The following is a 115,343-nucleotide window of genomic DNA, read 5'->3' as shown; positions in this document are numbered from 1 at the left end:
TAGACCCGTGCTTGCCGCATCTGCAGCTTTGACAGCATTCTTTTGTACTTTTTTCTCCCAGAACAGCACAAAAGCGGATGCAATAAAAATTGTAGAATATACACCGCTTGTCATACCGATGAGCAGTGCAAGAGAAAAGTCTTTCATTGTTCCAGTGGTAAAGAAGAACAGAGCAAACACAGCAAACATGGTTGTAATGGTAGTTATAAATGTTCGCGCAAGCGTTTCAGTAATCGCTCTGTTTAAGTTTTCTTCAAAACTGCTGTTAGGATACAATTTAAGGGTTTCCCGGATTCGGTCAAATATGACGATCGTATCGTTAATAGAATAACCGAGAATAGTTAAAATGGCAGCAATAGTAGTGGTGTTAAATTCCATCCTGAGCCATACAATAAAGGCTACCATAATAAGGCCGTCATGAAGTATTGCAAGCACTGCACCGGCGGCATAGTGAAATTTAAATCTGAATGAGACATAGACCAAAATGAGCAGTAGAGTTAAAACCAAGAGCATACCTGCCTGTTCAGTCAGATGCTTTGAAAAACGGGCACCCACATAGTCAGTTCTGGAGATAGCGATCTGGCCTTCGCCAAAGGCATTCTGCAACGCAGTGTTTATCCGTTCTGCAGTAAGTTTTGCAAAGTCAGCTTCCTTGCCCTTATCTTCAATACGGATAAGGAATTTTCTGTCCTTTGGCTGTCCGAGATTTTGTACAGATACGGACCCAAGGGATGTAAGGGCCTTTCTTACATCAGCAATGTTTACAGCACCAGATTGAGGATCTAAATAGTGAACACCATAGGCGGCTGATCCAAGACGAGGATTCCCCTGAGCGCTTTGCACTAAGGCAGCAGAAGAGACATCCCTGCTCACTAAGAGTTTGACCGATAGGCCTTCTATACTGGCCATAGCGTCAACCATCGCTCCAAGATTTTGATATGTAGCGTACGGAAAGGAGTAGGTCTTTTTTTCTACATCCGAGCCAGAAATAACGATTTCCAGCTTATTTTTATCCATGGAAATCCCCGCAATTCCCTTGCCGGTATAGGTTAATTGCAATGCGGTGGGCGCAAATTGTATTTCCTGGATCAAGCCAGCCTGAAAATCGACACCAAGATTAAAACCGCCATATACAACATACCCTACGATTCCCGAAACAATCAGCACGAGGGAAATGATAACAGCGGGGAGAAACACCTTTGAAAACTGAATAATGCTTTTCATTTATTTAATCCTCCAGCTGATGGAGACCGATTTTTGTTTCAGGACATCGGTACCAAAATCAAAGATAAGCCGTGAGACAAAGAGGGCTGTAAATACTGACGAAATAACACCGATTGCTAAGCTGACTGCAAAGCCCTGTATGGGTCCAGTTCCAAGTTGAGAGAGGAACAAAGCAGCAATAAAGGTTGTAATATTAGAGTCCATAATAGCCCAGAAAGCCTTGTCAAAGCCTGCATCGACCGCTGCCTTTCTACCCTTTCCAAGTCTCAATTCTTCTTTTATACGTTCAAAGACAATAACGTTGGCGTCGACTGCCATACCGATGGTTAGAATAAAGCCCGCAATACTCGGTAATGTCAAAGTAAGGTTAAATGCAGAAAGGACACTGAACATCAAGAACAGGTTCAGGGTCTGGGCAATCATGGCATTGACCCCTGCGCCTTTGTAGTAAAGGAGCATGAAAATCATAACCGCGGCGATACCACCAAGAAGAGCATTAAGACCTTGTCGTATAGTATCTTCTCCAAGAGAAGCTCCGATTGCCTGCTGATTTACAACTTCCAGATCAACCGGCAGCGCAGCGGTACGCAGAATAAGGGCAATATTGTTAGCTTCGTCGGTTCCAAAACCTGTCAGCCGTACCGAGTCACGGATTGGTTCCTGAATTCTGGCGTAACTTTTTACCTTGTCATCGAGAACGATAGCGAGGGATTTCCCTACGTTAGCGGAAGTAAGTTTATAGAAAATATCTCCCCCTTCAGTATCGAGCAGGAAGGTAACTTCAGGTCTCCCGGTAATCTGGTCCTTATCTACCAAGGCGTTCTTAATGTGGTTTCCATCCAGTCCCACATCTTTCTTAATGACAATATAATCTACAAACGTATCAAGACCGTACTTATCCTTGTTATAGTAGCCGCGTACCACGGTGTCCGCGGGTATAACCGCCGGATTAAGCAGGTTCCCTTCTCCATCAAAGGTGTTGCTGGGATGCTCGCGATAATATGTCCGGAACGCGGTAGTAGCCTCATCATCCACGATATGGAAAGCTAAGCGGCCCTTACCCATAATAATTGAGTTGATTCGCTCGGGGTCTGCAGCGCCAGGAATTTCAACATAAATTTGGTCATTCCCCTGACGCCGTATAACCGGCTCGGTAAGGCCGAATTTATCAATACGGCTGTTTAATACTTCGAGAGCACGGTTCAGAGCATCTTCTTTGTCAGCATCTGTCAGGTCCCGGCCAAGGCGTTCCTTAAGGGAATCCAGGTTTGCCTGAATAACCACACTCATACCGCCGGACAAATCCAGACCGAGCTGTACCGCACTTTGGTGCAGGTCTTTAAGAGCAAGGATTTCATCCCGGTATCTGGATTCAATTGCATCAAGAGCTTCTTTTTCTCCCGCAAAAGCCGCCAAAACAGCCTTTGCATCCCACTTGCTGGGAACAGGAAGCTTTGCAAGCCTGTAGTTTTCCTTTGCAGTCTTTATGAGGAACCCAAGCCGTTCAGGAACTGCTCCTCCTGTTTTGGCTAATTCCTTTAATTCCTTTATATCTGCCTGTGCTTTTCTGTTCGCATAGGACTTAATCTGTTCACGGGAACCCAAGGCGAGGGTCTGATCCTCTTTGGGTACCATAAAATACCAGCGCAGGGTCGGGTAAAGGAATGCAAATGCAATCGCGACCGTGGCAAGGATGATGAAGAACCGATACCGTTTACTCATGCCGTTGCTCCAATGTTCTGTTAGAGTTAAAATTATTTAGTTTCTTCTGCAACCGCTTCTGTTGCTGCCTTATCTGTTTTGGCACTCTCTACAACGGAAGCAATAGCGCTTCTGCTGAATTCGATCTTTGTTGAATCATCAACCTTTACAACCACGGTTCCTTCCTTAACGGATTGAATAACACCGTGAATACCGCCGATGGTCACAATCTTGTCACCTTTTTTAAGGGAGGCAAGCATTTTTTCGGTTTCTTTCTGCTTTTTGTTCTGGGGACGGATGATCAGAAAATAAAAAATAAGGATCACCAGTCCAAAGGGTACAAAGGTTGATATAAGGGACGCGGTGGTACCAGCACCAGCTGCTTGGTCGGGGGCTCCCATCAGGAGCGGGAAAACAAATGTATTCATAGAATTACTTCCTTATTGAGAGACTTCTCCGTAAAATACCATAGGGAATTGCCTCGGTCAAGGCACAAGACGTACAATATTAAAGTACAACGACCTTGTTTACTTCCACTGGAAAAACACCAAAAAGCCTATCAAAGGGAAAACTACGGTCATAGTTAGTATGGGCAGCTGCATTGTATGTAGCAATCACGAGATCCAGTTCTGCAGGATCCTTAGAATAGATGGCGGAGCTATAAGCGGCTCTAAAAAGACCCTTTTCCGCTAACTCCTTGGTGCTTAAAGAGGCAAATTTTCGTTTAGCCTGCCCGTCGACTATTGCTGCAGGCCCATCATAACCAATAGTAAAAATAAAGTCTTCTCGGGACAGCATATTCTCTCCTATCCTAAAAATAAAGACTGCGAAACAACCATAGGTCATTCCGCAGTCTCCAGCCTAGATTGAGATTATATATTTGTCAATAAAGGATGTTTCAGTCTACCGGTGAAAAGTCATCCTTGGACGCACCACACATGGGGCATACCCAATCGGCGGGCAGAGATTCAAAGGGAGTCCCGGGCTGAATTCCCCCATCCTTATCGCCTTCCGCGGGATCATAAATATATCCGCAGACATCACATACATACTTCTTCATAGCTGTACTCCTTCTTAAGCCTTCCACAGGCCGTGTAAATTGCAATATTCCCGAGCAGAAACTGTTTTTGCGGATACCGCAAATTCAGCCACCGGGGTGTCACCGGGTTTCAAGAACTTTCGGTGAGAAACTCCATCGGCAATCAATTCAATCCATTCGATATAATGCTTTTCTTCCATCGGATGCATGACAGAACCTACGGATACTTTATAGCCCGTAGCAGTTTTTTCAATAACTGGAACGTGCTTTTCTTTGGCTGCGTCGGTAGTGTTTTCCGTGAGAAGCTTCATAGGCTGACCGCAGCAGACTAATTCACCAGCTCCTGCATGAATTACTTCCACGATATTTCCGCAGAGCTCACACTTGTAAATTTGAGAAACCTGGGTCATCATGTGCTCCTTTAGTAGTTTTCACCAAGTAGTTCAAAATATGCCTGGGGATGTGCACAGGCAGGACAAGCTTTAGGAGCTTCGGTTCCTTCATAGAGATAGCCGCAATTCAGGCAGCGCCAGACTACCGGTTTGTCCTTTTTAAATACCTGGCCTGCATCAATATTTGCCTTGAGCTTTTCATAGCGTTTTGCGTGCTGCTTTTCGGCGACCGCTATGGCTTCGAATACTGTAGCGATAGCAGAAAAACCTTCTTCCCGCGCCACTTTAGCAAATTCAGGATACATGGTCTGCCATTCATAGTTTTCACCCCCAGCGGCTTCTAGGAGGTTTTCTGCGGTGCTTCCGATTACACCTGCAGGAAAAGAGGCTTCTATTTTCACTTCGCCGCCTTCAAGAAATTTAAACAACCGCTTTGCGTGTTCCTTTTCTTGATCCGCAGTCTCACTGAAAACAAGCGAAATTTGTACATATCCCTCTTCTTTTGCCTTGCTGGCAAAGTAGGTATACCGGTTTCTTGCCTGCGATTCGCCGGCGAAGGCGGTAAGCAGGTTTTTTTCCGTCCGTGTTCCTTTCAGGCTTGCCATAGCACTCTCCTTGTATTTGTTTTTTATGAGAAGGTACTATGTATTCTGATAGCAAAATTAAATAATTGCAAGTCTTTTTAGCAATATTTTTAGGAATTATTATTAATTTAATTGATTTGCGTATTCTTTTTTGTATGGCTGCAGTATAGGGTTATCAGGAGACAGAGAAAGCGCTTGTTTTAAATAATAAACGGCCCGTCGTTCATCCTTTCTGCGATGGTAAATTTCAAGCATTGCGATAAGTGCATCGAGATTTCTTGGGTCTTCAAAAAGGCTTGAACGGAGATCGTTCAATACGGTCTCTTCATCGGTCCTCATGCGGCTTCTTAGATAAAAATATTTACTTTTTAGGGTAGCTTGAGTTACCGTGCTTAATTTTGCATCAATAATCAGCCTGGCTTCTTCTCTTTTATCTGCACTAACGAGGGAGAGTGCATACATATAGGCATTTTGCTCATTAAGCGGATCTTTTTCGTAAAGTTCTTTAGCAAAAAGGAGAGCCTGATCGAACTTTTTTAATCCCTGCTGAATAAGCACTTCGTTGGACAGATCTGTTCCAGATCTGCGGCTCTCCAAAAGTTTGCTGTTGTACTGCTGGGCTTGAAACCAGTTCTGCCTCCTCATCGACACCAATACGGCTAATTCAAGCACATTGTTTGGGGAATTGGCATCTTTGAGCATCATGTCGAGCATAGCCTCCCCTTCCTGACGATCCGATTCTCGATCAGATTCAATGAGCAGCTTTGCCATATAGGTATTCGCAAGAGGGTCGGAAGGATTGATGCGTAAAATGGAGCGAAGGAATGTAAGCGCTGCATCGCGGTTCCGATATCCTTCAGCCTGCAGACGAGCCCGCAGATATAAATAGGTTGTGTTGGTATTATCTAATGAGCCATAGGCATCGAGTAAGGGGGCAGCCTGTATATATTTGCCCTGTTCTACAAGAACACTTATCCGCATGAGAAGTAATTCTCTATCCTTTGGATCCCTTTGCAGCAGTTCTGCGAGGGCCGGTTCTGCCCTGGACCAATTTCCTGTTTGGTAATATAAAACAGCTAATTCTCTTTTTATACTCCAGTTTTCGGGGTATCTGGAAATAAGATCAGTTAGCAACGAAACCGCACTATCCTGTTTACCCGTAGATGCATAAATGCGCGCTATGGCGAGACCAGCGGGATAACATTCTATAGAAAGTTGATAGGCATTCACATATAAAGCCAAGGCTTGATCTTTCTGACCAGTTCGTTCCAGTATAATCCCTTTGAAATAATAGGGCAGTACAGACTTTCCATTCAGAGCCATAGCCCGGTCTATATCAGGACTGGCAACAGCCAGCCGTTCGCTCCGCCGTTCATTGAGCAGTGCAATAAAGGGGAGCAGCATTTCAAAAAAGTCTTGAGAACTGGATGGCGCTGGCGTATAAATGCCTTTTTCTGCATCCTTGAGAATTTTGGCATAGGGACTCGAAACAGGAATATCGGTTTGCGGCATTTCCGCAACCAGAGCGGGATACACGGATTTGAAAAGGCTCACCGCTATTGCTGAAAGGGTCCTGCCTAGCTCAGTATCCGCTACATCTCGATTTCTCAGCAAATCAAGAGCCCGCAGCAAAGATGGCGGAGTACCCGTTTCAATTAAAGCACGAATTTCGTCTGCTAGGCTGGCATTTTTAGGTTCACCAGATGCTATTCCCCGATCAATAGGCGTTTCAGTAATCCGGTTAGTGCTGGCACAGGACAGCAGCACACCAAGCAACACGGGAATCCAAAAAAATTGGTATACGCCCCACAGACGATTCCAACAATTCATGATTTATTGGTTTTGGCTGTCCTTTTCATCCTGTTTTGGATACAGAGAGAGCAATAATAGAAAAATACCGGCAAATAAAAGGAGCAGAGGCCAGGCGGTAAGAATAAATCTTTTAAAAGAAAAGGTAACTAGATCGAGGGAAAATATTAGCAGAACCACCCCTAATACCACAAAAGCGATGGCTGGAACAATAAAACGGACTAAGCTGGTATTGGAACGAAACCGGGCAGCGGGAATTAATGCGGTCCCTGCAAATATTGAAATAGCTGGCCATACTTTGGAGAAGGGATATGGTATGGTATGAAGAATGATCAACAAGAGGAATAGGCCAAGCTGAATAAAGAAGGCGGCGAGAAACATATATTGCAGCCGATGAACCAGTTTAAACGCAAAAAGGGCAAATAAAACACCGATAAGTAAAAAAAGGCTTGCCGGAATGGTTGCAACCTTTGCAATTCCGGAAAGACTGGCTATAAAAAGGACCGATCCAAGGATCATAAGAGAGAAGCCGATGAAAAATGACAAACGGCTGGCGATGTTTTGCATTGGTTTCATATTCATTGTATGGTATTATAATGATTCTGCTTTAACCTTGCCAATGGGAACTGCCTGTGATAGTATCAAAAACCCATGAATCGTAAGAATTTTTTGGTAATAAGTCTGGGTATTTTCATTTTCCTAATTATGGCATGCGAGACCTCGTTTTTACCAATAGGGGCGTTAAGGACCTACGATTCCTATTATATAACGGGCAGCAAAGAAAAAAAAGAAATCCTTAAGGAACTGTTCCGGCTGCTTAATCGAGAAAAACAGCCCGGAGAAGAACAGTTTTCCATAGTAAGAGAAATTGCCAACGAACTCTTGAGCCAGCAGGAATATGCAAAGCTAACCAACTTTTTAACAGACTGGATTACAGCCCATCCGCAGGACCCCTATAACGCATACCTGCTATTAATGGTTGCCTATGCTTACCTCAAGCAGGATGCGGGGCCTGTGGCCGCCATTTATTTTAACCGCATAGTAACACGCTATCCGGACTTGCTTGTAAAGGGTGAATCCATCCATTATCAATGTCTGAAACAGCTTATCCAACTAGAAAAAAAACCGGAACATCAGATCCGCTATTATAAGGAACTTATTGCCCGCTTTCCTGAAAAAATCGACCTTGGGAATGCCCATTTTATGCTCGGTCAGGCTTATGAAAAGACCGGGGAATGGGACATGGCTATCCAGACCTATTCAAAATTCCTGCCTTATTACAGTGCCTCTATTCCGGGTTTTCCAGATGCTCTTGGCTATGCAATGAAATTGGTAGACTATTATAACTCTCCGAAGGACTGGACTTTTGAATCGCTGGACAGTCTCGTTGCTGCGGTAAAAAAAGCCCTCGATGCGGGCAACAGCCGTGAATTACGGCGGCTCCGTGCCAAGGTTAATTTTTTTGCAGTTTCCTGGGGTCAGGATGCGAACCAGCCGGTCGGTATGGATGAGTTTAACCTTTCGGATTTCATGGCCGGCAACCGTATACGATATGCCGATACTGTAGATGCTAGTTCGAACGCGAATGAAGCATATCTTAAAACATGGGGATGGACTCAACGTATTACAACCTGGTATTTGTATTTCAGAAAAATCTACTTTCCCGCAGATCCGGAGATTCACGGCCGCTGGGAATGGGCCGGTGTATATTACGGAGAAAAATTCTGATGATTTATTATTCAATGAAACCACTGATCAGAGTTTTTATCATATTTTCTATTTGTCCTATTAATCTGCATCTTCAAGCTGCCGAAAACTTGCCTGTTTCTAAAAACAGCTCAGGACAAGAGAGCCTTGTTCCCTTGGATGTAAGCCGTCAAAATGGTTCGGCGCTCCGTATGCTCATGGGTATAGATAAAAATCCAAACAGCTCAAAACCTTTATCTGTTAATGGTACAGCCCTAAGCTGGCATGGGACTCAGAGTTTGGATATTTCTATCCCTGGTCTTGAGCAGCCTCTGACACAGCAGTATATAAAACAATACTCCAGCCCTGCAGGATTAGCCTGGCTTAAAACAGTGACAGGCCGGGGGAAACTCTATTTGCCCTACATTATAAAAGAAGTAGAGGATATGGGGCTTCCTCTGGAGCTTGCCTATTTGCCGGTTATTGAAAGCGCTTTTCTGCCCACCGCCATAAGCCGCTCCGGCGCTGTCGGGCTATGGCAGTTTATGAAGAACAGCATTCATGGATATGGGATGACAATCGACGACTGGAGAGACGACCGGAGAGATTTTATTAAGTCCACCAAGGGAGCTCTAAAAAAGCTTAAAGATAACTACACCTATTTACAGGACTGGCCTCTTGCACTGGCTGCCTACAATGCTGGTCTTGGAGCGGTGCAGCGGGCAATTCAAAAGGCGGGAACAAAGGACTACTGGACACTGGGTGAAAAAAAACATCTAAAACAAGAAACCGTTCACTATGTACCGAAATTTCTTGCCATTGCATCCATACTCATGAATCCAGGGAAATATGGTTTGGAAATTGAATGGCTTGAATTGCCACCGATAGAACTGATACCGGTCGGAAAAATGGCGGACTTGAGACTTATAGAAGAAAAAGCAGGTATTCCTCCAGGGGTTTTAAAATCTTTAAATCCTGAATTAATCTACGGAATAACGCCTTCGGATCCCAGATATAATCTGAAAGTTTTTGCCGATCACAAGGAATCGATACTCACGGTTCTGGCAAACAAAGATGAACCGCTTGTACTTTATTATTTTCACACTATCCATTCAGGAGACACCCTTTCGGCTCTTTCTCGTCATTACGGTGTGAGTGTTGAACAGATTAAAATGGCAAATCCGGGTATCCAAGATCGTTACTTGCAGCTTGGCTCTAAAATTAAAATACCGGCCCTTAAAAATGTGGGGCCCTATGAACGGCCCATACAGCCTTCTACAACAATTGCATTTGAAGGGACCCATATAGTACAAAAAGGCGAAACACTCTGGGCAATTGCCCTTGCCTATGAGGTAGATCCTGAAGTATTGGCTACTGTCAATGGCTTAACCCTCTCTTCCATATTGCGCGAAGGTTCTAAACTAAAAACGCCGATAAAGAAGACGGGGTCTACAGAATGAAAGCATCGGTACCCATTTATGTGGGGAAAATCGGTATACTGTGTCTTTTAATCAGCCTTACTGATCTTGTCTGGCCGCAGACAGAAAGACCTCAATTCAGCATAGAACCGCTCATCCAATGGAATACCATGGAGCTGGTCTCTACCGTGAAACTCGATATGGGATCCGCGGGCCTGCGCCTGCCTACGGGCAGAGCCCATGGAGAAGAGTTGCTCTCTATAGAATTTCCACGTATCGTTGCGCCCTTTCTTTTTTCTGTTCCGGTAGACAGCAGTACTACTATTGAAACCACCATCCAACAGGGCCAACTCTCCATGCTCGATATTGATATATTGGTGGAGAATGCGAATAAATCCACTGCTGTTTTAGACTTAAGTCGCAACAGCTTGAACAGAACCATTTCAATTCCTCTAACTGGCATGGCCTCCCTTCTTGTTCGGCATCAGGTACCGTCAACGCTGCCAAGGCTCCTTATTCCTCAGGCGGTGAAAGATTATACGGGTATAATCATTTTCGCTCAGGATCCGCTGCCCATCCATGGGAGACAAAGCACTGCACGGCTAAATCCCTGTTTGTTTCCAAAAATCTGGGACTCGGACATGAATTTAATATTCGAACGAAACATGGTTCTTCCCGAGATAGCCAAGAATCGAGGCATTGTTCGGTATACCTCGAGCGACCGTGTACTTCTTCCCACGCCTTCTGGGCTTGCGCAGGAATTGCATGAACTCGTTGGAGACCGGCCCCTGCGAATTTTGGCAGATAAAGTATTTGGCAAACTGCCCACCGATCCGGTAATCAGCAAAGCAGATGCCCAAACATTACTTTCATCAGAAAACAACCGCCGCCTTCTACAGGAAGGCAGGGTTGTTATAGTAATTGATAAAAGCCTGTTAGTTCAGAATTTTACCGTTCCGAAAGATTCTTTACCTTGATATAGTTCAATCATATCCAGGGGTATAAGCGCCTGTACTTGACCATTCTGGATTATCCTCGGTTCCACTGTTTCAAAGAATCCAGTACCTACTGCAAGGGGGCTCAGGTTCGGACGAGAAACACCTTGGATCAAAATAGCTGCAAGCTTTGCCATGTTTCCTTTGGGCAGCGATGTTTGACCAAGCGCCTCCATGAAAGCAGTGAAAGGATCAGGATCGGGATATTCATCAATTACAACCTCTACATCCTCGGATAGGTTTAAGGACTCTTTCAATGCCGCAAGGGTATATTGAAGACCGCCGATGTCATCAATAAGACCATTTTGTACCGCATCGGTACCTGAATAGATACGTCCCTCGGCGAGTTCTTTAACCTTATTCTCATCCATATTTCGCCCAGCAGCCACTTTTGCAACAAAATCATCATAAAGTTCCAGTATCCACTGGCGGTATTCTTTCACCTCCGCATCATTTAGATCCCGGTAGGGTAATATAATTCCAGCCTGGAGGTCTGCATGGCTGCCTCGTTTCAGAAGGTCTATCGAGAACCCCAGTTTATTGTTAAGACCCGCATCGTAGAACCAGGAAGCAATAACGCCAATGGAACCGGTTATCGTATAGGGTGTGGCATACAGGTTTGTGCCATACATGGAAACCCAATAACCGCCGGATCCGGCAACAGAACCCATAGAAACATAAACAGGCTTTTGTTCTGTCGCTTTTTTGACCGCCTCCGCCACATAGTCTGCAGCAATAGCATCCCCCCCAGGAGAATCAACCCTCAGCACAATGGCCTTTACATTATTATCTTGAGCGAGGTCATCAATAATTTTAGCCAATGTTCGGGCATTCATACCACCTTGCAGTGCGGTCTCCCCATTGGCATAGACAATCGCAATGTGCGGTGGTTCACCCCAGATATCTTGCTGTTGCGACGTCATCCTATAGGTCGACATAAGGGACATCATGGGCATGCTGCCCTTTTGGAAGAGGCTTAGGGAACCATTGCCAAATACCTGAACTGGGTAATCTTTGCCCGACAATTCCCGAATAATCATCCGGATGGCATCTTCCCTGCCCATAGTATCTACCAAAGCGGCAGTTTTTGCTTCCTTAGCACTAAGGAGGAAATTGTCCTCTAAGAGAATTGCAAACTGTTCAGACGACAGGCCTCGGCCCGTCAGAATTAACTGTTTCGTAGCGTTAAAAATGCTGTCTAAATATGCTTCGTATTGTTCCTTGTCCGCTTCAGAGAAACTATCCCTGCTATAGGACTCTGCGGCAGATTTATATGTAAAATATTTGAGTTCCCGGAATCCTATTCCAAGCTTTTCCAGTGTATGTTTATAATACCCGCGGCCAGCAACATAGCCATCGAAAGAAAGGACTCCCTGGCTATCCATAACTATGCGGTCTGCCACGGACGCAAGGGCGTATATATCAAACGTAGGATCCTGTATAAAGGCAATTACTTTTTTCCCGGATTTCTTAAAATCCTCTAAGGAGCTTCGCAGTTCCCAAAGATCACTGCGAGAAGCAACTAAAGAAGTGGTATTGAGGATGAGTCCTTCTATAGCAGGATCTTTTTTTGCCGAATGAATGGTTTCTAAAACAGTAAATAGAGATGCAGAGCTGTTAAAGAAGGACGGCGCAGCAGATAGGTTTCCTAATGAAAGCTCTAGGTACGATTTCGCAGCAGAAGAACTTTTCATTGCAAAGCCGTCCTTGTTCATCACAAAGGAAAGGCCCGCTCCGGCGGTAAGAGACCCGCTGAAATCTTGTTTATCTGAGTATAGGGAAGAACTTAGACCAAGCATGCCATAGCGAAAGGCAAACCCTAAGGTTAGTGAACCTGCGCTGTTGTATTTGCCGTATAGTTCAAAACCCTTAACGGGTGCAACACTTACACCGGCTTGCCACCGTTGGGTATTCGGGTCCGTAAATGTATCTGAAGCTGACCAGGCACCAAAGAGGGTGAGCAGATTTGAACCAAAGGGGCGTAAACCTCCATCAACATAGAGATTCCATTTTTCACTATTTATGTAGTTCTGAGTAAAGGTAGCCCCTAACGAAAGCTGCTGTATGGGTCGTACAAGGAGTCCGGCCTGCAGTGCATGGAAATAATCATTGACCGAATGCTGCTGGTTAAAAACACTAATGTTGGCGATACCAAAGGCAACACTTCGATTCCCGCCAGAAAAACCTAAATGGACATCTATTTGATTTGTATTATCTGGCAGGTTTGTTGAATAGAGCCCCATAAGCATATAAGGATCCGCATAAAAATAAGCCCACTGGCTTTTTGATTGCAGGTTCCGCGGATCGGCAAATACCCATGTATCCATCTGAGTACTCATAAAAGGCATGGTCGCGCCCAAGGCGGGGTTTATAAAACTTCCAACCGCATCTGTCTGAACACTGCCTGTGGTCCCAAAGAGAGATGATACTTGCCAGGGTTCAATAAAATTATCAGATGCCCATATGCTTCCCTGAATCAGAGTAAGCAAACCGACAAGAACTAAGACAAACTTTTTTGGCATGTGCATACAAGCTCCTATCTATTAAGAACATTTCAGCAAGCTGCTATAAGAGGAAGTGTAGCAGAAAGGACTTTATATTTCAGTCCCTGTTCGATAAAAAAAGCTGCAAAAAGCTTCACGCTTTCTGCAGCTTTTATTGCCTTGCAATACAACCGTCAGGCTTTATCGGTTGTTATGGTTATGCCACCCTACACCAAGTTGGATTAAAGCTATTTATTTAAACACCAATCCATCTCCGGACCGGTCTACCACAACCTCAGAACCCTCTTTGTACCGGCCAGAAATAATTTCTTTAGCCAGCGGATTTTCCAGCTCCGACTGTATGGTCCTTTTAAGCGGCCTGGCGCCATAGAGAGGATCGTAGCCCCGTTCGGCAAGGAAGTTCCGGGCCGCTTCGGTAACCATGAGCCTGATCTTCCGGTCCTCGAGCCTATAGGCGAGACGGTTAAGCTGTATATCCACGATTTTGTGGATTTCCGCCTTGCCAAGCCGGTTAAAGATAACTGTCTCGTCGATCCGGTTAAGGAATTCGGGTCTAAAGGATGCTTTAAGGAGTTCCTGCAAGGCACCCCTAATTTCTTCGGTGTCCTTGGCGTTAAGTATCAGGTCAGAACCAAGGTTACTCGTCATAATGATAATGACGTTCCGGAAATCCACTACCCTACCCTGGCCGTCTGTCAGACGTCCATCATCCAGAATCTGGAGGAACACGTTGAATACATCAGGATGGGCCTTTTCGATTTCATCAAAAAGAACCACGCTGTAGGGCCTGCGGCGGACCGCTTCGGTAAGCTGGCCGCCCTGTTCATAGCCCACATAGCCCGGAGGAGCGCCGATGAGGCGGCTTACGGTGTGCTTTTCGCCGTATTCACTCATGTCAATCCGGGTCAGGGCCTTTTCCTCGTTAAAGAGAAACTCCGCAAGGGTTTTTGCGAGCTCGGTTTTACCGACCCCCGTTGGTCCGAGGAAAAGGAAGGACCCTAAAGGCCGGGCAGCATCGCTGAGGCCTGCCTTGTTCCGCCTGATCGCATCGGCTACCGCCTGGACCGCCATGTCCTGGCCAACCACCCGTTTTTCCAAAACCTTTTCCAGCTCAAGGTATTTTTGCAATTCGCTGGAAAGCATTTTTGAAACAGGAATCCCCGTCCAGCTGGAAACCACAGAAGCGATATCTTCTTCGCTTACCTCTTCCCGTAAGAGGCTTACCTCACCCTGCTTGGCTTCCATACGGTCAGATATTTCTTTGAGCTTCCGCTGGGCTTCAGGAATTTTGCCGTATTTTATTTCCGCAGCCCGATTCAGGTTACCCTCCCGCTCGTAGCGGGCTTCCTCGATTTTCAGCTCCTCTATCTGCTGTTTCAAAAGCCGCAGTTCCTGAATATCCTTCCGCTCGCTTTCCCAGCGGGCCCGCATGGCATCCCGTTCCGCCGTAAGATCCGCAATTTCCTTTTCGAGCTTCTGCCTCCGCTCTACTGAGGCAGGATCATCCTCCCGCTGGAGGGCCTGTTTTTCGATAGAAAGCTGCAAGAGCTTGCGTTCCAGCTTGTCCAGTTCGGTGGGCCGGCTATCCAGTTCCATTTTAAGCCGGCTCGCCGCTTCGTCCACGAGATCTATGGCCTTATCGGGAAGGAAACGGCTCGTAATGTAACGGGTAGAAAGGGTCGCTGCCGCTACCAGGGCCTCATCTTTGATACGGACACCATGGTGTACTTCGTAGCGTTCTTTAAGTCCCCGAAGGATTGCAATGGTGTCTTCTACCGACGGCTCAGCGCAGTAAACCTGCTGGAAACGCCGTTCCAGGGCCGCATCCTTTTCTATGTATTTGCGATATTCGTCCAGTGTTGTTGCGCCGATACAGCGCAGTTCCCCTCGAGCAAGGGCAGGTTTAAGCAGGTTGCTCGCATCGGTGGCACCCTCAGCAGCCCCTGCGCCTACAAGGGTATGGAGTTCATCAATAAAGAGGATAATCCGGCCTTCCGCAGCCTGGACTTCATGGATTACGGCCTTAAGACGCTCTTCGAACTCACCGCGGAATTTTGCCCCCGCCACAAGGGCTCCCAAATCCAGGGCAAGGAGGCGCTTGTTTTTAAGTCCCTCGGGCACATCCCCCGCAACGATACGGCGGGCAAGGCCTTCCACAATGGCGGTCTTACCGACCCCCGGTTCACCGATAAGAACAGGGTTATTTTTTGTCCGCCGGGAAAGGACCTGCATAACACGCCTTATTTCTTCGTCCCGGCCAATTACCGGATCTAGTTTTTCCTGCCGGGCAAGAGCGGTTAGGTCCCGGCAGTATTTATCCAGCACCTGGTATTTTTCTTCCGGGTTTTGGTCCGTAACCCGGGCATTGCCCCGGACGGACTTGAGGGCAGAGAGAATAGCCTCTTTAGTAACACCGTTTCTTCGTAAAAGGTCTGCAGCGGGTCCTTCTGCCTGGGTCATGGCAATAAGGATGTGCTCGGTGGATACAAATTCATCCTTTAGGGATGCCGCTTCGGCCTCTGCTTTTGCAAGCACCCTGCTTGCGGCGGGTGAAAAATACAGCTGCGCCGCATCTCCGTAAACCTTGGGCTTTGCAGCTACCAGTTTACGGGCTTCCTGGGATACAAGTTCAGGATCCGCACCGATTTTTTCGATAATGGGCGCTACAATGCCCCCCTCCTGCTCCACAAGGGCGAGCAGAATATGTTCCAGTTCCACCTGGGTCTGGTCATTCTTTTGGGCTAGACTGGAGGCCTCCTGGAGCGCCTCCTGGGCTTTTATGGTAAGTTTATCGTAGTTCATGTCTATAAGATACGAAGGAAACGGGCCCTGAGGCAAGCAGTTTTCCACAGATTATGCACAGGCTACTTAAAAACGCAGCCTGTACATAGGATATTTTCATAAAGAGAATCTTATCAAGATAATTTTATTTTGTTGGATACAAAAGCGGCATATCGTTGGTCTTGCCGGTAGTTGCAAGCTCCTCCGGAATCACCTTCCAGTTATTCAAACTCTGAACAGAAACTGCACCTTGCTGTTTTTCAAACCATTTAAGCAGGTAGAAGCGGAGATCTTTAGTGGTTGCGCTGGTCACATACTTCATAGCAAGGATATCACCCTTTGAAAGACCAGCCCCTTTCTCTAGATGTCCGCCGCCACCCTGGGCTCGGTAAGAGTTAATTGCTACCGAGTAGGTTTTGTTCATATCAAAGGGGGTACCGTCGGCCATGGAGAGTATGTTGACTCGAGATCCCGCAGGCTTAGAAACATCCACAGTATAGTTAATTCCTGCTGCAGAATCATAGTTATAATAGCGGGTGGCAGTTAAATAAGAACCTGTCCGGGCATCCTGCACAAGCTTACCATCCTTGTCTTTTTGGAATGCAATAATATGATTCCCTTCATTAGGCATAGTATCGAACCAGTATTGATATGAATATTCAAGGAAATCCTTTACCTGTTTTCCTGTCAGATTCATGGTATACAAGAAATTTTCATAAACATAGAGATTAAACATATCTCGGACATACAGTGTTCCATCCGCACTGGAAGGAATGGTTGCGTTCATAGCAAGAGGGGCAGCAAAGGAAATATCTGCTTTTTTAAGCCCCATGGCAGGATCTGCGCAAAGCTCAAGTTGAATTCTATGAATAAGGTCTACAAAGACAGAATCCCCAAACATAGAGTCCCTGGTAGTAATGGATCCGAGCATTTTTCCAACCGGCCGATCTACCCAGGCTTTTATTTCATCATAAGCAGGCTGGAACTGGGATACAAAAGCGGTATCTGCGCTTACGTCTTTCATATCCTTAAGTTCACCTTGAATTGTTTTTTTCCAAACCTTAGCATCCTTATCCCAAAGAAGTGAAAGGGTAACAACAGGGATTTTTACCGCATTATTTAGAGCGCCATAAATGTATACTGTTTTACCGGTACTGTCTTTTACTTCTGCTTTTTTCTTGGCTACCGGATCCCAGCCCATACCGTCCCAGCCAGCGTGATCATGACCTACAAAGATAATATCAAAACCGGGGACTTGTTCTGCCACTAGCTGGCTTGCATTTTCATTGCTCACCGTATCCCGTGAAGCACCGCTATAAGTATAATCTACCCCAGCATGGAAAAGGCCAATTAGAACATCAGGTTTTTCTTTTTCCATAATGATGGGAACCCATTTTTTTGCAGATACTACCATATCCTCAAATTTCATACCGCTCCAAAACTGAGGTGGAAGCCAATCAGGGATTTTTGGAGTAATAAGGCCCAGAATTGCAATTTTAACCCCACCCCGTTCAATAATCGTATAGGGCTTAAAATAAGGTTCACCGTTTTCTTTAAGTATGTTTGCACAGATAACTGGAGCCTTAATTTCTTTATATAGTTTGTCGTATACAGCATGCCCTGCTTCAATATCATGGTTACCCACACCAACTGCATCATATTTTAGATAATTCAGAGCCTGCCCCCAAATATGGGGAACGGAGGTTTTCTCAAAATTGTAGTAATATACCGTCGGTTGTCCTTGTAAAGAATCGCCATTTTCAAGAAGAACCACATGCTTCTTAGTATTCCGTAAATCAGAAACAAGGCTAGATACCTGAGCCAAAGAAGTCGGCATAGCTTTGGCAGTTATAAAATTGTAAGGGAATATAACTCCGTGCACATCAGAGGTTTCAATAAAGGTAATTTCCAGGGGTGTTACGGAATATTGTTCTTGAACCGAAACAATTTGCTTCCCTTGGGCAGCTTTATTGGGCGCACTTGCACAACCAAAAACTAAAAAGAGGCTCAGCAATACAAGACCAAGTTTACCGAACCATCGCAACTGATCCTTTCTCATATATTCCTCCTCTATGAGATTTCCCACCTATGGGGCTGTTATGATACACCCGCCCTGTAGGAAATGCAAGAATTTTAGTACACAAATATGTATACAGTAAAAATTACATTAAAAAAGTTACCCAATTTACCATTTAATGTTTGATAGGTTTAAGGTAAGCGGGATCCACCAAAGAGGGCAAAACCAGCAAGAGTGTGAATAATAGAAACTGCAACAAAAGACCGATGCTTTTCATAGATATATCCGGTTATAATGCCATACAAAAATGTAGCAATCATAGCTTGATACCCATAAATTGCATGGAATTCTGAAAATACTATACTGGTCACTATAATAGCGCTTGTCTTTTTTTGATCGATAGTTTCAAAAGCTTTGACGAAATAACTTTGCAATATACCTTTTATCGAAATTTCCTGGACAACTGCAACAAAAGGATAAATAAGCGAGAAAAAACCAAAATATCCGGTAAAATTATAGATCTCATACCCCTTTTTTATCAGGTGGTACCTATAAAGTAGCGCAACAATTGCAAATGGTATTCCAAATAATATACCGTCTTTTATATTCTCCCACAGATTTCTAAAATTCATTCCATAATAATAATGGTTATAGGGCAGCACAAAGATTGCCAAAACTACCATTATTAAAAAGACGAGGTCTATTGCTAAAAAATAACAATTAGTGCTTACTACCCCATTATAAAACGCAACTATACTGACTATATTTACCAAACTAGTAATAACAATAAAGAAAGTAGTAAACAATGACTTTATAACCCTGTTTTTATAAAGCAATTCTTTAGATATTTCGTCTTTGCTGTGCTGTTTCTGTGTTATCATTTATTAAATCCATTGGGTTTTAAAACTTAGAGACTCTTGATATTGGCTCACTATCTCAGTTTTAAAGCACTTTAATATTAAAATCTTATTAATGCCCCTATTTTAAAAGAATATAAGAGATAGGTCAAGAAAAGATGTTGCTTTATAGAGAATCGAGCAATAGAAAGTATTAATTTTTTTCTATAACCTCAAAAGCCCTTTCTTTCTCGTGGGGATACAGATCTGGCGGCATATGCTCTTTCCCAAGACTTTGGGCTACCATATAACGAGCACAATGCAGGTTATTAGTTCTACAGTACTCATTCTTAAGCCGTTCAATATCCGCTGGTTTATCAGCCAGTTTCCCATTAAAAAAAGGGCAATTTTGAATAAATTCACATTCTGACATACCTCACTCCTTTACTTTTTTTATGGTAACTCAATCAGATCCATCGACCGAATCCTGCTGGATTAAGCCGCTTTCTTTAAGTATAACTTTAATTATAAAGAGTATCGATGAAATTTTCCAATAAAAAGGAGTCATTACAAATGGAAAACCCCGTTGTTTTTTTGCATGGCTTTAGCCATGAGCAGATGATTGCAATTATGCGGGCCGCAAAGGCAGCGGCTAAGGAATTGGGCTTGGATCCCCAGAACATAGTTTTTTCTTCATCAACGGCGACTAAAATGGAATGGAAACTCAAGGATTTAATCGCCGAAGTCCGGGAAGAACATGAGTATATGAAAAAGAACCCGCCTCAAGGCGGGCGGCTTGCATAAACCGCCCGTGTAAACAGATTACGCAAGCGGTTTTCACAAACAATTGGTTCAGATGCTTAGACTGGTATATCGGTTACGGACACTCCGAGTTTTTCCGCACAGGATTGGGCCTGTCCGTTCCCGGTTACCACCGCATTGTGAGCGGTTTCGAGAGCGGTCGCCAAGGCCTCTGTCGCTGCGGTGAGCAGGTTCTTATCCATATTGATGATATACTCGAGCTTTTTCTGCCGCATCCAGTCTTCGATACCCGTGAGGAAGCGGAGGAAGTCCGCAAAACCCTTGTCCGGATTAGTCCGCGGCCGACTTTCCTTGGCAAAGGTTCCAATAACAGCTTTTTCCAGTTCTTCATTTTCAGGAAGTGCTTGTAATGCCTTCCGAATAGCATTCGGGAGAGCATCCAGTGATCGAGCGGGATCAGGATCTCGATAGGTTGCCATAATAAAGGCTGGTTCAAGTCCATCAGGATAGGCAAAAGCGCCGTAGGCACCGCCCTTCATTCTAATATCTTCCCAAAGCAGGCCTGTAGAAATCCAATGAGAAAGTACCAATTCCGCAGCTTGTAAGGGGCTTGCAAAGGGACTAGCAGGCAGAGCTAGCGCAGCAAAACCAACCTGCAATGCCCCGGAGCGGTATACCTCATGAAGCTTTTCCGCATTTGCCGCCGAGGCAAGGACATCTCGAAAGATATTTTTTGAGCGCGGCCGGGGTCCTGCAAAGCCCATGAGCCGGTTCGGCAATACAGAAAGAGCAGCCTCGATGGCTTCCGCCTGGCCTGTAATGTTAACAATCATACCGCTCTTCGTAAAAAGCTCGTCCCGAATAGAGGCAAGTTTTTGGGCTACCGTTTCGATGGGTAACTCTAAGAGCCGGTGGGCAAAATCAATCTGGGGTATGCCATTCCATAGATCATCTACAAGCCGGGAGCGGCTCAAGGACCGGGAGGCCCGGGAAATCGCATAGGAGTGTCCAGAGGGGGCCACCGAAGAATCCAAATCGTTTTTATACTCCAAAAGGAGATCCTTGAGCCGTCTGAGATCGGAAAAATCTGCCTGCATCATAAGGGGCAGAACCAGGTCCAGGGCGGGATTGAGCTTTTCGTTCAGAGTTTTCATCCTGAATACAAGCCAGTCCCTGTTCCTCAGCTGGTAGATTCCGCCAGGGCAGGCAAGACTTTCGGCGGCCCCCGGCGCGGCAGAAGAGGTATGGAGCAGCGCATGGAATGAACCGACATGCCGGGCCATCTGGCTCGAAAGTGCATCGTAGGAAAGGCCAGGAATACCAAGACCAGGTATGGTTCGGGCAAGGAGCGGCAGCCACAGATATTGATCGGTATCTAAAAGGTCTACCGGAAGAGCTATATCAAGATACACAATATGGTTGGTGAATAATTCGTGCTCAAGGACGGGGATACCCCCCAGGTCATATATGTTTCGGGGGACTTGTTCTATGGTCGGTAGTAAATCTGTCCGGGAAATATGGGGTATGCGGGCCACCGCTTCGCTTGAGTCCTCCGCCTCCTGTATTGCCTTGAGTTTTTGCGTCTGTTCAGCCAGGGCTTTTTTTTCGTTTTCAGAAAGCTTATTAAACAGTTGCTCAAGTTCCTCTTCGGTCTCACGATCGAGCTTTTCTGTGAGGCCTATCTGGGGATCTACAGAAAGCAAACACCGATGGAAATTGTTTATGAGACGGCTTTCGATCAGGGATTCAAAATAACGGGGGTCCGTTTTAAGTTTATCTTCCAGGGCATGGAAATGTTTTTCGAATAGGAGATTGTTCCATGGAACTTGGCCATGAATCCAGGAGCGCAGTATGCGGCGCATCCAAATAAGCGAAAAGGGACCACCGGCTCGGCGTATTTCCTGGTTCGAAAATTTCATACCAAAGAGAGCGCCTTCAATTTCCTCTTTTGGTATGCCGTGAATAACCAAACCCTTAAGGGTGTCTAAAATGAGTTTTTCGAGGTCTTTTTTATCCTTCGCGTCCATACCCCGTAGGCCCACGGTAAACACAAGCTGCCGCAGTTCTCCTTCAAGTCCGGTGGCGGGGGCAATATCTTGGCCAAGACCGGACTCCACAAGGGCTTTATTGAGGGGCGATCCATCGTGGCCTAAAAGAATTTCCGTAAGGGCTGCCATGGCAAGGGCATTCTCCGCATCGGTGCTGTCCCCGAGAACCCAGGAAAGCAATACCGTGGATTTTTGATCCTCCCCGCTTGCAGGATAGGGGACAGAAAGCTCTCTGCTTTGAGACCAGGGTTTTGCTAAAGAGATCGGCTGCACAGGATGGCCCGGTTCAAGATCCGCAAGTATATTGTGGTCCAGGAAGGCAAGCTGTTCTTCCGTCGGAATGTTTCCGCAAAGGACGATTTTACAGTTAGCAGGATTGTAATGAGTTTGATGAAAGGCCTTGAGATCTTCCCAGCTTAACTGTGGTATTTCTTGGGGATCGCCCCCTGAGTCATAGGCATAGGGAGTATCGGGCAGTACGGACCGGAAGGCCCAGTCGGCTGCAATGGGGTCCACCGATGAATAGTTGCCCTTCATTTCGTTGTACACCACACCGGTCCGCTCAATGCGCCACCGGCCAGACTGTTCATCCGGAGAGAGCTCCAGCCGGTGTCCTTCCTGCTGAAAAATCCATTCATCTAAAAGGGGATGAAACACCGCATCTCCATAAACGGACATCAAATTAAAATAATCCTGCCGGTTGGTGCTCGCCGCAGGATATACCGTTTTGTCTGGAAAGGTCAGGGCATTCAGAAAGGTCTGGAGGCTTCCTTTAGCCAAAACAATAAAGGTATCCTTAAGGGGATATTTTTTGGATCCGCAGAGTACCGAATGCTCTAAAATATGGGCCACCCCGGTGGAATCGGAGGGCACGGTCGGAAATGCGAAGGCAAAAAGATTTTCTTCGTCGTCGTTAAGGATATGAAAAACCTCAGCACCGGTTCTTATATGCTTTGCCCAGATGCCGGTAGCGTGCAATTCATCGAGGGGCTCTCGGGCGAGTATGGTAAAGCCCGCAATTTCTTCGACAGATACTGTTTTTTGAGTCAAAACTTCCTCCTAAGCTGCTTTCGGGGCCCTTTGCACATTGATGCTCTTTAAAGAGCATCAATAAACAATCAGCGCCCTAAACTAAGATGTCCGAATCATCAACAAGCAATATGGTGCCATTCTCACGGCCTGTGCGGAACCAGGAAAGAAAATTTTGCACCACCTCTTCGGTTTCCTTCCGAGGAACCGGTCCCAAGAGGGTACGCTCTTCTTCCACCAGAGTTCTTCTATTGGCAGACAGATTGCTTTTAATCTTGTCGATAAACTCTGGCTCTTGCCCCTTAAGAAGCAGGGCAATATCCCGGTCTTCCATGGTCCTGAGCTTTTCCTGCAACGCCCGGTCATCGCAGCGCACCACATCATCCAGGGTATACAGCTTTTCTTTAATATCCCGGGAAAGCTCTGGATTTATGTCCTCTAGGTTTTCGAGGATTTCATCTCCTAAGGATGGATCCGCATGGCGAAGTATGGCCGCCAGCACCGCCTTGCCATCTACCTCAGTGGTTTCGGTTTTTCCCATCTTATGGGCCCGTTCTCTGAGTACTTCGGCGACCTTTTCTATCACTTCGGGACTGGTCTTTCCCATCTTTGCAAGCCGCTTAACCACTTCGAGTTTCTGGTCCTTAGACAGATTTTTGATACAGGCCGCCGCCTTTGGTGCCGAAAGCCGGGCAAGCACCAAGGCAAGCACCGGGGCCGGTTCGTCCTTGAGCAGCAGGACAATCTGTTCAGGGGAAAAATCTTCCAGAAACTGGAAGGGGTTTTCGATAGCATCCGGAACGGCCCGCCGCAGAAGGGTCTCGCCTTTTTCCTTTCCAAAGGCGGCGGCAAGCAGGCTGCGGGCCACATCGATGCCCCCCCTATCCTGGGCTGTAGTCTTTGCATGACGAAGGGCCTGGGAAAACAGGGCCCGAAACTCGGCTAGTATGGCCTCCCCTTCTTCATGCGAAACAGTCCGTATGGCAGCAATTTCCTTGGTTATCGCCTCTATCTGCTCCGGTTCAAGCTTGGATAGGATGGCTGAGGCTTCCTTTTGCCCAATAACAATAAGGAGTTTCGCCACCTTTCGGTATTTAGATTCTCCCTCTTTGCCGGTTTGCGCTGGTTCTTTAACTGTCTTCTGAAAGCCCACCCTTTGGGGTTGTGAAAGATGGGGCTGAGCCTGAGCAGTTTCAGATCGAGGGGGCTGTGCCCCAGAGTTTTGAGAAAGCGGTGGCTTTGGCATACGCGGCTGAGACAGAGATTGCTTAGAAACAGGAGAGGCTTCTGTTTCCTTTTTGTCTGGTTCTAGAGGATTATTATTTTTATTGGCCGTATTTTTTAAATATGCCGCAAGCCGCCGCTGTTCTACCGGTCTTTGATCCTGGGCCATGTTTTACCGGGGATCAATGGCTTTCAGGTACTGAAGCCGTTCATACTGTTCATTCTGGGGATGAGCCCGGCGGGAAAGACTGCCCCGGAAAGCATCTACCGAAGCATAACCCAGCTCATCCAGCATAGATGACATTTCATCTCGAATGGAACCGAGCACAGCCCAGCCCCCTGCATTGATGGCGGAACAGAGCTGCACCGTCTGAGCTCCGGCGGCAATAAACTTAAGGGCTGTTTCGGCAGTATGAATTCCCGTACCGCCCACCAGCTCGCAGGCTGCAACTCCATAGAGGTTAGCGATCCAGCGGAGACTTTCGTGATATTCCTGGGTCCCGCTCTTTGCAGGGCCTGATACGATAGCCCGCTTTTTTAAATCAAAATCGAAACGGTACAAACGATTAAAGAGTACCACTGCCCGGGCCCCTGCGCCGGCGAGGCGTTCAACGATAGCAAAGGGGTTGGTAAAATAGGGACTCAATTTAACCGCCAAAGGTAAACTGGTTCTGACTGACACATTGCGAACGATGCTGACCACGAGGTCTTCCAGATCCTTGGCGGTAACCTTTGGAGACTGGGGAAAGGGCGCAATGTTCAGTTCCAGAGCCTTGGCACCGGCGCTTTCAAGCTGTTCGGCAAAATCGAGCCACCGATCATCGTGGATACAATTAATGCTTGCAATAACCGGCACCGAACCTGCAGCGGACACCGCATCCTTTACCAGCTGCAAATAATCAGCACTTCCCCAGTGAGACGCAAGGGCATCCATCATTGCCTGGGCTTCTGGGTTTGCTTCGAGCTGTTCCGCAGGGATCGCGGCTAGCTCCTTGTGTATTTGCTCTTCAAACAGGGATTTTAAAACGATAGCGCCGGCCCCTGCTTCGGCGGCTTTTCGTATATTGTCTTTGTGGGCGGTAAGGTTGCTTGATGATACTACCAGGGGATTCCGCACTGGGATTCCCAAATAGGTTGTAGAAAGTTGCGCCATGGGCTGCCTCCTGTAGTACTTTCAGTATAGGATGAGTTCTATGTATTGGCAAGAAGCGGGACCTGTGCGACAATAAATTTTGCTATCACAGAATAAACAGGAGGCTGACATGTCAACAGTTACAGCTGGTGTCGAAACATGGAGAGATGAAACAATCGGAGCTGCAGCGGTAAAGGCGCTGCAGAAAAATGGCTTTGATGCCGAATTTGTGTCGACCATGGAGGAAGCAGCAAAACGGATCATGGAGTTTATCGGTGCAGGCAAGCGTATCGGCTTTGGCGGATCGATGACCATAAAAGCCCTGGGTATCGCCGATAAGGCTAAGACTCTGGGGGCTGTCATTTTGGATCATAACGTTCCGGGTCTCAGTGCGGAACAGAAAATGGAAATTTTACGCAGCCAGCTTACCTGCGATGTCTTCATTTCCAGCTCAAACGCGGTCACTTTGGATGGATATATCGTCAATGTTGATGGAAATGGAAACCGTGTGGCAGCCCTGACCTTTGGTCCCCAAAAAACGGTGGTTGTGATAGGGACCAATAAAATTGTCCGGAATCTGGAAGAAGCCCAGGCACGGATCGAAACTATTACTTCGCCGATGAACAACAAGCGGCTTGATAAGCCCAACCCCTGCGTTAAAACCGGCATATGCCAGGATTGTGCCCTGGAAACCCGTATCTGCAGGGCCTACCAGGTACTGCGCAGGAAACCGTCCCTTTCTGACTTTACGGTCATCGTTGTCGGGACCTCCCTGGGCTTCTGACAAAGAGAAAAACCTGCCAGGGCATTTTCAAGGTCCGACAGGCTGCCGAAATGCCCGATGCATTTCGACAGCCCGCAGCTTTATTAATTCCTGATTAATTCCTGCTGCCCGCGGGTTTTATGGTCGGATGTTCCGGGTCTCTTTTTGCAAAGTCGTAGGCCCGGCGGGCGGCCTCGGGGGGCAGGGTTGCATAGGCACAGTAGTCCCGAACCTCAATGGCATCCACGAGGCGCCCGGGGACACCGCCTGCCCGCATGAGGAGCCCCGCCACGTCCCGGGCAGAAGCTCCGTGCCGCCGGCCAATACCGATATAGACCCGGTCGCCTGCCGCCCGCCGGTGCGGCGCTTCACCGGACCGGTACGAGCCTTCGCGGTCGCTCCGTTCCCGGATACGGCCGCTTTTCCCATCCCGGGCATCGCCGCCGAAACGGCCGGAACTTCTCCCCCGCTCAAAGCTGCGGTCGCTGCCGCGAACCGGGCGATCGGTAATTTCCACAATCGGCCCATAGCGGGAAGGATCCAGCTCGTTTCCGTAGGCGGAGGCTACCAACGCCTCGATGGCCCGCCGTTCACCGAGGGTGTTAATAAGCTCCTCAGCTACGAGGGATCGGGGATCCCCAGGAGCAAAGAGGGCAGCGCTGAGGGCCGTTTTTTCATCAATATGAACCGCTTCGCCCTCTGTTTCAGCTTGTTCAGAGAGGACCTGAACCGCAGCGAGTATTTTTTGGATGACCCGCTTTTGGCTTGCGGTCATCACCGCTGGAACCGAGGGAATCGGCATTTTCTGGATAGGAGAGCCCAGGGCTTTTTCCATGCTTCTTGAAAGCTGGGTGATGCGGCCCCGGGAAGCGGGAAGCACGAAACTGATAGCGATCCCCCTGCGGCCCGCCCGGCCGGTGCGGCCAATACGGTGTACATAGGTTTCCCGGTCGTTCGGCAGATCCCAGTTGATAACATGGGTAAGCCGTTCTACGTCTATACCCCGGGCTGCTACGTCGGTGGCCACAAGAATGGTGGTCATCCGAGAACGAAAACGGCGCAGGGTGCGTTCCCGGCCTTCCTGGGACAGATCCCCATGAATTGCCTCGGCGGCGTAGCCGTTTTCCACGAGGCGGCGTGCCAGTTCATCGGTTTCTACCTTGGTTCCGCAGAACACGAGGCCGTAAAATTCATCGGCCCCGTCGATGATGCGTCTGAGGGCTTCGAGCTTATCTTCTCTCCGCAAAAGGAGATAATACTGGTCTACCGCAGGTTTTTCTTCCTGGGATGCATGGTCTTCCACAATATCAAACTGGCCGATATGGCGTTTTACCAGGGACAGGATTGCCTCGGGCATGGTGGCAGAGAAGAGGGCTACCCGTCGATCCGCCTTTGTCTTGGAAAGGATAGTCTCCACATCTTCGAAAAAGCCCATGTCGAGCATTTCGTCGGCCTCGTCCAGGATGAACCAGTCCACTTCTGACAGGTCCAGGGAGCCCCGGTCCAAATGGTCCATGACCCGGCCGGGGGTTCCGACTACGATTTCCACACCGCGGCTCAGGTCCCTGAGCTGGGGCCCGATGGAGGCGCCGCCGTAAACCGCTGCAATCCGCGGGAAGGGACCGCCTGCGAGGGATTTGATTTCCTGGGCAACCTGGAGCGCCAGTTCCCTTGTGGGGGTAAGAATGAGAGCCCGGGGTTTTTGAGAGGGGGATGCGAGGCGCTCGACCAGGGGGATACCGAAGGCGGCGGTTTTGCCGGTGCCGGTCCTGGCTTTAGCAATCAGGTGGCCCTCATCAGCCAAAAGCCGGGGCAGAGCCAGGGCCTGGATTGAGCTGGGAGCAATAAAGCCCTTTGCCTTGACGGCAGAGAGCACCCGTTCGGACAAGCCGAAATCGTCGAAAGAGAGGTTTTGTGTCGTTGTCATGTACGTCCTTGGCGCAAATTCCCGACTGAGCGCTGGGTAGGCCAATAGAACGGTAGTAGGATTTACAGGACTATTAACGCTGACTGCGGGATTAACGCAAAAATATGATAACGGATAGTACTATATGCAGCCTATTCATGTCTAGCGGGTATTATGCTCAAATGAGCTTGCGGGACAGGTTTTTTCAGCACAGGAAGGATTTTGGTTATGTCTAAAGATTTTATCTCCATAGAAAAACTGATCGCTGCGGGTCTTACAGCGGCGGGACTGCAGTACCTCTATCCGTACCAGAGGCTTGTTATTGCCAATATACTTGAGGCGGCCCGTTCTGCTTCCATACCGATGGAGATCCTTGAGCCTGAGGAAAGCAAGATTGATGAAACAGCTCCGGACAGTGACGAAGATACCTGGAAAGGTTTTGGCAAACAAATTGTCATTCTGCCCACCGGAGCTGGAAAATCCCTCTGCTTTCAGCTTCCTGCCCGTATTATTGCCCGGCCAACATTGGTAATATTTCCAATTTTAGCCCTCATGGCGGACCAGGCCCGGCGGCTTAAAGAACAGGGAGCCCGGGTGGCCCTTATCAGGGGAGGCCAAAGCACAGAGGAACGGGCAGACCTCGCAGCATTGCTACAGGAACCGGAGAACACCTTTATCATCGCCAATCCTGAGGTGCTTGCTGGGCAGCCGGTAAGGGCCCTCCTTAAAAGTGCCCAGATTGCCCATGTGGTCATTGATGAGGCCCATTGCGTAAGCCAATGGGGCGAGACCTTCCGGCCGGCATACCTTGAACTGGGAAATATCATATCTGAACTGAACCCACCCTTGGTGACGGCCTTTACCGCCACCGCAAGCCCTGCGGTACTTGATAAAATCCGGCACTACATTTTTGGTGACCAAGCGGTCCACCTGGTAATGGGGGACCCGGACCGGCCCAATATCAGTTACCGACTGGTCCGAAGCCTCGTAAAAGAAGCTGCCCTGCGCTCCCTTTTAGCCCATATCCCCCGGCCGGCCATCGTGTTTTGCAGTTCCCGGTCACGGACAGAACAGCTTGCCCAGGCGCTTCGCTACGACCTGAAAACTCAGGAGATTTACTTTTATCATGCGGGACTTGAACGGCAGGAAAAGGATAAAGTGGAAACATGGTTTTTCTCCAGCAAAAAGGGCATATTGGTGGCGACCTGTGCCTACGGCCTTGGGGTAGATAAAAGCGACATCCGCTCGGTTATCCATTTTGACTGTCCCAGCCTGGTGGAAGCCTATATCCAGGAGGCTGGCCGAGCTGGCAGGGATGGGCAGAATGCTACAGCTATTCTCCTCTGGGGACCTGAAGACGAGCTGCGCAGCGGAGCTATGGCTCTGTACGGCAGCAGCAGAGGCCGCTGCAGGCGGAGGCTCTTGCTTTCGCTCTTGGAAGGAAAAAGCGATGAAATGATACAGGCAAACTGCACAGGCGATGAGAGTTCCTGCGATGAGTGTCTTGGGAGAGCATCAGGGTCATGGCGGGAAGAAGCGGTGCTGCAGACCTTAATAAAACAAAGTCCCCGGCGTTTTACATTAGCCGAAGCGGCAGACTTTATTGCTAACCAAGAGCGTCTCGATTTATCCCGAGAAGAAGCCCGGAAGGCCCTGAGCACGTTGCTTGCAAGGGGGAAACTTAAAGAAAGCCGCTGCCCCCTGTGGAATAAAGTATTAAGCTGATGCGAAAGTTCGCTTCAGCCTTCAACTTCCGGTTCTTCTGCCGCTGCTTTTTTACCCTTTTCCGGTGCTGGCTTTTTAGGCGGGGCAATCATGGAAAAGGACTTGGGCTTGCTATACAGGCGGGCAACATAAAATACCAGAAAAAAATATAAAACAAGTACAACGGTAACAGCCCAAACTTCCCAGGAAGTGAGTACCTGGGGTAACAATTGGAGTAGTTCCTGCAAATTCATCCGCACTGGCCCTCGATAAAGATCACTCTAAGCACATTAAAACTGATAGCCCCAAATTTCTAAAAATGAAATGAGGGCGTCAGGAGATTTTTGGGATGCAGCTTGATGCAACGCTTCAGGATTCTGCACTATTTTGTCCAGTGTTTCCGCGTCCCACTGAATCTGTTCTAGATAAGTTAGACTTTTATCCGTATCGGAAGTAAAGACCACATAGTTAATGCCTTCCAAAAATATATCCCGTCCGCGGCCAAGCAGTTTTTTCCGTTCTCCAATGGTGGGCGGCACATATTCTTGATCAGATTTAATGAGGGAAACAAAGATTTCTCCCGCGGGAGTACCTAAAAGGCCGGGTAAATTGGTCACAAAACCTTCGAGCTTGTGCTCCATAATAGCAATCCGCTTTGGATCCCGGTCCACATCTATGCCCCGATGCTTAAGCAAGGCCCGGTGCATTTCGTTGGTAATGCCATAATGAGCCCATAGATCTTGATAGGAGTGGATAATAACTCCCAGCAAATAGAGGGCATCCCGCTCTTTTTTCACATCAGACTGGGCTGAAGCAAAAAGGCTCCGGAGCCGTATAAACCAGCCATCCATAAACTGGAGATAGTCTAATAAAGCTTTGGCTTCTATCGATCGTAATTCCCGGGGAGATAGAGCCTTTGTATAGGAAAATGATGGAGTCTGGGCATGGGGATAAAGGGGACCGAAATAAAATGAATCTATGTCTCTGCTCGCATCAGCCATGAGATCTGCTGCATAATAATGGTCCCAGGTATAGGTTTTAAGCCCCCATACTGGCATGGTAAATTTTAATGCGGTATTGCCTGCCTTTGCTACATACGTTTTTTGCAAAGCCTGAGAAAGACTTGCCATATGAGACCCAGGATCATTAGAAAAACCCTCAAAGCCAAAAAGAGGTATGTTCAGAGAAACAATACACCATACAATGCTTATTACTTTTTTCATTTCCTCGCTCCTGTCGCCATTGTATCATGGGTTCATCTTAAAAAAAAGAAAATCGGGAGAGAAGATCGGGAACTTTCTCTTTAGCCAGGGCAAAGAGGGCTTCAAATGCTTGCACAAGCAGTCCAAAACTTAAGCCTGACACAATAGACGCGAGCAGTTCAGTCCGCCGATCCCGTTCTTCGCTAGCCGATCCCCACCGTGAAATTATTTCGACCAGGATCAGCATTACCGCAATAAAAAGAGCCAGCGATGCGGAATAGTATAATAAACCTCGAGAACGGACATAGCGGTAAAAAGCATCGGATAAAAAGAAAATGCCCGATGAAAGAATACCTCTCCAATAGGAGACCATATATTGTCTTCTATGCACCCCTCTACCTGCCATAGACAGGGCAAGGATTGATAGGATGACCACAATGGTACCCAGGGAAACGCCTGAAAAGAGAGAACTGCTCAGTGTTTTATCCAGAATTGTGAGGGTTACTTCAGCTTTGGATACCACTGGATCAAGGGGATGCAAGGTGGCTTGGATAAAAGCCAGCACCGATACTATGAGCATAACAGCAATACAGAAAAGTATGAGTTGAGATAAAAAGCGCTCAAGCCGAGTTTTTGGTTTTTTCTGTTTCATAAGGTCTACTCCATAAGAAGGGTTTTAAATTTTTCTTGATTTAAGACAGTAATAGTTCTGCCGTCGATTTTCAATATTCCTTCGCTCACCATTTCAGATAGTTCCCGGGAAAGGCTAGGCCGGGCTACGGAAAGGTATTCAGCAAGTTTTTCCTTAGGAAACGGCAGGGTGTAAGTACCCTGTTCCAAACGATCTGAGAGAAAAACCGCAATACGCCTGCGAAGACTTGAAAATTCAAGAAGCTTGAATTTTTCTGCAAAGAGGGATAGTTTTCCGCCAATTTCGGTGAGAAAGTTAATAAGAAAGCGGCGGTTTTTCTGGCAGAGATCCAGAACTGTCTCCAGGGGTAGTACGAGAATTCTGCAGTCCGATTCAGCGAGGACTGTTACGGGCAAAACCTGCCGGGGAGCAAAGAGTATGGCGGGAGCGATCGGGTCTGGCGCTTCAATGCTTTCTATAAGAACAGACTTACCATTCTCATGGTCCATAACTGCTTGTACTGAACCTTCTAAAAGAATATGAAGTTCGTTGTAGCGGCTCCCCGCAGAAAGTACCACAGACTCCTTTTGCTTTGAAATTATCCGGTAGGAGACTGCTTCGAGCATATCCCGGAGAACAAGCACATCCATACCGCGGCAGAGGGAAGAAACAGAAAAACTCAGTAAATCCTGTTTTTGCATACCAAGACCATATTACCGAAAGTTTAGGTTTATCGCCAGGTTTATTGCCAACCAAATAAGCCAAGCCTACAAGGCTTGCGACAGGCAAGCGGGTAAATCCGAAAGGGATTCAAGTACCAGGTCTGGAAGCAGATCCCTGCAGAGAGGATTATCTTCCCGCAGTCTCAAGGAATTTCGGTCTCCCGCAAACAGGGCTGCACGCATACCCACATTTTTTGCGCCATACACATCGTTGAGCATGTCGTTACCTACATAGAGACATTCATCAATCTGATAGCCCTGTTTTTTTAGTGATGAAAGAACGGGCTCAAACAGCTCAGGAGCTGGTTTTGCCCGGCCAAAATGGTATGAATAGGCAATAAGGACCTCCGAAAAACCCAGTTGTTCCGGAGCTGCGCTAAAAAAAGCTTTGAATAAGAGGGGCGTATAAAACTGCGCGTTGGAAACTATACCCAAGGGGAGCCCGACTTCCCGGAGCTGCTGAATACAGTCCAGGGCTCCCGGCATGGGAAAAGCGGGATTATGGTCAAGTTCGTAACGGAGGGCATATTCAAAACTTGTTATATTCTGAGGACGGCCAGGATAAGAGGCCCAGATTTCATCAACCTGCACCTCTGGATAGGGGGTCTCAGCAAAAAGTTCGAGATGCCTCTCAAAGACTGCACGCTGGAAATAGGACGCTGCCTGTACATCGCCGCTCCCAGCTGGGGCAGCACGGTTTACAGTTACTTCAGTCCCTATATCCCCCGCCCGGGAAGAAAACAGGGTTCCGTATATATCAAACAAAACAACCCTAATACCAGAGAGGGGACGTTGTTTCGTACGAACGAAAGCGCTTGAACGGAGAGCCTGTAAGCGGTCAGGAAGTTTTTCCGGCTTCAGCACGGTTTGAGTAGAAGTACTGCGGCGGATCAAGTCGAGGAGTTTTGCCTCCAGATCAGGACTCAGGGATGAACTGTTCATCGGGAACCGGCTCCCCATTTGGATTGCTGAGTTAAGTTAGAGGGACTTTTTCGGGAAATGCCGACTGGATAGAGCTTAAGGGGATCCAAAAACAAATCCAACAGCACCGTTTTTGAGACCCTATGCTGGACCTTAAGACTGGTGACCCTGGTATAAGCCATTTGGAGCTGGTTCAGGGCATGTTCCATACTGTAGTGGAGCAGTACGAGCTCCTTGTTGGTTTGTACAATATCATCATGGTCACTGATATCCCAGCTGCAAAGGCTTTCTAAAAAGGGATTCACATCAATAATATCCTGACGGGCGATAGAATTTGAAGCGACCATTTTGATGATATCCATCTGGAGTTCCTCATCCAGTTTTCCAAAATCAAAAACTTCCCGGGAAAAAATGTCGTCCGTTAAGGTTTTGAGCGTATGAGGTTCCAGGTCAAGATGGTATGCTTCATAGGTTTCTACCAGCGCCTGCTCTAATTTTTTACGGAGCAGAGGCGGCGACAGGTATGCCATGGGGATATCAAGAGAATCATACAGGTGGGGAAAGCTAATTCCGTCCCGTTCAAAATCGGTGCAAATATAGGCAATACGGCGGCCAATGACCGGAACATCCGCGGTCCAGGGCTCTAGGAATGAAAAACCAAAGCCTTCTTTTACCGATGTGGTCAATGCCGCTTGGGCGCTCCCCATAATATCCTGTATCGGTTCCTTAAGTCCTATTTCAAATTCTACCGGGAGATGCAAGTCCTGGGCCAAGTGTTTCCAGAATTGGTAGTAGGGCTGGTCGGGGCTGGTTGGAGCAGGAGGCAGGGTAACGGCAACGGTGGTTCCTTGCGGGATGAAAAGGGACAAGAGCAGGGCTTCACCCAGGTTTTTGCGCCGTATGGCCCGGACAGGATATACAAAACGATGTCGTTTAAGTTCCCCTGTCCATTGCAAAGGAGCTACCGCATTGGGCAAGAGATGGAGGCCTTCCTTCTGCAATCCTGAACGATGGAGAAACGAATAATCCCTGCGATTAATAACACCGTAGTGGCAGTTAGCTGGATAATTCTGATCCGCCGTATACACATCGGGCCTGAAATCTTCGGCAAAATCATGGTTATGCAAAAGCAAGTTCAGTCCCTCTTTTTGGAGATCTTCCAAGGCAGGCAAAAGTAAAGAGTTTTTCCGTAAAAGCGGATTATGTACATGAAGTATGTCCGCAGTCCGTCCCCACTGCTTTTGCATGGCATCGAGAATCCCCTGGGCGAGGGTGTGAGGGTTTTCTTCGGAGGGCAATGCTCCCGTCCTTTCGGAACGGACCACATCATAGGCAAGGAGCGGTACGAGGGCAACAGGAATTTCGCCCGTTTCAGAGGGGCTCTCTCCGGTAATCAGCAGGACCTGGTATCCTGCCTTTTTAAGCAGCGCAGCTTGATGACGTATCACAGAAGAAACGCCACCCCGGAGCAGGTGATAATGAAGTAAGGCTATATACATCGGTTGCTCCTTGTACCTTTTATTGTAAGGTAAAAAACTGAATATTACAACAAAAACAGAAAAACAACTTGCAAGACCACTTCATATAGTGTATATATAGTCAGAAACAACACTACCGGTATAGTATGTGATTCAATAAAGAGGAAGAGTCCCATGAAAATTGACCGTCTGTTTACTACCGCTGAATCGGGCCCCTATGAGGGCATAACCTGGGAAAAACGGAAAAGCGAAATCCGCAACCCCGACGGCCGTCTTATTTTTTCGGAAGAGACAGTTATCGTTCCGTCCTTCTGGAGCCAAATAGCGACCGATATTATAGCTCAAAAATATTTTAGAAAAGCCGGAGTTCCAGCTGATAAAGCTCTGGACTGGAAAAACTGGGTCCCAAAACAAAAAGGAAAATCAAAGGGGAGCGAAGATCCGGGGGACCGCATTCCCCTGGACGGAAGCGAACACGATGCACGCCAGGTTTTTCACCGGCTTGCCTATACCTGGATGGATTGGGGGCGGCAAAGCAAGTATTTTGATACCGAAGAAGACGCCCGAGCCTTTTATGATGAACTGTGCTACATGCTGGCCCACCAAATGGCAGCCCCCAACAGTCCCCAGTGGTTCAACACGGGGCTTTATGCAGTGTACGGTATCGATGGCCCCGCCCAGGGACACTATTATTTCGATCCCCTTGAGGGAAAGCTTAAAAAGTCCGACAGCGCCTACAAGCGGCCCCAGCCCCATGCGTGCTTTATCCTATCCATAGAGGACGACCTCGTGAATGAGGGGGGCATTATGGACCTAATTACCCGAGAGGCCCGGCTTTTCAAATACGGCTCTGGTACGGGTTCCAACTTTTCAAAGATCCGGGGGGCTAATGAACGGCTTTCCGGAGGGGGTGTATCATCGGGGTTGCTTTCATTCCTCAAAATCGGAGACCGCTCTGCTTCGGCGATTAAATCAGGCGGTACCACCCGCAGGGCCGCCAAAATGGTTACCCTGGATGCGGACCATCCGGATGTGGAAAAATATGTTGAATGGAAAGCCGAAGAAGAACACAAGGTAGCCTCCATGGCCACCGGTTCTGTTATCATTAAAAAACACCTTGATGGAGTTAAGAAGGCAATCCAGAGCTTCCGCGGCCCCGATGAGGACCGCTTTAATGCCCTTAAAAACCATGAACTTGCAGCAGCCCTCCGGGCCGCCCTGCGGGACCAGATCCCGCCCACCTACCTGTACCAGCTGTTGCGCCGCCTTGAGCAGGGAGACGACACGGTTAATCCCGCAGTCTTTTCCACCGCCTGGGACGATGAGGCATACAACACCGTTTCGGGCCAGTCGTCCAACAACAGCCTGCGGGTCACCGACGCATTTATGCAGGCCGTGCTTGACGACGCAGACTGGCAGCTTACCGGCCGGACCGATAAAAACATGGTCAAAACCATTAAGGCCCGTAAGCTTTGGGACCAGGTAGCCCGCTCGGCCTGGCAATGCGCCGACCCGGGGCTCCAGTTCCACACCACCATCAACGACTGGCACACCTGCCCGGCGGGGGGTGAAATCCGGGCATCGAACCCCTGTTCGGAATACATGTTCCTGGATGATACGGCCTGTAACCTTGCATCCATCAATCTGCTCACCCTGTATAACCCTGAAACGGGGACCTTCAACATACCAGACTACCTCCATGCCATCCGCATCTGGACCATGGTGCTTGAAATTTCGGTAGTCATGGCCCAATTCCCCTCCCCCCAGATTGCCCAGCTTTCCTACGAATACCGGACTCTGGGTCTCGGCTATGCTAACCTGGGAAGCCTCCTCATGGTGATGGGCCTTGCCTACGACTCCAAAGAAGGCCGCGCTGTGGCGGGGGCACTCTCGGCCATGCTGTCTGGGGAAGCTTACAAGCAATCGGCCCTCATATCTAAGGAATTCGGCAGTTTCCTCCGGTATCCAGAAAACCGTGAAGCCATGCTACGGGTCATCCGGAACCACCGCCGGGCAGCCTACAACGCCAAGGCTGAAGAATACGAAGGGCTCCACACCATTCCTGTAGGCATCGATGAATCTTCTTGTCCGCAGGACATGCTTGAAGCGGCCCGGAAAAGCTGGGACGAGGCACTGGAACTGGGTACCCAATACGGATTCCGTAATGCCCAGGTTACAGCCATTGCTCCCACGGGGACCATCGGGCTCCTCATGGACTGCGACACCACCGGCATAGAACCGGACTTTGCGCTCGTCAAATTCAAGAAACTTGCCGGCGGGGGCTACTTTAAAATCATCAATCAATCGGTTCCTCCGGCCCTTAAAGCCCTGGGGTACGATCAAAAAGATATTGATGAAATCATCGCCTATGCTCTGGGGCACAAGACCCTTGCGAATGCCCCCGGTATATCCCTTGCAGCCCTGAAAGAGAAGGGCTTTACTGAGGAAACCCTTGCAAAAGTGGAAGAGGCAGTCAAAAGCGCCTACTCGCTGGAATCTATTTTCAGCCCCTGGATTATCGGAAAGGATTTTGTGGAACAGACCCTGAAAATTCCCGAATCGACCTGGTCCCTGCCGGGTTTTAGCCTCCTCAAACACCTGGGCTTTAGCGCCGAAGAAATTGAAGTGGCGGAAACCTATGCCTGCGGCACCATGGGGGTAGAGGGTTCTCCAAATCTCAAACCAGAACACCTGAAAGTCTTTGATACCGCCACCCCGTCGGGCAAAAACGGCAAACGATCCATTTCCTGGACTGCCCATATCGAAATGATGGCCGCAACCCAGCCCTTTATTTCTGGCGCCATTTCCAAAACTATTAACATGCCCAACAGCGCCACCTATGAGGATGTCAAAGGAGCCTACATGCTGTCCTGGCGGAGGGCAATTAAGGCCGTAGCCCTGTACCGGGACGGTTCCAAACTATCCCAGCCCCTCTCATCTTTTGCGCCGGGCACGGATCCGCTGGCGGATACACTTATCGCCCTGCAAAAGGACCTGGATGGTCCTTCCGATGGGGGAAGCGCTTCCCGCGGCAGCACCGCTAAGGCAGACAGCATCGCAGGAATCTTCGGGCCAGAAGGAAAGAAACTTACCAACAAGTGGGACCTGCGGGGAGTACGAAAACCCCTGCCTAATCGCCGGGCAGGCTATACCCAGAAGGCAAAAATCGGCGGCCACTCCATCTTTATCCGCACCGGAGAATACGAAGATGGAAGCCTGGGCGAGATTTTCCTTGACATGCACAAGGAAGGCGCCGCCTTCCGAAGCCTCCTTAACAGCTTTGCCATCGCCGTTTCATTAGGGCTCCAGTACGGAGTCCCTCTGGAAGAATATGTGGACGCCTTTACCTTTAGCCGCTTTGAACCCAACGGCATGGTCCAGGGGCATGATTATGTTAAAATGGCCACCAGCGTCATTGACTATATTTTCCGGGACCTGGCCATCAGCTACCTGAGGCGCACTGACCTGGCCCAGGTAAAGCCCGAGGATCTCATCGCCACCGGGACAAAGTCGGATAACGGCAACGGCCACAGCAGGGCCAGTGCGGGCTTCCGGCCCCACCAGGCGGAACGGATCGAAACCGCTGAGGCAGCAGCCCAGGACAGCACCGAAGAAGCGTCCCTTGCAGCGCCGGTCTTGTCAGAAATGTCATCAGCCGTAGGTTCGCTATCCGCATCAACGCCTGCCGCCGCTTCGGCGAATGAACAAGGCGCTGCGGGGCTCGTGGACGTACAAAGGAATGCCAAGGCAAAACTGGAGCAAGAGCAGGCCATAAAAATCGCCCAGGCCCGGGTCAAGGGCTACGAAGGAGACCCCTGCCCTGTCTGCGGCTACTTTACCCTGGTCCGAAATGGCACCTGCCTCAAGTGCGACACCTGCGGCAGCACCACCGGCTGCAGCTGATTACCTAGCCCCGGCCCTTGCGCCGCCGGGGCGTTCTGTCCTATGATTGAGCCATGGAATGGTTAGCTTCGTTAGGCCCCGTGCCCCAGGCCCTGGTAGCCACACTCTTTACCTACAGCGTTACCGCCCTGGGTGCGGGCACAGTTTTTTTCTTTAAATCGATAAATCGGAAAGTGCTGGACGCCATGCTCGGTTTTGCCGGGGGCGTCATGATTGCCGCCAGTTTCTGGTCCCTGCTCCAGCCGGCTATAGAGCTTTCAGAAGCCATGGGAGGCTCTCCTTGGATCCCCGCCGTTGTGGGTTTCCTTATGGGAGGGCTTTTTCTCCGGATTGTAGACCGGATCCTGCCCCACCTTCATATAGAATACCAGCGGAGCGAAGCTGAGGGTATTAAAACAAACTGGCAGCGGTCCGTACTGCTTGTGCTGGCTATCACCCTCCACAACATACCTGAAGGGCTTGCGGTCGGAGTCGGTTTTGGCGCAGTCGCGGCGGGTATTCCCTCGGCGGGCCTAGCAGGCGCAGTGGCCCTCGCCTTAGGTATCGGCCTCCAAAACTTTCCCGAAGGGGCTGCTGTTTCCATCCCCTTACGGAGGGACGGTCTCAGTCGCCGTAAAGCATTTTGGTATGGCCAGTTATCGGGGGCAGTTGAACCTGTGGCAGGAGTAGCAGGAGCTGCCCTGGTCACGTTGATGCAGCCCATACTCCCCTATGCCTTGGCTTTCGCTGCCGGTGCCATGATTTATGTGGTGGCCGAAGAAGTCATTCCCGAATCCCGCAGGGAAGGGAACGAACATATTGCCACCCTGGGCCTCATGCTTGGATTTGCGGTCATGATGGCCCTTGACGTGGCCCTTGGCTAATAAGATTGATGAACATTCAGCGGAAAATTCCCTGCAAGGCTTGCGTTATCGATATAATTAGTGCAATATGGGTGCAAATAGGAGCAAACCCATGAAGTTAGTTTTTCTCGGACCGCCCGGTGCCGGAAAAGGCACCCTGGCCGCAAAGGCTGTAGAACTTCTGCAGATACCCCATATATCCACCGGCGCTATCTTCCGGGCCGCCATTGCCGCCCGTACCCCCCTTGGCATTAAGGTCAAGGAAATTATCGATGCGGGCAAACTGGTGGATGACGAAACAACCATTGCCCTCGTGAGGGAACGGCTCGCCGCAGAGGATGCCCAAAAGGGCTATATTCTGGATGGTTTTCCCCGCACCATAGCCCAGGCAGATGCCCTGGACAGCTTCTCTAAGGTGGATAGGGTTGTCAACTTTGACATTCCCGATGGGGCGGTTATTGAAAGGCTTTCGGGTCGTCGGGTTTGCAAAAACTGCGGCGCCAATTACCATATACTGTTTACAAAACCCAAAACAGAGGGCCGCTGCGACCTCTGCGGCGGAGAGCTCTACACCCGGGACGACGACCAAAGCGATGCAATCCAGAGGAGGCTCGAAGTATACCGGGCCCAGACGGCCCCACTTATCGAATACTATCGAAGAAAAGGGCTCCTGGTAGATGTAGATGCACGGCCTGCGGTGGACCAGGTTATCGAAAACTTCCGCAAAGCCCTGAAGCTGTAAGTTCCCCGCAATAAGCAATCGTAAAACCAATTGCAAAAGTAACCGACTTTTGCAATTGGCTCACTTATTTCATTATTGCATGTTTACAATGCCGGGGCCTTAGTTTTCATGGTACCGTGGAACTTGGCCCCGGAATAATTGGAATACTCGGAATACTTACGTGTCGGTCCTGGCTTTCCTGGGCAAAATAGTTTTCCAATACCCACATCATACCCCGTCTTTCGGTCTCCCGCCCCAACAGGGTCCTCACATGGTGAGCCCAGGTTAGGTTTTCGCAGAAATACAGGAAAAACTTTTTCGAGCGGCTTTCAAAATACTCTGGTGGCTGGTATAGCTCGAGCAGTTCAAGAAACCGGTCCGCTACCGCAAGGAGGTCGATATCCCTGGGTTCGGCCGTTGCAAGCTCGGCCGTTGAAGGCTCCGCCATTACATGTTCCGCCTGTTCCAGGGCCCGGGCCTCGGCGAATATCCACGGGGCACGAACCGCAGCTCTGCCAACCATAACCGCATCACAGCCGCTCCGGGCCCGGTGGACCAATTGACTCGCATCTTCTATGTCGCCGTTGCCGGCTACGGGAATTGAAAGGGCCTCTTTAACCACCTCCACGGCGGTCCACCGGGCCCGGCGCTTCAGCTTTTCCTTGCTGGTCCGCGGATGAACCGTAATCAGGTCCACACCCTCCCGCTCAAGTCCCCGGCAAAAATAGACAAGACGGTCCAGATTTTCATCGGACCCAAGCCGCAGTTTTACGCTGAACCGATGGCGCCGGATCGCCTTACGCAGCTTTCCTGCCAGGGCGAAAGCCTCATCCGGATGGTCCATCCACCATACCCCTGCCCCAATCCTCACAATCTCGGGAGCCGAGCAGCCCATGTTAAGGTCTATACCCCGGCAATCCCGCTCATCAAGCAGGGCTGCAGCCTGGGCAAGGACCTCAGGATCGGAACCGACAATCTGGTACACCAATTGTTCCGGGACCGGCCCGGCATCAAGGTAGTAGGATTCCAAGGGATTAGCCGCAAGCAGGGAAGGAGCACTCAGCATTTCTGAAAAATATTCATCGCAGCCGCCGAATTCATAAATGAGCTGCCGCAGAGCCCGGTGGCTCAGGGCAGCGAGAGGAGCAAGAACAAAGGGTACCGACATGGGCTGAATGTAGCATAAAGACCTCTGGATAAAAAAGGGGCATACCGACAACATACACCTTTGCGCTTGAATTAACGGGGAACTTAGGTTATAACAGAAGCAGGAGGATACCGCATGATTGCTAAAAGCGATATGCCCAGTATCAACGAAAAGGAACCTGATGGCATAAAACCGGACGGAACTCCCTATCGGGTACTCATTATAGACGATTCCATGTTTATTGCTAAACAGCTGGGACAAATCCTTACATCAGAAGGCTTTGAGGTAGTGGGGACAGCTACTGACGGTGTGCAGGGAATTGAAAAATATAAAGAGCTCTTTCCCAACATTGATCTGGTTACCATGGACATTACCATGCCGGTCATGGATGGGGTTTCAGCCCTGGAAAAAATTTTGGAATTTGATAAAAATGCCGTGGTTATTATGGTGAGCGCCTTAGGCAAGGAAGACGTGGTTAAAAAATCTTTGCTCTTAGGCGCAAAAAGCTATATTGTTAAGCCCCTGGACCGAAAAAAGGTTTTGGAACGGGTTGTTTCGGTTTTAAAAAAATAAAGAATGAGCGGTTACCTGTAGTTTTAAGTAACCGCAATCAATCGCAAAGCCAGTTTCAATGTGATGAAGAGCCATTAACAGGCGGGGCTGCGGAGGGGCGGTTCCGCCTATTTCTTTTCATGCCTATAAAAAGCATACCCGTTTTTGTTTTCCCGTTTAATTTCATACATAGCCTCGTCGGCCCGGTGCAAAAGATCATCTGCCAGCTTCCCATCCCGGGGGTATAGGGCTATACCGATAGAAACACCCAGTTCACAGGGAGTATTGTTCACTATTACCGGATTTCTGAGGGCATCCAAAAGTTTTTCTGAAACAATAGATGCTGCCTGGGGGTCATCTAAATCGGTGAGGAGGGCAACAAATTCATCGCCCCCTACCCGGGCAATAACGTCCATGGCCCTCAGGGCATTTTTAAAACGGTGGGCGACCTCAATAAGCGCCAAATCCCCCGCATGATGCCCGAATCGATCATTTATAGGCTTAAAATTATCCAGATCCATAAAAAGGACCGCCACCAGAGTTGAATGCCGGGCGGCTCTTAAAATTGCCTTTTCTAGCAATTCTCCCAAAAGGAGCCGGTTTGGAAGACCCGTAAGACCGTCATGGTTTGCAAGGCGGCTCACTTTTTTGGTGAGCTGTTCCAAAGCATCCTTTTCGGCCTGTAAATCCTGGTTAAGCCGGAGGAGTTCATCATGGGTGCGGCTGTTTTCCATGGCTATGGCAATAAAAGTGCTGACAGAACGGAGCAGTTCCCCATCTTCGTTGGTATAAGCGCCGGTCTTCATACTCTGGACACTTAAAGCACCGACCACTTTTCCACCCACTAGAAGCGGAGCATACATCATCGATTTTGTTTTTCGTCCGCCCAAATGGGTTGGATTTTTAACATATTGAGCATACTCTGCATCAATATCATCGAGCTTAATAAACTCCTTGTGCTTAACAACATAGGCGGCAAAGCTGTCCTGGCTGTCAGCGGCAATGGTAAAGGGTTCATGTATGGTATCATCTTCTAAAAAAAGAATAAAATGTATCTGGTCATGGATTTCATCATATTGCACAAGGGAAAATCCAGAAGCATCCATAAGATGCATAAGGCTTGCATGGACAGTTTGGGCAATAACCTGGATATCCAGTGAAGCGGTGACGACCTTGGCAATTTCCATAACCGCCTTGAGCCGCTGATTGCTCTGTTCAAGCTCTTCCTTGTGTTTTCGAAGTTCCACGTTCCGAAGCCGGTAAATCTCCGCTTCGTTTTTTGCCCGTTCAAGTTCAAAAAGAATTTCTGCATCCTTTTTGCTTTGGGCAATCTGTTCTCCCGATAAGTCTTCCTGATATTTATGAAACTGTTTATAATCTTCTAGCGCGGAAGCACTGTCGCCGCTTAGCTCAAACGCAAGGGACCTCAGACGGTATGCTTCGGTAAGGATGGGAATAAGCTGGTTTTTAAGGGCATCCTGTATAATTCCGTTAAGCGCTTCGATAGCTTCGAGATAGATATCCGATTCAATCAAAAGCAAGGCTTGCTCTAGTTTAAGATCAAGCAGTACCAAATTTTGCTTGGACTGTTTTGCAAGATCCAGGGCTTCAAACAAGAGGTCTCCGGCTTTTTTTCGGTCCCCTGTTCTTCTATATGCGACAGAAAGCCCCTTAAGAATAAAAAGCAAAGATCCCTTATCTTGATTCTGTTCTGCACAGCCTAGGGCTAATTCAAGGTATTCTATCGAATTACTGGTTTCACCAATTTCTAAGAACGCCAGGCCTAGGTTAGAAAACAGCCGGGCCTGTAGCTCAAGAATGTCCCGTTTATTGTTCTGCTGGTTATCCTGAATAGACTCGTATTTTTTAAGGCTCGACGCGGCTCGCATAAAGTATTCCAGCCCCTGGTGCACTGCCCCGGCTTTAAGCAGTACTTCGCCGATACGGTTCGCGGCCTTGGTCTCCAATAGGGGATACTCGCCTTCTTTTGCAATTTCCAGGGTCTTTGTTGCATCCTCCAGAGCCTTATCCAGAGCGCCCTGCTGTATGAACAGGGCTGATTCAATCACAAACGATTCAGCCAATCCCTCTATGTCCCGATATTTCTGGAACAGTTCAATAGCTTTTCCGATGGCCTGTTTTGCGCTTTCAAAATCGGTAATCTGAAATGATGCTTTCGCTTGTATTAACAGCGCCCAGCCTTCTCCCTTTTTATAGTGTATAGCCCTGCTTTGCTGCAAAAGCAGCTCTGACTGGGAGAGCGCAGATGAAGGTTCAGTATTGCATAGTCTCCAGGCGGCTAAAAGTTCATTTTTTAAGGATTCAATCTGTTCCGTTTTTTGATTTTGTTCCATTCCGCGTCCTTCATTAGTACTATATGCTATTTAGCCCCGTGTTGCAAATAGAGCCTTGCAACAGCGCCTTTTTTTGTTATACTTAGAACCGAAAATCCATTACCCACATAAATGAGGAACCTATGAAAGCATATGCTATTTCCGATTCCGTTTTTTGTCTTCATGCAGATATAGAAACAAACGATTTGTTCGAAGGCATTTGGCCCATTCCGCAGGGGGTTTCCCTGAATTCTTACATAGTTCGGGGCGATAAAATAGCCCTTATCGACCTGGTCCGGGACTGGACTAACGCTCCAAAACAGCTTGAAGCTGAACTTAGTTCGCTGGGTATTTCCTTTAAAGATATAGATTATCTTGTTTTGAACCACCTGGAACCGGACCATACGGGCTGGCTTGGGGAGTTCAAAGCTATCAATCCAAACATAGAGATTCTGAGCACCGCCAAGGGTGTCGAGTTAGTCAAGAGTTTTTACCATGTTGCGGACAATCTGCGGGCGGTTAAGACTGGCGACAAGCTCGACCTCGGCAAAGGCATGGTGCTCGAGTTCTTCGAGACTCCTAACGTCCACTGGCCCGAAACAATGATGACCTGGGAAGCAAAATCGGGGACTCTCTTTAGCTGCGATGCATTTGGATCCTTTGGAGCCCTGGGAGACCGGGTTTTTGACGATCAGTTCAGCATCGAAGAACATGCCTTTTACGAGAAGGAAAGCCTTCGTTATTACGCAAACATAGTGGGTTCATTCTCCATATTTGTAGACCGGGCGGTGAAAAAACTTGAGGGGCTCCAGATTCGATGTATTGCCCCAAGCCATGGTATTGTCTGGAGAAAGGAACCCCTTAAAATTGTTGAGCGGTACCTGAAATATGCCACCTATACAAACGGAAAACCGGAAAAAGAAATCGCCATAGTCTGGGGATCCATGTATGGCAACACCAAACAGGGCCTTGATGCGGTGATTCGCGGCATCGAAGCAGAGGGAGTCCCCTACTCTATCCACCGGGTACCCAATGAGGATGTGTCCTATGTGCTGGCCGATACCTACAAGAGCGCAGGCATTGTCCTTGCCATGCCCACCTACGAATATGCCATGTTTCCGCCCATGGCTTATGTCATCGATATTCTGAAGCGCAAACATGTGTACAATAAGCAGGTGCTTCGCATCGGCTCCTGGGGCTGGGTCGGCGGTGCAAAAAAGGAATATGAGGCCGCTATAGCGGACCTGAAGTGGACGTCCCTTGAATCCCACGAGTGGCCCGGAGCACCAACCGAAGCGGACCTTAAAACACTGGAAGAACGGGGCCGGGCTTTGGCTCGGGCAGTAAAAGCCCTTTAACAAGAACACTTATATGGTTTAGGTGCTTCCAATTGATGATAGAAAAAACGACAGTGATCCGTATGCTGGAACAGCGGCGGATACCATTCAGTGTTTTAGAGTACCCGGTTGATGAGGAAGACCTTTCCGCAACCCATGCGGCGGAGCTTTTGGGGCTTGATGCAGACCGGGTATTTAAAACCATAGTCCTGGTGGGAGAACGGACAGGGTACCTTGTCTGTGTGGTCCCCGGTACCTGCGAAGTAGATCTTAAACGGGCAGCAAAAGCCGTAGGAGACAAGGCGGTGCGGCCCCTCCCGCTGCGGGACCTCGAAGCGGTAACCGGCTATATCCGCGGCGGCTGTTCGCCCCTGGGTATGAAAAAAGCATTTCCAACTTTTATTGATGAAACCGCCCTTATGTTCGACACCATCTCAGTAAGCGCAGGCCGACGGGGGCTTCAAATTATGATTGCCCCTCAGATTCTTGCGGAACTTGCGGGGGCTGTATTTTTGCCGCTTATTGAATAATTCATTTGATGAGCTTAAAAGGCTGTTTCTAGGAATAGAAAACGCATTTTTTTATTTTTCATTACAAAAAAAACCATAAAATAGCAGATTTTATTTCTTTTTGTTTCCTATTTTTTAATCACCCCCTTGTATTTTCTGCATGCTAAACATATTATCCAGAAAACACCCCTGGAGGTTCCATGAAACGCAAAGCAAGCAGTGTCCGGCTCAGCGCCCGGCTCGTGCTGGAAGATGGATCGGAATTTATTGGATGGTCCTTCGGAAAAGCCCGCTCCCAGGCTGGAGAAGTGGTCTTTACAACAGGAATGACAGGTTACCCCCAATCATTGACAGATCCCAGTTATCGAGGCCAAATCCTCGTAGCTACCTACCCCTTGGTCGGCAATTACGGGATCCCCCTGGACAAGCAGGGCAACATGATACTGGATGAATGGGGAATACCGGTACACTTTGAATCCAACCGTATTCAGGTTGCAGGCTTTGTAGTGGCAGATCTCTGCGAAGAACCGAGCCATTTTGCAAGCCAGACCACCCTTTCTAATTGGATGGAAAAAAATAATGTGCCTGGTATTTATGGGATCGATACCCGCTCCCTTACGGAACGGCTGCGGGAGCATGGGGTAATGCGGGGCAAAATCTTGGTAGAAGGAAACCGAGAGGTAACCTTTGAATCAGGCGACATAAGCCATCCGGTAGCGGAGGTTTCGCCAAAGGAAGTGCGGCGCTACAGCCCCCTCAGCCCCCTCAGCCCCCTCAGCCCCCGCAGCCCGGGAGACAGCCCCGTTCCGCGGATTGCCCTCCTGGATTGCGGAGCCAAGGCAAACATTCTCCGGGTCCTGCTTAATCGAGGTGTGGAGGTCATCCGGCTACCATGGAACCACGACCTCTCTGGCATTGAATATGACGGGCTTTTTCTTTCCAACGGCCCCGGAGACCCCAAGGCCTGCGGTAAAACGATTGCAACCATCCGCACCGCTTTGAATGATACGCGGCCCATATTTGGCATTTGCCTCGGAAACCAGCTCATGGCCCTGGCTGCGGGGGCCGACACCTATAAGCTCCCCTATGGGCACCGGGGACAAAACCAGCCCTGTATAGAAGTGGGAACCGAACGGTGCTATATCACGAGCCAGAACCACGGCTATGCGGTCAGGGAGGATACATTGCCCCGGAATTGGCGAGCATGGTTCGAAAATGCAAACGACGGCACCGTGGAAGGAATCAGGTCCGAAAAGGGATTCTTCCGGGCAGTGCAGTTCCATCCCGAAGGCTGTCCTGGGCCGCGGGATACGGAATTTCTCATCGATCAGTTTATCCAGGATGTCCGCCAGTACATGGCAGGGGGTAAGAAATGAACAAAACCGCTGTTCATCAATATAAAAAAATACTGGTCTTAGGATCCGGGGGCCTCAAGATTGGACAGGCCGGAGAATTTGATTATTCGGGGTCCCAGGCGCTCAAGGTCCTTCAGGAAGAGGGTATCCAGTCGGTACTTATCAATCCGAACATAGCAACAATTCAGACCAGCGAAGGGATGGCTGATGCAACCTACTTCCTGCCCGTTACCCCCGAATATGTCAGGCAGGTAATAGAAAAAGAACGGCCCGACGGCATCTTTCTTTCCTTTGGCGGACAAACAGCCCTAAACTGCGGGGTGGCCCTGGCTAAGGATGGTACCCTGTATAAATACGGGGTAGAAGTGCTCGGCAGTCCGATAAAGGCTATCGAGGATACGGAGGACCGGCAGCTTTTTGTAGAACGGCTCAACGAGATCGGAGCTAAAACACCCCGGAGCATCGCCACAACCAGCACCGAAGCAGCGGTAGAAGCGGCTCGCCAGATTGGCTACCCTGTCATGGTGCGGGTCGCCTATGCTCTGGGCGGGGCCGGTTCGGGGCTTTGCAAAAACGAGGCGGAGCTACAGCGCCGCTGTGACCGGGCTTTTGCCCATGCGCCCCAGGTTCTCGTGGAAGAATGGCTTGGGGGCTGGAAGGAGATTGAATACGAGGTTGTCCGAGACCGGTTCGACAACTGCATTACGGTCTGTAACATGGAAAATTTCGACCCCCTGGGAATACACACCGGAGAGAGCATTGTGGTGGCACCATCCCAGACCCTCACCGACTCGGAGTATCATAAGCTGCGGAGGATCGCCATTGAAGTTATCCGGCACCTTGGTATCGTGGGGGAATGTAATATCCAGTATGCCCTGGACCCCTATTCAGAGGATTACCGGATTATCGAAGTAAATGCCAGGCTTTCCCGCAGTTCCGCCCTGGCTTCCAAGGCAACGGGCTACCCCCTGGCTTTTGTGGCGGCAAAACTGGCCCTGGGATATTCCCTGGTGGACATCGAAAACCGTATTACCCGGGCTACGAAAAGCTGTTTTGAACCCGCCCTGGACTACTGCGTAGTAAAAATCCCCCGCTGGGACCTCACTAAATTTAAAAACGTGGACCAGCGCATTGGTTCGGAAATGAAGTCCGTCGGAGAGGTCATGTCTATTGGACGGACCTTTGAAGAAGCCCTGCAAAAGGCTATCAGAATGACCGGCATCGGAGCTCCTGGGCTTTCGGGAGAAGACCGGCTTTTAGGTACCGATTTTAAGGATCTCAAGGAAGCTCTGGCAAAGCCGACGGACCGCCGTCTTTTTGCCATATACCGGGCTTTGGATTCTGGCTGGTCGGTGGATAAAATTCACCGGATCACCAAAATAGACAAATGGTTTCTCTATAAAATAGCGGCGGTACTGGAAACAGAACGAAGCCTGAGGGCGCTCCGGGGCCCGCAGACTGCGGGATCAGCGGGAGTTCCCGACCGGGCCTTACTTGCCCAGGCTAAACGGCACGGTTTTTCCGACAGCCGTATTGGAGAAATACTCGGACTTCCGGAAGAACGGATCCGCAGTCTCCGGGATGAATACCGGCTTAAGCCGGCGATTAAGCAGATCGACACCCTGGCTGCCGAATACCCTGCCAAAACCAATTACCTGTACATGACCTACGGCAGCGCTACCAATACCCAGGCGGCACCGGCCGCCCTGGCCATGAACGATGTGCTTCCGGCCAACCGGGGAGTCATGGTGCTTGGTTCTGGGCCCTACCGAATCGGAAGCAGCGTGGAATTTGACTGGTGCTGTGTTAACGCGGTGCAAACCGCCCGGAATGCGGGGCGCTATACCATTATGGTGAACTGTAACCCAGAGACCGTATCTACCGATTATGATGTCTGCGACAGGCTTTATTTCGAGGAACTGAGCCTTGAACGGGTGCTGGATATTTACGAGTATGAACGGCCTGAAGGGCTTGTACTATCCATGGGAGGCCAGATCCCGAACAACCTGGCCATGAAGCTCTACAAGGCGGGTACCATTATACTCGGCACACGGCCCGACTCTATCGACATGGCAGAAAACCGGCATAAATTTTCAGCCCTTCTGGATGAGCTCGGTATAGAACAGCCTGAATGGAAGGAGCTTACGGACACCGAAAGCGCCAAAGCCTTTGCTGCCAAGGTGGGCTATCCGGTTCTGATCCGGCCAAGCTATGTACTGTCTGGAGCGGCCATGAATGTCGCCTGGGACGATGAAAGTCTTGAAAACTATCTGGGACTTGCTGCGGAAGTTTCAGCCGAACACCCGGTGGTCATTTCCAAATTTGTAGAAAACTCCAAGGAAATCGAGGTAGACGCGGTGGCTAAGCGGGGAGAAATCCTCTTCCACGCCATTACGGAACACATCGAAAACGCCGGGGTCCATTCAGGGGATGCTACGGTGGTACTGCCTGCCCAGCGGCTTTATATCGAAACAATCAGGAAGATCCGAAAGATTACCGCCCGTATTGCCCAGGCTCTGGACATTACCGGCCCCTTTAACATTCAGTTTTTAGCCCAACGAAATCGGGTACGGGTTATTGAATGCAATCTCAGGGCCAGCCGGAGCTTCCCCTTCTGTTCAAAGGTGAGTCGGGTCAATATGATCGATATGGCTACCCGAGCCATGCTGGACGAACCGGTGCAGAAAGCCCCCTCTTCTGCCTTGGACCTGGAATGGGTAGGCGTAAAGGCTGCCCAGTTCAGCTTCTCCCGGCTCCATGGCGCAGACCCGGTTACAGGGGTAGAAATGGCATCTACCGGAGAGGTGGGTTGTATCGGCACCGATCTGGACGACGCGTTCCTCAAGGCGATGCTCTCCGTAGGCTACCGGATACCCAAGAAAAAGATACTCCTTTCCACCGGTCCCATCGAAGACAAGGTAGACTTTCTGGATTCGGCCCGGAAACTGGTCGAAATGGGCTATGAACTTTATGGGTCCCGGGGTACCGTTAAATTCCTAGAAGCAAACGGTGTACCGGCTTCAGCGCTGAACTGGCCGCTGGAATCCAAGGAACCCAACATTGCCACCATGATAAAGTCCCGGGAAGTGGATATGGTCATCAACATACCTAAGAACAACCGACAGACAGAACTGAAGAACGACTACCTGATACGGCGCCTGGCGGTGGACTTTGACATTCCCCTCTTTACCAATATCAAGGTGGCCCGCCAGTTTATCGATTCCCTGGTGTACAAAGAACAGCGGGGATTAGAAATCAAGGCTTGGGAAGAATACCGGTAGCAGGAGTTTCTTGCGGCACGTCAAAGCGTTCCCGATACTCGGGTATGGAAACCATGGCGGGCCGCTCGATGCTCGGAATTTCTGTTTCTATAAGCCGGTGGGAATCGCCCTGATTTTCCAGGCTGATATGGTAAGCCCCTAGAGTCTTTAGCAATTGGGCATCGCCGTACTGGCCCGCCCGTTTGAAAAAGGTGTTGAGAATTCCATAGCTCATTTTACCCAAAGCCTGGGTGGTCTGGTTCCGGTGAATCCGGATATCCAGATCCACCTGGGCAAGGCTTTTTATACCAAATTGATGATAAATATCCAAAAGGTGACCCAGCTCTACCCCATAGCCGACTGAAAACGGCAGGGTTTCTAAAAGTTTCCTCCTTCCCGCATATTCGCCAGACAGGGGCTGAATGAGTGCCGCCAGTTCGGGATAAAAAAGCGAGAAGAGGGGCCGCACCAATATTTCCGTGACCCGGCCGCCCCCTGAGGGCTTAAGGTCCCCGCTGGACCGTATAGGCCGTTCGTAAAAGGCTTTGACATAGCCGATGGAGTCATCTTCTAAAAGGGGACCAACGAGGGCATAAACAAATTTCGGCGAAATATTAGCAATATCCGCGTCCACCCAGACAATAATGTCTCCCTGGAGCACATACAGGCTCTTCCAGAGGTTTTCGCCCTTGCCGCGGTAGGTGCCGTAGGTGGGCAGAATGTTTTTAGATTGATATACCTTTGCGCCGTACCGTTCAGCGATGGTCCTGGTCTTGTCCTGGGACGAGGAGTCTATAACAACGATTTCATCCAGCAGGGGGTATCGATCCATAAGTTCGGTACGGATCACCAGAATCTCCTTTCCTATGGTGGCCTCTTCATTTAAGGTGGGAAAGGCGAGGGATATTTTAAGTCCTTTTTTTTCTTTTAAAGCCACAAGCCGGTCTATGTCCGCAAAGCGGGAGTGGTGCCAGGTCCTGTTTAATAGAGAATCGCTCTGTATCATGAAAGATTTCCTTCTTTTGTTAACTTTTCCAGCATGGTAAAGAGGAGTTTCCTACCCGCCTCAAGGCTTTCTACCTCAATCTCGTCCTGTTCGAGTCCTATATGTCCCCGAGCCATGCCTAAGACCATGGCAGGAATATTCTTAGTGGTAAAATAGGACACAGCAGAAACTGCGGGTTTTTCCCGTATCTTGATATGCAGGTCCTTCATAATCCCCGCAGCCAGCTTTGTTAGTTCCTGATTAGGCTCGGCCTTGCCCACTGGAATAGAACTCACTACCTCGACCTGGGCTTTTGCCTTGTATTGGGCAGCACTTTTTTCGGCGGTTGCTATTGCAGCCTTCATGGCCATTTCCAGCACCGCTGAATCGGACGAATAGAGCTCAATTTCTGCCAAACCTTCCGTGGGATGCTTTCCAAACCCAAAGCCTGCCTCTATGCGGCTTATTACAGAATTGGTTTCGCCCTTTTCATCCCATTGCACGAGAGAAAGGCTCTGGGCCAGTTGGGTGATGGCATCTACCGCAGAATACCTGCTTTCTGCATCCTCTGAATCTTCCAATGTAAGGTGTACACGGATCTGATAGGTACCCTTGTAGGAAGTATTAAGAACCCCAAGAGAAAGGCCCCGGATTGAAAAAACTGCCGCAGGGCTTGTGTCAGAACCTTCGATAAGACTGTTATACAGTTCCACAGGAACTTTTCCCGATGGCGAGGCGGTAAAAAGTAAAAGGACATCCCTATTGCACCGGAGGGAACCGGTCTTCATAGCCTCCGCAACAGCCAGCAGGGTTGCCGGACCGATTGCGTCAGCCAAGCCAGACCCATAGGCCTTTTCCGTATCCAGACTCCCCAAACTTGCCGTGGGATGCCAATGTTCACTCGGAAGAGCTGCGACAAGAAGTATTGGCTTAACATCTTCTGCGATTGTACAGGGAATGCGGGCCAATAGGTGCCCTGCATCGTCCAGAGTACTTTGCACGCCCAGACTTGCAAGCCGCTCTACAATAAAGATTGATCGGGCCTCTTCCTTTTCAGTGGGAGAGGGAATGCCGCTTAATTGCATTGCATCAGATAAAATCCGTTCTGCCAGGGGATGTTGAGCCTTCTTAAGGGACCTTAAAACCGTTTTTGATGCCCTTACCAATTTCTGATAAGCTGCGGTTAAGGTATCTTTTAATTTTAAAAAAATATTCATAGTACCCCCTTTTACTGTTTTATAGTATAATGCTCCAAAAGTAAACAAAAACAGGAGAAATGATATGACTACGAAGGCCCGCGATATCGGGAGACTGTTTTCACCTTTGCAAGTAGGTTATATTGCCGATTGTGTTGAACCTCTTAGTGCCGGTTCTGAAGCAGGCTGGGCCCTGGAGCTCCTTTCTGACCGGCCAGAGCTTGAAGTACTTCCTATCGAGCGGGACGGGGCAGTCCTCGGGGTGGTTCCACGGCATGTTCTCGAAGAGATTGTTGAATCTACCTGGAAACGTTTCTGGCAGAAAGACCTGGACGCCTATGTCATTCCGGCCCGCAAAACCGTAGAGGCCACCGATTATGTGGACCGTATTGTGGCCGAGGGCCTCAAGGAAACCCAGGGCGATGATCCAGGATGGTACATAGTCCAGCACCATCGCAGTTACCTTGGAATCGTAAACTTACGGCAAATGCTGGAGCACCTTAACGAAATTCGAGCCCAGGATCTCAGACGGGCGGGAGAAATACAGCAATACCTTTTAAGCAAACCCATCCCGGAGGATCCACGGTACAGGCTCATATTTTATAACCGCATGGCCCACGAAGTAGGCGGCGATTTTTATCGTGCTGCCCGGATCGGCCCCAACAGGTACCTGGTCGCATGCTTTGACGTGGCAGGTAAAAACATTTCTGGTTCCCTCGCAACAACCGCATTGGGAGCCTTTTTTGCAGCCTTTAAATTATTTGCCTATGAAGGAGATCCGCGCAAAACCACGGGGCTTATTAATGCCATGATTAAGGAAGTGAATCCCGATGATGTATTTGTTGCCGCCGTACTCTTCTATATCGATTTTGATGCAAACTCTGTGGAAGTTCACAACTGCGGTTTCTCTCCGGTTCTCGTTTTTATTCCCCAGGAAGAAGAAAAGAAAATCGCTTGTAAAATTGCCCGGCCAAACCTACCGCCCCTGGGTATCGAAGAAAAACTCGTGAACGAAGCGCCAATTTCACTCCCCATCGTGAAGGGGCTCAGAATCACCGCATATTCCGATGGTCTAACCGATATGACCGATCCCTTCGGCGAACGCTACGGAGAAGAAAAAACCATTGAACTTTTGAGGGGACTATATAAAACACCCCTCTCTGAAATATCGCAACGGATCGATGAGGAAGTAAATCGCTGGATCGGTGAATCCCATCTGGCCGATGATATCACCATGGTGGATATCCGTTTTTAACATTCCCTGTTAATGACGGAACAAAACAAGCGCTCCCAGCGCACCGAGGGCAAGGGAAAAAGCAAACAGAAGCCCTGCAAAGCTGGGACGTCGTTCTTCTATTGCATGGGTGATCGTTTTTCCCGGTTTGCTTACGACAAAAAGATATAATAAGCCCCCTTGAACAAGGAGCATTAACGCACCCTGCAAAGCTGGTACGGAAAATAATGATACTGGTACCGGATTGTAATCTGTACCTGTTAAATGCCCTGCCAGAGCCCCTATCTTGGGAGCAAAAAGACCTGTGACAACACAGGCAGCAGAGAATATAAGCAATGAAACCTTAAACCAAAAGCCTCTTATCCGTTGAGGTGTTCCAGACCATTCAGCTTCTGCTGCTACATCGTTCCTGGGTTTCGGTCTTCCGAGAAATATTCTGCTTAATTTGATCATAGAAGCGACGGTTCCGATCGACGCAAGACTCAGGATAACATATTCCCATGTTCCCTTATGCAGTGAAGAAACCGCGGCCTTACTTGCAAATCCGTTAAAAGGAGGGAGGGCTGAAATTGAAAGGGCCCCAATAAAAAAGCTCATGGTAGGAATAAATCCGGTTCTATATGCACCTCGGACAGCATACACATCCTTAGAGCCTGCTGCATCGGTAACTGATCCCACACTGAGAAAGAGGAGACCCTTAAAGAGAGCATGATAAAAGGCATGGAGCCATGCGGCAGCTATTGCCACAGGACTCGCCATAGCCCAGGCACTTACCACATATCCGATCTGGCTGATAGAATGGTAGGCTAAAAGCCGCTTTGCCTCCCGCTGGGAAAGGGCAAAAATAACTGCTACGAGGGCGGTGAGAGTTCCTGTAAATTTCAGGATTTCCAGGATTTCCTTAAAAACAATATCTACTGAAGAAACCGTTGCCATGAGCAGGAACAAAAATCGCCCCAGCGCAAAAAGAGGCACCTTTATCAACACACCGGAGAGAACAGCTGATATTGCATGGGGAGCAGATGCATGGGCCTCAGGGAGCCAGCCATAAACGGGCAAGATCGCCACACGGACAGCAGTGGCCACCACAATACAAACCAGGGATAAACCAATGCCCACAATCTGGCTTTCTGTATTAACGGAAACTATATAGCTTGCAATTGCATCAAAAGAGAGAGAGCCGGTAATCCGGTAAATACCAAAAACACCAAACAAAAAAATAGCCATAGCAGAGGAACTCACCGCCATATAGCTAAAGGCCGCCATAAAGGCCCGGCCCTTTCCTGAAAAAGCCGTGAGAGCATAGGAAGCAATACCAAGAATTTCAAAACAGACAAATAGGTTAAATAAATCGGCTGAGACAGCAGTTGCGGTCACCGCAAAGGTTTGTATAAGAAACAAAGCGGAAAATACTGGAGAGTCCGGTCCTGAACTGCGCGAAAAGAGCCAGGCACTCAAGGCACTGATAAAACCCATCATTCCAAGAAGCCAGCTCATCCCATCAAAACGAATCTCTATGCCAATGGTTTCATGCTGGTTTCCTACAAAAAAACGCAGGGGCCCCTCTTTGACAGGTTCATATAAAAGAAATAAAAGACCTAGTGGTATTGCAAGGCCAACAATGCCCCCTATCCATTCAAGACCTTTCTGAACCTTCGGAGCATGTATCAGTTTTGCAAGAAAACAAAAAGAAGCGCCGACCAAAGGTAGCATTATTTCTAGAATAACCAGATCTTCACTTCTCATTGTTTGCCCTTTTCTGGATTTCTTCTACATCAAGAGTTTGGTACTCCCGGAAAAGGCGGTACACCAATGCGAGTGCCAGGGCACTCACACAGACCCCGACCACAATGGCGGTGAGCATCAGCGCCTGGGGTACCGGATCTACATAAGTTTTTGAGCCCTCCACAACCAAAGGGGCGTGCGTACCGATACGGCCTCCCTCCAGGATAAAAAGCAATACCACTGCGGCATTTTGAATTGAAAGGGCAAATACTTTCTTTACCAAGTTTTTTTGTACCGCAAGACCGTAAAAGCCCAGGAGAAAAAGGCCAAGTAAAAGGATTCTGTCAATCATCATATTTCATGTCCATCATTAAAAGGCCAAGCAGCGCCAGCCCTGAACCGACCTTAAGGCCTATGGCTACATTAAAACCTATAATATACAAGACTTTGGGTATGGTGATCTCCGCGGAAACAAAAGGATTTTCTAATACAAAGGCTCCAAAGAACAGTGGTATAAAGACCATAAAAAGAATCGCAAAAAGCGAACCTACTTCTATAGTATGCAGACTTTCTTTAGTGATAATCGATGCAGCCTGACGCTTTTCCCTCCCGAGGGCGATAAAAAGGAGCCCCGAGGCGAGAACGACTCCGCCCTGGAACCCGCCCCCTGGGGATTGGTGTCCAAAAAACATAACGTACCAGCCAAACAGCATGACTACCGGAGCAAGCTTCCCCGTCGTCATACTAATAACGTTTGTTCGTGTTGCATGTTTTTTTTTCTCAATAGAGTCAAGTATTGTGATATTTACAGGCCCTTGAGCAGATGGGGATACGGATGTAATAAGATACAGAGCTCCCGCTACAGCAGCAAGGAGCACTATTGTTTCCCCGATCGTATCATAGGCTCTGTAGCCCAAATATATAGCGGAGACCAGATTGTTTGCTCCCGTATCATCAAGCCCCCGTAAAGCAAGGAAATTCCGGTTAACCTCTGGCCACGACTCATCGGGTATAATCATTGGTCCTAGCACAACGAGCAAAAGCAGCACACTACCAAGTCCCATTATTCGGATCATGGATCGCTCCGTTTTGTGTTTTTAATAACCCAGAGAAATATCACCGTGGATAAGCCTGCGCCAACTGCAGCCTCTGTAATTGCCACATCCGGTGCATGGAGCAAATAAAATATAAGCGCTGAAACGACACTGGTCATAGAAAGGGCAATAGTTCCATGCAATAAGTCCCGGGAAAATAAGGCATACGCGGAGCCAATAAGGACAAAGAGCAATAGAACGGTAATCATGGTTTTTGTCCTTTTTTAGTCCAGGGTATCACCCCCGAATACCATGCATAGCGAACAATAATGTGGCTCGTAGTCGGAGAGGACACCAAGAAAAAGAGCATGAGTAAAAGGATTCTGAATGCCGACGCAATATCTGCAGCATTAATAAGACTCAGAAAAAAGATGGTAAAAGGAGCGGTAGAACTAGCAAGGGAAGAGCCCTGCAAGCGGGTATAGCAATCTGGAAAGCGAAAAAGGCTTAGCGTCCCCGCAATAGCAAAAACACAGGCTAAAAGGGCAATCGCCATGGAAAGTATATCGATCAAAAGTAACATTAAAACCTCCGGTCTCCGGATTCTTTGTCTTTAAAAAATCGGGCTATAGCCAAGATTCCCAAAAAGCCAAATACATCATAAAGAAGAGCCACATCCAGATACAGAAGCCGCCCTTCCTGAGTTCCGAACATGACGAGGAGAGCCAAAATAAGGGAAGAAATCACAGAGAGAGCAACAAGCCGGTCAGCACCCAGGGGGCCGAGCAAAAGCCGAATAATGGCAAGCCCAATACAAATGATAAATACCCAGCTCGTCACTAAATAAATCTCGTGTTTCATGTCCAAATTTTCCGTAGTTGAATTTCCAAGGCATCTTTAATTTCAGAACCTGCCTGTTTTGAGTGACGGGTGCTGGCGAACATCCAATGAACTACATAATGGTCCTCATCGAGATCCATGGTTATAGTTCCGGGACTAAAGGTAATAGAATGAGCAAGCACAACCCTCGCCAAATCAGATCGGAGCCTGCTTTTAAAATGTACAATACCGGGCTGTATAGATCCGGTTAAAACCGCACCGAGCATTTTAAAACTTGCAATATAAAGAGCACGAATGAGCAAAGGGAAATACCCGAGGAGAGGCAAAAGACGGGGGATAACGGATCTGCGGCCCGCTTCGTGAGGTTCTATAAACACATTAAAAACAAAAAGGGAGATAACTAGGGATCCCACCAAGCCTATCATTACATAGGGAAAATCCAGGGTTGCAGAAAAAAGCATCCAGCAAATAAAAAGGAAAATGACGGTGATAAAATATCGTATCAGGTTCCATAAGAGACTCTTTTTTGTTTCCATCAATAGAGCTCTCCTAATCTTTTTCTAAAAGCAGGGCGGCAAGGTTTTCTCTAGTGGCGGCTGAACGAGCCTGTTCCCGAAAATGGGGATCATGAAGCAGCCGAGCAAGCCGGGAAAGGAGCTTTAAATGGTATGCCGTATCATTTTTTGGACCTGCCATTATAAAAAAGAGATCCACCGGTTTACCGTCGGGGGCATTAAAATCTATAGGATGTTTTAGCCGGATGACCGCCATGACCGTACTTTGCATAGAATCACTTAGCGCATGTGGAACCGCAATACCCTCTCCAATAGCTGTAGACGCAAGCTGTTCCCTGGCCATAATATCATGATAGATAGTCTCCGGCTGAGTTATTTTTTGTCCATGCTGTAAGAGCTCTAAAGCTTTACGGATAACCTCTTCGCGGCTATTTGCATCCACGTCTATTGCAATACACGAAGCATTTAATATTCCTGAAAAATCGACCATGGCTCACTCTCCTTTTTATTTATTGCTCAATCGGGTACGCAGATTTTAGATATACCATGGACCCAATCTACCGGGACCGTAAACATAATTCCCGTACCGGGCTGCTCCAAAGAACCAACAGTTTTTTCTATAAGCGGAACGAGTTGGTCCAGCACAGCTTCGTCTTCGATTAACGAGAGTATAGTTTTATTGTAAGGTTTGTTGCCCTTCATAAAATCCTTAAAATCTGCAAAAAGGGGTACCTCATAGGTTAAAAACCGGCCCATACCTTCTGAATCAAGAATAGTAGCCCGGGAGATACCCGCTTCTACATAGGCTTCGAGAATTTCTTCCAGAAATGCTTCATCATTTAATATTAAAACAAGCAGTTTCATACCCCAAGTATCCGTGGCACCGGTTGGTATTGTCAAGTTTTTTTAGTATTATAGTTTCAGGTTCTTGCAAAAGTATTTTATTTTTGCAATTGTCACCATATTACCGGTTTTTATTCCGTAATCTATTTGTATTAAAGGAGTTCCCCATGGTGGAAGCCCTCAAAAAAAATCCGGCCTGGAAAGGCCGCAGAGGTCCGGTCGTACTTGTCATAATGGACGGGGTCGGATACGGAAAATATAAGGAAGGCGATGCGGTCGCCGATTCCAAAATGTACAATCTAGAAGCGATTAAGGCAAAAAGTCCCCATACCCGTCTTAAAGCCCATGGAAAAGCGGTAGGACTCCCCTCCGACGAAGACATGGGCAACAGCGAAGTGGGCCACAATGCCATTGGCTGCGGACGGGTCTTTTCCCAGGGAGCCGCATTGGTTTCTAAGTCTATCGAAAGCGGTGCTATGTTCCAGGGTAAGGCCTGGCGGGAAGTAATTGACAACGTAAAGGGCTCCAAGGGAGCACTCCATTTTATCGGCCTCTTCTCCGACGGCAACGTACATAGCCATATTGATCACCTTAAAGCCATGATTCAGCGGGCAAAAGAAGAGGGTGTAAAAAAGGTACGGATCCATGTTCTTTTTGATGGACGGGACGTGGGCGAGACCAGCGCCCTCGAATATGTTGACCCCTTCGAGGCCTATCTTAAGAGTCTTAATAATGCGGATTTTGATGCCCGCATCGCTTCCGGCGGCGGCCGCATGTGGATTACTATGGACCGCTACGGTGCCGACTGGTCAATGGTAGAACGGGGTTGGAAAACCCATGTGCTGGGAACTGCCCGCCAGTTCTCATCCGCCCGAGAAGCGGTGGAAACCTACCGCAAAGAAATCCCCGGCATCATCGATCAGGACCTGAAAGAATTTGTCATTGCAGATAATGGAAAACCAATCGGTACTATAGAAGACGGCGATTCGGTCATTTACTTTAATTTCCGCGGAGACCGGGCCTTAGAAATGACCGCTGCCTTTGAGCAGGACGACTTTGATAAATTTGATCGGATCCGCAGGCCCAAGGTTGTTTACGCCGGCATGATGGAATACGACGGGGATATGCATGTACCCAAGCGGTACCTGGTAAGCCCCCCTGCCATAGACCGGACCATGGGTGAATACCTTGCAGCTTCAGGGGTGCGGACCCTAGCGATTTCAGAAACCCAGAAATACGGACACGTAACCTACTTCTTTAACGGGAACCGGACCGGCAAGTTTAGCGAAGAACTGGAAGACTACGTAGAAATTACCAGCGATGTTCTGCCCTTTGAGCAGCGGCCCTGGATGAAATGCGCTGAAATTACCGACGCAGTTCTGGAAGCGATTGAATCGGGAAAATACAATTTTATCCGGCTCAACTATCCCAATGGCGATATGGTGGGCCACACGGGGAACTACGAAGCGGTCGTTTGTTCAATGGAAGCCATGGACCTGCAGCTTGGGCGTCTTGCCAAGGCAGTAGAGAAGGCTGGTGGCATTATGGTCATCTCCGCTGACCATGGGAACTCGGATGACATGTTTGAACATGACAAAAAGACCGGTGCAGTTATCTACAAAGAAGATGGTCAACCCAAGGCCAAAACAAGCCACAGTCTTAACCCTGTGCCGTGTATCATTTACGATCCGGAACACAAGGGCGAATACGCCTACAAAGCCGGAGAAGGGAACCTGAAATCCGGCCTCGGCATTAGTTCGCTGGCTGCAACCTGCATCCAGCTTCTTGGCTTTATACCGCCAGAAGACTACGATCCTTCAGTACTTTCGTTCTAAAAGCGCTGCAATAGTAGAAATCAGGGGCAATCCAAAATCTGGATTGCCCTTTTTTATTCTCTAAAATTCTTCAAAATCATCATCGCTCGCCGTGGGCGGGGGAATGATGCTTCGGTCAGAGCTCGGTTTAATCACCTCTGGCTTGTGTTCCGGCATGGGAATCTTTTTTTCTTCCTTTTGGGGTAGCTGCATCGGACGTTTTGGCAGCACCCGCTGTATCTTGTTCTCCTTAGGCACATCCTGCGGTATGGGCCCCTTAATTGTCGCAGCACGGGAAGAACTAGAGGGAACCACATGAACATCCGCCTCTTTCAGAGAGAAATATTGAATAGTCTGCCTCAGCGACATGGACTGGGAAGAAAGCTCCTCCGCCATGGAAGCCAGTTCTTCACTTGAGCTGGCGTTCTGCTGAATAACCGAATCAAGCTGCATAATTGCTGAAACAATCTGCTCAATACCAATGCTCTGCTCCCGGCTCGCGGCACTGATTTCCTGCACTAATTCAGCAGTTTTTTGTACGTCAGGAAGCACATTGGTAATTCGGTTGCCCGCTTCTTCAACGGTCAGTACACTCTGTTTGGAAATTCCTAGTATTTCGTTCGCCGCCGTTTGGCTCCGTTCCGCAAGTTTCCGGACCTCGCTGGCAACCACGGCAAAGCCCTTGCCGGCTTCTCCAGCACGGGCAGCCTCAATGGCCGCATTCAGGGCCAACAGGTTCGTTTGCCTGGCAATCTCATCAATAATACTGATCTTTGCTGCGATAGATTTCATTGCTTCCACCGACTGCAGCACCGCCTCGGCTCCCTGGCGGGCATCTTCCAAAGCACGCCGGGCAAGCTGCTCCGTGCTGGCCGCATTGTCCGCGCTTTGCTTGATGGTGGAACTGATTTCTTCAATCATAGAAGAGACCTGTTCTGCGCTGGCAGCCTGTTCTGTCGATCCCTGAGATAGGTTTTGGCTAGTCTGACTGATAGCAGCGGCTCCCTTTTCCACCTCCAAAGCTGCAGTTTGAATCGAATGCACAATATCCGTGAGGGTTCTCATCAGCATCGTCGTTGCCTGTACCGCTTCTCCAACCTCGTCCCGTGACGCATGGGCCTTCTGCATCTGTTGGTCCGTCGTTTCATCAACCCAAACCTGACCTTTCCCAAGATTTTGGATTACTGAAGAAACAAGGCGAATCGGATTAGTAAGATTATTGATCGCAAGCAGAATAATAAGCACCAGAAGCAAGATAATAACCGACGAAATAGCCGCAACCATAGAAACAATTTTAGACGGGGCTTCGTTGATCTGACTATCGGGAATAACCATGGTAAAATACCACCCCTGGCTTAGCGGGATAGGCGCATATACAAGGTATTTTCCTACTCCCTTGTCATCCCAGTAGTGCTGACTCCCGGTTTTCCCCTGCCGCATCGCTTCTATAGCCCCTTCCATTTCCCGATACCCGAGCTTAGAAGGTTCAGAAAAATTAGCTTTGAGCACCAATTCTTTATTAGGATGGGCAATAACGTTTAATTTACTGTCAATAATTGCTGCATAGGCTTGGCCGTATTTAATACCCGATACGATGCCAGAAATGGTTTCCAGGTCAACCGCTGCGGCAGTGAGTCCAATCCGCTTTCCGCTGCTATTCATTTGGGGCAGCACCACAAAGGTCATAGCTTTCCCGGTGGAAAGGGATATGAGCCCTTCGCTCACCACATACTCTGCGCCGGCTGCAATCTGTTTAAAATACTCCCGGGACGAAAGATTGCCTTTACCGCCAGCGGAAGTAAAGTAATTGCCTTCAAGGTTGCTGAAATATTCATATGCCACATCCTGGGGCAAGTTGGCCTGCCGGGACATAATATAGTTTTGTATGCGGTTTATATCGCCGCTTTTCATTTCACTGTTGCCGGCAGTTCTTTTAACATTGTTGATGTGTCCCTCGAGCCAGCGCCCGATCTCTGCAGCCCTGCTTTGCGTGTTTAGTTCCGTAAGGCTGAGCACAGATTTCCGGCTCATAGATGCCACTGAAAACCCAACAATGAGACTTAATCCAATAAGTCCGAGGGCAGAAGGCAGCGCTAGATACAGAATCATTTTTCCTTTCAGTTTCATAGAGCCTCCTCCTAAAACTATAGTTATTATTTTTTTGTATTCAAGAGATGAAACAAAAGTTCCCGCTCCCTTTAACGGCCAAACCAGGCGGTTCGGAGCAGAAATTGCTGTTCCAAAACGTGGTCAAGCGGGAGGGGATCAGACCAAACAGGCTTGCAGGGCAGCCCTGATTCGTCGCAGATCGAAAGCCCTCCGTTTCCGATGAGTTCTACAGAATTGGAAGGTACATGTCCAGTTTCGATAAAACTAGAAATAAATTGGAACAAAAAATGAGCCCCCTTTTGACAGGCATCCAAAAACAGGTTGATGAACGATCGGTGGTCTACAGAGCCCTGCTGACAGGGATGCCGCCATGGTCGCTCTGCAAGATTTAAATAATCGACTGACAGGGGAAAACCCTCGGGATAAATGAGGGCTACCGATGCGGGACTTTGGTCATATTTAAGATAGAGTCCCTCATCGATTTTTCTATAATTCATCGAAGTTCGCTGCGGATTGGTAGTCCGATAAAATGAGGCTGCATCCAGAAGAGCATTTTCTAAGCGCAGGTTCAAAAGGGGATCCTTCCCTGCCCGTTCAGGATAGGTTGACCTCAGCGCATCGGCAAGGGTTTCTACAAGATATACCGGAGGCTCTTCGCAAGCCCGGGTTAAAATTCTATCCTGATTCCAGGCAGAAATATGTATCCCCTCAAGAAGTTCTAAAAGCTGCACATCGAGTATGCGCTCAAAAAAGGCATGCAAACGGGCATATTTTGCTGTCTCAGGCCGTTCTGGCGATACCCAGCCAGATTTGTAAACAATATAGGGGTGGGCAGCCCGATCCAGATAAGCATGGGTAAGAAACCCTAATGCATAGGCCCCCAGACTTGTCAAGGCAGAGCTGAGGGTACGCTTTAGCAAAAGAGTCATAAAACTGCCAAAATTCCTGCGATGTAAAAGACTTCCGTATTCTATCGCTACCGGCCGGCGCCTTTGGCTATGGTAAAAAATATCAGGGCCCTGGCAGCCAAGAGCGAAGACTGAAAAATATTGATTTTTTAATTTTTGTATTGGTTCATCGAACTTCTGGCCGTATTTTTCCGCCAATAAGCCTTCGCAGATGCGGATAAGTTCCTGTCCGAATAATATGTGCGCTACTTGAGAGGGCATATACTACAGGATAGCACAAAACGGGTGGAAAAGAGCAACACATTTACGGCCACTGTTGACACAAACGGGCGGCTTATGCTATGTTGCATCACGTTCCGGGCAATAGCGCAGGTGGTTAGCGTACAAGTCTGGGGGACTTGGGGTCGGCGGTTCGAGTCCGCCTTGCCCGAAATTACAAAGGGGATGTCCAATACGTTAAGGACATCCCCTTTTTTATTACCCAGGTTCTATATGAACCGAAGATCGAACCAGTCGCGACCAAGCAGCCTGAATTTTTATTTTTTCCTTACAGCAACCAATGCAAAGAGCTTGCGCAGTAGCCCAATCCGGCCCAAAAGCAGCCACCAGAGCAGGGCCGCAAGGAGCACCAAGGGCACGCCATACAGCACAGTGCCAATCATTATAACTAAAACAGTTTGTAAAAATGCCCCAAAGGCTGCAAACAGATTTTTAAGCTGGTCAAAAAAGCCCGGTTCACCGGTACCGGCTGAGACTTCCGGCTCTATGGTCAAATTGATTGTGGCGTAATCCACCTGTTTTACAAGGCCCCGGAAATTTCCTTCTAGACTTTCCAGTTCCGTAGTTGCATCGTTTAAGAACCGCTCTACATTCAGGAGATCCTCTACCGTTTTAGCATTTTTTAGATAGGTTTGGTATCGTTCTACCAAAATCCGCTTATTCTTTACCCGATTTTCGAGATCATAATAATATTCGGTGACATCCCGGGCCTGTACATTTTTTCGTCGTACCTTGCCGGAAGCTCCTAAGGTTTCCATAAGCGGATCAAACTGGTCCACGGGAACCTTGATCTCGTAGGTTACTGAATTTTCATACCAATCTTGGGAAGCTACATAGGCTTTAAAATTTACAAGCTGGTCTTCTAACTTTTTAGCCCCATTTTGAACATTGGAAACAGCTATAGTAATATTGGCCGTATAGATAAGTTTTCGTCCCTCAGGAATAACAATGGAAGGATTCATCCCACTGACTGCAGGAGCTGCCTGCGGTGAAGCTGCATCGGAGGCAAGCATTTTTTCGCTTTGAACCGCGCTGCGATTTGACAGAGCGGGAGCGGCTTCAGTCATAATAGGGCTACTCTTCGGGCTGCCCTTTAGGCTAGCCTGAAATAACGAAGAATCTTTGCTGCAGCTAGACAGTAATACTACGAATCCCAATAAAACTGAAACAGACGTTTTTCTAAAAGTACGCAATAAAACCATACGATGTTCTCCCCCCAGATACAAATCTAGCTTAACGGAAGTTTAAATTCCAATTGCCCGCGATTTAACAGATCTATTTATCTATCATTGGCCCCGGGTACTTGCAAAATAAATAATTAATGTGCTAATTTGTGGTATCCCACCTTAATTTGCGAGGTAATTCATGGCATACAAGGTAACTGATGCATGCGTAAACTGCGGCGCCTGCGAAGGCGAGTGCCCTGTTGAAGCTATTTCTGAAAAGGACGGAATGCGCTGGATTGATCCTGATAAATGCCAGGACTGCGGCGCCTGTGCAGGGGTTTGCCCCACCGAAGCCATTATCGCTGGCTAAGGAAGTTCTTTTCCTATCTAAGCCGTTCATGTCAAGGATCTGCCGCTTTTGCTGGCCTAGTCCTTGCTTGGACGGTTTTTTTTTGCCAATGATGCATAAACTTAAGATTACCATTATTGCGAGTATCCTCAATTTAGTCTTTTTAACCTACTCCAATGCCTATACTGCCCCCTCATTTCGTCATCCGCTCATAACAACGCTCAACAATTCTGACCCAGTATTTATCCAATATCAACAGGATGTGGAAGAAAACCGCATGCTGCTAGCCCGGTACCGTCAGGGCTTGCTAGGCTCAGAACCGGATGGGTTAAAAAAGCTGGCCCAAGGGCTAACTGTTTATCGATACATAATAAAAAACGGAGAAGATCTATTCACTATTGCATCCCGATGCACTATACCCTATGAGACCATTGCCACCTTAAACCGCTTTGAACATCCTTCGTTACTGCAGCCAGGCAAAGAACTTTTACTTCCGTCACTGCCCGCATTGTTCGTTCCGCTCAAAACAGAAACGGATCTAGAAAAACTTATTTTCAATGCATATAAAGATAAGAATGCATTCTTGCTTAGGATATATCCAGAGGAAAAACCACTTGATCTCTATTGTCTCCCCGACCAGGGCTTTAGCGGAACCGAAAGGGCCTTTTTTCTTAATGCAGCATTTCGTTATCCCTTACCAGAAGTACGTATCACAAGCAGCTTTGGACTCAGGAAAAATCCAGTTACAGGAACCGTTAAAGTCCATGAAGGCCTGGATCTCGCAGCCCCTGTCGGGACCCCTGTTTACCCCTGCAGAGATGGGGTTGTTTCCAAGGTGGGTTATGATGAAGTTTATGGAAACTATATCATTATCACCCATGAAGGAGGGTGGACCAGTGTATATGGACACCTGGGAAGCATACAAACCAGCTTGCAGAGTTATGTGCGTTCAAGTACAGTTATTGGTACGGTTGGAATGACTGGACAAACAACCGGTCCCCATTTACATTTTGAATTACGGCAGGAAGGAAAGGCTCGTGATCCATCTCCGCTCCTGCCAGGAAAAGGAAAGAATTGATGAAAGTCAGGCTTTATGCCCTTGCTTGTTTATTATCTATTCTCACCCCCTTAGAGGCAGAAACCTTCAGGACTACCCTTAAGGGTTCAATCGAAGTTTCTCCTCATAAACCGGAGGGTAAAAGTCTCACTCTTACCTACATCGATTCGGTTGTAGTAAGCCTAACACAGGATGCAGCTTTTCTCAGAGGTATAGAGCTTGAGCTTAAGGTTCCTCAAATTTACCTAAAATACCGCAGCAGCGTGGGACTCTCTATCTACAAAGGAAATAAAGAAATACTAAAACCCGGAGTCATCGATTTTAATCTTGAGCGTCTTGCCTTTGAAATTATTCCCGCGAAACTCCAGGCGGTTTATCAGATTCCGCTTCGTCAAGGCCATGGGCTAAAAACCAGCCCCTATGTAACGGTGCCGACAGGGATCATTCCGCCCCAGTCATTCCCCCTGGTGCTGAGACTCATGCCCCTTATTAAAGGATTATCAGAAGAAGTGGAAACCATGGAGTTTGTATTGACTGTCCGGCCTATTGTGGCCGATGAGGGAGCTCTCAGGTTGAATATTAAAACTCCAGAGACTATGAAAGACCGGCCCTTTACCGTTTTGATTGATGGGGCTGTCATTCCAGATTATTCTAAAGAGCGAATTTTAAAGACCGGAGAGCATCATCTGAGCATCGTCTCGGAAGATTTCCGTACCGAAAGCCGTACTTTTTTCATTGAACGGGCAAAAACTACGGATCTAACTATTGATTTACGAGATACTACACCGCTCATTGTATTTGAAGCCCCAGAAAACACAAAGATTTTTTTTGATGACACACTGGTGACAAATCCGCGCCAGTCCCAGTTGGTTGAACCAGGGCTGCATACGGTGCGGTTCCAGGTCGGTGATTATTCGGTGATTAAGCAGCTTTTAATAGAAAAGGGAAAAACATACCGGATCGCCCTCATCATCGATGTGGATATTAAAGACGAATAAAATGGTTAAGAAGTTTCGGTTAATTCCGATGATATCAATGTCGGACCTATAGTTCCCCTCCCAAACCGCTATACTTCCGACAGCCACTACGGCAGGGGATGTCCTATAACTTGAGGACATCCCCTTTTTTTGCTCGCTTGACAAAAAGGCAAGCCTTCCGTAGGCTCAGTGACATGGCATTAACCTTAAAAAAACCGCACAAAAAAACAATACTGCGCCTTGTGACGATCCTTATTATATTATCAGCGATCTTTCTGGGCATCGGTGTCGGTCTCTTTGTGGCAGAAACGATAAATATAAAAAATCAGGAAAATTTTACCGATTTTTCACCAGCCTTACCATCCAAGCTCTTGGATATTAATGGCAGAGTTATTACCGAATTTTCAGCAGAGGAAAAACGGGAAATAATAACCCTCAAAGAACTTCCAACCCATCTTATTCATGCGGTACTGGCCCGGGAAGACCCCGATTTTTATAAACACCATGGGTTCAGTCTTAAAGCCATAATACGTGCTGTGGTCGGACAAATTATTGGAAAAAATCTTGGCGGAGGTTCTACCATTACCCAACAGCTTGCGGGAACCCTCTATCTAGACCGGTCGGAACGGTCGATTACCAGAAAACTGAGAGAACTCTGGTGGGCCCTGCAGCTTGAGCGTCGATACAGTAAAAATGAAATCCTAGAACTGTACTTGAATAAAATGTATATGGGCGCCGGCACCTACGGGGTAGAAGCGGCAAGCAAGTACTATTTTGGTCATAGCGCGCGGGAAATCTCTTTGGCAGAAGCAGCCATTTTGGTTATCCAGCTTTCTAGCCCCGCACGGTACAATCCGCTGGATAATCCAAACATTGCGCGGGACCGGCAAAAAGCAGTTCTCGACAAAATGGTAGATCTGGGCTACACAACACGCAAAGAAGCGGATACATCCTTTGAAGAGTATTGGGCGAATTATGACTATACCCGGGTCTCTACATCCGCTTACTTTTCCCGTGATGACAAGGCTCCCTGGTTCAGCGAATATGTGCGGCGCCAGCTTGAAAACATGCTCTACGGTTCATTGGATATCTATAAGGACGGATTTACGGTTAAAACTACCCTGGACCTGGATTTTCAAGCCGCTGCGGATCGCCAAATGGCGGTAGGACTTGCTCAGGCAAATGAAGAGTACAAAAAAACTATTTCTACAAGACTCGACAAGGCTGAAGCACTCTATGTCCCCATCATCGATCTATTGTCACTTGCTTTTGGGATAGATGAAATTCATGCCACATCGGACTCTAAAAATGCTCAAAAAGCCCTTGATCGGTATGTAAAACGCTTAAATCCGGTACTGGACGTGGCAGCGCTTCTATTCAATATGCAGGATGTAAAAATTATTACCAATACAGCCTACGGGAATTTAAAAACCATTGCGGAAAAAAATACCGTAGAAGGGGCACTCGTTTCCATAGAAAACGAAACGGGTTATATAAAAGCAATGATCGGCGGCTCTAAATACGATCAAAGCAACCAGCTGATCCGAGCGGTGCAAGGGAAAATCATGCCCGGTAGCTCCTTTAAACCTCTATATTATTCAGCAGCCATCGATTCCCGAAAGTATACCCCAGCTTCTCTTATCTATGATTCTCCGGTTGTCTTTTATAATGAAAATGGAACACCCTACATTCCTTTAAACTATAAGGGAGAATGGAAGGGCCCGGTGCTTCTATGGTACGCCCTCGCACAGTCGATGAACGTCCCATCCCTGAAAATACTTGACGGTATAGGTTTTGATGCAGCCATTGACCGGGCTGCATTGCTCCTGGGCATCACGGATCCTGAAGAAAAGCGAAAAACCTTTCCCCGCCTGTATCCCCTAGGACTCGGGGTCATCAGTGTAGCCCCCATTCAAATGGCCCGGGCCTTTGCGGTATTTGCCAACCAAGGCAAGGAAGTTACACCCATAGCCATATTACAGGTGGAGGACAGAAACGGAAAAATATTCCTGGATCCTGAAAAGGAACTACGGCTGCAACAAAAACGAAAAGGTTCAGCAATCCAGCTCATTAGCCCGCAGACAGCCTATGTCATGACAAGCCTGCTGCAAAAAACTATACAAAGCGGTACTTTGGCCTATGCCTCAGGTTACGGTACAAAATTCACCTATACAGACAGCAAGGGTAAAAAATATACGATCCCCGCTGCGGGAAAGACCGGTACTACTCAAAACTGGGCTGATGCATGGACCGTTGGATATACGCCGTACTATACAACTGCCGTTTGGTTTGGTTTTGACAAACCGGGCAACTCTCTGGGTGTTACACAGACTGGAGCCACTATTGCAGGGCCAGTATGGGCAAATTACATGAGGGATGTTCACCGAGACCTTCCCATGAAGGATTTTGTCCGTCCCACTACTGGACTTATAGACGTTACGGTCTGTGCTACATCAGGGCTGTTACCCACGTCCTACTGTAACGACGGTACTATTACCCTCACCTTTCTGGAAGGTACACAGCCGCAGAAATATTGTGACATTCATGACGCAGGAAGCCAATACACGCAGCGTGCTCTGGATATAATGATACAGGATACATTACATATTGATGATACGGAGCTGCAAAATAGGCTTAAAATGCCCACCTTGAATCTTGATTCACTGCCATCACAAAAACCTGTAGATAGTTCTGTCCCCCAAAACAATAACCAGGGCAATGTACCGAATAATCCGATGAATCAAGACTACAATCCTTTACTGGATTAAGAGGCACAATATGCAGATACCCCTTGAGGATATTAAAATTAAAAAGCGGGTTCGAAAAGATTTGGGGAATGTAAATGAACTCGCCGAAAGTCTTAAACGGTATGGGCAGATTCAGCCCATACTTATAAATAAAAAAAATGTTCTTATATCTGGCCGCCGCAGACTGGAAGCAGCAAAAATACTGGGCTGGCGGACCATTAATGCCCAGATTATTGATGCGACAGATGAGCTTGCAAAGCTGGAATTAGAACTAGAAGAAAACCTTCAGCGCCAAGATTTGAACGACGAAGAAATTCAAACAGCTCTCAAAAGAATCAGAAAACTGCGCAATCCAGGCTTTTTTCGCCGAATATGGATGGCAATTTCATCGTTTTTCAGGAAACTATTTCGCCTTGATTAAACATACCGCCCCGAACATAGAGTCCGGGGCAGCAGTAATTATCCCTGTTTTTTTTCGAAATGGGAAAATTCCATAGAAAAGGTTGCCCGCCCCTGACTAACAGATCGGAGAGCGGTCATAAAACCGAACATTTTTGCCATGGGAGCCTGGGCTTTGACATGGTCCACCGTGGCCTTAGAATCCATACTGTGAACAATTCCACCGCGTTGAATAATAAGACTAATAACATCTCCTACAAATTCCTTGGGAGAAATCAAAGTAACAGCCATAATTGGTTCCAGCAAGAAGGGATCTGCGATCCTGCATGCTTCGTCAAAGCCCATGCTTGCACAAGCCTCGAAGGCAAATTCCGAGCCGGTTAGTTCAGAGTATTCCAGATCAAGAAGGGTTACCCCAATATCGATACAGGGGTATCCCATTACAATCCCCGAAGGGAATGCTGAATTAATACCCCGTTCAATCGCATCAAATATCTCTTCCGGCGCTTTATTCTTTTTAGCCGCACAGGTATAGCGGTTTCCGGTACCTCGGGGGAGCCCTTCTACCCGTAGAGTCAATGTAGCCTCATGCTCTTTTCCCGCTAGAACTCGGGAGAATTGCTGGGTATGCTCTACTGTTCTTGCAATCGATTCACGGTAAGTAACCTGGGGATTTCCAACTTTAGCACCAACATTGTATTCTTTAAGGATACGAGTTACCAGTACATCCAGGTGCAATTCACCCATTCCGGATATAATGAGCTGTCCTGTTTCTTCATTTTCCTTAGTCGTAAAGGTGGGATCCTCTTTGGCAAGTATACCCAGAACTTCCCGCAGCTTATCCTGTTCGGAGATGCTTTTTGGTTCAATGGCGACGGATATGACCGGCTCAGGGAACTGCATCTTTTCAAGCACCACTGGCCACCCTTCGCTGCCGATTGTGTCACCGGTTTGAGCTTCCTTCATACCAATAATCACGCCGATATCACCAGCAGAAAGGACATCCATGGGTTCGCTTTTATTAGAATGCATCCTTAGGATACGGTTTGCCCGTTCCCGTTTTTTCTTTCCTACGTTAAAGACCACTGTACCGGGCTTAAAGCTACCGGAATACATTCGAACATAACAGAGGCTGCCTGCTTCGCGGTCATATTGAATTTTAAATACCAATCCCAGGGGCGTCCCTTTGGGATCACAGGGGACTTGTACCTCTTCCTCTTTTTTAAGGTGGTGGCCTACTGCAGGTCCTACTTCATCAGGAGCCGGCAAGAAATCCACAACCGCGTCTATCAGGGGCTGGACCCCCATATTTCTTCGAGAAGCGCCACAAAGCAGGGGAACTACTTTGTGCTGAATAACTGCTTTTCGCAATTCCTTTTTGATAAGGTCCAGAGGAATATCTTGGCCGTTAAGATAAAGATCGGTAATAACCTCAGAATAGGCAGAAAGGGCATCGATCAGTTTTTCTCGCCATTCTTGGGCTTCCCCAAGCGATTCATTAGCAATAGGACTGTAAAGCATCTTTTCACCATCGGTGGATGCATCCCAACGGATTTCTCGCATCTCAAGAAGATCGATAACACCTTCGAACGCACTTTCTCTACCAATTGGGAGCTGTATGGGTACCGCTTGAGCACCCAACTTGGCCTTTATATCATCTAAAACCTGATAAAAATCAGCCCCCATCCGGTCCATTTTATTGATATAGCCGATACGGGGAACCCGATATCGGTCTGCCTGATGCCATACCGTTTCGGTTTGGGGCTCCACACCGCTTACGGCGCAAAAAATACAGATAGCCCCATCGAGGACCCTGAGTGATCGTTCAACTTCAGCGGTAAAATCCACGTGTCCAGGGGTATCTATAATGTTAATTTGATGGTCTTTCCAATAAGTGGTAGTTGCAGCGCTCTGGATGGTAATTCCCCGTTCCTGTTCCTGTTCCATCCAGTCCATAATGGCTTCCCCATCATCAACCTCGCCAATACGATGACTTTTTCCGGTATAATAGAGGATCCGTTCGGTAGTTGTTGTTTTTCCGGCATCGATATGGGCCATTATGCCGATGTTGCGCATCCGTTCCAGCATTCAGTACTCCTCGCAGGATTTTACCCGATGACAGGCCTATAATGCAAGGGAAGCAAGAATATGCACGCACATCGGTTCAATAGCCAGCTTCAGATACGGAATAGCTTTCGCAGGGATGCCTTTTTCATAATCCTGTAATGGAGGTAAAAGAGAAGTCCTGCCATTGGAACGCATACAAAGGCAACTATAACTGACCAGTCAAGGGAGAGCCGGTGCTGTACATTAAGATCGATGACAAATTCCAGGCCGAGACAGAGAAAACTTGCGGCCAACAAAAGGATTGCAAAGACATTCAAGCCCTTTCTTCGCGAAATACCTATAAACAGGGCTCCCAATGTAACGGAAATTTCAACGAGCAGCGTAATGGGCAGCCCATAGCCAAGGAACCAGGTAATGCGGCCATCCAATACATCAAGAACAAAGATAAGAAGAGGAATACTCGGCCCGAGAATTGCAAATATAATCCAGGGATATTTTTTAAGAATAAGAGGAATACTGATGATAAGCCATAACATGAGAATTCCCACCCCAGCATAGAGGGACCAGGAAAGCCGGTGTTCAGCAAAAAGGTTAGCCAAAATGGTGACTACCAATGCGATGCCAAAAAAGACCGAAATAAGCTCCACTGCCAGCTTTTTACTCACCCTCACATCCCGAGACTCAGTTTCCTGTTCGGTTTGTTTTTCTAATTTATTTTTTGATGATGGATAATCCGTTGCGCCCGGCGCATGCAAGGATTCGCTGCGTTGCAATTCTCCTTCTATCGTGGGTTTTCCGCACAGAGGACAGCGCTCATCGGTTTCCCGAACATTTACAGCACAAAAAGCACAATGTCTCATAGCTTTGTATCTCCTTCATTCTCACTGAAAGCTCTTTCAAAACTCAGGGAGTTTTGAAAGAGCTACCTAATAAAACCGCGATTTGGCGCAGCGGATGCGTGGGATTTTAAAGAAACCGCACGCATCCGCAAGCAATCGCAAAGCCAATTTCAAAAGTAATCGACTTTTGAAATTGGATCACTGCTCATGACAAATACATCAATTCCAAAGGATGAAAGTTTTGTAAAAAACCTGCGTTCAAAATCCCTTTCATGGACCATACTCCCAATATTGATGTACAGCCTGTTTTGCCAGGTAAGGACACCCACATTGGCTCCGGTGGTCCGAGCTCGGGATGGTATAAAGCTAAAGCGGACGATATGAGCCGCAAGGGCCTCTGGCATTTCTACTATACCAACATTGGAAAGAGAACCGGAATAGGCGCCGACGCCAATCACCGCATTGATAATGCGGAGCACCAGGGTCTTAATCGGTAAAAAAACAATTTTACCAAAAGGATTCCTTTCGCCCCCCACATTTCGTTTAAGCTGCCGAACCAGTTCCTTATCTTCAAGACCAAGCTGCATCTGATGATGAACCCGCCGCAGAATTTCATCAAAACTCCAATGTCCAAGCCGTACATCAATATAGGGAGCGACAAAAAGGAAAAAATTCCGTAAAGATTGAGAAGGATAAATCTTTCTGAGGTTAACCGGTACTTGAATAGATATAACTTTTTTTGCTCCTTTTTGAGCCTTCCGATCCAAGGATTCATACATATCCTGCAGAACATCAAGATGGATTGCGGAAAGAAATTCTGTAAGGGTCACTTTATATTTTTTTGCTACATCCAGCACCTGCCGTACATCCATAGAACCTAATGTTTCCCGATAGGATATAAACATACGGCGGCCGGGAATAAGAAAAGCTTGCCCTGTTTTATCCGGGACGGTCGCACTGGGTCTAAAATATTTATTATATCCATCTTCTGATTCGCCGGCATCCACCGGCTCTCGAGGATGTTTGATGCCAAAGGATACAAGATCTGCATCGGAAAGCTCTAAACCGATACCTATATTTCGAAGGTATTCAGTAATCAGAGCCCTCATGAATGCAATGGCACCGGTTCCGTCGGTTACCACATGGTGGAATTCGACCGCAATACGACGGCCATAGGCAAAAACACGCAGAGCAGGCCGGTCTCCTCCCTGAGGAAGGGGGCCGCAGGGATAGGCTGTTTCTTTTTCGACACGGGGCGGCTTAGAAACAGGATCGAGATAATGCCAGAAAACACCGCTTCTAAGCCGTACAAAAAGATAGGGGAAGCGGGGGAAAAGAGCATTTACCGCATCCTGAAGGGCGGGAACAAAAACGGGATTATCCAACTCACAATAGAAGCGGAAAACAAAGGGTCCTGAAGCCCCCGCAATGGCGGCCATGAATATAGCGCTGTTATCCAGGGAATAAAAAGTGTCATCATGGGTTGAGTGGGCCATATCGTTAATTATAGACAAATTTATCACATTTTTGTTGCATTTTTTTATGATCCCCCTTTTCATGGCAATGCAATATGTCTTACTATTATAGTAAACTATAACCAGGAGGGTACCAATGGCTCCAGCAGAAGCACAGAAATACTACTTTGATACTTTGGCGGTCCATGGCGGACAGCAACCGGATCCCACCACCCTTTCTAGGGCACCGGCGGTGTATCGGACCAGTTCTTTTGTGTTTAAAAATACCGAACATGCAGCAAATCTCTTTGCCCTTAAGGAATTTGGCAACATCTACTCCCGGCTGGGGAATCCAACCAACGATATGCTGGAAGCTATGGTAAGCGAGCTGGAAGGCGGCGCAGCCTCTGTCTCTGTGGCCTCTGGAACCGCAGCAATTTTTAATACGATAATCACCATAGCCCGCGCAGGTGATGAAATTGTGTCCGCCAGCAACCTGTATGGCGGCACCTATACCATGTTCGACGCCATCTTACCTGATCTCGGCATACAGACCCGCTGGGCAGATATTCATGATCTATCAAGTTTTAAAAAGGCAATCACTGAAAAAACTAAGCTCCTGTATGTAGAAACTATCGGGAACCCCTCCCTTGATGTGGCGGACCTCAAAGAGATCGCAGGAATCGCCCACTCTCACGGGCTTCCCCTGGTGGTAGACGGGACATTTACAAGCCCTTACCTGTTACGAACCATTGAACATGGTGCAGATATTGTCATCAACTCCCTTACCAAATGGATGGGAGGTCATGGAACTGCGATTGGCGGTATCGTAACCGATGCAGGGACCTTTGACTGGTCGGATCCAAAATTTACACTCTTTACCCAGCCTGACAAGAACTACCATGGGCTCAGATGGGCACTGGACCTGCCTGCGGAGCTTAAAAAAATTGCCTTTGCCCTGCGCTTTAGGACCGTGCCATTGCGGAATCTGGGGGCATGCCTTTCACCGGACAACGCCTGGCTCTTTATTCAGGGCCTGGAGACCCTGCCACTGAGAATGGCCCGCCACTGCTCTAACGCGTTGGAAGTGGCGGAATTTCTGCAGCGCCACAAGTCGGTTTCCTGGGTTCGATATCCTGGTCTGAAAGATGATCCAAGCCACGAAATCGCTAAGAAGTACCTAACTAAGGGATACGGAGGCATGGTAGTCTTTGGCGTAAAGGGCGGGAAAACAGCCGGCGAGCGCTTCATCAATAAGCTTCAGCTTTTTTCACACCTTGCAAACGTAGGGGACGCCAAGTCCCTGGCTTTGCATCCCGCAAGCACCTCCCACTCCCAGCTTTCCGAAGAGCAGCAACAGGCAGCGGGAGTTACTCCAGACCTAGTACGGCTTTCTATTGGTTTAGAAAACATTAAGGATATACTAGCAGACCTGGATCAGGCGCTTGCGGATTAATTAAAAAGCAGAAAAGATTAGGGACAGGTTATTCGCCGGATGATACAGGATTTCATCTTTCATCCGGCATCCTTTACTATATTTGCTGTTTCTCTTCTATTTCTGAATGTATCGAACTGCAGGCACAAACTATCCCTTCCTGAAAATGAGGCCAAGTTTCAAGAAAAACAGGAGTATTCTTATAAAGCGGTTCAATTTCCAAAATCAATTCATGGCATTTTCCTTGACCGAATCGCTTGAGTCCTATTTCCCAATGATGACCTTTTCCGGTGTAGAAATCATCGGCAAGAAGTTCTTCATCCTTATAAAGCCGAGCTACATCTCCTTCCCATGAAATTGTAAGAAACAAGTCTTCCCCAGACCATTGTGGAATTTCTATTTTCCAATACCGAAAGGATTGATTGTTCTTGGTAAATTTTGATTCATCAATGGGATGATATTCAATATGAGGGCTGGGTTTTCTAGTATATCGGAATATGGTTTCTCCATCTTCTAGCAATAAAGATTCATCAATAATAAAGGTATCCTTAAATTTCCATAAGTTCAGGGCTTCTTTTCTTGTCAATGTCACTACAGTTACCGTAGTAGGCCAGAATCCATTTTTAAATTGAAATAAATCATCGAGCATACCCCTTAGCAAGAGCTCTTCCGCATAAGTAAAGCTAGTATAAAATATCCAAGTTGGTTTGTGTCTCGTTTTATCATCTACGCTGTTGCCTGAAATGATGCAGAGCGGTGTTACGAGGGCTGTTTCTAAAAACGCATCCCCTACCTGTATGCCAAAGGGGAGGAAAAAATAATCGCCGTTTTTAATATCAAGAGGAGGGAAGCGAATATCTTTATCATCATCTGTATGAACAGGTGCTGTAAAAACAACCTGTGTATGCTCTGACTGTATTTGACGCCGTTGATAATTATTTACAAAGAGATAGCCCGAACCGTTCTGAATCCTCCATGAATAACGAATCGCGTTAGAATCTTCAGGATAGAGCGGGTTCTCTTCTGGAATTATTGCAGGCATTTTGCAGAGATCTTCACCAAAATCATGAACAAAATATGAAAACAGTTTTATTTCTCGATATGTGTCAGATATTTGACCATATTCACGAATTGGAGCACGAAAATCATAGGAGAGCTCTGGGACATCATTTATTGATCCCGTAGCCCGAGATTCATGGAGGCTGCTTAACTTACCTTTTGGATTAGTTCCCCCGTGATACATATAATAACCCAATAGGTTTACACCGCTCCCCAATTTTGATAGCGTCATAGCACCGATATCTTGGGCTGTGGCAACAGGCCTCCGATGTCGCGTAACTTGAAGCCCTCCCCCCAATTCAGCGGTAAGATATGGAAATCGAGCTGTGTCAAAAGTAAGCCCCGTACCGGGCCGTACATCACTTCCAATATTGTGATCATTTCGTTCATGGGTAAAAATATAATTTCCGCTTGGTTCAATCTCGGTAAGCCTTTGATCCCATGGGGCTTCACAATATCCGCCCATAACAGGAAGCAGACCGCCGGTAACAGCTCCTCCCCATCCGGTAGCTGTCCAATAGGGCGCATCGAAACCTATTTGCCTCGCAAGATCAGTAAGCCGATTCATATGGGCTTCTCCTTCGGAACCATTAAGTCCTCCGCAATGCCCATATTCATTTTCTATTTGAATTCCTAAAATCGGCCCACCATCTCGAAAAAACAAACCTTCAACTTGTTTGTAAATAGCTCGGTAGTATTTTTCTACCTCCGAACAATATCCTTCGTTATTGGTCCGCAGCGAGAACGGTTTTGCAAGTAGCCAATCCGGGAACCCGCCATTGCGGACTTCGCCATGACACCAAGGACCAATCCGTAAAAAGAAATAGAGGCCGCATTCCTGAACCGTTTGTATAAATTTTCTCAGATTTCTTGAGCCAGAAAAATCGTACACACCCTCGATCTCTTCATGATGAATCCAAATGACATAAGAAGAAACAATATCTATACCGCCAGCCTTTATTTTTAGGAGTGCTTCTTTCCAGAAAGATTCTGGGTATCGAGAATAATGAAATTCACCCATCATAGGAAACCAGGGGCTATCATTTTTTACCAAATATTCGGGAACAAAACCAAAGTTATCCATACTTTTTCCGCCGCCTATTCCTGAAGAGGACTGAGAATAAAATCATCCAGCGACCCCCAGCCATTTGCATCGCATGATATATAGGCCCCAATAATCACAGTACCATCAGTTACATTTATTTTTGGGATGACAGGGGTCTTAAAATTTCTCCAACCATCTACTGTTGTTTCTGTTCTTAGTTCTGAACCATTTGATATAGCATACAAATACATATTTGGGTTCTTTGCATCCCCGCCATGGATTGTCATGCTTAATTTATAGAGTCCAGGAGCAAGACCGCGTACTGTTTGCTCAACCCTGAAAGCAACTTTGTTTTTAGACCAAAAATGTAGTGCCTTTGCCCCCGTTTTTGCGTCTGAAACCTTTTCCTGTACAAATAGTTCAGTCGTTATTCCATCGATATTTTCGATACGCCACATGGAAAGATTTTTATCTTCGAAGCTGGGGTTTTCCACATAGTTCTTTTCTACGATCGAAAGTCTAAGCAAGGCTCGTACCGGTGAAATGTTAGAAAATTCATCAATAACATTTCCATATACTAAATAATCTGATACTGGCCCATGAGAAATGCCATTAAGCTCACGTATTTTACCATAATTTGGTCCAGTATTTATCTGTATTGCAGTACTATCCCATAGAACTTCCATGTTCTGTATGCTGCCATCATTCATTATAACTTTAATAGTTTCGGGTAGTGTAACCGCATCCCCCAAACGGACACGAAGTTCTAATTCTTCAGCACTGTCTGGACGAACCGCTGTCTTTGAACCATACCGTATAAGTTTCCACACCGAAAGAGATGCTAATGGCTTGCCGGTAAAATCAAACTGTGCTTGATTATCCCAGGAGGATCCTCCATAATAGACCCCCGCATCTTTAGCATCATATTCTACAGAATAGCTTGCAGCCCATCCTGAACCATACTTTTCCCAGAGCATCTGACGCTCTTCTTTATTTTTACCTGGAACAGGGATCCATGCCCCTTCCCAGTAATAAACACCGATTCCTGCATTTCCGACCGATGCTACTGCAGCAATTGTATCCCGAATCGCATTTGCCTGCCCCTGCACCGTAATTGGATATGGTTTTTCTACAACCGAATCTCGTGAGATAGTATTAGGAAATCCATCTCCATCCTCATAGGTATATGCATAGGATGTTTCCACGCACATAACCTTTTTACCAGAAATTTTAGCGGTATTTTTAAGGACTTCAGCAAATTGCTGTACACTTCCATGCCAGTATGGATAATAGGAAGAAGCGAATATATCATAATCGACATTTTGTTTTTCCAAAATTTTCACATATCGCTCATATTCCCCTGCTTTTTCAGGGTTGGTAAAATGAATAGCGATTTGTATAGCCCTTTTTCTTTCTTTGCTGATTTCACGGACAGCCCTGCTGCCAGCTTGCATGAGCGTACCAATACGTATCCAATTATTTTCTCCGCAAAACACTCCTGTGGTTTCATTCCCGATTTGCACAATTTTAACATTTACACCTGCATCCAGAGCCATCTTTAAAGTTTTTTTAGTATATTCATAAAGGGCTTTTTCTTTTTTCTCTATACTCAAAGTTTTCCAAGCTTTCGGAGCTTGTTGTTTGGATGGATCAGCCCAAAAATCCGAATAATGATAATCAAATAAGACGGACATACCCCATTGGGTGGCCCGCTTACCAATTTCTATGGCGGTCTTTATATCATTATTGCCTCCGCCATACCCTTTCCCGTCAGCAGTAAATGGATCATTCCATATCCGTACGCGAATAGAATTAATACCAGCCTCCGAAAGGGTCTTAAAAATATCCTGTACTTCCCCTTGTTCATTTCTAAAAAGAACACCACTTTTTTCCAATGCGATGATGCTTGAAATATCCATTCCCATAATGAAATCATCTGGAAGATTTTGCACAGGCTTAACAAAGATTTGATAATCTTTAGTAGTATCAACAGGAATAATCTGTTGAGACATACTTCTCCCCACAGCCTCATTATTAGGTAAATTCGCGCATGAAAAAAGCAGCAGTATGGTTGATGCAATGGCAATCATATACAGGGGAAAATAATGTGTTTTCATATTTCTTTACTCCTTTACAGCTGCACCGCTAAAGCTAGTTACCATTAGCTTTTGCGAAACAAGGAAAAATAAGATGAATGGAATTGCAACAATAAGAGATCCCGCCGCAAATGTTGTAAATTCATTTTTCTTGTCCGTAACAAATCCAAATAAACCCAGTGCAAGAGTTTGTTTTTCTGCGGACCTTAAAACCATTCTCGGAAATATATAGTCCATCCAGGGAGCAGTAAAACTTGTAATAGCAAGAAATGAAATGATGGGTTTTGCAATTGGAAGCATAATAGTTGTAAAAATCGTAAAATGTCCTGCCCCATCTATCCGTGCAGCCTCATCAAGATTTCGAGACACCGTATCCATGTAATTCTTTACAAGCCATGTATTATACGGAAGGTTCCCTGCAACATATACAAGTACTAGCCCCCAAAGCGTATCGAGTCCGTTAATGCGGAGTAGTATGACATATATGGCAACCATACCGACAAAAGATGGAAAGATCTGTAGAATCAAATATGACATGAGTAGCGGTTTTTTTAAGCTAAAATTGAATCTTGAATATACATAGGCAGCAAGGGTTGTGATAAAAACTGTTATAAGCGACGTGCTTGCAGCAATATATAAAGTATTAAGAAACCATGTTCCATATAAAGTCTCTGAAAAAAGCCTCTGGAAATGCTTTACTGTAAAACCGTCTCTAAAAGGTATTATATTAACCGATGCAATTCCGGTTCCCGGGGAAAATGCAGCGCTTACAACATATACAAGGGGATATAGTACAAAAAAGGCGATGACTAAAAAAACAAGCATGGAAATTATTTTGTTAAGATATTCGACCATAGCATAATTTTTTTTCATAGATCCCCCTCCTTATACGCCTTAGTTTGACGAAAGTTAAAAATGGCGAAGGGCGCTAATACAATAAATATCATGACAGCTATAACAGACGCATAGTTATATTTCAGTAAGGTAATCGTAAGTTTGTATATCCAGGTGACCAAGATATCTGTACCACCCGCGCTTGTAATAGTACTATCTGCTACCGTGGGGCTGCCTCCAGTAAGAAAGAAAATTGCTCCAAAATTGTTAATGTTATAAGTAAAAGACATTATGATAAGAGGCATGGTTTGATAAAGAACAAGGGGCAGGGTAATATGTCTAACTACTTGGAACCGGCTTGCACCGTCGATTCGAGCCGCTTCAAAAATATCTTGAGAAACCGCCGTCATAGCTCCACTCGCAAGTAACATAAAATAACCAAAACCAGCCCACAGGTTTATTAAAATGACTACAAGCTTTGCAAGTTCCGGGTGCCCAAGCCAGGGAATTGGTTCAGTAATTACATTGATAGCCATCAGGGTTCTGTTTATTGTACCAAAGGTTCCATTGAGGAGATTTCTCCAGACCAGCATACTCACAACTGATGGAACCGCATAGGGTAAAATAAAAATGAGACGAAATAGAGGAGCCAGCTTAACTTTACTTTCTCGTAATAAAATAGCGACGAAGAGTCCCCCAAAATAACAGGTAAGTGTAGCAGCAAAGGCCCACAAAACAGTCCATAGAGCTACACGGGCAAAACCCGCTGACCATGAAGCTTCGCCTCCCAGCAAAGTTTTAAAATTGTCTAAACCAACCCAGTCTACTGTATTATTTGGCGGTATATGATCTGGTGCAGAATAATTGGTGAATGCAACACTGGCAGAGAAAACCAGCGGTACCACAACAAGGACTAGAATAAGTAAAAAACTGGGAGTAAGCCCTATAATGGGGAAAGCTTTGCTTTGCGTCATTCTCAATGATTCAGCAAAGGTCTGGTAACGTTTCCGGCGACAATATTCGGAATATCCAGCTAAAGCGCTTTTAATAGAAATTACATAAAGTATGATAAAAAGAACAATAATACTTAAAGTTAAAATTCCATCAATCAGCATAAAAATAGAATTGCCTCGCAGCTTGATAGGTAAATCCAGTTCAGGAGATCCAAGCGTAACAAGGTTTATTATTTTTGTGATGATAGAAGGCAAAAAAAGCAGGAACACAGCTTCGATAGTAGAAAAAATTAATCCCTTTACATAATCTTTTAAATATATGATGTGGGCTAATCCCATCCATACCAAAGCGGTTCGTAATATTTTATTTTGTTCTTTTCCATCCACTGCTAATTTGGCTGTCATTGATCCTCCCAGCGCTTATTCAATTCCCTGTGGAGCTCTGTAATGATGAAGAATCAAAAAACACAAGCCAATTTCAAACGTTTCTTTCGATCAAAATTGGCTTGTACATACTATTTTATTTTTTTCCAAGGATTGCCGCGTTACAGGCATCTAATTCTTTTTTTACATCTGCACCATCCCAAATATTTTTACTTGCATTTCCCATGGCTTCCCAATAAGCGCTCATTTGTGGAATAGAAGGCATTGGGAAAGCATAATCCAATTGTTTTAGGAATCCGGCCATATAGGGACTATCTTCTTTTGTATTGATCGCTGGAAGCGCTCCAGTAATTTTGAATCGTAATTGCTGCATTTCAGGGGAGACTAGAAATTCCGCAAACAGATTTGCTTCCTCAGGATGATCAGAATAAGCAGAAACAAACATTGCTCTGGTTCCCGAGAATGATGCAGCCGGGGTTTTATCTCCTGGCAATGAGGGAAGTGGAGCTACACCAAAATCGATATTTGCGTTTTTAAAAGGAACCACATTCCAGAGACCAGTAATGTACATAGCTGCTTTACCCGAGGAGAATGCAGTATCGGCCACTGAAGTTGTCAGATCTGCAGCGGGCACATTTAGAATTGTTCTCAAACTCTGGAAAAACTTCATTCCCTTAATAGATTTATCTGAATTAATATTGGTTTTGGTTATATCTGTTCCGCTAGGACCAAACAGGCGGTTACCATCACTAGTTGTAAAAATTATTGTGTAATATGCGTTTCCAACATCCATAATGAACGCATATTTGCCAGGATTAGCGCTATTAAATTTCTTTGCAAAGGATACAAGTTCTTCCCATGTTTTTGGAACTTCGTTATCCTTTATTAAAGCACGGTTGTAAAATAGCGCATAAGTTTCTGCAGAAACAGGATAGCCATACATTTTTCCATTATATGTAAGTGCTGTAGCACATGAACTTAAAACCTGTTTTTTAATCGGCTCCGGATTTTTGGTAGGTAAAATATGACCTCCTGAAACAAGTTCTCCCAGCTTGTCATGGGGTGCAGCAAATACATCCGGTCCCACACCAGCAGGACCGTCCAGGGCAATCTGGCCAGCTGCATCTCCGAGCTCTACATTCACATATTTAATTTTTATTTTTGGATACCTCTGAGTAAAAGCAACTCCTGCCTGTTTAATAAACTCATCGGGACCATTAGTAGATTCCCATACCGTGAGTGTAACATCCTGTGATGAGCCTTTTACACCCTGCTTTTCGGTCTCTCCCGCACCAAAAACAAATGCGGGAACCAGCAACAAGACTACATAGAGCCATTGTTTCTTCATATTCAACCTCCTTAGTTTGTAGATCTGTTAGTTAGCTACAGATCCATTTATCATTTCCAGCGATTCAATCGCCGTGGAAATTTAATGATGACTCTCTTACAACAAATTCCGCAGGAAGCCTGTTTACAAATTCAAATGGACGACCCTCTATCATATTAATGATGGTACTCCCCGCCATTCGCCCCAATTCAGCGATGTGTACATGAACCGCAGAAACAGGCGGAATATTATGTTCCATAGCAGCACTGTCATGAAAAGAGACTAATCTGATGTCTTGAGGTATTCGAATATGGTGCCGTGTAAGATAATTAATTGTTTTGCTCGCGATAACATCATCCATACAAATAAGACATGCAGGTTTTTTTAACATTATGGTATGTAAAGTTTCATCAATGGCTGTCTGGCTGGATATATCCCAAACAACAATTGGATAATCGAATCTGTCTTTTTTTATTTTTGTAAGATCGTGGTATGAGATCTCTATACCTATCTTTATTCCCTGTTTCTGAAGAGCTGATTGATAGCCAAAAAACCTATTTTGATTAACCCGATGATGGGGATTACCAGCCAATAATACATGATTTACAAAACGCTGACGTAAAATATGCTCCGTCGCATCTCTGCAACCAGTGATATGATCGCTATCAATTTGAACAACCGTATCAACTCCCGGATTACCAATAACGAGAAATGGCACTTCAGTCTCTTTTAGAAACGAGATCGCTTTGTCATCAATAAGTGGCCGGGTCAGAATAATACCATCTACTTTTCTGTTTCTTACCAGTCTTTTTACCGAAGAAATATTGTGTTCAGTAGTGATAGACAGAATGACATCATAGTCCCATTGGGTAATAGTTTGTGAAATAGCATGCAGACAACCTTGGAAAAATGGAATTTCCTGAACCTCTGCATCCGAAGGAATAACTACAGCGATATTAAAAGTCCTTGAAACAGCAAGGCTTTTAGCGATGAGGTTTGGCTTAAATCCATGGAGATCTATAAAGGATAATACCTTTTCTCTTGTCTCCTGCCCGATCCGCCCTTTGCCCGAAATTGCCCGAGAAACTGTAGATTTTGATACTCCGAGGGCTTTTGCAATTTCATCGATACTCGATATTTTTTGTATCTGTTCTTTCGGCGCATCTTTGCGCAACCGGTTGCTCATAACAAAATAGTATCACGGCACAGAAGATCTGTCAAATTTTAAATTGGCTAAGTATTCAAATCTTCGTTCAGGGCCCTGCTCGCTTCGTGCAGTTCCTCAGCTTGTTTTTTGCTGTCTACACTCAGACGAGCAACCTGATTCACTGATTCAAGGATAGCTTGGTCCTTTTCTTTGATAACTTCCGCATCATCAAGCAATTCAGACAAGGAAGTCCGTGTTTGACTTTGCAGTGCTTCCAGATTTTTCTGTGCTGAAGCAATTTCCTTCCCCCCTGATGTTAATTGGGAAGACATATCGCTGAGTGTCTGCAGGGCTTCGAGGATCTGACGGCCGCCCTCAGCAAGTTCTTCGGTAGCGGTAGAAATTTCGTTAAAAGCGTCAATCACACTGTCAATTTCTCTGCGTATTTCCTGGAAGGCAGCCCGGGTGGTATCACTTTCGTCAGCCGCGGTTTTTATAATCTGAATCACTTCTTTGAGCTGCCGGCCTATTTCTTTTGCATTTTTGCCAGTCGTATCAGCCAGATTTCGTATTTCATCGGCCACGACAGCAAAACCCCTGCCTGCATCCCCTGCATGGGCGGCTTCGATAGCTGCATTCATGGAAAGCAGGTTGGTGGATCCAGCAATAGCATTGATAACCGCCACCATCTGCTGAATAGACCCGATGCTTCCTTCGATTTTTGAGATATAGCCTAATAGAGCATCAAGGCGCTGCATACCGCTGTCGGTGGTCCCGGTAAGTTTTTCAAGGGCAGACCTGCGCCGGGCTGCCGATTCTGCTACATTTCGGATTGATGCAACCATTTCGTTTATAGAAGCGGAAGACTCAATCTGGGCTGCGGACTCGCTCTCTATGCTCTGATTCAAATCGTTGATTCGAGCCGCAATCAGTTCTGTTGCAGCAGAAGAATCGGAGCTGTTCTGTTCAAGCTTGTGGACCTGGTTTTCTATCTTTAGGATAGCCAAACCGGCATCGGAAACGAGCTGACGTATTTCGTCCATCCGGGATGACAGGTTTCCCAGGGCATCCATATTTTTAAATGCCCCTTCAATTACTCGCCTAAGCTGGTCCATCTTGGTGGCAAGCCTGTTCCGTTCCCGTTCAAGTTCTGCATAAAACTGGGCAGAAATAGTAGCTGCGGTAATTAAAAAGAAACTTACCAGGCCATACAGCACAAGGCTCGTTACCAACTCAATCAGAATGGCCCTGAAAGAAATTCCTGCAGGCAGAAGGCGTCCAAAAGAAAACGCAAAAAGGGCAGCAAGGCCTGTTCCTACAACGATATATGCAGTGAGACGGGTAAAGCTAAATAGAATGACTAAGGCAAGAATTAATGAATAATATGAGATATTGCGATATATTAACGTCGTATTCGGTGTCTTGCCTACCACAAAAGACATAAGAAGCAGCAATATTCCTCCTGCAAGGATAGTTACCCTGCTGGCAAGCATATAATTTCCCCTGAGGAGTATAAAAAAAGCAACAACCATGGCAAAAAACACCGCTGCTTCAAAAGCGGCATTCACCACATCGGCGGTAAGAAAATCCGAGATAAATGCGACGGGAAGTACAATTAAAATGACTAAAAGCACACGGCGTAAGAGGACAGCCTTTCTTGCTTGTTCTTGGGATGAAATAGTACCTTTCATAGAAACAGATTCCATAATACAAATATGTAATAATTATTTCTAAATTACAAGTGGAGCTATACAACCTCTTGCATACTTACACAAAGCCCAATGAAAAATCTCCGACTATTTTAAACCGTTTTCCGTCACGAACAACCTGGAGGGATCGTTCTGGGAAATAACGGGGAAGGAGCTGTTTTACAATCCCCGCCGCTTCTTCCATAAGGGCTTCGAACTGAGCCGGGTCAAGCCGATCAAGCGTAGCAACCCGGAGACTGATGATATAACCGCGCCCCATTTCGGAGCCGATGCCGGGGGTAAAATCGGCAGCAACCTCAAAAAGGCCGTCCATTTCGGGGTCCGCCGTCTCTCCCCGGCGAGGCCGGTTTGGGTGTACCGCATAGAGGTTTCCCCAGCGGTCCTCCAGTTGGTGATCCACTTCATTAAACAGGGCCTTGAGTTGGTTCTCAAAGGCCCTGAGCTTTGCATGCTGATACACCGGCAGACACCTTATTTATCTGGCAGCACCAGGGCTAGGACTTCTTCGTATCGTTCTACCGGATGGAATTCAATTCCCTTTTTCACATGATCTGGAATTTCATCTAAATCCCGGAGGTTCTTTTTGGGGATGATAATGTGTTTAGCCTTGTTTCGCTGGGCTGCGATAGTCTTTTCTTTAAGCCCCCCAATTGGCAAAACCTGGCCGGTGAGACTCAGCTCCCCGGTCATAACGATACGGTCCACAATAGTCCGGTTGGTCACCAGAGAAATAAGGGCTGTGGCCATGGTAATACCTGCCGAGGGGCCATCCTTAGGAGTAGCGCCTTCGGGAATATGCAGGTGGATGTGATTTTTCTCGAACCATTCCTGACCGATGCCATATTTTTCCGCAACAAGCTTTCGCGTATAGGTATAGGCGATGGTCGCGCTTTCTTTCATCACATCCCCCATTTTACCCGTCAGGGTGAGGCCTTCCTTTCCGGGAGTTGCAACCGCTTCGATAATGAGGGTGTCACCGCCCATGCTGGTCCAGGCAAGGCCCACAGCCATACCAGGCCTGTCGGCCCGTTTTACCTCTTCTTCTGCAAAGATGGGCTTCCCGAGGTATTTTTCTACCGCTGCCTTATCGATGACAAATTTTTCGTTTTCCTGTAGTTTTATAATAGGCCTCTTTTTTTTCGGCGGTTCCGCAGGGGGATTTTTCATGGCAGCTCCGATTTTATCAAAAATCTCTCCGGGACCTTCTGATAAATTTGATTCATCGATAATCTGTGCTGCCTTTTTAATGTAATTCATTACTTCTTCTCGTTTTTGTGCACCGTAATGCTGGGCGAGCCGTTCAGCATATTCAGGTAGGGTTTCCAAAATATGCTTAGCCAGTTTCCGGTGAATCTTATCCAGGTTTTTTTCAAAGTTGCGGACCCCCGCCTCACGAGCGTACCCGTTGGCAATAAAGAGCAGCGCATCCCGGGTGTAGCGGACTTGGTTTGGCTGTAGGCCATTCTTTTCGAGGCTCTTGGGAATTAAGTACTGTTTGGCGATTTCAAGTTTTTCGATATCGATATAACCGGGAATTTGGATTACCTCCATACGGTCAAGGAGGGGGCCCGGGATAGTATCCAGCGTATTTGCAGTGACAATAAAGAATACATGGGATACGTCAAAGGGCAGGTCCAGATAGTGATCCCGGAAGGCGTAGTTTTGCTCAGGGTCCAATACTTCAAGGAGAGCGCTCGAAGGGTCTCCCTGGTAGCTTGAGCCCATTTTATCTATCTCATCAATCATGAAAACCGGATCCTTAGTCTTCACGAGCTTGAGCCCTTGGATAATTTTACCCGGCATGGCCCCCACATAGGTCCGCCGGTGGCCCTTAATTTCGGCCTCATCCCGCATACCGCCAACGGAGAAGCGGAAAAATTGCTTGCCCAAAGCCCGGGCTATGGACCGGCCAACACTGGTTTTACCCACTCCGGGGGGGCCCACAAGGCAGAGGATAGAACCTTTGGTATCATTGCGGAGCTTGCGGACCGCAAGGAATTCCATGATACGGTCCTTGACATCCTTGAGTCCGTAGTGGTCTTCTTCCAGAACCTTGCGGGCATAGTCCATATCGAGTTCCGTATTGCTTTCCTTATTCCACGGCAGGTTTACAATGGTATCCAGATAGTTCCGGGTCACGATAAACTCGCTGGAGTTGGGATCCATAAGGCTAAATTTTTCAAGCTCCTGCTCTACCGCTTCCCGGACCTCATCATCGAGGTGAATTTCATTCAGCTTGTCCCGGAATTTCTGGTACTCGCTGCTTTTTGCGTCGGTCGTCATGCCGAGCTCGTTTTTAATAGCCTTAAGTTCTTCTCTGAGGAAATATTCCCGCTGGCTCTTTTCGATTTTTTCGTTTATTTCCTTTTGGATCTTCTTCTGGATCTTAAGGAGTTCCTGTTCTTTTTTGATGAATACCAGCACCTGTTCCATGCGTTTACGGACATTAAGTATTTCCAGAATCCGCTGTTGTTCCGTCTTGTCGATATTAAGAATGCTGGCGATAAAGTCGGCGATTTTCCCAGGATGATCAATATTGATCATATTTAGCCGCATTTCTTCGGAAAAGAGGGGATTATTTTCTGATACCTGTTTCATTTCGCTGATCAGGGCCCGGGTCAAGGCCTTAACCTCGCTGGTATCATCCTCTTCGTCCTCAAGATATTCTACCGCCGCCACAATCGGGTTCGACGCATTGAGTGTTTTCTTTATACGGAACCGCTTAAGGGTGGAGATAAAAATATTCACCCCTCCATCAGGAATGTTTATCTTTTTTACAATCTTTGCGACCGTTCCAACCTTGTACAGGTCATCGATAGTGGGGTTTTCGCTCTCATTTTGCAGCATCACAAGGCCGATAAGGCCGTCCCCTGCCAGCGCTTCATCCACCACCTTAACGTCAGCGGGGTTGCCGATCATAATGGGGGTAAAAATACCAGGGAAAATAGGTCTCCCCATGAGAGCTACCAGGTACAACTTATTCGGAAGTATCTGATCAATAGGAATAATACCCTGTTCTGACATATAAAACCTCTTATATGAATGTAAATAAATTACATCGATAAGCTGCCGATAAATTCGCAGCCTTTAGCCTAAAATATGCTTATTTTCTGGCAAAAAGGCAAGAAAAGCGGCTAAAGAGAACGAATTTTCGGGTAAAACAACAAAAATAAGGCTCATAAATTCAGGAACTTGTTACCCACAGAACAACACCATATCGGGGAACTCAGCGGCGGGCACTTCCCTATTGTTTTGGGAAACGGATTTCTACTCGAGTTCCTGCCGGTCCCGTGTGGAGCTTCATAGTTCCTTTAATTTGAGCCGTAAGAGCCTGCGTTATGAGACTCCCTACGCCAGTCCCTTCGATAATTCGTTCCTTATCGGCCGCATCAAAACCGCAGCCATTATCCTCTACCGCTAAAAGATATTCATCACCCTGTTCTTTTAATAAAATAGTAATACGGCCTTCGGTTTTTCTGCCAAAGGCATACTTAAAGGAATTGGTTGCTAGTTCCACAATAATGAGGGCGCAGGTAATAGCCCGATCAAGGGGAAGGGATACATTATCCGCATCTGTCTCAATGAAAATAGGTATAAGTAACGAATGGTAGGATTCCAGACTGTGAGCAAGCCGTTCAAGATAGACAGACATGGGCACCAGACTGAATGAATTGGAAGTATATACCGTTTCATGCACCATTGACATGGCATAGACTTTTTCTTCCAGCTCAAATAAGACAGCTTGGAAGGGTTCATCATCCAATTTGTCTGCTTCCAAATGAATAAGACTCGCAATTACCTGAAGGTTGTTTTTTACCCGGTGATGTACTTCTTTTAAAAGCACGTCCTTATCTGCAAGAGATTGTTTTAATGAACCCATGGTATCACGCAATTTTTCGAGCAGATTTTCAAAAGACCGGGCAAGGGAACCCAGCTCGTTCTTTCGCAGTGCTATGGATTTTAGCATTGCATCTTCTTCGGGGGAAAAATCGAGGGTAAACCAGGCTTCAAGACTCAGGCGGCTCACCAGCCTTGTGAAATTGTGGATAGGGGTCTCAACTGCTACCACTATCCCGTATATGAGAACGGCAAATACAAGGAAAGTTATAACGTACAATATGGTCATGTTGACCATGTTCCGATAAAGTTCGGCTCGAAAGGCATTTTCGGGCAAGGCGATAGTGACGAACCAAGAAGCCGCAGATTGCTGTCTATACTGATGCGTAAGTACCCGATAGGGGACTCCCTTGAAAACCAAGGTTTTAGCCGTTTCATGTAAAGGAGGTAAAGGCCAATACCCTTCTTGCTGTTTCCCATCGGAACTGAAAATAAGATTCCCTTTTACATCTCTTATTGCCACATACCCTTGATATTCTTGAGCGAGATCAGCAATGGTCTTTGCCAGATCATTTAATAAGAAATCAACGCTGATCACCCCGTGGATAGTACCGTTTTTAGCATAAAAGGGAATTGAAGCTGCTATTACCTGATTCCCTGTCGACACAATAGTAAAGGGATCAGAAAAACTTAAAGTACCTGCAGCAAGAGCATTCACATACCAGGGTCTTGTTCGGGGATCATAGGATTTTCTGCGGTCTACTTCTTTGAGAGTGCCATCCTCATAAGCTGTATACCACACGAGATCTCCAGCTGTTTCTTTTCCTGCTTTACCATACCGAATGGTTCCCTCTTCCAAACGCTGGGCTTCTATATAGGACCCATCTGAAAAACCAGCGCATACGATATGTACAGAGGGAAAAGCAAGTAGCTCCTTTTCAAGAAGAGGTAAGAGATCATCATAATGAAAAGGAGAAGCCTCTTCGAAAATAATTGTATTTGTTTTAATCAAGCTTTCATGGTTTGCAATATGACTTGAAAATTCCTCAAAAACAATTCGAGATGTACGCTTTGCTAAATCATTCAGGGTCTTTTCTGAAACATTTTGCAAACTGCGGGCAGTAAAAAACCAGGAAAATCCGAAGATAAAAACCAAAAGAACTGTTAAAGTGATAAGAAGGGTGCGCCTCAAAGCCCCCCGGCTAAAAAGGGACGTTAATACATTAATTAACGAAAGAAATATAGTATGATACACTCTTATAATATACCATAAAGTTTCAGTCTACGGCTTTTCTTTTTTCATAATTTCCCTTTACAATAGACACTATGGATGAACAAAACCGGAGCCAGGTGGACCTGATACGGGAAGCCTTTTATTACCAGAGCCGTTTTGATGGCACCACCATGGTGTTCAAAATCGATTTTCCGGTTACCGAAGACCGGCAGTTCAAGTACCTCATGAAAGATCTCGCCCTGCTTGCTCAAACAGGGATCCGCATTGTCATTGTCCCGGGAGCTAAGGAATGGATTGACGCGGTTTTAAAAGAATATGACATTGAATCATCCTATGAGGGGTCGGTCAGAATAACCACCGAAGCAGCTATTCCCTTTGTAAAAATGGCTGCTTTTGAAGTAGCCACCCGCTATATGACCGAACTATCAGCAAGCCGAGTAGACGCAGTCATCGGGAACTTTGTCCGAGCCCGGGGAATTGGCGTTGTAAACGGTATAGATTTCGCCCATTCAGGCATGGTCGATAAGATACAGGCGGAAAGCTTAAAAAAACTGATGGATCTTGGCATGGTGCCGATTTTACCCTGTATTGGCTGGAGCCCTGCAGGTAAGCCTTACAACCTTCCGAGCGACGAAATTGCCCTTGCTGCCTGTGAAGCCTTAAGGGCAGTGAAATTTTTTATTGTTTCTAACCGATCCGGCATCACAAGCGAACAGTGCAGGATTCCAGAATCGGTCTATTCAGGGACTTCTGGCAGACTTGCCCGTCTCACCCCCCAGGAAGCGGAGGAAATACTCAAGCTCAACCCGAAACAAACCAATGAACCGGCACTTAAAGAATTGGCCCTGGCCATCCGGGCATGCCGTCTCGGCGTAGAACGAGTCCATATTGTAGACAGCAGAGAAGAAGGCGCGGTGCTACGGGAACTCTTCTCGAACCTGGGGGTCGGGACCATGGTTTATGCCGATGAATATGAATCGATAAGGCCCCTTAAGCCAGCGGACATTACAGAAGTCTTAAGGCTTATGGGACCCCTTATGGAAAAGGGCATACTGATACAACGAAACGCAGAACAGATCCTTGAAAAGAAAGACGATTATGTGGTGTATGAGGTGGATGGTTCAGTCCATGCCTGCGGAGCCCTTCATGACTGGGGAGAAGACCAGGGAGAGATAGCAGCCCTTGCCACGGATCCACAATACACCGATTTAGGCTTGGGCCGCAGGATAGTAGGTTACTTGATAGACCGGGCCAGAAAACGCAATTTCCGCCGGGTCTTTGTCCTTACCACCAGAACCCATGACTGGTTTGAATATCTTGGCTTCCGAGAAATTCCAGTGGAACAGCTTCCCGAAAAAAAACGAAAGGTCTATAACCAGGAACGGAAAAGCAAGGTTTTTGCCCTCGACCTGTAGGATGCACCCATCATGAGCAGAAGCAAAACCTGTACTGCCCTGGTACTTCAGGTGCGACAAAGCGGAGAAGAGAACCGGGAAGCGGTATTCTTATCCCGGGAAGAAGGGATTCTTAAAGCCACCCTTTTTGGAGGACCCAAAAGTAAGCTCAGAGCCTATGTTTCACCCTTTCATGAAGGCATCCTATGGTATTACGAAGACCCTGTACGAAACACCAAAAAAATTACCGATTTTGATGTTCGCCATTGGCGGCCTGCACTGCGGGAATCCTATTCACATCTCATGGCAGGTTCATCGCTGCTCGAAATAGTCTTGGCAAGCCAGGGCAGTGGAGGTCCATGGCAGGAAGCGTTCTCGCTGCTTTCAGAAACCCTCGAGACACTCAGTACCATACAAGAGGCTGGCATACCTGTTATTGTAACTTATTTTATCTGGAACTGGCTTAAAGTACTCGGTCTATTGCCAGAACTGGAACGTTGCCAAATTTGCGCTTGCAACGTCCGCCCCGATGAAGTAGTATGGTACTCTTCCCTCGAACAGCAGGCATATTGCAGTTCCTGTGGAGAACCCATACAAAGGACTGAACGGGAACGGCTTTTTCCGATCAATGGTGGAGGCCGGCGATGGGTTTCGAGAATACTGGAATTACCCGCGAGCCAGGTGGAGCGCTACCGTGTTGATGAACATACGCTGGCTCAGGTACAGCGACTAGGAACCGAGTTGCTGCAACAGGCCCTTACCCGCCGTATCAGTTTTGGGGACACACTTGACAGCAGAAGGAGTAACCTATGAGAGCTGTAGACATTATTATGAAAAAACGTTCTGGACAGGAACTTACACGGGATGAAATTGAATTTCTTATTGGTGGCTATGTGGCAGGCACCATTCCGGATTACCAAGTATCAGCCTGGGCCATGGCAGTCTTTTTCCAGGGGATGACACCAGCCGAAACTGGTGTGCTTACCGAAGTCATGCTCAAATCGGGCAAAGTAATCGATCTTTCAGGCATTCCCGGCCCCTTTGTAGACAAACATTCAACCGGCGGAGTGGGTGACAAAACCAGCCTCATACTGGCACCCCTTGTCGCAAGCCTCGGTATAAGGGACCCCATGATGTCCGGCCGAGCCCTGGGACATACCGGAGGCACCCTGGATAAACTTGAATCCATTCCCGGATACCGCACCAATCTCAGCGTAGAAGAATTCCGTTCGATTATTAACAAAGATGGCTTTGCCATGACGGGCCAGACAAAAGAAATAGTCCCTGCGGATCGGCTCCTTTACGCACTCCGGGACGTTACGGCCACCGTAGAATCGATCCCTCTCATTACCGCCAGCATTCTATCCAAGAAAGTGGCCGAAGGAGCAGAAGGTCTCGTATTCGATGTTAAATTCGGCTCCGGCGCATTCATGAAGGACCCGGCGGAGGGGGAAAAACTCGCCCGATCCCTGGTCAGCACAGGCGCTGCCATGGGTAAGAAAATTATAGCCCTTCTTACCGACATGAACGAACCCCTGGGAAATATGATGGGCAATTTCCTTGAGGTGGAGGAATCCCTCGATTGCCTCGAAGGCAAGGGGCCTGCGGACCTTATGGAAGTAACCCTGGAGCTCGCAGCCCGCATGGTTGTATTGGGAGGGAAAGCAAAAACCGCTGCAGAGGGACGCAAACGCTGTGAAGAGGCCCTGGCAAGCGGCAAACCCCGAGAGCTCTTTTTGGACAATGTTCGCAGCCAGGGAGGAAACCCCAAGCAGCTTTTGGAATTACGTGGAAAATACCGTTCTGAATATGTAATGCAGATTACCGCTCCCGATTCTGGCTATATACACCACATCGATGCATTCCAGATAGGACTTGCAGGGGTGCACCTCGGGGTTGGACGAAACCGCACCGAAGATACGGTGAGCCCCACCGCGGGAATCCAATTTCATAAACGCTATGGAGACTATGTCAAAGCTGGGGAACCGGTTATGACCGTTTGGGGAAAATCAGCCCAGAGCCTTGAGGATGCAAAACCGCTCATATTGGGAGCCCTGCACATTCAACAGAACCAGCCCGCACCCCGAACACTGATACTTAAGGAAATTGCCTCCTCATGAACTGGTATAAAAAGGAAATCTCCCCCGATCAGGTTAAAGACATCGCGGGCCGTTATGGATGCGATCTCCTTGTCGCATCCATCCTGGTCCGCCGCGGCATTACCAAAGGCGAAGATATTCGGTACTTTTTAGAATCCGATGTGCGTCACCTGAGAAACCCCTTCCAGCTTTCCGGCATGGAGGATGCGGTAGAGCGCATCCTGGCGGCCAAAGATGAAGGGGAAAAGGTGCTCGTATTCGGAGATCGGGATGTGGATGGTATTACCAGCACAAGCCTTTTGGTTCGGCATCTAGAAAAAATGGGTATCGATGTCCGCTGGCAGGTTCCCTTAGGAGACGATGCGTACGGGCTCTCGAAAGAAGCGGTTGAACAGTTTGCTGCCGATTACGGGACCCTCATTATCACTGTGGACTGCGGTATTTCGAACATCGAAGAAATCAGCAGGGCCCGAGAATTCGGCATCGATGTTATTGTGGTGGATCACCATAATCCCCAGGATGTACTGCCTGAGGCCTTTGCCATCATCAACCCTAAGCTAAAAGAGTCCCCCTACCCGTTCAGAGACCTCTGCGGCTGCGGTGTAACCTACAAGCTGGTCTCGGCCCTCCGCTTTGCGCAAAAAAGCGAACTCTACGGACAAAACATCTGCCTTCTCACCACCCGGCCCACCAACGATGCCTTTGTGGTCGAGGCGGTCCATCTCCGCAACCTGGTGGAACAGAGCCGGCTCACCGAAACGATTATCCCGGGGATGGTACAACTGGAACAGACGCGGCTGCTTCCCTTCCTCAAGGATCAGCAAATTCTTACCTGGGATGCGCCGCTCCAAAAGAAAGCCTTTGCAAAAATGTTTGGTCCCGCCGTGGAAGTCTATATGCTCGATGTGGCCCCCGAAATTGCAAAGGTGCTGCCCGCCGTAGCCGGGAAAAGTCTCCTCCGTATCAAAGAGCTATCCCGCATCGCAAAATATTCGGACAAAAGCCCCAGTGAGCTTGATGTATTCATCAATCTATTTGTCTCCTTTATCCAAAAACGGGAGGCCTGGTACGGCGAAGAGGATCAGCAGGACCTGCAGCTCGCGGCCCTGGGGACTATTGCGGACCTGATGCCCCTTAAGGACGAAAACCGTATCATTGTACGCGCTGGCCTTGCAGCAATGGAAGCCAAGGCCCGGCCGGGGGTGTCGGACTTACTCTTTAAGCAGGGCCTCGCCGGTAGGCATCTTAATGCGTCTGACCTGGCCTGGCAGCTCTGTCCGGTTATTAACGCCGCGGGACGCATGGGAAAACCAGACCGGGCGGTGCAGCTGCTTTTAGAAGATAATCCCAGTGAACGGGAACGGCTGGCCAACGAAATATTGGAAATGAATGAAAACCGTAAAAAACTGGGCAGCGAAATCTGGAATATCGTAGAACCCATGGCCCAGGCAAGCATGGAGGTCTATTCCAATAAACTGGCTATCGCCTTTGGGCCCGAAATACACCGGGGCGTCACGGGTATCATGGCAAGCAAAATGGTGAACCGCTTTAAGGTTCCATCCCTCGTTGTGGCCTTTAACGGCGAGCACACCGTGACTGGGTCTCTCAGGTCAAGCCGGGGCTATGACCTGCGTTCCCTCTTGGACCAGTGCGCCGATCTCTTCCTGGACTGGGGTGGCCACGATTTTGCCGCTGGCTTCAGTATGCTCAAACAGAACTGGGAAGCCTTTTTGGAACGCCTCAAGCTTGTGGCTGCCACAATGGAGCTTGAGGATTCTGAAGACGAAGAACTCGTTCAGATTGATGCAGAACTGCCGCTTAAATATATGACAGGCGACCTCTTAAATATCGTTGACCTCTTTGAACCCTATGGCGAAGAAAATAATCCCCTTATTTTCCTGGCCAAAAACTTAAAGATTATCGATATTTCACTCATGGGTAAAAACGAAGCGAAACATGTCAAACTGACCATCGATGCGGGGACCTACAAATGGCCTGCGGTGTATTGGCAGGCTGCAGAAAAGGTAAAACGAGACTTCGACCTTAACGATACGGTAGATATGGTATTCCGAATAAACAGAAACTATTTTAACGGAAACGAGACTCCCCAACTCATCATTACAGATATAAAAAGATCGGGGACCTGGGAGCAAAATAGCCCACAATGATGAAGAAAAAGCTCTTTTACAAATCTTTCTTTGTATTGATTTTCCCCCTCCTCACAGTGTTGCTTGGGTCCGGTATATTTCAAAGCCGGGAAGCAAAAACGCTGGCTCTCCAGGATGAACTGAGTCCGGGATCTCCAGTAACAGTTGTGCTTGCCATCCCAGTACCTCAAGGAGCAAGTGCGGCTCCCAGTGAATCGACCAAAGAAAGTTCACTTCTGCCGGGGGACCTCATTCCCTTACGGGTACAGTTATTGAACGAGCATAATAAAAGGATGCTGTCGGCCCCTTTCTTTTATTACGACCGCATTCAAAAAGATGGCACTGACTATACGGTTTACCTTGCCCTTTTGGTTATTCCTAATACCTATGAGGGAAGCAGGGCCTATCTCGATATTCGAACAGACACCGGAGGAGCCAATAACAACCCCGGGATCTCAGATTTGAAACTTCCGCCGCGGATTCAATTATCAATTACGAAAAAGGCTTTTAATGCCGAGACCATAGCCCTGGGGCCTGCAAATACGGACATCAAGACAAAACCGGACCCGCAGAAGGATAAGGAAGCGGCAGAATTATGGAAACTGCTCGTCGCTACAAAGCCGGGTCTGTATACGACGGGAACCTTTGCCATGCCGGTGGATTCAAATCGCAGGACAAGCTTTTTCGGAGACCGGCGGATATACCAATATTCTAACGGTACTTTAGAACGGACCATCCATGGCGGCATAGATTTTGGTGTGCCTAAGGGAACCGTTGTGCGCGCTACCGCGCCGGCCCTGGTTCAGATGGCACGGTTCCGCATTGTTACGGGCAACACGGTCATACTGCAGCATGCCCCCGCGGTCTATTCTATTTATTACCACATGGATTCCCTTTCGGTAAAAGAAGGGGACCTCATTGATACGGGAACAGAAATTGGAAAATCCGGTTCCACGGGTCTTTCTACGGGACCTCATCTGCATTGGGAATTCCGCATTCAGGGTGAATTTGCCGATCCGGATCTGATGGTCCAAACCGCACCGCTTGACAAGGATCGCATTTTAAGTAAAATTGTGCCGTTCTTAGAAAATAATACTGACCGGTCAGCGGAAGGGAGGTGAAATACAGTGGCCCATATTGTTGTAGACGACAACGAGATGCTGGAAAAGGCGATCAAGCGGTTTAAGCGGATGGTCGAAAAAGAAGGCATCATCCGGGAATACAAAAAGCGGGAATATTATGAGAAACCTTCCACCATCCTCAACCGGAAAAAGAAGGCTATTCAGCGCAAGCTGATGAAGAAAAACCGCAAGGGTAAATCCGAATATTAAGAGCAAAGGCTGTCCTCCATTGGACAGCCTTTTTTATTTACTCCTATTAAGACGCTTTCAAAACTCGCAGACTAGTGATCGCCTTGAGAAATTGACACAGCTTTTGGGATTTCTGAAATTGGCTTATCTATCTGTTCTAAAAACTTCTGGTATTCTTTATATACCCCTCGGTTAAGCAATATGGTACTGTGGCTTTCCTTAAAACGGCGCACTACTGGTTCCTGGTTGTCTCCAAAGCCTAAGGATGCAATATAAGATTCGCTCACATCTAAAGGTGTAAGCTGATCATAATCGGCAAGGAGAAATAAGATTCTATCAGATGGAATTTGAGGATACTTTGCATATCGGGGACTTACTGAAGCAAAGACCGATGCCACCGTTTGTGGATCCACCCCTTTGGACTCAAACTGTTGCCTGATCCCTGAAAAAGGAAGAGAGTCCCAGATAGTATTCCAATCAATGAGGGGAATCATCAATACTATATGGTCAAAGTCCTCCTGTTGGGAAAGAAGAAGGAGACTTGCCGCACCAAAGCTGCCACCCCAAGCTCCTATCCGTTCATATCCTTCCTTTTTAAGCCATGAGAGACCTAGAGCTAGTTCGTGGACCGCATTGTTCATATTGTTTCTAAAACTCATGAGATCTGGAGTAATAAGGCCTTCTCCGGCCTTTTTGCCTGGCATTTGCCGATCCAAATGATAGGGAGGGATCCAAACCAAAACGTCCCAGCCAGAGGAAAGTTCTATCCGGAAAAATTCTTTTATAAATAAAAATGCGAGATCCGATACACCAAAACCTGGCGCCCAGAGAATTACTTTCATTGGTCCTTCTCTTCTGGTATGAAAATAATAAAAATAACTGTCACCCAGCGGGTACCCTTGGGGAGCAGGAAATTTCAAGCGCTCACCCAAAACTTGTTTGCCACTCAAAGACAGCTTCCAACGTTTCAAGGGTTGCCGTTCAGCCGGTTTCATATCATTTTGGATGGTCCTACTATTTGGTTCATAGGCCTGATTCTCCGGCTCTTCTGTATTATCCAAAATGGGTACCAAAGATTGTTCCCGGCCCAACATAAGTTCAATTGAACGGGCATAGTCTTTTAGACCCCTCACATCAATATTTGCTTTCATACTTTGACAGGAAAGAAGAACCATGCCACATAGCCCCCATGTAATTGTTTTTGCTAGCCCCATTGTTATAATATACAAAGAAAAGGATAGATCGACGAAAAAACCAGCTTTTACTAAATTGCTGGCAGCCCGCTTAGGCTCGCTGCTTATTCTTTTTATTATGTCCTCCTGCGCCACTGTACACATCGGTATTGATATACTCAGAGGCAAGGATAGGGACCAGGAATTAGCGGTACCCCCATTAGTCTGGAAAGTCTTAGAACAAGAAAAATCACAGGGATCTGAAAATATAGACAATCTAAACTCTGCGCCTCTCGTATATACCTTAGGTAGAATCTCCTTTCCGCCCCTCGCGTTCTGGGCTGTGAGGATAAACCTTGCAAGCCCCTTAGTCCAAATTGTAGTAGGGCCCGAACCGCTCGCCTACGGATTCGTACCTTCTGTCAGGGTATCCCGTTTTGCAGAACAATATGGCTGTACAGTTGCCATTAATACCAACCCCTTTGACCCCGTTTCTGACCGGGAGGGAGAAGAGCGGCGTGTTGTAGGCTTGGCGGTACAGGAGGGCCGCATATTCTCTGATCCAGTGCCCGCCTTTGGCGCACTGCTTATTGGAATGGATGGGATTGCCCGTATAGCGGAGCAAACAGATATCCCTATAGCCGGAAAAGTGGATAGCCCGGCTGCCGTTTTAAACGTTTTAGACGCTGAGTCTGTACGCTATGGGGTGGGCGGCTTTTATCAAGTCCTTAAGGATGGTATTCCGCTTAAAGGCAGAACAAGCCGAGCCCCACGCAGCGCTGTAGGCGTGAGCCGGGATGGCACAACACTCATACTCCTTGCCGTGGACGGCCGGCTCCTGGACAGTGTGGGAGCCACGGAATACGAAACTGCCCAGATACTACTGGGTCTTGGAGCCTGGGATGGCCTACTCCTCGATGGCGGCGGATCCACAAGCTTAGTTATTCGAAAACCGAATAGCCCTGCGGAAATCCTTAACCATCCGGTCCACGATGGGACTTTGAACCGAGAGCGGGCCGTGGCGACCTGCCTCGGGATCCGCCTTATAAGCCAAGTCGACTCCAAATAATATTCGTAATATCCAGTAAAGAGCCGAATTAGTAAGCCTGAGAGCCTAAATACTTCCTAGGTATTCTTCCGCCTTTTCCGCCAGAGTTTTATAGATCCATGTACGCTTCTTCTTATCCTGTTCAAGAAGGGTAAAACGAAAGCCCGGAAGCTCGCTCACAAAGCCGGAAAGAGGAACCACGCAAATACCCGTCGCAGCAAGCAGCCAATACACAAATCGTTTGTCCGGCGCTACGTTTTTAGTTCGCTCGGTTATAAAATCTTCGAGCCCCTTGTCTGCTACCGGAAGGCGCCTCATAGCTTCTTTCCCATCAAAGAACTGTTTTGTATCGAAGAGGGCCGTTGCATAAAGGGCACCCCGGGGTTTTATGAGCCGTAAGCCCCTAACCGAAGCAAAAGCATCCTCTGCCTCGTCGGCCCGTTCGGCAAACATCTGAGCCCGGCGTTCAAGATGAGAAGAATACCGACTGTCCCCCATAATGTCCGGAATACATAACTGGGGCAAGGTGGTGGAGCAGACTTCGAGCCGTTTGGAATCCACAAGACTCTGAACATAACGGGAAAACTGGGGATCCACATTTTTGTTATACACCTCAATCCAGCCTGAACGGGCTCCAGGCCAAGGCACTTCCTTGGAAATAGACCTGAGGGCTAGCCCCGGAACATCCCCAATGACCTGTGAAAGGGCAGCTGTCTTATTGCCGGGAAACACAATATTTGCATAGGTTTCATCGGCGATGATAAAAAGGCCATATTTTTTTGCAATGGCGACAAGTTTTGTAAGCACCTCTACCGGATACACCGCACCGGTCGGATTGTCAGGGTTGATAAGCAAAAGCCCCGCAATGGCATCATTGTATTTTACCTTAAGTTCCACATCCTCCAGGTCAGGCATCCAGTTGTTTTCTGGATCGAGCCGGTAGGTGAGGTGATCGTAGCCAGAGTGGGCTGCTTCTGCGGAGGACAGGGTGGAATAGGCCGGCGAGGGCCCTAACACACGGGCTTCCCGGCGCAAGAATCCGAATACCTTGGCAACCGCATCTCCAAGGCCGTTAAAAAAGATAATGTCCTCTGCCACTAGCGGTGCTGCAGAACATTCCATAGCTCCCAGGGGATTTAAGAGAGATCGCTGATTGGCTAAGCCAGCAAGAAATTCCCTGGTTTCACGGACACCTTCGGTATCCGAATAAGCATAGGAAAGGTCCTCCATTACCCTGCGGCGAACAATGTCTTTAATCCACTCAGCCACGGGTTCGCCCTTTTTAACCGGATCTCCGATGTTTTCCCAGGTAATGGGTACATTCCACCGACCTAACTCACGGGCAAAGGACACTATTTCGCGGATTTCGTAGCGCAACTGACCAGCCCCCGGATGCACAATATCCCTTCTCATACAAACTCCTTTGGGCCGAAGTTTTCCATGTATGGGGATGGTCTTCTCGATGTCCTCTATGGACATAAAAAAAGCCGCAATCCCCACCCTGGAGGACCACGGCTCTGATATGTTGTGGTATCAGCTAACCGCGATCCTCCGGGATAGCGGCTGCTGCTGCGAGACTAATAGAATTGGTCATACAAAACTGTATAAACATACTATTATTTTGCATGAAATTTCACTTTCTGTCAAGTGCGCACACCATGTGGCGGGGCACAGCTATCACGTTCTATTAGCTGTACCGGAATGAGCACCCGGGAGGGTACTTTTTCACCGTTCAGCAACAGTTTCATAAGTTCTGCAGCTTTCCTTCCGATGGCCTGCCTGTCTTGCCGGAAGGTAGTGAGGGGAGGATGGGAGAAGCTCGCCCACAGATTGTCATCAAAACTGATAATAGAAATATCCTCTGGTATTCTTAATCCCAGATCATGACAGGCATTCATGACCCCCATGGCCATAATATCACTGGCGCAGAAAATGGCCGTCGGTTTTTCATTTCGGCGCCATAAATCCATCATGGCCTTGTAACCCGATTCGCCGTTCCAGTATTCGGAAATAATGATAAATTCATCCCGAATCGGGAGATGTCGCGATAAGAGGCCAGCCTTATAGCCTTCAAGCCGCTCATAGCCTGCTGCAGCGATTGAATCCTGAGGACCAGCAATATGGGCAATCAGCCTATGCCCTAATTTGTACAAATACTGAACCGCCTCCACCGCGGGCTTAATATTTTCTGAAGTTACAGTCGCGATTTCAGGGAAAACAATGTTGGATGATATACAGGGAATGTTGCTGTTCGTGACATCCCTCACTTCTTCATCTTTGGCATCCACGTTCACCACCAAGACCCCGTCAACCTGCCGGTATCGGCAATGTTCCAGGAGGCTCATCCTTTTGCCTCCTAAGTTTCTGGCTATAAAAATGAGCTCATAACCTTCTGATTCCATTTCCTGCTTAAAGGCATTTATAATGGTGGAGAAAAGCGGATGTTCTATACCAATGCCCATGTCATCTTCTTCGTAGATAAGACCGATAAGCCAGGATTTTTTTGTTACAAGCCCCTTAGCGCTTGAATTGGGAACATAACCCAATTCTTTGGCAACCTTTAATATCTTTTCCTTCGTTTTTTGCCCAATATCGCTCTGGTTGTTCAGCGCTTTCGACACGGTCGGAGCAGAGTACCCGGTAATTTTGGCAATATCGTAGATGGTAACCATGGTCATCCTATCATACAACCGAACGTAATCGATTGCAATCATTTTACCCCTTGAGATGTGGTCTTTTCGCCGTTACAATAGGGTATCTATGACTGATTTTGTTCACCTCCATGTCCATTCGGACTATTCTCTTTTAGATGGAGCGGCCTCGGTAAAAAGTCTTATCACTAAGGCAAAGGCCCTGGGTATGAAACACCTGGCCTTAACAGACCACGGCAATATGTTCGGCGCCCTCAAGTTTTTTAAAGAATGCAAGGCCGCAGAGATACACCCCATTATCGGCAGTGAATTTTATATGACCACCGGTTCCCGCTTCGATAAAAAAGGATCCGAAACAGGCAATAAATACTACCACCTAGTGCTCTTGGCAACGAGTGAAACGGGCTACCGGAACCTGATGAAGCTGTCATCCTTTTCCTATACCGAAGGATTTTATTATAAACCTCGGATAGACGAGGAACTACTGGTTAAATACCATGAGGGACTCATTGGCCTTTCTGCCTGTCTAGGGGGCGAAATTCCCAGCCTCCTTCTGGAAGGAAAAGCCCAGGAAGCCCTGCAGCGGGCCAGGAGACTCCGGGAAATCCTGGGGGATGACAACTTTTATTTGGAACTCCAGGACCATGGCCTGCCGGAACAGAAAAAGGTAAATCCACTCCTTGTAAACCTATCAAAACGGACCGGTATTCCCCTCGTGGTAACCAACGATATCCATTACCTCGATAAAGAAGATTCGGTAGCCCAGGACATACTCTTATGTATCTCGACTAATAAAAAACGGAACGAACTGAGCCGTATGCGCTTTGAAACAAGTGAGTTTTACCTTAAAAGCGGCGATGAAATGGCAGCCCTCTTTCCGGAATATCCCGAAGCTATACTGAACACGGTCCGTATCGCCGAACGGTGCCATACCAGCATCCCCCTCCCCGGACCGCTGCTTCCCGATTTTGAACTTCCCCCGCCCTTTACCAATGGAGCGGATTATATCAGGCACCTGACCTACGAGGGACTTAAAAAACGCTATGCGGAAATTACCGAAGAAATTCGGCAGCGGGCCGACTACGAACTGGATATCATCATAAAAATGGACTTCGTCGGCTACTTTCTCATAGTGGCGGACTTTATTAACTGGGCAAAGGAACATGACATTCCCGTCGGTCCCGGACGCGGTTCAGGTGCAGGCTCTATTGTCGCCTATGCCATGCGGATTACCGACATAGATCCCCTTAAGTACAACCTCCTCTTTGAGCGTTTCCTAAACCCCGAACGGGTATCCATGCCAGACTTTGACGTAGACTTTTGCTTCGAACGGCGGGGAGAGGTTATCGACTATGTAACACGGAAATATGGCCGGGAACGGGTCGGGCAGATTATCACCTTTGGAACCCTCAAAGCTAAGGCGGTCATAAAAGATGTAGCCCGAGCGCTGGATATTCCCCTGGAAGAGGCCAACCGTATCGCCAAGCTTATCCCTGAGGATCCCAAAATGACCCTGGCTAAAGCTATGGAACAGGAGCCTGAGCTGGCAAAACTTGCGGAGGATCCCAAATACCAGGAACTTTTTGCCATAGCTAAACGGCTGGAAAACAAAAACAGGCACTCAAGTCTCCATGCGGCAGGTATCGTCATCGGAAAGACCGAGCTTACCGACTATGTGCCCCTCTACCGGGATGCTAAAACCGGCACCGTCGCAACCCAGTTTACCATGGACCAGATTGAGGAATGCGGACTGGTAAAAATGGACTTTCTGGGACTTAAAACACTGACTCTCATAAAAAACACCCAGGACCTGATCCGTAAGCGTGGCGGAATATATGCCGATTTTGATGCGGATAAAGTCAGCGAAACCGATCCAGCTACCTATAAGCTCCTTGGAGAGGGCCAAAGCACCTGCGTATTCCAGTTCGAATCCTCAGGCATGCAGAGCATCCTGAAACAGGCAAAACCGAACAAAATAGAGGACCTCATTGCCTTGAACGCCCTGTACCGGCCAGGTCCCATGGCCTACATCCCCCAGTTTGTCGATTCAAAATGGGGCCGCAGGCCGATCGAATATCCCGATCCCTGTCTGGAAGGGATCCTTAAGGAAACCTACGGCGTCATCGTTTACCAGGAACAGGTTATGCAGGTAGCCCAGATCATTGGCGGTTACAGCCTTGGCCAAGCGGACCTGCTGAGACGGGCCATGGGAAAAAAGAAGGCCGATGTCATGGTCAAGGAAAAAGCCCGGTTCATTGAAGGGGCAAAAAAGAGGGGCTTTTCCGAAGCCGATGCAGACCGGATCTTCGAGATCTTGGTTCCCTTTGCAGGCTACGGCTTTAACAAGAGCCACGCTGCGGCCTACTCGTTAGTCGCCTACCGGACAGCCTATCTAAAAGCCAACTTCCCTGCCGAATTCATGGCGGCCAACCTTACCAACGAAATCACCAGCACGGACAAGCTTCCCGAATATATTGATGAAAGCCGCCGCATGGGGCTTACCATAGAACCGCCGGACATCAACCGTTCAGAAAAATATTTTACTGTTGTGGACGGCAAAATAATTTACGGTCTTTTAGGCATTAAGGGCTTGGGAGACGCGGCGGCGGATGAAATCATAGGCCAACGCGCAAAAGACGGCCCCTATAGCACCTTTATGGACTTTTTAGACCGGGTAGATATTAAAACGGTTGGTAAAAAGGTCATAGAGCTGCTTATAAAGACCGGAGCCTTTGACAGGCTCGGCCAAAGCCGGCCCACCCTCCTTGCTAACCTGGAACGGGCAGTCGAATATGCCCAAAACAAAAAGGAAGACAAGAAATTCGGCCAGTCGAGCCTTTTCGAAGACTCCGGCGAAAAAGAATATCCCGATTTTGAGTTTGAGCCTGCGCCTGACTGGGACAAACAGGAACAGCTTGCCATAGAAAAGGAACTCATCGGTTTTTATTTTTCAGGCCATCCCATGGATGACTACCGGCAGACCTGGGAACGGTCGGTAAGCCTAGATCTATCCCATCCGGAACGTTCCAGCCCCGACAAGGAATATGTTATCCTCGGGCAAATCAAGTCCTTGCGTCCCTACCAGTCCAAAAATGGGAAATGGATGGGCTTTTCTTCCCTTGCGGACTTTAAGGGACAAATAGACCTGACCCTCTTTTCCGACGCATGGGAAAAATACAAGGACAAGCTTCATATTGATGAAATCGTAGCCCTGAAAGGCAAGGTAGACCGTTCCCGGGGCGAAAAAATAAGCTTTATTGTCAATGAAATGCTGGATATCCAAAACCTCACCGAAAAATCATACCGGGAAATTCACATACGGCTTAAAACTGAAGTCTGTACACGGGAAGAGAATCTATATCCCCTGCGGGACCACCTCTTTGAACACTCTGGCCCCTGTTCGGTTTTTATTCACATTCCGGTTCCCGGTGGTGAATCGGTCGTGCGGACCGCAACACAGATTACAAGCGGCGCCGATTCATGGGCGCTGGAATCGATAGGTATGCTGCCCGGTGTTGCGGAGGTCTGGCGGGAATAAAAGCCTATGAGATGCAAGACGCTGACAAAGGTATAAACCTTTATCAGCGAGCCTTTAACCTTCTACCCTGTTTTTTCCGTTCCGCTTTGCTTGATAGAGTTTTGTATCTACCCGAGTAATAAGAGCTTCGAAGGTTTCGCCCTTCTCAGCTTCGGCTACGCCAGCAGATATAGTCACGGACAAGGCAGAGGTAGCAAAACTGAGCTGGTTCACGGTACTTCTTATCTTTTCTGCCACTACCTGGGCAGCTTTAAGGTCAGTTTCGGGAAGCAGCACCAGGAATTCTTCTCCACCATAGCGGCCCGCCACATCAGTTTTGCGGATATTCGCTATAATCGAATTGGCAACCGATTGGATAACCTCGTCTCCTGTACGGTGACCAAAAGTATCGTTCACCCGTTTAAAATTATCGATGTCCAGCATAATGACAGATAAGGGCCGGCCATAACGGCTCACTTTAGCTGTTTCCTCTTCCAATCTTTCAAAAATAAACCGGTGGTTGTACAGTCCCGTAAGCCCGTCAGTAACCGCCATGAGTTCCAGCCGTTTTTTATATTGATAGGACCGTACATTGATCTTTATCCGGGACAAAAGAGACGCAGCATCAAAGGGCTTATGGATATAGTCATCGGCCCCAGCCATGAGCACCGTTGAAATCGATTTTTCTCCGGTAAACTGGGACATACTAATAATGATAGCATTTGGCTGCATAGAACGGAGTTCCTTTATAACCTTGTCGCCGGTCAATTCGGGAAGCACCATATCGATAAGATACAAATCATAGTTTTTACCGCTTTTAAGCAATTCCTGGGGTGTACCAAAAAAATCCATAAACTGGAAACCGTTCATATCAAGAATGCGATGAACAACCTTGAGTATGATTGGAGAATCATCCAATATGGCTACCTTCATGTCCCGCATAAAGCGGGATAGTTCGTCCTCCGCAGAAAGGGTAGCAAAGAAATGCTTAAAATGCTCTTCGTTAACGTCTGATTTAAGAATATAATCAACCACGCCTAGACTAAAAAGGCGCTCCCGCAATTCCAAGGAATCACTGGAGGTTACCACCACAACGGGAATTTCTTTTTTAGCCGATTGGGGCATATCAATTATAAAAGATTCCGCGTCTCCATCGTCAAATTCCAAAGCTGTAATGACAAGATCAACCATATTCGATGAGAGATATGTAAGGGCTTCTTTTTTCGAAGCCACACTATGAACGGTGTGACCACATCGGAGGATAATTTCCTGCATTACTTTTCTGAATAACTCACTTCTATCAATATGTAATATCTGCAACATGTGCCTACCCTCTTTGGCTCAAATATAAAGTATTTTTTGTCTACTGAAAAGAAGGGCCTCGACTAATGGGAAGCCTTTTAGTATGCTAATGAGTACAGAATTGGCTTAGGAGGGATCTATGGGAATACTGATGCGGATACTGGCTTCAATCACCACTGTCTATATGATTCTCCTCTTTTTAAGAATCATGCTCAGCTGGTTTGACAGCCCCCTTTCGCTGGGACGCTCAGCGGACCTAATAAGCAGGGTCACCGATCCATATTTAAACTGGTTTCGCCGTTTTCCCCAGCTGCGTACAGAACAGCTCGATTTTTCTCCCCTAGCGGCCCTCGCGGTGCTTGCTTTAGCGAACAATATTTTTTTAACCATTGCAGTCTACGGCCGTATTACCGTAGGGATCATCCTGTCCATGCTCCTTTCCAGCATCTGGTCCGCCGTTGCCTTTGTAATCAGTTTCTTTATAGTAATACTTGTCGTGAGGTTAATTGCCTATATACTTGGAAGCAATAATGTCCACCCAATCTGGCGTTCTGTGGACGCTCTCTCAAAACCGCTTCTATATCGGGTAAACCGCCTTATATTCCGTGATCGGCTTGTCACTTACAAAACAGGCATTTTAACCACCGTCATCGTACTCCTTGCCATCCGTATTGCAGGAGGCATACTGGTAAGTCTTATTTCCAACCTGTTGGTGCGGCTCCCCTTTTAAATTTTGTTGTAAGGAATCACGTTGTTTCTTAACGAGCTAAGGGCTTCCATCAACACACTCAAAGGGGCAGGATCTCAGACCAGCCAAATTTTAGCACGGCTCGGTATTTCCGATATTGCCGCTCTCTTGAGTTATTTTCCCCGGGACTGGGAAGACCGCAGCCATTTTGTAAGCCTTTCCCAGTGGAACCAGGAACGACAGGTCTATACTATCGCCCGGGTGCTCGCCCATGAATGGTTCGGTTATCCTAAAAAGACCCTCAAAGTCCATATTGAAGATGAAACAGGTCGAGCAGAGCTTATCTGTTTTAATCGCCCATTCCTCGAAAAACAACTGGTTGTCGGAAAACAATATATTATTTTAGGACAATTCTCCTATAGGTATGGGTGTCTTCAATCGACCAATTTTGAAATAGAAAATGCTGAACAGGCACGCACTTCCATAGAGTTTCCATTTCTGCCAATCTATCCGCTCAGTGCTGGGTTATCTCAAAAAATACTACGTCGGCTCATGTATCAGGCACTCCACATATACGGAAAAAATCTGGAAGAAGAACTGCCGGAGCCGGTTCTTAAAAAATATGGACTATTGTCTAAAAGTGCAGCCCTGCATGCTATTCACTTCCCTAAAAGCCGAGATGAACTGGAAGCAGCAGTACGGCGCATCAAATTCGAAGAACTCTTTTATCTTGAAGTACTTATTGGTCGCAGAGCTTTGGAACGGCGCCAAGAATGCAGGCGGCAGGAGCCAGCATTGCCAAATCTCGACAATAGACAAAGCCTAGGACTAAGCCCATTGCAGCAGCGCCTGGCAGAGCGGCTCCCATTTAAACTGACCGGCGGCCAATTGAATGCCATACATGAAATCAATCAGGATATGTCAGGCCCTCATCCAATGGCGCGGCTATTACAGGGAGACGTGGGATCCGGCAAAACACTTGTTTCGTTTATGGCGGCCCTTCGGGCCCTAGAATATGGCGGCCAGACAGCTATACTAGTACCGACGGAACTACTAGCCCGCCAGCATGCGGAAAATGCCGCGCGGCTCTTGGAGCCCCTCGGTATTTCAGTGGCCTTTTTAACGGGAAATATCAAGGCAGCGGGCCGCAGCGCCCTCCTTAAAGCTTTAGCAGCAGGCCACATACATATCGTAATCGGCACCCATACCCTCTTTTCCGCAGATGTCCGCTACCACAAGCTCAGACTTGTCATTATCGATGAACAGCACCGTTTCGGGGTCCTCCAGCGGAGTGCCATTATGGCTAAAGGAGACCATCCGGACCTCCTTATGATGAGCGCTACGCCCATTCCTCGAACCTTGGCATTGACCGTGTTTGGGGACCTGGATGTTTCGGTCATAAAAGATGTACCACCGGGCCGTAAAACCGTAAAAACCCATTTGGCTAAGCAGCCTAACGAAAAAAAAGTCTATGACTTTGTTCGACAAGAACTCGCCGCAGGCCATCAGGCCTATTTTGTCTATCCCCTTATCGAAGGAGATGAAGACTCACAGGACAGTGGAAACATAAAAAACGCCCAGGCCATGGCAAAGAGACTCGCATCATCAATTTTTCCAGAGTACCGCGTAGCCCTGGTACATTCCCGGATCGACGAAGATGAAAAACGCAAAACCATGACAGCCTTCCGCACAGGAGACATACATATTCTTGTTGCTACCAGCGTTGTCGAAGTCGGTGTTGATGTCCCAAATGCGACCTGTATGGTAATAGAACATGCTGAACGTTTTGGCCTTTCTGCGCTTCACCAGCTTCGGGGCCGTGTCGGCCGGGGACAGGATCAATCCTATTGTTTTTTAGTTTATAGCGATCGGCTTACTGGGGACGGGAAGCAGCGTCTTAAGATAATGTTAGAATATAGCGACGGTTTTACTATTGCAGAAGAGGATCTTAAACTGCGGGGTCCCGGACACATCGCAGGAACAGTACAATCGGGCTATATTAATCTCGGTCTTGCAGATCCCGTAGAGGATTCATCGCTGCTCGAAGTAGTCCGGGAAGAGGCTTTTGGTATCCTAGAACGGGATCCGGGGCTCCTTGCTCCAGAACATCTGGTTATTCGACAGGTTTTGGAACGGGCCCCGCCATTTGCTCAGGTTGCCTTGTAGGGAACCTTAACCGTTACCCGACAGCCACCCTCTGCATCTAATGGACTTTCAATAAGAAGCTCAGCCTTTAATTGTGTACAGAGGGCCCGAACTAAAAGCATTCCTGTTTTTTCTTTGTCATGATTCTGGTACCCATTGCCATTGTCTTCCACAAAAAACTCTATCCCCTTGTCATGAGTTGTAAGACCTATTTCTATCTTGGGTAAACGATTATGCGGAATACCGTGGGTAAATGCGTTGGATACAAGTTCGTTTACAATGAGTCCCAACGGGACTGCCCGTTCTAGTTCAATTTCGCAATGATTCAGAGATTCTTTCCGCTCGATCCTTCCTCCGTTATATCCGCTCTGGTAATAGGCAAGTATGCCCCGAACGTATTCATCAAAAGGAAGGTGTGTATATTGATTAGCTCCAAATAGCTGTTGGTACACCAACGCCATAGAATTGACCCGGCCCTGTAATTGATTAAGGGCATCAAGGGCATCTTCCGATTGTACCTGCTGTATTTGCAGAGAAATCATGCTTATGAGGACCGAAAGATTGTTTTTAACCCGATGATGTACTTCCTGGATAAGCGCATCCTTTTCCTGGAGTTCGTGAACCAGATTGGTCTCCCTTTTAAGGATCTCCTCTTCCATTCTAGCAAAGCTTTCAGAAAGCTTGTCCATTTCACGGAAGCCAGTAGGTGAAAGCCGATGAATCGTGCCATCGGATCGGGCAGTCATTTCAGCATAATTAGACAGAACTACAAGGCTCCGGGCAATTTTCCGAAAGAACAAGAACATGAAGGCAAACACAAGAACTGCCATAGAAAAGATAAGGAATATAAAAAGCTGTTCAGCAGCCTGGGCTGGCATAAAGTACTCATTTTCGTACAAGCCCGCTGCGAGAACAAAATTATGACTTTTTATATACCTCATGAGGACTATTTTGCTCCGTTCCTTCAGATCTTCCGGATTTTTCCAACTGTAATCAAAGCGAACAATATCGCTCATGGAGGCAATTTTGTCTGCCTCTGGGCTTAATAACAAGCCCCTGAGGGATGCGATTTCAAAACCTACCCTTATCTTTTTGCTATTCGTGCTGTAAGTTATATCAATTCCTTCCAATTGGGGATGAATTAGTTCAAAACAATGCATATCCGGGTTCGTTGCCGCACTGATGGCCCAAAGGTAACCGCTGTTGCCGAGCCTTACCACGGCCTTAGAAATATCCCGGGAAACTTGTACATAATTTTTTGCATTTGCATAGCGCCGGCGCTGCTCCTCCAAAAGAGAGTCCCATTTATATGCCCCCTTGCTCACCCAATGAGCTGCGGTCAGTACCCACTCTCCGCTGGGATTTTGCTTCCCTATTTCCCGGCCAGAATCATCAAGAATGTGTGTATCAGATACACATAGAGATTTTGTCTCTAAAAAATCCTGCAAAAAAATCTGTAAATCTTCTGGCGTAAATGGGCCAAAACGGAAACTGACAATAGGACCGTTGAGAAGTCGTTTAAGCTGGGCAAAGCCTTCGGTATCGGGGATGCCTCCGGTAAGGGGGCTGTACATGTTTAAAAGCTGGGTAGCCCCGTTCAAGGTGCTTTCGATTTGCGAGAGGCCAAGGGCTCTCGTTGTTGACCCCCAGTACATGACACGCCACAACACCAAAGTAAGCGAAAGGGGTATAAAAATCGAAAAGAATAGCATAAGGAGGATAATAGTAAAGGTACCTACTTTTCGATTTTTTATAGTTTTCATTGGTTTAACTATTACAGATAACAATGAAAAAGGCAAATTTCAAGCTGCTTTTTAAAAGTTCCACTAGTTCCGCGAATTCCGCACAGACCCGATGCTCGTGCGGAACTAGTATTACAATTAATTTTTTACAAAGGAGACAAAATAGCGGTGAAACCGATCATCCTCGGTAAGCTCAGGATGAAAGGTCGATGCCAATAGGTTCTGCTGCCTGCAAGCCACAATCTGTCCTCCATGACGGGCAAGCACCTGAACCCTCGCGCCAACATCAGATATAACCGGAGCCCGGATAAAAACCATGGGGAAGGGGCCGCCCTCGAGTCCTTCGATTGGTTCAGAAACGGTAAAACTGTCCAGCTGACTCCCATAGGCATTTCGATGAACCTCGATATCCATTACCGCCAGGTGCCGCCGGTGATCGTTTCTGATATTGCGGGCAAGGAGTATGGCCCCCATACAGGTACCCCACACTGGGAAGCCCTTTTGTATTCGGGTAACTAGGAGTTCCCGCAATGCCTGTCCCCGCGGATCATGGGCCAGGATAGTCCCCACCGCGGTACTTTCACCGCCGGGAATAATGAGGGCATCGGTGGACTCTAAATCCGCGGCGGTTCGAACCCAAACCGGCTCCACACCGGGAATGCGGGCGAGCATATCCGCATGTTCGGCCACCCCGCCCTGCAGGGCTAAAACCCCAATCCGCACCATTACCAGCCCCGCTCCGCAAGTCGTTCCTGGGGAGCCAGGTCCCGGAGATCAATGCCGGACATGGGTTCTCCCAGCCCTGCGGAAACCTCCGCGAGCACCTGAGCATCCTGCCAGTAGGTTACGGCCTTAACAATAGCCTTTGCCCGCTTTTCGGGATCCGCAGACTTAAAGATACCAGAGCCTACAAAAACCCCGTCAGCCCCAAGGGCCATCATCAGGGCGGCATCCGCCGGCGTTGCAACGCCGCCAGCAGCAAAGTTAACTACCGGAAGCTTTCCGTTCTCGGCCACGTAGCAGACCAGGTCATAGGGGGCCCCCAGTTCTTTGGCGGCAGTCATAAGCTCTTCCCGTGGCAGGCCCTGAAGCCGGCGGATGCCGTCGTTCACGGTTCGTAAATGACGCACAGCCTCAACCACGTTGCCCGTGCCGGCTTCGCCCTTGGTCCGGATCATGGCAGCCCCTTCGCCAATACGCCTGAGGGCCTCGCCCAGATCCCGGGCACCGCACACAAAGGGAATACGGAAAGCCTTTTTATCGATATGATATGACTCATCGGCCGGGGTAAGCACTTCACTTTCATCAATATAATCGATACCCAGGGCCTCAAGAATTCTCGCTTCTATAAAGTGTCCGATCCGGCATTTTGCCATAACCGGAATACTGACCGCATTTTTAATCTCCGTAATCATGGCTGGATCGCTCATCCGGGCCACACCGCCCTGTTTTCGAATATCTGAGGGAACCCGCTCCAGGGCCATTACTGCCACGGCCCCTGCAGCTTCGGCAATTTTAGCCTGTTCCACATTGACCACATCCATAATAACTCCGCCCTTAAGCATACGGGCCAAGTCTCGATTAATCGCAAATCTGTCTTCCATTTTGTTCACTCCCTGGATAGAATATGTATCCAATAAACAGTAACTGTCAATACAGTACCGATACAGTTGGGAGGAATATGAATTACGGCGCCCTGGTATTCGATGCCAACAGCGAAACACCCTTGTATCTGCAGCTCGCAGACCGGCTCAGACAAGCGATACACCGGGGAGACGTCATAGATGGGGAACGGCTTCCCTCTATCCGCCGGCTATCCCGGGCTCTGCAGGTAAATCCTGCGACCGCCGTGGCTGCATACCGCATTCTTGAACAGGAAGGCTGGGTCCGGTCTCGGCCGGGAAGCGGCGTGTACGCTCAGCGAAAACGGTCTCCAATCGAGGCTGAATATACAGAACCATTATTTCATGCAAAAGAAGGGCCATTAATAGACCTGGCTGCGGGAACCCCCTCGCCTGACATGTTTCCGGTGGAACAATTTAAGGAAATCGTCCTGGAAGTCAT

93 protein-coding genes and 1 tRNA gene (2 of these 94 cut by a window edge) are annotated in these 115,343 nt (G+C 47.6%); 34 read left to right on the top strand and 60 right to left on the bottom strand.

All coding sequences use genetic code 11. The features are described from left to right. The 9 genes from secF to Q7P68_RS00680 all read right to left on the bottom strand — a co-directional run. Positions 1–1,224, bottom strand: partial view of a protein translocase subunit SecF gene (secF, locus tag Q7P68_RS00720; RefSeq protein ID WP_304221553.1) — the 5' portion only. The gene continues 12 nt to the left of window position 1, outside the view; only the first 1,224 of its 1,236 coding nucleotides appear in the window; its start codon is at positions 1,222–1,224; the stop codon falls past the left edge of the window. Beyond that, on the bottom strand, positions 1,225–2,946 hold the full coding sequence (gene secD, locus Q7P68_RS00715; RefSeq protein ID WP_304221551.1) for a protein translocase subunit SecD: 1,722 nt from the start codon (positions 2,944–2,946) through the stop codon (positions 1,225–1,227). A 32-nt stretch (positions 2,947–2,978) separates the two neighbouring features. Beyond that, positions 2,979–3,353: a preprotein translocase subunit YajC gene (gene yajC / locus Q7P68_RS00710; RefSeq protein ID WP_304221548.1), complete on the bottom strand. Its 375-nt coding sequence runs from the start codon at positions 3,351–3,353 to the stop codon at positions 2,979–2,981. Positions 3,354–3,432: 79 nt separating this feature from the next. Then, positions 3,433–3,723, bottom strand: a complete 291-nt coding sequence (locus Q7P68_RS00705) for a hypothetical protein (RefSeq protein WP_304221546.1) — start codon at positions 3,721–3,723, stop codon at positions 3,433–3,435. 100 nt (positions 3,724–3,823) lie between these two features. Beyond that, positions 3,824–3,985 (bottom strand): rubredoxin, encoded by a 162-nt coding sequence (gene rd / locus Q7P68_RS00700; RefSeq protein ID WP_013969264.1) that lies wholly within the window; start codon positions 3,983–3,985, stop codon positions 3,824–3,826. A 14-nt stretch (positions 3,986–3,999) separates the two neighbouring features. Next, positions 4,000–4,377: a desulfoferrodoxin gene (locus Q7P68_RS00695; RefSeq protein ID WP_304221537.1), complete on the bottom strand. Its 378-nt coding sequence runs from the start codon at positions 4,375–4,377 to the stop codon at positions 4,000–4,002. A gap of 8 nt (positions 4,378–4,385) precedes the next feature. Then, positions 4,386–4,961, bottom strand: coding sequence for a rubrerythrin (gene rbr / locus Q7P68_RS00690; RefSeq protein ID WP_304221533.1), 576 nt, complete (start codon positions 4,959–4,961; stop codon positions 4,386–4,388). 102 nt (positions 4,962–5,063) lie between these two features. Further along, entirely contained in the window at positions 5,064–6,770 is a 1,707-nt protein-coding gene (locus Q7P68_RS00685; protein ID WP_304221530.1) for a tetratricopeptide repeat protein, read from the bottom strand. A 3-nt stretch (positions 6,771–6,773) separates the two neighbouring features. After that, positions 6,774–7,325, bottom strand: coding sequence for a hypothetical protein (locus Q7P68_RS00680; protein WP_304221527.1), 552 nt, complete (start codon positions 7,323–7,325; stop codon positions 6,774–6,776). 129 nt (positions 7,326–7,454) lie between these two features. On the opposite strand from Q7P68_RS00680, the gene Q7P68_RS00675 reads away from it, so the two are divergent. From Q7P68_RS00675 to Q7P68_RS00665, 3 genes are read left to right on the top strand one after another with little or no spacing between them, the layout of a single operon-like run. Continuing rightward, positions 7,455–8,477, top strand: coding sequence for a tetratricopeptide repeat protein (locus Q7P68_RS00675; protein ID WP_304221524.1), 1,023 nt, complete (start codon positions 7,455–7,457; stop codon positions 8,475–8,477). Continuing rightward, the gene (locus tag Q7P68_RS00670) at positions 8,477–9,895 is read left to right on the top strand and encodes a LysM peptidoglycan-binding domain-containing protein (protein WP_304221521.1); all 1,419 of its coding nucleotides are present in this window, start codon (positions 8,477–8,479) and stop codon (positions 9,893–9,895) included. The genes Q7P68_RS00675 and Q7P68_RS00670 overlap by 1 nt, the downstream gene beginning before the upstream one ends. Then, on the top strand, positions 9,892–10,830 hold the full coding sequence (locus tag Q7P68_RS00665) for a polymerase (protein WP_304221519.1): 939 nt from the start codon (positions 9,892–9,894) through the stop codon (positions 10,828–10,830). The genes Q7P68_RS00670 and Q7P68_RS00665 overlap by 4 nt, the downstream gene beginning before the upstream one ends. On the opposite strand, the gene sppA is transcribed toward Q7P68_RS00665, so the two are convergent. The 5 genes from sppA to Q7P68_RS00640 all read right to left on the bottom strand — a co-directional run bounded on the left by sppA (position 10,794) and on the right by Q7P68_RS00640 (position 19,419). After that, a complete protein-coding gene (gene sppA / locus Q7P68_RS00660) occupies positions 10,794–13,370 on the bottom strand; it encodes a signal peptide peptidase SppA (protein ID WP_304221517.1) in 2,577 nt (858 codons plus the stop codon). The two genes, Q7P68_RS00665 and sppA, sit on opposite strands and share 37 nt — an antisense overlap. 213 nt (positions 13,371–13,583) lie before the next feature. After that, on the bottom strand, positions 13,584–16,154 hold the full coding sequence (gene clpB / locus Q7P68_RS00655) for an ATP-dependent chaperone ClpB (RefSeq protein WP_304221516.1): 2,571 nt from the start codon (positions 16,152–16,154) through the stop codon (positions 13,584–13,586). A 124-nt stretch (positions 16,155–16,278) separates the two neighbouring features. After that, on the bottom strand, positions 16,279–18,192 hold the full coding sequence (locus Q7P68_RS00650) for a bifunctional metallophosphatase/5'-nucleotidase (protein ID WP_304221514.1): 1,914 nt from the start codon (positions 18,190–18,192) through the stop codon (positions 16,279–16,281). 149 nt (positions 18,193–18,341) lie between these two features. After that, complete coding sequence (locus Q7P68_RS00645) at positions 18,342–19,031, bottom strand: CPBP family intramembrane glutamic endopeptidase (RefSeq protein WP_304221512.1); 690 nt, start codon at positions 19,029–19,031, stop codon at positions 18,342–18,344. A gap of 169 nt (positions 19,032–19,200) precedes the next feature. Further along, positions 19,201–19,419 (bottom strand): hypothetical protein, encoded by a 219-nt coding sequence (locus Q7P68_RS00640; RefSeq protein WP_304221509.1) that lies wholly within the window; start codon positions 19,417–19,419, stop codon positions 19,201–19,203. A 140-nt stretch (positions 19,420–19,559) separates the two neighbouring features. On the opposite strand from Q7P68_RS00640, the gene Q7P68_RS00635 reads away from it, so the two are divergent. Next, on the top strand, positions 19,560–19,790 hold the full coding sequence (locus Q7P68_RS00635; protein ID WP_304221507.1) for a DUF3783 domain-containing protein: 231 nt from the start codon (positions 19,560–19,562) through the stop codon (positions 19,788–19,790). A 56-nt stretch (positions 19,791–19,846) separates the two neighbouring features. Here the strand turns inward: Q7P68_RS00635 and Q7P68_RS00630 are convergent, their stop codons facing one another. From Q7P68_RS00630 to Q7P68_RS00620, 3 genes are all read right to left on the bottom strand, one after another. After that, on the bottom strand, positions 19,847–22,846 hold the full coding sequence (locus Q7P68_RS00630) for an insulinase family protein (RefSeq protein ID WP_304221505.1): 3,000 nt from the start codon (positions 22,844–22,846) through the stop codon (positions 19,847–19,849). Between the two features lie 76 nt (positions 22,847–22,922). After that, entirely contained in the window at positions 22,923–24,218 is a 1,296-nt protein-coding gene (locus Q7P68_RS00625; RefSeq protein ID WP_304221502.1) for a flagellar motor switch protein FliG, read from the bottom strand. Positions 24,219–24,221: 3 nt separating this feature from the next. Beyond that, complete coding sequence (locus Q7P68_RS00620) at positions 24,222–25,202, bottom strand: dihydroorotate dehydrogenase-like protein (protein ID WP_304221499.1); 981 nt, start codon at positions 25,200–25,202, stop codon at positions 24,222–24,224. A gap of 109 nt (positions 25,203–25,311) precedes the next feature. Between Q7P68_RS00620 and Q7P68_RS00615 the strand changes: the two genes are divergently transcribed. Next, complete coding sequence (locus Q7P68_RS00615; protein ID WP_304221497.1) at positions 25,312–25,965, top strand: lactate utilization protein; 654 nt, start codon at positions 25,312–25,314, stop codon at positions 25,963–25,965. 94 nt (positions 25,966–26,059) lie between these two features. On the opposite strand, the gene Q7P68_RS00610 is transcribed toward Q7P68_RS00615, so the two are convergent. Continuing rightward, a complete protein-coding gene (locus Q7P68_RS00610) occupies positions 26,060–27,871 on the bottom strand; it encodes a DEAD/DEAH box helicase (RefSeq protein ID WP_304221494.1) in 1,812 nt (603 codons plus the stop codon). Between the two features lie 207 nt (positions 27,872–28,078). Here Q7P68_RS00610 and Q7P68_RS00605 point away from each other — a divergent pair, with 207 nt between their 5' ends. After that, positions 28,079–29,575, top strand: coding sequence for a RecQ family ATP-dependent DNA helicase (locus tag Q7P68_RS00605; protein ID WP_304221493.1), 1,497 nt, complete (start codon positions 28,079–28,081; stop codon positions 29,573–29,575). Between the two features lie 14 nt (positions 29,576–29,589). On the opposite strand, the gene Q7P68_RS00600 is transcribed toward Q7P68_RS00605, so the two are convergent. From Q7P68_RS00600 to Q7P68_RS00575, 6 genes are all read right to left on the bottom strand, one after another. After that, positions 29,590–29,808: a hypothetical protein gene (locus Q7P68_RS00600; protein ID WP_304221491.1), complete on the bottom strand. Its 219-nt coding sequence runs from the start codon at positions 29,806–29,808 to the stop codon at positions 29,590–29,592. Positions 29,809–29,844: 36 nt separating this feature from the next. Then, complete coding sequence (locus Q7P68_RS00595) at positions 29,845–30,777, bottom strand: hypothetical protein (RefSeq protein ID WP_304221489.1); 933 nt, start codon at positions 30,775–30,777, stop codon at positions 29,845–29,847. A gap of 37 nt (positions 30,778–30,814) precedes the next feature. After that, on the bottom strand, positions 30,815–31,408 hold the full coding sequence (locus Q7P68_RS00590) for a hypothetical protein (RefSeq protein WP_304221487.1): 594 nt from the start codon (positions 31,406–31,408) through the stop codon (positions 30,815–30,817). Between the two features lie 5 nt (positions 31,409–31,413). Then, entirely contained in the window at positions 31,414–32,088 is a 675-nt protein-coding gene (locus Q7P68_RS00585; RefSeq protein WP_304221485.1) for a Crp/Fnr family transcriptional regulator, read from the bottom strand. A 66-nt stretch (positions 32,089–32,154) separates the two neighbouring features. Continuing rightward, positions 32,155–33,051 (bottom strand): HAD family hydrolase, encoded by an 897-nt coding sequence (locus Q7P68_RS00580; RefSeq protein WP_304221482.1) that lies wholly within the window; start codon positions 33,049–33,051, stop codon positions 32,155–32,157. Then, positions 33,048–34,529 (bottom strand): glycosyltransferase family protein, encoded by a 1,482-nt coding sequence (locus Q7P68_RS00575; protein ID WP_304221479.1) that lies wholly within the window; start codon positions 34,527–34,529, stop codon positions 33,048–33,050. Before Q7P68_RS00575 ends, Q7P68_RS00580 begins: the two co-directional genes overlap by 4 nt. A 153-nt stretch (positions 34,530–34,682) precedes the next feature. On the opposite strand from Q7P68_RS00575, the gene Q7P68_RS00570 reads away from it, so the two are divergent. The 3 genes from Q7P68_RS00570 to Q7P68_RS00560 all read left to right on the top strand — a co-directional run bounded on the left by Q7P68_RS00570 (position 34,683) and on the right by Q7P68_RS00560 (position 39,995). After that, on the top strand, positions 34,683–38,411 hold the full coding sequence (locus tag Q7P68_RS00570; protein ID WP_304221478.1) for a vitamin B12-dependent ribonucleotide reductase: 3,729 nt from the start codon (positions 34,683–34,685) through the stop codon (positions 38,409–38,411). Positions 38,412–38,464: 53 nt separating this feature from the next. Next, positions 38,465–39,274 carry a ZIP family metal transporter gene (locus tag Q7P68_RS00565; protein ID WP_304221476.1) on the top strand — a complete coding sequence of 270 codons (810 nt, stop codon included), beginning with the start codon at positions 38,465–38,467 and terminating at the stop codon, positions 39,272–39,274. A 91-nt stretch (positions 39,275–39,365) separates the two neighbouring features. After that, positions 39,366–39,995, top strand: a complete 630-nt coding sequence (locus Q7P68_RS00560; RefSeq protein ID WP_304221473.1) for an adenylate kinase — start codon at positions 39,366–39,368, stop codon at positions 39,993–39,995. Positions 39,996–40,101: 106 nt separating this feature from the next. Here Q7P68_RS00560 and Q7P68_RS00555 read toward each other — a convergent pair whose 3' ends face one another. Next, positions 40,102–41,142: a tRNA dihydrouridine synthase gene (locus Q7P68_RS00555; protein WP_304221470.1), complete on the bottom strand. Its 1,041-nt coding sequence runs from the start codon at positions 41,140–41,142 to the stop codon at positions 40,102–40,104. A gap of 114 nt (positions 41,143–41,256) precedes the next feature. Here Q7P68_RS00555 and Q7P68_RS00550 point away from each other — a divergent pair, with 114 nt between their 5' ends. After that, the gene (locus tag Q7P68_RS00550) at positions 41,257–41,694 is read left to right on the top strand and encodes a response regulator (protein ID WP_304221468.1); all 438 of its coding nucleotides are present in this window, start codon (positions 41,257–41,259) and stop codon (positions 41,692–41,694) included. A gap of 107 nt (positions 41,695–41,801) precedes the next feature. Here the strand turns inward: Q7P68_RS00550 and Q7P68_RS00545 are convergent, their stop codons facing one another. Continuing rightward, positions 41,802–44,027 (bottom strand): sensor domain-containing diguanylate cyclase, encoded by a 2,226-nt coding sequence (locus Q7P68_RS00545; RefSeq protein WP_304221465.1) that lies wholly within the window; start codon positions 44,025–44,027, stop codon positions 41,802–41,804. 122 nt (positions 44,028–44,149) lie between these two features. Here Q7P68_RS00545 and Q7P68_RS00540 point away from each other — a divergent pair, with 122 nt between their 5' ends. The 4 genes from Q7P68_RS00540 to carB all read left to right on the top strand — a co-directional run bounded on the left by Q7P68_RS00540 (position 44,150) and on the right by carB (position 50,488). Continuing rightward, positions 44,150–45,364: an FprA family A-type flavoprotein gene (locus tag Q7P68_RS00540; protein WP_304221462.1), complete on the top strand. Its 1,215-nt coding sequence runs from the start codon at positions 44,150–44,152 to the stop codon at positions 45,362–45,364. A gap of 35 nt (positions 45,365–45,399) precedes the next feature. After that, positions 45,400–45,873, top strand: coding sequence for a Cys-tRNA(Pro) deacylase (gene ybaK / locus Q7P68_RS00535; protein WP_369695291.1), 474 nt, complete (start codon positions 45,400–45,402; stop codon positions 45,871–45,873). 179 nt (positions 45,874–46,052) lie between these two features. Continuing rightward, complete coding sequence (gene carA, locus Q7P68_RS00530; protein ID WP_304221460.1) at positions 46,053–47,228, top strand: glutamine-hydrolyzing carbamoyl-phosphate synthase small subunit; 1,176 nt, start codon at positions 46,053–46,055, stop codon at positions 47,226–47,228. Continuing rightward, on the top strand, positions 47,225–50,488 hold the full coding sequence (gene carB / locus Q7P68_RS00525; protein WP_304221458.1) for a carbamoyl-phosphate synthase (glutamine-hydrolyzing) large subunit: 3,264 nt from the start codon (positions 47,225–47,227) through the stop codon (positions 50,486–50,488). The genes carA and carB overlap by 4 nt, the downstream gene beginning before the upstream one ends. Here the strand turns inward: carB and Q7P68_RS00520 are convergent. Together Q7P68_RS00520 and Q7P68_RS00515 are read right to left on the bottom strand one after the other, a co-directional pair. Further along, entirely contained in the window at positions 50,463–51,473 is a 1,011-nt protein-coding gene (locus tag Q7P68_RS00520; RefSeq protein WP_304221456.1) for a glucosyl-3-phosphoglycerate synthase, read from the bottom strand. The two genes, carB and Q7P68_RS00520, sit on opposite strands and share 26 nt — an antisense overlap. Continuing rightward, a complete protein-coding gene (locus Q7P68_RS00515) occupies positions 51,470–52,669 on the bottom strand; it encodes a zinc-binding metallopeptidase family protein (protein ID WP_304221453.1) in 1,200 nt (399 codons plus the stop codon). Before Q7P68_RS00515 ends, Q7P68_RS00520 begins: the two co-directional genes overlap by 4 nt. Before the next feature lie 64 nt (positions 52,670–52,733). On the opposite strand from Q7P68_RS00515, the gene Q7P68_RS00510 reads away from it, so the two are divergent. After that, positions 52,734–53,903 carry a PP2C family protein-serine/threonine phosphatase gene (locus Q7P68_RS00510; protein ID WP_304221450.1) on the top strand — a complete coding sequence of 390 codons (1,170 nt, stop codon included), beginning with the start codon at positions 52,734–52,736 and terminating at the stop codon, positions 53,901–53,903. Positions 53,904–53,912: 9 nt separating this feature from the next. On the opposite strand, the gene Q7P68_RS00505 is transcribed toward Q7P68_RS00510, so the two are convergent. From Q7P68_RS00505 to Q7P68_RS00465, 9 genes are read right to left on the bottom strand one after another with little or no spacing between them, the layout of a single operon-like run. Beyond that, positions 53,913–55,628 (bottom strand): complex I subunit 5 family protein, encoded by a 1,716-nt coding sequence (locus Q7P68_RS00505; RefSeq protein WP_304221448.1) that lies wholly within the window; start codon positions 55,626–55,628, stop codon positions 53,913–53,915. Then, positions 55,618–55,962 carry a sodium:proton antiporter gene (locus Q7P68_RS00500; RefSeq protein WP_304221446.1) on the bottom strand — a complete coding sequence of 115 codons (345 nt, stop codon included), beginning with the start codon at positions 55,960–55,962 and terminating at the stop codon, positions 55,618–55,620. Before Q7P68_RS00500 ends, Q7P68_RS00505 begins: the two co-directional genes overlap by 11 nt. Further along, positions 55,952–56,683 (bottom strand): MnhB domain-containing protein, encoded by a 732-nt coding sequence (locus Q7P68_RS00495; protein ID WP_304221443.1) that lies wholly within the window; start codon positions 56,681–56,683, stop codon positions 55,952–55,954. Before Q7P68_RS00495 ends, Q7P68_RS00500 begins: the two co-directional genes overlap by 11 nt. After that, positions 56,680–56,910 carry a Na(+)/H(+) antiporter subunit B gene (locus tag Q7P68_RS00490; RefSeq protein ID WP_304221440.1) on the bottom strand — a complete coding sequence of 77 codons (231 nt, stop codon included), beginning with the start codon at positions 56,908–56,910 and terminating at the stop codon, positions 56,680–56,682. Before Q7P68_RS00490 ends, Q7P68_RS00495 begins: the two co-directional genes overlap by 4 nt. After that, positions 56,907–57,224, bottom strand: coding sequence for a cation:proton antiporter (locus tag Q7P68_RS00485; protein WP_304221438.1), 318 nt, complete (start codon positions 57,222–57,224; stop codon positions 56,907–56,909). The genes Q7P68_RS00490 and Q7P68_RS00485 overlap by 4 nt, the downstream gene beginning before the upstream one ends. Then, positions 57,224–57,502: an MrpF/PhaF family protein gene (locus tag Q7P68_RS00480; protein WP_304221435.1), complete on the bottom strand. Its 279-nt coding sequence runs from the start codon at positions 57,500–57,502 to the stop codon at positions 57,224–57,226. Before Q7P68_RS00480 ends, Q7P68_RS00485 begins: the two co-directional genes overlap by 1 nt. Further along, positions 57,499–58,017: a Na+/H+ antiporter subunit E gene (locus Q7P68_RS00475; protein ID WP_304221433.1), complete on the bottom strand. Its 519-nt coding sequence runs from the start codon at positions 58,015–58,017 to the stop codon at positions 57,499–57,501. The genes Q7P68_RS00480 and Q7P68_RS00475 overlap by 4 nt, the downstream gene beginning before the upstream one ends. 13 nt (positions 58,018–58,030) lie before the next feature. After that, entirely contained in the window at positions 58,031–58,486 is a 456-nt protein-coding gene (locus Q7P68_RS00470) for a PTS sugar transporter subunit IIA (protein WP_304221431.1), read from the bottom strand. A gap of 26 nt (positions 58,487–58,512) precedes the next feature. Further along, entirely contained in the window at positions 58,513–58,860 is a 348-nt protein-coding gene (locus Q7P68_RS00465) for a hypothetical protein (protein ID WP_304221429.1), read from the bottom strand. 146 nt (positions 58,861–59,006) lie between these two features. Here Q7P68_RS00465 and gpmI point away from each other — a divergent pair, with 146 nt between their 5' ends. After that, positions 59,007–60,674, top strand: coding sequence for a 2,3-bisphosphoglycerate-independent phosphoglycerate mutase (gpmI, locus tag Q7P68_RS00460; protein ID WP_304221427.1), 1,668 nt, complete (start codon positions 59,007–59,009; stop codon positions 60,672–60,674). A gap of 60 nt (positions 60,675–60,734) precedes the next feature. Here the strand turns inward: gpmI and Q7P68_RS00455 are convergent, their stop codons facing one another. Both Q7P68_RS00455 and Q7P68_RS00450 read right to left on the bottom strand, forming a co-directional pair. Further along, positions 60,735–62,780 (bottom strand): methyl-accepting chemotaxis protein, encoded by a 2,046-nt coding sequence (locus Q7P68_RS00455; RefSeq protein WP_304221426.1) that lies wholly within the window; start codon positions 62,778–62,780, stop codon positions 60,735–60,737. A 71-nt stretch (positions 62,781–62,851) separates the two neighbouring features. After that, positions 62,852–63,931 (bottom strand): zinc dependent phospholipase C family protein, encoded by a 1,080-nt coding sequence (locus tag Q7P68_RS00450; protein WP_304221424.1) that lies wholly within the window; start codon positions 63,929–63,931, stop codon positions 62,852–62,854. A gap of 96 nt (positions 63,932–64,027) precedes the next feature. Between Q7P68_RS00450 and Q7P68_RS00445 the strand changes: the two genes are divergently transcribed. Further along, a tRNA-Pro gene (locus Q7P68_RS00445) sits at positions 64,028–64,101 on the top strand. A 105-nt stretch (positions 64,102–64,206) separates the two neighbouring features. Here Q7P68_RS00445 and Q7P68_RS00440 read toward each other — a convergent pair. Then, positions 64,207–65,016, bottom strand: a complete 810-nt coding sequence (locus tag Q7P68_RS00440) for a DUF4349 domain-containing protein (RefSeq protein WP_304221422.1) — start codon at positions 65,014–65,016, stop codon at positions 64,207–64,209. A 298-nt stretch (positions 65,017–65,314) separates the two neighbouring features. On the opposite strand from Q7P68_RS00440, the gene Q7P68_RS00435 reads away from it, so the two are divergent. The 5 genes from Q7P68_RS00435 (at position 65,315) to Q7P68_RS00415 (ending at position 70,666) form a co-directional block, all read left to right on the top strand. Next, complete coding sequence (locus Q7P68_RS00435) at positions 65,315–65,485, top strand: DUF362 domain-containing protein (RefSeq protein ID WP_013968323.1); 171 nt, start codon at positions 65,315–65,317, stop codon at positions 65,483–65,485. Positions 65,486–65,573: 88 nt separating this feature from the next. Continuing rightward, positions 65,574–66,542 carry a LysM peptidoglycan-binding domain-containing M23 family metallopeptidase gene (locus tag Q7P68_RS00430; protein ID WP_304221414.1) on the top strand — a complete coding sequence of 323 codons (969 nt, stop codon included), beginning with the start codon at positions 65,574–65,576 and terminating at the stop codon, positions 66,540–66,542. Then, positions 66,542–67,519, top strand: coding sequence for a hypothetical protein (locus Q7P68_RS00425; protein ID WP_304221412.1), 978 nt, complete (start codon positions 66,542–66,544; stop codon positions 67,517–67,519). The genes Q7P68_RS00430 and Q7P68_RS00425 overlap by 1 nt, the downstream gene beginning before the upstream one ends. 173 nt (positions 67,520–67,692) lie before the next feature. Further along, positions 67,693–70,266, top strand: a complete 2,574-nt coding sequence (locus tag Q7P68_RS00420; RefSeq protein WP_304221411.1) for a penicillin-binding protein 1A — start codon at positions 67,693–67,695, stop codon at positions 70,264–70,266. A 10-nt stretch (positions 70,267–70,276) separates the two neighbouring features. Continuing rightward, entirely contained in the window at positions 70,277–70,666 is a 390-nt protein-coding gene (locus Q7P68_RS00415; RefSeq protein ID WP_304221408.1) for a ParB N-terminal domain-containing protein, read from the top strand. Positions 70,667–70,704: 38 nt separating this feature from the next. Here the strand turns inward: Q7P68_RS00415 and fusA are convergent, their stop codons facing one another. The 3 genes from fusA to Q7P68_RS00400 form a co-directional block, all read right to left on the bottom strand. Continuing rightward, on the bottom strand, positions 70,705–72,732 hold the full coding sequence (fusA, locus tag Q7P68_RS00410) for an elongation factor G (protein WP_304221405.1): 2,028 nt from the start codon (positions 72,730–72,732) through the stop codon (positions 70,705–70,707). Between the two features lie 89 nt (positions 72,733–72,821). Continuing rightward, positions 72,822–73,571 carry a DUF6320 domain-containing protein gene (locus Q7P68_RS00405; protein ID WP_304221402.1) on the bottom strand — a complete coding sequence of 250 codons (750 nt, stop codon included), beginning with the start codon at positions 73,569–73,571 and terminating at the stop codon, positions 72,822–72,824. 149 nt (positions 73,572–73,720) lie between these two features. Continuing rightward, on the bottom strand, positions 73,721–75,046 hold the full coding sequence (locus Q7P68_RS00400) for a condensation domain-containing protein (RefSeq protein WP_304221399.1): 1,326 nt from the start codon (positions 75,044–75,046) through the stop codon (positions 73,721–73,723). A gap of 115 nt (positions 75,047–75,161) precedes the next feature. Between Q7P68_RS00400 and Q7P68_RS00395 the strand changes: the two genes are divergently transcribed. Next, positions 75,162–76,460 (top strand): O-acetylhomoserine aminocarboxypropyltransferase/cysteine synthase family protein, encoded by a 1,299-nt coding sequence (locus Q7P68_RS00395; protein WP_304221397.1) that lies wholly within the window; start codon positions 75,162–75,164, stop codon positions 76,458–76,460. Between the two features lie 76 nt (positions 76,461–76,536). On the opposite strand, the gene Q7P68_RS00390 is transcribed toward Q7P68_RS00395, so the two are convergent. The 10 genes from Q7P68_RS00390 to Q7P68_RS00345 form a co-directional block, all read right to left on the bottom strand. Next, positions 76,537–78,582: a beta-galactosidase gene (locus Q7P68_RS00390; protein WP_304221395.1), complete on the bottom strand. Its 2,046-nt coding sequence runs from the start codon at positions 78,580–78,582 to the stop codon at positions 76,537–76,539. Between the two features lie 14 nt (positions 78,583–78,596). Beyond that, positions 78,597–80,660, bottom strand: a complete 2,064-nt coding sequence (locus Q7P68_RS00385) for a glycosyl hydrolase 53 family protein (protein WP_304221392.1) — start codon at positions 80,658–80,660, stop codon at positions 78,597–78,599. A 6-nt stretch (positions 80,661–80,666) separates the two neighbouring features. Then, complete coding sequence (locus Q7P68_RS00380) at positions 80,667–81,512, bottom strand: sugar ABC transporter permease (protein ID WP_304221390.1); 846 nt, start codon at positions 81,510–81,512, stop codon at positions 80,667–80,669. Beyond that, on the bottom strand, positions 81,509–82,831 hold the full coding sequence (locus Q7P68_RS00375; RefSeq protein ID WP_304221388.1) for a carbohydrate ABC transporter permease: 1,323 nt from the start codon (positions 82,829–82,831) through the stop codon (positions 81,509–81,511). Before Q7P68_RS00375 ends, Q7P68_RS00380 begins: the two co-directional genes overlap by 4 nt. Before the next feature lie 115 nt (positions 82,832–82,946). After that, the gene (locus Q7P68_RS00370) at positions 82,947–84,158 is read right to left on the bottom strand and encodes a sugar ABC transporter substrate-binding protein (RefSeq protein ID WP_304221386.1); all 1,212 of its coding nucleotides are present in this window, start codon (positions 84,156–84,158) and stop codon (positions 82,947–82,949) included. A gap of 64 nt (positions 84,159–84,222) precedes the next feature. Next, positions 84,223–85,323: a LacI family DNA-binding transcriptional regulator gene (locus Q7P68_RS00365; RefSeq protein ID WP_304221384.1), complete on the bottom strand. Its 1,101-nt coding sequence runs from the start codon at positions 85,321–85,323 to the stop codon at positions 84,223–84,225. Positions 85,324–85,370: 47 nt separating this feature from the next. Further along, complete coding sequence (locus Q7P68_RS00360) at positions 85,371–86,990, bottom strand: methyl-accepting chemotaxis protein (RefSeq protein WP_304221383.1); 1,620 nt, start codon at positions 86,988–86,990, stop codon at positions 85,371–85,373. A gap of 61 nt (positions 86,991–87,051) precedes the next feature. Continuing rightward, positions 87,052–87,453, bottom strand: a complete 402-nt coding sequence (locus tag Q7P68_RS00355; protein ID WP_304221380.1) for a hypothetical protein — start codon at positions 87,451–87,453, stop codon at positions 87,052–87,054. Between the two features lie 11 nt (positions 87,454–87,464). Beyond that, positions 87,465–90,017: an endopeptidase La gene (gene lon / locus Q7P68_RS00350; RefSeq protein ID WP_304221377.1), complete on the bottom strand. Its 2,553-nt coding sequence runs from the start codon at positions 90,015–90,017 to the stop codon at positions 87,465–87,467. A 220-nt stretch (positions 90,018–90,237) separates the two neighbouring features. Further along, positions 90,238–92,085 carry a histidine kinase dimerization/phosphoacceptor domain -containing protein gene (locus Q7P68_RS00345; RefSeq protein ID WP_304221375.1) on the bottom strand — a complete coding sequence of 616 codons (1,848 nt, stop codon included), beginning with the start codon at positions 92,083–92,085 and terminating at the stop codon, positions 90,238–90,240. Positions 92,086–92,156: 71 nt separating this feature from the next. Here Q7P68_RS00345 and argA point away from each other — a divergent pair, with 71 nt between their 5' ends. Genes argA through rpsU form a run of 6 tightly spaced genes read left to right on the top strand, consistent with a single transcriptional unit; the run spans position 92,157 to position 99,035 of the window. After that, positions 92,157–93,479 (top strand): amino-acid N-acetyltransferase, encoded by a 1,323-nt coding sequence (argA, locus tag Q7P68_RS00340; RefSeq protein WP_304221372.1) that lies wholly within the window; start codon positions 92,157–92,159, stop codon positions 93,477–93,479. Positions 93,480–93,491: 12 nt separating this feature from the next. Beyond that, a complete protein-coding gene (recO, locus tag Q7P68_RS00335; RefSeq protein WP_304221370.1) occupies positions 93,492–94,271 on the top strand; it encodes a DNA repair protein RecO in 780 nt (259 codons plus the stop codon). Continuing rightward, positions 94,268–95,578: a thymidine phosphorylase gene (locus Q7P68_RS00330; protein WP_304221367.1), complete on the top strand. Its 1,311-nt coding sequence runs from the start codon at positions 94,268–94,270 to the stop codon at positions 95,576–95,578. The genes recO and Q7P68_RS00330 overlap by 4 nt, the downstream gene beginning before the upstream one ends. Then, entirely contained in the window at positions 95,575–97,725 is a 2,151-nt protein-coding gene (gene recJ, locus Q7P68_RS00325) for a single-stranded-DNA-specific exonuclease RecJ (protein WP_304221364.1), read from the top strand. Before Q7P68_RS00330 ends, recJ begins: the two co-directional genes overlap by 4 nt. Beyond that, positions 97,722–98,825: a M23 family metallopeptidase gene (locus Q7P68_RS00320; protein WP_304221361.1), complete on the top strand. Its 1,104-nt coding sequence runs from the start codon at positions 97,722–97,724 to the stop codon at positions 98,823–98,825. Before recJ ends, Q7P68_RS00320 begins: the two co-directional genes overlap by 4 nt. 6 nt (positions 98,826–98,831) lie before the next feature. Further along, the gene (rpsU, locus tag Q7P68_RS00315) at positions 98,832–99,035 is read left to right on the top strand and encodes a 30S ribosomal protein S21 (RefSeq protein ID WP_013969387.1); all 204 of its coding nucleotides are present in this window, start codon (positions 98,832–98,834) and stop codon (positions 99,033–99,035) included. Positions 99,036–99,106: 71 nt separating this feature from the next. Here rpsU and Q7P68_RS00310 read toward each other — a convergent pair whose 3' ends face one another. Then, positions 99,107–100,165: an alpha/beta hydrolase family protein gene (locus Q7P68_RS00310; RefSeq protein WP_304221354.1), complete on the bottom strand. Its 1,059-nt coding sequence runs from the start codon at positions 100,163–100,165 to the stop codon at positions 99,107–99,109. A 22-nt stretch (positions 100,166–100,187) separates the two neighbouring features. On the opposite strand from Q7P68_RS00310, the gene Q7P68_RS00305 reads away from it, so the two are divergent. Continuing rightward, entirely contained in the window at positions 100,188–101,255 is a 1,068-nt protein-coding gene (locus tag Q7P68_RS00305) for a phosphodiester glycosidase family protein (protein WP_304221352.1), read from the top strand. A gap of 45 nt (positions 101,256–101,300) precedes the next feature. Here the strand turns inward: Q7P68_RS00305 and Q7P68_RS00300 are convergent, their stop codons facing one another. Beyond that, positions 101,301–102,647, bottom strand: coding sequence for a pyridoxal phosphate-dependent aminotransferase (locus Q7P68_RS00300; protein ID WP_304221350.1), 1,347 nt, complete (start codon positions 102,645–102,647; stop codon positions 101,301–101,303). Positions 102,648–102,877: 230 nt separating this feature from the next. Beyond that, complete coding sequence (locus Q7P68_RS00295) at positions 102,878–103,948, bottom strand: LacI family DNA-binding transcriptional regulator (protein WP_304221346.1); 1,071 nt, start codon at positions 103,946–103,948, stop codon at positions 102,878–102,880. A gap of 46 nt (positions 103,949–103,994) precedes the next feature. Here Q7P68_RS00295 and dnaE point away from each other — a divergent pair, with 46 nt between their 5' ends. After that, a complete protein-coding gene (dnaE, locus tag Q7P68_RS00290) occupies positions 103,995–107,423 on the top strand; it encodes a DNA polymerase III subunit alpha (protein ID WP_304221343.1) in 3,429 nt (1,142 codons plus the stop codon). Positions 107,424–107,477: 54 nt separating this feature from the next. Here dnaE and Q7P68_RS00285 read toward each other — a convergent pair whose 3' ends face one another. Next, positions 107,478–108,725 carry a response regulator gene (locus tag Q7P68_RS00285; RefSeq protein WP_304221341.1) on the bottom strand — a complete coding sequence of 416 codons (1,248 nt, stop codon included), beginning with the start codon at positions 108,723–108,725 and terminating at the stop codon, positions 107,478–107,480. Positions 108,726–108,843: 118 nt separating this feature from the next. On the opposite strand from Q7P68_RS00285, the gene Q7P68_RS00280 reads away from it, so the two are divergent. Together Q7P68_RS00280 and recG are read left to right on the top strand one after the other, a co-directional pair. Next, positions 108,844–109,434 carry a YggT family protein gene (locus Q7P68_RS00280; RefSeq protein ID WP_304221338.1) on the top strand — a complete coding sequence of 197 codons (591 nt, stop codon included), beginning with the start codon at positions 108,844–108,846 and terminating at the stop codon, positions 109,432–109,434. Between the two features lie 21 nt (positions 109,435–109,455). Continuing rightward, a complete protein-coding gene (gene recG, locus Q7P68_RS00275; RefSeq protein ID WP_304221336.1) occupies positions 109,456–111,558 on the top strand; it encodes an ATP-dependent DNA helicase RecG in 2,103 nt (700 codons plus the stop codon). Here recG and Q7P68_RS00270 read toward each other — a convergent pair. The 3 genes from Q7P68_RS00270 to pdxS all read right to left on the bottom strand — a co-directional run bounded on the left by Q7P68_RS00270 (position 111,543) and on the right by pdxS (position 114,883). After that, a complete protein-coding gene (locus Q7P68_RS00270) occupies positions 111,543–113,300 on the bottom strand; it encodes a sensor histidine kinase (RefSeq protein WP_304221333.1) in 1,758 nt (585 codons plus the stop codon). The genes recG and Q7P68_RS00270 overlap by 16 nt on opposite strands. A gap of 117 nt (positions 113,301–113,417) precedes the next feature. Beyond that, the gene (pdxT, locus tag Q7P68_RS00265; protein ID WP_304221331.1) at positions 113,418–114,005 is read right to left on the bottom strand and encodes a pyridoxal 5'-phosphate synthase glutaminase subunit PdxT; all 588 of its coding nucleotides are present in this window, start codon (positions 114,003–114,005) and stop codon (positions 113,418–113,420) included. Next, complete coding sequence (gene pdxS, locus Q7P68_RS00260) at positions 114,005–114,883, bottom strand: pyridoxal 5'-phosphate synthase lyase subunit PdxS (RefSeq protein WP_304221328.1); 879 nt, start codon at positions 114,881–114,883, stop codon at positions 114,005–114,007. Before pdxS ends, pdxT begins: the two co-directional genes overlap by 1 nt. Before the next feature lie 77 nt (positions 114,884–114,960). Between pdxS and Q7P68_RS00255 the strand changes: the two genes are divergently transcribed. After that, positions 114,961–115,343 carry the beginning of an aminotransferase-like domain-containing protein gene (locus tag Q7P68_RS00255; RefSeq protein WP_304221326.1) on the top strand. 1,021 nt of this gene lie beyond the right edge of the window, so only the first 383 of its 1,404 coding nucleotides appear in the window; the start codon lies at positions 114,961–114,963; the stop codon falls past the right edge of the window.

The organism is Gracilinema caldarium, from assembly GCF_029265695.1.
GTDB lineage: Bacteria > Spirochaetota > Spirochaetia > Treponematales > Breznakiellaceae > Gracilinema > Gracilinema caldarium_A.
This window is presented reverse-complemented; position numbering and strand designations above follow the sequence as displayed.

What these genes read in the sequence shown, in the direction of transcription:
- secD (WP_304221551.1), bottom strand. Translation starts at nt 2,946, where the DNA reads ATGAGTAAACGGTATCGGTTCTTCATCATCCTTGCCACGGTCGCGATT.
- yajC (WP_304221548.1), bottom strand. Translation starts at nt 3,353, where the DNA reads ATGAATACATTTGTTTTCCCGCTCCTGATGGGAGCCCCCGACCAAGCA.
- Q7P68_RS00705 (WP_304221546.1), bottom strand. Translation starts at nt 3,723, where the DNA reads ATGCTGTCCCGAGAAGACTTTATTTTTACTATTGGTTATGATGGGCCT.
- rd (WP_013969264.1), bottom strand. Translation starts at nt 3,985, where the DNA reads ATGAAGAAGTATGTATGTGATGTCTGCGGATATATTTATGATCCCGCG.
- Q7P68_RS00695 (WP_304221537.1), bottom strand. Translation starts at nt 4,377, where the DNA reads ATGATGACCCAGGTTTCTCAAATTTACAAGTGTGAGCTCTGCGGAAAT.
- rbr (WP_304221533.1), bottom strand. Translation starts at nt 4,961, where the DNA reads ATGGCAAGCCTGAAAGGAACACGGACGGAAAAAAACCTGCTTACCGCC.
- Q7P68_RS00685 (WP_304221530.1), bottom strand. Translation starts at nt 6,770, where the DNA reads ATGAATTGTTGGAATCGTCTGTGGGGCGTATACCAATTTTTTTGGATT.
- Q7P68_RS00680 (WP_304221527.1), bottom strand. Translation starts at nt 7,325, where the DNA reads ATGAAACCAATGCAAAACATCGCCAGCCGTTTGTCATTTTTCATCGGC.
- Q7P68_RS00675 (WP_304221524.1), top strand. Translation starts at nt 7,455, where the DNA reads ATGGCATGCGAGACCTCGTTTTTACCAATAGGGGCGTTAAGGACCTAC.
- Q7P68_RS00670 (WP_304221521.1), top strand. Translation starts at nt 8,477, where the DNA reads ATGATTTATTATTCAATGAAACCACTGATCAGAGTTTTTATCATATTT.
- Q7P68_RS00665 (WP_304221519.1), top strand. Translation starts at nt 9,892, where the DNA reads ATGAAAGCATCGGTACCCATTTATGTGGGGAAAATCGGTATACTGTGT.
- sppA (WP_304221517.1), bottom strand. Translation starts at nt 13,370, where the DNA reads ATGCCAAAAAAGTTTGTCTTAGTTCTTGTCGGTTTGCTTACTCTGATT.
- clpB (WP_304221516.1), bottom strand. Translation starts at nt 16,154, where the DNA reads ATGAACTACGATAAACTTACCATAAAAGCCCAGGAGGCGCTCCAGGAG.
- Q7P68_RS00650 (WP_304221514.1), bottom strand. Translation starts at nt 18,192, where the DNA reads ATGAGAAAGGATCAGTTGCGATGGTTCGGTAAACTTGGTCTTGTATTG.
- Q7P68_RS00645 (WP_304221512.1), bottom strand. Translation starts at nt 19,031, where the DNA reads ATGATAACACAGAAACAGCACAGCAAAGACGAAATATCTAAAGAATTG.
- Q7P68_RS00640 (WP_304221509.1), bottom strand. Translation starts at nt 19,419, where the DNA reads ATGTCAGAATGTGAATTTATTCAAAATTGCCCTTTTTTTAATGGGAAA.
- Q7P68_RS00635 (WP_304221507.1), top strand. Translation starts at nt 19,560, where the DNA reads ATGGAAAACCCCGTTGTTTTTTTGCATGGCTTTAGCCATGAGCAGATG.
- Q7P68_RS00625 (WP_304221502.1), bottom strand. Translation starts at nt 24,218, where the DNA reads ATGGCCCAGGATCAAAGACCGGTAGAACAGCGGCGGCTTGCGGCATAT.
- Q7P68_RS00620 (WP_304221499.1), bottom strand. Translation starts at nt 25,202, where the DNA reads ATGGCGCAACTTTCTACAACCTATTTGGGAATCCCAGTGCGGAATCCC.
- Q7P68_RS00615 (WP_304221497.1), top strand. Translation starts at nt 25,312, where the DNA reads ATGTCAACAGTTACAGCTGGTGTCGAAACATGGAGAGATGAAACAATC.
- Q7P68_RS00610 (WP_304221494.1), bottom strand. Translation starts at nt 27,871, where the DNA reads ATGACAACGACACAAAACCTCTCTTTCGACGATTTCGGCTTGTCCGAA.
- Q7P68_RS00605 (WP_304221493.1), top strand. Translation starts at nt 28,079, where the DNA reads ATGTCTAAAGATTTTATCTCCATAGAAAAACTGATCGCTGCGGGTCTT.
- Q7P68_RS00600 (WP_304221491.1), bottom strand. Translation starts at nt 29,808, where the DNA reads ATGAATTTGCAGGAACTACTCCAATTGTTACCCCAGGTACTCACTTCC.
- Q7P68_RS00595 (WP_304221489.1), bottom strand. Translation starts at nt 30,777, where the DNA reads ATGAAAAAAGTAATAAGCATTGTATGGTGTATTGTTTCTCTGAACATA.
- Q7P68_RS00590 (WP_304221487.1), bottom strand. Translation starts at nt 31,408, where the DNA reads ATGAAACAGAAAAAACCAAAAACTCGGCTTGAGCGCTTTTTATCTCAA.
- Q7P68_RS00585 (WP_304221485.1), bottom strand. Translation starts at nt 32,088, where the DNA reads ATGCAAAAACAGGATTTACTGAGTTTTTCTGTTTCTTCCCTCTGCCGC.
- Q7P68_RS00580 (WP_304221482.1), bottom strand. Translation starts at nt 33,051, where the DNA reads ATGAACAGTTCATCCCTGAGTCCTGATCTGGAGGCAAAACTCCTCGAC.
- Q7P68_RS00575 (WP_304221479.1), bottom strand. Translation starts at nt 34,529, where the DNA reads ATGTATATAGCCTTACTTCATTATCACCTGCTCCGGGGTGGCGTTTCT.
- Q7P68_RS00570 (WP_304221478.1), top strand. Translation starts at nt 34,683, where the DNA reads ATGAAAATTGACCGTCTGTTTACTACCGCTGAATCGGGCCCCTATGAG.
- Q7P68_RS00565 (WP_304221476.1), top strand. Translation starts at nt 38,465, where the DNA reads ATGGAATGGTTAGCTTCGTTAGGCCCCGTGCCCCAGGCCCTGGTAGCC.
- Q7P68_RS00560 (WP_304221473.1), top strand. Translation starts at nt 39,366, where the DNA reads ATGAAGTTAGTTTTTCTCGGACCGCCCGGTGCCGGAAAAGGCACCCTG.
- Q7P68_RS00555 (WP_304221470.1), bottom strand. Translation starts at nt 41,142, where the DNA reads ATGTCGGTACCCTTTGTTCTTGCTCCTCTCGCTGCCCTGAGCCACCGG.
- Q7P68_RS00550 (WP_304221468.1), top strand. Translation starts at nt 41,257, where the DNA reads ATGATTGCTAAAAGCGATATGCCCAGTATCAACGAAAAGGAACCTGAT.
- Q7P68_RS00545 (WP_304221465.1), bottom strand. Translation starts at nt 44,027, where the DNA reads ATGGAACAAAATCAAAAAACGGAACAGATTGAATCCTTAAAAAATGAA.
- Q7P68_RS00540 (WP_304221462.1), top strand. Translation starts at nt 44,150, where the DNA reads ATGAAAGCATATGCTATTTCCGATTCCGTTTTTTGTCTTCATGCAGAT.
- ybaK (WP_369695291.1), top strand. Translation starts at nt 45,400, where the DNA reads ATGATAGAAAAAACGACAGTGATCCGTATGCTGGAACAGCGGCGGATA.
- carA (WP_304221460.1), top strand. Translation starts at nt 46,053, where the DNA reads ATGAAACGCAAAGCAAGCAGTGTCCGGCTCAGCGCCCGGCTCGTGCTG.
- carB (WP_304221458.1), top strand. Translation starts at nt 47,225, where the DNA reads ATGAACAAAACCGCTGTTCATCAATATAAAAAAATACTGGTCTTAGGA.
- Q7P68_RS00520 (WP_304221456.1), bottom strand. Translation starts at nt 51,473, where the DNA reads ATGATACAGAGCGATTCTCTATTAAACAGGACCTGGCACCACTCCCGC.
- Q7P68_RS00515 (WP_304221453.1), bottom strand. Translation starts at nt 52,669, where the DNA reads ATGAATATTTTTTTAAAATTAAAAGATACCTTAACCGCAGCTTATCAG.
- Q7P68_RS00510 (WP_304221450.1), top strand. Translation starts at nt 52,734, where the DNA reads ATGACTACGAAGGCCCGCGATATCGGGAGACTGTTTTCACCTTTGCAA.
- Q7P68_RS00505 (WP_304221448.1), bottom strand. Translation starts at nt 55,628, where the DNA reads ATGAGAAGTGAAGATCTGGTTATTCTAGAAATAATGCTACCTTTGGTC.
- Q7P68_RS00500 (WP_304221446.1), bottom strand. Translation starts at nt 55,962, where the DNA reads ATGATGATTGACAGAATCCTTTTACTTGGCCTTTTTCTCCTGGGCTTT.
- Q7P68_RS00495 (WP_304221443.1), bottom strand. Translation starts at nt 56,683, where the DNA reads ATGATCCGAATAATGGGACTTGGTAGTGTGCTGCTTTTGCTCGTTGTG.
- Q7P68_RS00490 (WP_304221440.1), bottom strand. Translation starts at nt 56,910, where the DNA reads ATGATTACCGTTCTATTGCTCTTTGTCCTTATTGGCTCCGCGTATGCC.
- Q7P68_RS00485 (WP_304221438.1), bottom strand. Translation starts at nt 57,224, where the DNA reads ATGTTACTTTTGATCGATATACTTTCCATGGCGATTGCCCTTTTAGCC.
- Q7P68_RS00480 (WP_304221435.1), bottom strand. Translation starts at nt 57,502, where the DNA reads ATGAAACACGAGATTTATTTAGTGACGAGCTGGGTATTTATCATTTGT.
- Q7P68_RS00475 (WP_304221433.1), bottom strand. Translation starts at nt 58,017, where the DNA reads ATGGAAACAAAAAAGAGTCTCTTATGGAACCTGATACGATATTTTATC.
- Q7P68_RS00470 (WP_304221431.1), bottom strand. Translation starts at nt 58,486, where the DNA reads ATGGTCGATTTTTCAGGAATATTAAATGCTTCGTGTATTGCAATAGAC.
- Q7P68_RS00465 (WP_304221429.1), bottom strand. Translation starts at nt 58,860, where the DNA reads ATGAAACTGCTTGTTTTAATATTAAATGATGAAGCATTTCTGGAAGAA.
- gpmI (WP_304221427.1), top strand. Translation starts at nt 59,007, where the DNA reads ATGGTGGAAGCCCTCAAAAAAAATCCGGCCTGGAAAGGCCGCAGAGGT.
- Q7P68_RS00455 (WP_304221426.1), bottom strand. Translation starts at nt 62,780, where the DNA reads ATGAAACTGAAAGGAAAAATGATTCTGTATCTAGCGCTGCCTTCTGCC.
- Q7P68_RS00450 (WP_304221424.1), bottom strand. Translation starts at nt 63,931, where the DNA reads ATGCCCTCTCAAGTAGCGCACATATTATTCGGACAGGAACTTATCCGC.
- Q7P68_RS00440 (WP_304221422.1), bottom strand. Translation starts at nt 65,016, where the DNA reads ATGACTGAAGCCGCTCCCGCTCTGTCAAATCGCAGCGCGGTTCAAAGC.
- Q7P68_RS00435 (WP_013968323.1), top strand. Translation starts at nt 65,315, where the DNA reads ATGGCATACAAGGTAACTGATGCATGCGTAAACTGCGGCGCCTGCGAA.
- Q7P68_RS00430 (WP_304221414.1), top strand. Translation starts at nt 65,574, where the DNA reads ATGATGCATAAACTTAAGATTACCATTATTGCGAGTATCCTCAATTTA.
- Q7P68_RS00425 (WP_304221412.1), top strand. Translation starts at nt 66,542, where the DNA reads ATGAAAGTCAGGCTTTATGCCCTTGCTTGTTTATTATCTATTCTCACC.
- Q7P68_RS00420 (WP_304221411.1), top strand. Translation starts at nt 67,693, where the DNA reads ATGGCATTAACCTTAAAAAAACCGCACAAAAAAACAATACTGCGCCTT.
- Q7P68_RS00415 (WP_304221408.1), top strand. Translation starts at nt 70,277, where the DNA reads ATGCAGATACCCCTTGAGGATATTAAAATTAAAAAGCGGGTTCGAAAA.
- fusA (WP_304221405.1), bottom strand. Translation starts at nt 72,732, where the DNA reads ATGCTGGAACGGATGCGCAACATCGGCATAATGGCCCATATCGATGCC.
- Q7P68_RS00405 (WP_304221402.1), bottom strand. Translation starts at nt 73,571, where the DNA reads ATGAGACATTGTGCTTTTTGTGCTGTAAATGTTCGGGAAACCGATGAG.
- Q7P68_RS00400 (WP_304221399.1), bottom strand. Translation starts at nt 75,046, where the DNA reads ATGGCCCACTCAACCCATGATGACACTTTTTATTCCCTGGATAACAGC.
- Q7P68_RS00395 (WP_304221397.1), top strand. Translation starts at nt 75,162, where the DNA reads ATGGCTCCAGCAGAAGCACAGAAATACTACTTTGATACTTTGGCGGTC.
- Q7P68_RS00390 (WP_304221395.1), bottom strand. Translation starts at nt 78,582, where the DNA reads ATGGATAACTTTGGTTTTGTTCCCGAATATTTGGTAAAAAATGATAGC.
- Q7P68_RS00385 (WP_304221392.1), bottom strand. Translation starts at nt 80,660, where the DNA reads ATGAAAACACATTATTTTCCCCTGTATATGATTGCCATTGCATCAACC.
- Q7P68_RS00380 (WP_304221390.1), bottom strand. Translation starts at nt 81,512, where the DNA reads ATGAAAAAAAATTATGCTATGGTCGAATATCTTAACAAAATAATTTCC.
- Q7P68_RS00375 (WP_304221388.1), bottom strand. Translation starts at nt 82,831, where the DNA reads ATGACAGCCAAATTAGCAGTGGATGGAAAAGAACAAAATAAAATATTA.
- Q7P68_RS00370 (WP_304221386.1), bottom strand. Translation starts at nt 84,158, where the DNA reads ATGAAGAAACAATGGCTCTATGTAGTCTTGTTGCTGGTTCCCGCATTT.
- Q7P68_RS00365 (WP_304221384.1), bottom strand. Translation starts at nt 85,323, where the DNA reads ATGAGCAACCGGTTGCGCAAAGATGCGCCGAAAGAACAGATACAAAAA.
- Q7P68_RS00360 (WP_304221383.1), bottom strand. Translation starts at nt 86,990, where the DNA reads ATGGAATCTGTTTCTATGAAAGGTACTATTTCATCCCAAGAACAAGCA.
- lon (WP_304221377.1), bottom strand. Translation starts at nt 90,017, where the DNA reads ATGTCAGAACAGGGTATTATTCCTATTGATCAGATACTTCCGAATAAG.
- argA (WP_304221372.1), top strand. Translation starts at nt 92,157, where the DNA reads ATGGATGAACAAAACCGGAGCCAGGTGGACCTGATACGGGAAGCCTTT.
- recO (WP_304221370.1), top strand. Translation starts at nt 93,492, where the DNA reads ATGAGCAGAAGCAAAACCTGTACTGCCCTGGTACTTCAGGTGCGACAA.
- Q7P68_RS00330 (WP_304221367.1), top strand. Translation starts at nt 94,268, where the DNA reads ATGAGAGCTGTAGACATTATTATGAAAAAACGTTCTGGACAGGAACTT.
- recJ (WP_304221364.1), top strand. Translation starts at nt 95,575, where the DNA reads ATGAACTGGTATAAAAAGGAAATCTCCCCCGATCAGGTTAAAGACATC.
- Q7P68_RS00320 (WP_304221361.1), top strand. Translation starts at nt 97,722, where the DNA reads ATGATGAAGAAAAAGCTCTTTTACAAATCTTTCTTTGTATTGATTTTC.
- Q7P68_RS00310 (WP_304221354.1), bottom strand. Translation starts at nt 100,165, where the DNA reads ATGAAAGCAAATATTGATGTGAGGGGTCTAAAAGACTATGCCCGTTCA.
- Q7P68_RS00305 (WP_304221352.1), top strand. Translation starts at nt 100,188, where the DNA reads ATGCCACATAGCCCCCATGTAATTGTTTTTGCTAGCCCCATTGTTATA.
- Q7P68_RS00300 (WP_304221350.1), bottom strand. Translation starts at nt 102,647, where the DNA reads ATGAGAAGGGATATTGTGCATCCGGGGGCTGGTCAGTTGCGCTACGAA.
- Q7P68_RS00295 (WP_304221346.1), bottom strand. Translation starts at nt 103,948, where the DNA reads ATGATTGCAATCGATTACGTTCGGTTGTATGATAGGATGACCATGGTT.
- dnaE (WP_304221343.1), top strand. Translation starts at nt 103,995, where the DNA reads ATGACTGATTTTGTTCACCTCCATGTCCATTCGGACTATTCTCTTTTA.
- Q7P68_RS00285 (WP_304221341.1), bottom strand. Translation starts at nt 108,725, where the DNA reads ATGTTGCAGATATTACATATTGATAGAAGTGAGTTATTCAGAAAAGTA.
- Q7P68_RS00280 (WP_304221338.1), top strand. Translation starts at nt 108,844, where the DNA reads ATGGGAATACTGATGCGGATACTGGCTTCAATCACCACTGTCTATATG.
- Q7P68_RS00270 (WP_304221333.1), bottom strand. Translation starts at nt 113,300, where the DNA reads ATGAAAACTATAAAAAATCGAAAAGTAGGTACCTTTACTATTATCCTC.
- pdxT (WP_304221331.1), bottom strand. Translation starts at nt 114,005, where the DNA reads ATGGTGCGGATTGGGGTTTTAGCCCTGCAGGGCGGGGTGGCCGAACAT.
- pdxS (WP_304221328.1), bottom strand. Translation starts at nt 114,883, where the DNA reads ATGGAAGACAGATTTGCGATTAATCGAGACTTGGCCCGTATGCTTAAG.